The 87,864-nt window shown below is 70.6% G+C and carries 64 protein-coding genes, 4 tRNA genes and 1 pseudogene (1 of these 69 running past the window's edge); 42 read left to right on the forward strand and 27 right to left on the reverse strand.

The window, feature by feature from the left end:
• Positions 1-163, reverse strand: the beginning of a protein-coding gene (locus ABZ664_RS10475; RefSeq protein WP_362506120.1) for an ABC transporter ATP-binding protein. It extends 743 nt beyond the left edge of the window; 163 of the gene's 906 nt are visible here — the first part of the coding sequence; it begins with the start codon at positions 161-163; the stop codon falls past the left edge of the window.
• Positions 164-623: 460 nt separating this feature from the next.
• The gene (locus ABZ664_RS10480; RefSeq protein ID WP_362506123.1) at positions 624-1,082 is read right to left on the reverse strand and encodes a helix-turn-helix domain-containing protein; all 459 of its coding nucleotides are present in this window, start codon (positions 1,080-1,082) and stop codon (positions 624-626) included.
• A gap of 170 nt (positions 1,083-1,252) precedes the next feature.
• Here ABZ664_RS10480 and ABZ664_RS10485 point away from each other — a divergent pair, with 170 nt between their 5' ends.
• From ABZ664_RS10485 to ABZ664_RS10495, 3 genes are read left to right on the forward strand one after another with little or no spacing between them, the layout of a single operon-like run.
• Entirely contained in the window at positions 1,253-1,723 is a 471-nt protein-coding gene (locus ABZ664_RS10485) for a CocE/NonD family hydrolase (protein ID WP_362506126.1), read from the forward strand.
• On the forward strand, positions 1,720-2,724 hold the full coding sequence (locus tag ABZ664_RS10490; protein ID WP_362506129.1) for a reductase: 1,005 nt from the start codon (positions 1,720-1,722) through the stop codon (positions 2,722-2,724). Before ABZ664_RS10485 ends, ABZ664_RS10490 begins: the two co-directional genes overlap by 4 nt.
• A 16-nt stretch (positions 2,725-2,740) precedes the next feature.
• Positions 2,741-3,886 (forward strand): FAD-dependent monooxygenase, encoded by a 1,146-nt coding sequence (locus ABZ664_RS10495; protein WP_362506132.1) that lies wholly within the window; start codon positions 2,741-2,743, stop codon positions 3,884-3,886.
• Here the strand turns inward: ABZ664_RS10495 and ABZ664_RS10500 are convergent.
• Both ABZ664_RS10500 and ABZ664_RS10505 read right to left on the reverse strand, forming a co-directional pair.
• Entirely contained in the window at positions 3,876-4,076 is a 201-nt protein-coding gene (locus ABZ664_RS10500) for an ArsR family transcriptional regulator (protein WP_362506135.1), read from the reverse strand. The genes ABZ664_RS10495 and ABZ664_RS10500 overlap by 11 nt on opposite strands.
• 375 nt (positions 4,077-4,451) lie before the next feature.
• Positions 4,452-5,408 (reverse strand): acyltransferase domain-containing protein, encoded by a 957-nt coding sequence (locus tag ABZ664_RS10505; RefSeq protein ID WP_362506136.1) that lies wholly within the window; start codon positions 5,406-5,408, stop codon positions 4,452-4,454.
• 150 nt (positions 5,409-5,558) lie between these two features.
• Here ABZ664_RS10505 and ABZ664_RS10510 point away from each other — a divergent pair, with 150 nt between their 5' ends.
• Positions 5,559-6,137 (forward strand): hypothetical protein, encoded by a 579-nt coding sequence (locus ABZ664_RS10510; RefSeq protein WP_362506139.1) that lies wholly within the window; start codon positions 5,559-5,561, stop codon positions 6,135-6,137.
• Between the two features lie 20 nt (positions 6,138-6,157).
• Here ABZ664_RS10510 and ABZ664_RS10515 read toward each other — a convergent pair whose 3' ends face one another.
• Entirely contained in the window at positions 6,158-6,511 is a 354-nt protein-coding gene (locus ABZ664_RS10515) for a hypothetical protein (RefSeq protein WP_362506142.1), read from the reverse strand.
• A 319-nt stretch (positions 6,512-6,830) separates the two neighbouring features.
• The gene (locus tag ABZ664_RS10520; RefSeq protein ID WP_362506145.1) at positions 6,831-10,613 is read right to left on the reverse strand and encodes a hypothetical protein; all 3,783 of its coding nucleotides are present in this window, start codon (positions 10,611-10,613) and stop codon (positions 6,831-6,833) included.
• 789 nt (positions 10,614-11,402) lie between these two features.
• On the opposite strand from ABZ664_RS10520, the gene ABZ664_RS10525 reads away from it, so the two are divergent.
• Entirely contained in the window at positions 11,403-12,356 is a 954-nt protein-coding gene (locus tag ABZ664_RS10525) for a bacteriocin fulvocin C-related protein (RefSeq protein WP_362506148.1), read from the forward strand.
• Positions 12,357-12,772: 416 nt separating this feature from the next.
• Positions 12,773-13,282 (forward strand): hypothetical protein, encoded by a 510-nt coding sequence (locus ABZ664_RS10530; protein WP_362506151.1) that lies wholly within the window; start codon positions 12,773-12,775, stop codon positions 13,280-13,282.
• Here ABZ664_RS10530 and ABZ664_RS10535 read toward each other — a convergent pair.
• From ABZ664_RS10535 to ABZ664_RS10545, 3 genes and pseudogenes are all read right to left on the reverse strand, one after another.
• Positions 13,222-14,195 (reverse strand): annotated as a pseudogene (locus ABZ664_RS10535) (replication initiator). The gene ABZ664_RS10530 and the pseudogene ABZ664_RS10535 overlap by 61 nt on opposite strands.
• Positions 14,196-14,322: 127 nt before the next feature.
• Complete coding sequence (locus ABZ664_RS10540) at positions 14,323-16,407, reverse strand: cellulose binding domain-containing protein (protein ID WP_362506154.1); 2,085 nt, start codon at positions 16,405-16,407, stop codon at positions 14,323-14,325.
• 150 nt (positions 16,408-16,557) lie between these two features.
• Entirely contained in the window at positions 16,558-17,811 is a 1,254-nt protein-coding gene (locus ABZ664_RS10545) for a hypothetical protein (protein ID WP_362506157.1), read from the reverse strand.
• A 411-nt stretch (positions 17,812-18,222) separates the two neighbouring features.
• Here ABZ664_RS10545 and ABZ664_RS10550 point away from each other — a divergent pair, with 411 nt between their 5' ends.
• From ABZ664_RS10550 to ABZ664_RS10585, 8 genes are all read left to right on the forward strand, one after another.
• On the forward strand, positions 18,223-19,452 hold the full coding sequence (locus tag ABZ664_RS10550) for an aminotransferase class V-fold PLP-dependent enzyme (RefSeq protein ID WP_362506160.1): 1,230 nt from the start codon (positions 18,223-18,225) through the stop codon (positions 19,450-19,452).
• Between the two features lie 472 nt (positions 19,453-19,924).
• Positions 19,925-23,758 (forward strand): NB-ARC domain-containing protein, encoded by a 3,834-nt coding sequence (locus ABZ664_RS10555; RefSeq protein ID WP_362506163.1) that lies wholly within the window; start codon positions 19,925-19,927, stop codon positions 23,756-23,758.
• A gap of 208 nt (positions 23,759-23,966) precedes the next feature.
• Positions 23,967-24,785 (forward strand): PIG-L family deacetylase, encoded by an 819-nt coding sequence (locus tag ABZ664_RS10560; RefSeq protein WP_362506166.1) that lies wholly within the window; start codon positions 23,967-23,969, stop codon positions 24,783-24,785.
• A gap of 180 nt (positions 24,786-24,965) precedes the next feature.
• The gene (locus ABZ664_RS10565) at positions 24,966-26,603 is read left to right on the forward strand and encodes a penicillin-binding transpeptidase domain-containing protein (protein WP_362506169.1); all 1,638 of its coding nucleotides are present in this window, start codon (positions 24,966-24,968) and stop codon (positions 26,601-26,603) included.
• A gap of 38 nt (positions 26,604-26,641) precedes the next feature.
• Positions 26,642-27,232, forward strand: a complete 591-nt coding sequence (locus ABZ664_RS10570) for a phosphoribosylanthranilate isomerase (protein ID WP_362506172.1) — start codon at positions 26,642-26,644, stop codon at positions 27,230-27,232.
• A gap of 147 nt (positions 27,233-27,379) precedes the next feature.
• Positions 27,380-27,952, forward strand: a complete 573-nt coding sequence (locus tag ABZ664_RS10575) for a carboxymuconolactone decarboxylase family protein (RefSeq protein ID WP_362506175.1) — start codon at positions 27,380-27,382, stop codon at positions 27,950-27,952.
• A 141-nt stretch (positions 27,953-28,093) separates the two neighbouring features.
• Entirely contained in the window at positions 28,094-28,888 is a 795-nt protein-coding gene (locus ABZ664_RS10580) for an SDR family oxidoreductase (RefSeq protein WP_362506178.1), read from the forward strand.
• A 13-nt stretch (positions 28,889-28,901) separates the two neighbouring features.
• Positions 28,902-30,827 (forward strand): FUSC family protein, encoded by a 1,926-nt coding sequence (locus tag ABZ664_RS10585; RefSeq protein WP_362506180.1) that lies wholly within the window; start codon positions 28,902-28,904, stop codon positions 30,825-30,827.
• Between the two features lie 58 nt (positions 30,828-30,885).
• Here ABZ664_RS10585 and ABZ664_RS10590 read toward each other — a convergent pair whose 3' ends face one another.
• The 3 genes from ABZ664_RS10590 to ABZ664_RS10600 all read right to left on the reverse strand — a co-directional run bounded on the left by ABZ664_RS10590 (position 30,886) and on the right by ABZ664_RS10600 (position 34,143).
• A complete protein-coding gene (locus tag ABZ664_RS10590; RefSeq protein WP_362506182.1) occupies positions 30,886-32,259 on the reverse strand; it encodes a gluconate:H+ symporter in 1,374 nt (457 codons plus the stop codon).
• Positions 32,256-32,891: a gluconokinase gene (locus ABZ664_RS10595; protein WP_362506185.1), complete on the reverse strand. Its 636-nt coding sequence runs from the start codon at positions 32,889-32,891 to the stop codon at positions 32,256-32,258. The genes ABZ664_RS10590 and ABZ664_RS10595 overlap by 4 nt, the downstream gene beginning before the upstream one ends.
• Positions 32,892-33,327: 436 nt before the next feature.
• Positions 33,328-34,143 carry an SAM-dependent methyltransferase gene (locus ABZ664_RS10600; RefSeq protein ID WP_362506189.1) on the reverse strand — a complete coding sequence of 272 codons (816 nt, stop codon included), beginning with the start codon at positions 34,141-34,143 and terminating at the stop codon, positions 33,328-33,330.
• A gap of 595 nt (positions 34,144-34,738) precedes the next feature.
• Between ABZ664_RS10600 and ABZ664_RS10605 the strand changes: the two genes are divergently transcribed.
• Positions 34,739-35,074, forward strand: coding sequence for a YciI family protein (locus tag ABZ664_RS10605; protein ID WP_362506192.1), 336 nt, complete (start codon positions 34,739-34,741; stop codon positions 35,072-35,074).
• Between the two features lie 48 nt (positions 35,075-35,122).
• Entirely contained in the window at positions 35,123-37,294 is a 2,172-nt protein-coding gene (locus tag ABZ664_RS10610) for a sigma-70 family RNA polymerase sigma factor (protein WP_362506340.1), read from the forward strand.
• 25 nt (positions 37,295-37,319) lie between these two features.
• Here ABZ664_RS10610 and ABZ664_RS10615 read toward each other — a convergent pair whose 3' ends face one another.
• From ABZ664_RS10615 to ABZ664_RS10635, 5 genes are all read right to left on the reverse strand, one after another.
• Positions 37,320-38,288, reverse strand: a complete 969-nt coding sequence (locus ABZ664_RS10615) for an aldo/keto reductase (RefSeq protein WP_362506195.1) — start codon at positions 38,286-38,288, stop codon at positions 37,320-37,322.
• A gap of 175 nt (positions 38,289-38,463) precedes the next feature.
• A complete protein-coding gene (locus ABZ664_RS10620) occupies positions 38,464-39,177 on the reverse strand; it encodes a hypothetical protein (RefSeq protein ID WP_362506198.1) in 714 nt (237 codons plus the stop codon).
• A gap of 195 nt (positions 39,178-39,372) precedes the next feature.
• Entirely contained in the window at positions 39,373-40,902 is a 1,530-nt protein-coding gene (locus ABZ664_RS10625; RefSeq protein ID WP_362506201.1) for an N-acetylmuramoyl-L-alanine amidase, read from the reverse strand.
• A 167-nt stretch (positions 40,903-41,069) separates the two neighbouring features.
• Complete coding sequence (locus ABZ664_RS10630; protein ID WP_362506204.1) at positions 41,070-41,303, reverse strand: zinc-ribbon domain-containing protein; 234 nt, start codon at positions 41,301-41,303, stop codon at positions 41,070-41,072.
• Between the two features lie 135 nt (positions 41,304-41,438).
• Positions 41,439-42,695 (reverse strand): LacI family DNA-binding transcriptional regulator, encoded by a 1,257-nt coding sequence (locus tag ABZ664_RS10635; RefSeq protein WP_362506207.1) that lies wholly within the window; start codon positions 42,693-42,695, stop codon positions 41,439-41,441.
• Positions 42,696-42,871: 176 nt separating this feature from the next.
• Here ABZ664_RS10635 and ABZ664_RS10640 point away from each other — a divergent pair, with 176 nt between their 5' ends.
• Positions 42,872-45,016 (forward strand): glycogen debranching N-terminal domain-containing protein, encoded by a 2,145-nt coding sequence (locus ABZ664_RS10640; RefSeq protein WP_362506210.1) that lies wholly within the window; start codon positions 42,872-42,874, stop codon positions 45,014-45,016.
• Between the two features lie 207 nt (positions 45,017-45,223).
• Here ABZ664_RS10640 and ABZ664_RS10645 read toward each other — a convergent pair whose 3' ends face one another.
• The gene (locus tag ABZ664_RS10645) at positions 45,224-46,153 is read right to left on the reverse strand and encodes a dienelactone hydrolase family protein (protein ID WP_362506213.1); all 930 of its coding nucleotides are present in this window, start codon (positions 46,151-46,153) and stop codon (positions 45,224-45,226) included.
• A gap of 346 nt (positions 46,154-46,499) precedes the next feature.
• On the opposite strand from ABZ664_RS10645, the gene ABZ664_RS10650 reads away from it, so the two are divergent.
• From ABZ664_RS10650 to ABZ664_RS10690, 9 genes are all read left to right on the forward strand, one after another.
• Entirely contained in the window at positions 46,500-47,489 is a 990-nt protein-coding gene (locus ABZ664_RS10650; protein WP_362506216.1) for an AraC family transcriptional regulator, read from the forward strand.
• A gap of 353 nt (positions 47,490-47,842) precedes the next feature.
• A complete protein-coding gene (locus ABZ664_RS10655) occupies positions 47,843-49,066 on the forward strand; it encodes a styrene monooxygenase/indole monooxygenase family protein (protein ID WP_362506219.1) in 1,224 nt (407 codons plus the stop codon).
• A gap of 9 nt (positions 49,067-49,075) precedes the next feature.
• Entirely contained in the window at positions 49,076-49,576 is a 501-nt protein-coding gene (locus ABZ664_RS10660; RefSeq protein ID WP_362506222.1) for a flavin reductase family protein, read from the forward strand.
• Between the two features lie 33 nt (positions 49,577-49,609).
• A complete protein-coding gene (fdh, locus tag ABZ664_RS10665; protein WP_362506225.1) occupies positions 49,610-52,801 on the forward strand; it encodes a formate dehydrogenase in 3,192 nt (1,063 codons plus the stop codon).
• Positions 52,794-53,573, forward strand: a complete 780-nt coding sequence (locus tag ABZ664_RS10670; protein WP_362506228.1) for a 4Fe-4S dicluster domain-containing protein — start codon at positions 52,794-52,796, stop codon at positions 53,571-53,573. The genes fdh and ABZ664_RS10670 overlap by 8 nt, the downstream gene beginning before the upstream one ends.
• On the forward strand, positions 53,570-54,643 hold the full coding sequence (gene nrfD / locus ABZ664_RS10675; RefSeq protein WP_362506231.1) for an NrfD/PsrC family molybdoenzyme membrane anchor subunit: 1,074 nt from the start codon (positions 53,570-53,572) through the stop codon (positions 54,641-54,643). Before ABZ664_RS10670 ends, nrfD begins: the two co-directional genes overlap by 4 nt.
• 89 nt (positions 54,644-54,732) lie before the next feature.
• Positions 54,733-55,047 carry a YciI family protein gene (locus ABZ664_RS10680; protein ID WP_362506343.1) on the forward strand — a complete coding sequence of 105 codons (315 nt, stop codon included), beginning with the start codon at positions 54,733-54,735 and terminating at the stop codon, positions 55,045-55,047.
• An 11-nt stretch (positions 55,048-55,058) separates the two neighbouring features.
• Entirely contained in the window at positions 55,059-56,303 is a 1,245-nt protein-coding gene (locus ABZ664_RS10685) for an RNA polymerase sigma factor (protein ID WP_362506234.1), read from the forward strand.
• Between the two features lie 148 nt (positions 56,304-56,451).
• Positions 56,452-57,087 (forward strand): maleylpyruvate isomerase family mycothiol-dependent enzyme, encoded by a 636-nt coding sequence (locus tag ABZ664_RS10690; RefSeq protein WP_362506237.1) that lies wholly within the window; start codon positions 56,452-56,454, stop codon positions 57,085-57,087.
• Between the two features lie 22 nt (positions 57,088-57,109).
• Here the strand turns inward: ABZ664_RS10690 and selD are convergent, their stop codons facing one another.
• Positions 57,110-58,156, reverse strand: coding sequence for a selenide, water dikinase SelD (gene selD, locus ABZ664_RS10695; protein ID WP_362506240.1), 1,047 nt, complete (start codon positions 58,154-58,156; stop codon positions 57,110-57,112).
• A 96-nt stretch (positions 58,157-58,252) separates the two neighbouring features.
• Here selD and ABZ664_RS10700 point away from each other — a divergent pair.
• Positions 58,253-58,348 (forward strand) — tRNA-Sec (locus ABZ664_RS10700).
• A gap of 107 nt (positions 58,349-58,455) precedes the next feature.
• On the opposite strand, the gene ABZ664_RS10705 is transcribed toward ABZ664_RS10700, so the two are convergent.
• Positions 58,456-61,758 (reverse strand): glycoside hydrolase N-terminal domain-containing protein, encoded by a 3,303-nt coding sequence (locus ABZ664_RS10705; RefSeq protein WP_362506243.1) that lies wholly within the window; start codon positions 61,756-61,758, stop codon positions 58,456-58,458.
• A gap of 461 nt (positions 61,759-62,219) precedes the next feature.
• On the opposite strand from ABZ664_RS10705, the gene selA reads away from it, so the two are divergent.
• From selA to fdhA, 3 genes are all read left to right on the forward strand, one after another.
• Positions 62,220-63,563 (forward strand): L-seryl-tRNA(Sec) selenium transferase, encoded by a 1,344-nt coding sequence (selA, locus tag ABZ664_RS10710; protein ID WP_362506246.1) that lies wholly within the window; start codon positions 62,220-62,222, stop codon positions 63,561-63,563.
• Positions 63,563-65,488, forward strand: coding sequence for a SelB C-terminal domain-containing protein (locus tag ABZ664_RS10715; RefSeq protein ID WP_362506249.1), 1,926 nt, complete (start codon positions 63,563-63,565; stop codon positions 65,486-65,488). The genes selA and ABZ664_RS10715 overlap by 1 nt, the downstream gene beginning before the upstream one ends.
• A gap of 239 nt (positions 65,489-65,727) precedes the next feature.
• A complete protein-coding gene (gene fdhA, locus ABZ664_RS10720) occupies positions 65,728-66,951 on the forward strand; it encodes a formaldehyde dehydrogenase, glutathione-independent (protein ID WP_362506251.1) in 1,224 nt (407 codons plus the stop codon).
• 164 nt (positions 66,952-67,115) lie between these two features.
• Here fdhA and ABZ664_RS10725 read toward each other — a convergent pair whose 3' ends face one another.
• Complete coding sequence (locus ABZ664_RS10725; RefSeq protein ID WP_362506254.1) at positions 67,116-67,601, reverse strand: ribosomal protein L7/L12; 486 nt, start codon at positions 67,599-67,601, stop codon at positions 67,116-67,118.
• 390 nt (positions 67,602-67,991) lie between these two features.
• Here ABZ664_RS10725 and ABZ664_RS10730 point away from each other — a divergent pair, with 390 nt between their 5' ends.
• From ABZ664_RS10730 to ABZ664_RS10745, 4 genes are read left to right on the forward strand one after another with little or no spacing between them, the layout of a single operon-like run.
• On the forward strand, positions 67,992-69,101 hold the full coding sequence (locus tag ABZ664_RS10730; protein WP_362506257.1) for a BMP family ABC transporter substrate-binding protein: 1,110 nt from the start codon (positions 67,992-67,994) through the stop codon (positions 69,099-69,101).
• A gap of 1 nt (position 69,102) precedes the next feature.
• Positions 69,103-70,833: an ABC transporter ATP-binding protein gene (locus tag ABZ664_RS10735; RefSeq protein WP_362506260.1), complete on the forward strand. Its 1,731-nt coding sequence runs from the start codon at positions 69,103-69,105 to the stop codon at positions 70,831-70,833.
• Positions 70,830-72,014: an ABC transporter permease gene (locus tag ABZ664_RS10740; RefSeq protein ID WP_362506263.1), complete on the forward strand. Its 1,185-nt coding sequence runs from the start codon at positions 70,830-70,832 to the stop codon at positions 72,012-72,014. Before ABZ664_RS10735 ends, ABZ664_RS10740 begins: the two co-directional genes overlap by 4 nt.
• Positions 72,011-72,925 carry an ABC transporter permease gene (locus ABZ664_RS10745; protein WP_362506266.1) on the forward strand — a complete coding sequence of 305 codons (915 nt, stop codon included), beginning with the start codon at positions 72,011-72,013 and terminating at the stop codon, positions 72,923-72,925. Before ABZ664_RS10740 ends, ABZ664_RS10745 begins: the two co-directional genes overlap by 4 nt.
• Positions 72,926-72,957: 32 nt before the next feature.
• Here ABZ664_RS10745 and ABZ664_RS10750 read toward each other — a convergent pair whose 3' ends face one another.
• Positions 72,958-73,332 (reverse strand): metalloregulator ArsR/SmtB family transcription factor, encoded by a 375-nt coding sequence (locus ABZ664_RS10750; protein WP_362506269.1) that lies wholly within the window; start codon positions 73,330-73,332, stop codon positions 72,958-72,960.
• A gap of 165 nt (positions 73,333-73,497) precedes the next feature.
• On the opposite strand from ABZ664_RS10750, the gene ABZ664_RS10755 reads away from it, so the two are divergent.
• Both ABZ664_RS10755 and ABZ664_RS10760 read left to right on the forward strand, forming a co-directional pair.
• Complete coding sequence (locus ABZ664_RS10755; RefSeq protein WP_362506272.1) at positions 73,498-73,692, forward strand: DUF1918 domain-containing protein; 195 nt, start codon at positions 73,498-73,500, stop codon at positions 73,690-73,692.
• Positions 73,693-73,771: 79 nt separating this feature from the next.
• A complete protein-coding gene (locus tag ABZ664_RS10760) occupies positions 73,772-74,749 on the forward strand; it encodes an aldo/keto reductase (protein WP_362506275.1) in 978 nt (325 codons plus the stop codon).
• A gap of 26 nt (positions 74,750-74,775) precedes the next feature.
• Here ABZ664_RS10760 and ABZ664_RS10765 read toward each other — a convergent pair whose 3' ends face one another.
• Positions 74,776-78,282 carry a BTAD domain-containing putative transcriptional regulator gene (locus ABZ664_RS10765; protein ID WP_362506278.1) on the reverse strand — a complete coding sequence of 1,169 codons (3,507 nt, stop codon included), beginning with the start codon at positions 78,280-78,282 and terminating at the stop codon, positions 74,776-74,778.
• 258 nt (positions 78,283-78,540) lie between these two features.
• Entirely contained in the window at positions 78,541-79,806 is a 1,266-nt protein-coding gene (locus ABZ664_RS10770) for a glycosyltransferase family 4 protein (protein WP_362506281.1), read from the reverse strand.
• Positions 79,807-80,025: 219 nt separating this feature from the next.
• On the opposite strand from ABZ664_RS10770, the gene ABZ664_RS10775 reads away from it, so the two are divergent.
• Positions 80,026-81,342 carry an FAD-binding oxidoreductase gene (locus ABZ664_RS10775; protein ID WP_362506284.1) on the forward strand — a complete coding sequence of 439 codons (1,317 nt, stop codon included), beginning with the start codon at positions 80,026-80,028 and terminating at the stop codon, positions 81,340-81,342.
• A 24-nt stretch (positions 81,343-81,366) separates the two neighbouring features.
• On the opposite strand, the gene ABZ664_RS10780 is transcribed toward ABZ664_RS10775, so the two are convergent.
• Positions 81,367-82,338: an alpha/beta hydrolase gene (locus ABZ664_RS10780; RefSeq protein ID WP_362506287.1), complete on the reverse strand. Its 972-nt coding sequence runs from the start codon at positions 82,336-82,338 to the stop codon at positions 81,367-81,369.
• Between the two features lie 700 nt (positions 82,339-83,038).
• Here ABZ664_RS10780 and ABZ664_RS10785 point away from each other — a divergent pair.
• The 3 genes from ABZ664_RS10785 (at position 83,039) to ABZ664_RS10795 (ending at position 83,533) form a co-directional block, all read left to right on the forward strand.
• Positions 83,039-83,110: transfer RNA gene (locus tag ABZ664_RS10785), tRNA-Gly, on the forward strand.
• 120 nt (positions 83,111-83,230) lie between these two features.
• Positions 83,231-83,303 (forward strand) — tRNA-Pro (locus ABZ664_RS10790).
• Positions 83,304-83,460: 157 nt separating this feature from the next.
• Positions 83,461-83,533 (forward strand) — tRNA-Leu (locus ABZ664_RS10795).
• A gap of 46 nt (positions 83,534-83,579) precedes the next feature.
• On the opposite strand, the gene ABZ664_RS10800 is transcribed toward ABZ664_RS10795, so the two are convergent.
• Complete coding sequence (locus ABZ664_RS10800; protein WP_362506290.1) at positions 83,580-84,083, reverse strand: NUDIX domain-containing protein; 504 nt, start codon at positions 84,081-84,083, stop codon at positions 83,580-83,582.
• 210 nt (positions 84,084-84,293) lie between these two features.
• Positions 84,294-85,565 (reverse strand): ROK family transcriptional regulator, encoded by a 1,272-nt coding sequence (locus ABZ664_RS10805; RefSeq protein ID WP_362506294.1) that lies wholly within the window; start codon positions 85,563-85,565, stop codon positions 84,294-84,296.
• 242 nt (positions 85,566-85,807) lie between these two features.
• On the opposite strand from ABZ664_RS10805, the gene ABZ664_RS10810 reads away from it, so the two are divergent.
• Together ABZ664_RS10810 and ABZ664_RS10815 are read left to right on the forward strand one after the other, a co-directional pair.
• On the forward strand, positions 85,808-87,121 hold the full coding sequence (locus ABZ664_RS10810; protein ID WP_362506297.1) for an ROK family transcriptional regulator: 1,314 nt from the start codon (positions 85,808-85,810) through the stop codon (positions 87,119-87,121).
• 218 nt (positions 87,122-87,339) lie between these two features.
• On the forward strand, positions 87,340-87,864 hold a 525-nt coding region (locus ABZ664_RS10815; protein ID WP_362506300.1), incomplete at its 3' end, for an ATP-binding cassette domain-containing protein.

Raw genomic sequence — 87,864 nt, forward strand, 5'->3', positions numbered from 1 at the left:
GGCCGAGCAGGATGCGCAGGGTGGTGGTCTTGCCCGAGCCGTTCGGGCCGAGGAAGCCGTGGACCTCGCCGGTCTGTACGGTGAGGTCCAGCCCGTTCAGGGCGCGGGCCTTGCCGAAGTGTTTGGTCAGGCCACTGACGACAAAGGCAGGGTTGTTCGCCACGGGGCGCCTCCATGAACCGGTCCGCTATGACATTGCCGACCAGACTTCCCGGCGCTCCGATGACGACAGTAACAGCGCCGCCGGTTGTCCACCAGATGGCGGCGACCTCACCTTTCGTCCTCTGGGTTTCGACCCCCGTTGTCACGCCGCCCGGAGGTCTCCACAACGCATATCCGCCGGCTGCAAGCCGACAACCCGCAACTCCGCGACGCATCCACCCGAGCACCTGGCGAGCGCCGCGCCGACGAGATCCTGAGACGGATCGCAACTCGCGACACGCCGGAGCGCCTTTTCGCCGAACGTGCCGGACCTTGCCGACAGGCCAACTCCATGATCGTCGTCGACGACACTGTCCACACTGCATCACCTCAGGTCAGAAGCAGGATCAAACCCGGGTTCCAGATAAGGCTCCGGCATGATGCGCATCGGCCCTGGCCAGGCAGAATCGGCCGGATTGGGGTCAGCCGGTCTGCTGGTGCCAACGGTCCAGCAGGGCGGGCAACTCGCCGAGCAGGAAGTCGTAGAAGGCGTGCATCTGCGCCAGGCGCTGATGGGCGAGATCGCCTTCATCGGTGGCGGCGATTGCGGCGGCCGCAGCCTGCAGCATGGCCTGGATGACGGTGTTCTGACTGGTGAACAGGATGGCCCAAGCATCATCGCGGAGCCGGTAGTGCTCGCGGCGGCTACCGGGTGAGGGCAGGCGTTCGATCAGGCCGACCGTCAGCAGGGATTTGATCGCACCGGAGACCGAGCCCGCGCTGGCCTCCAGCCGCTCGGCGATCTCGCCGGCGGTGACGCTGTCCTGGTCGGTGAACAGGAAGAACGCAAGGGTGCGCGCGGCCATGCGCTGGAGCCCGCCCTCGGTCAGGGTCAGGGCCAGCCGTTCCGCCGCTTGCCATTGCTCATGCCGGTCGTTCACACGCTCTCCTCCTTGGGAGAAATAGGATACCGAACACACTGACTGTTCGGAAATTTCTGAAAAGTGGCTATAGTTCTCGTATCGGCCTCTCGCGAGAGGTTCGATGGTGTGCCGGGAAGCCTGGTCGGCGATGCGACAGCTCATCTACGTCACCAGGAAAGTGACCGGCCATGACCCTGCTCGGCCGCCTGTACGGGGTGCGCCCCGCTCTCCGGCACCGGGTGCGCGTGCGGCGCAACGTGGAGATTCCGGCCGCCGATGGCGTGCGGCTGCTGGCCACGCACTACTACCCGACGGGCCGGCGCCGACCGCCGCTGGTGCTGCTGCGCAGCCCGTACGGCCGTGGCAGCGCCCTGGACCGGCTCCCGGCCCTGCTGGCCGAGCGCGGCTACCAGGTGCTGTACCAGAGCCTGCGCGGCACGGCCGGATCCGGTGGCCGCTTCGACGGCTTCGTCATCGACCCGGCCGACGACGACGGCACGCTGAGCTGGCTGCGCGCCCACCCACGCTTCGGCCGCAATCTCGGCACCGGGCAACCCCTCGCGATCGGGCGGGACCTGCGCGTGTCCGACCACGAGATCTTCCACGACCGCCGGCACCCCTCAGCCCTCTGGCTGCCCCTCATTCCAGGAGCATCATGAAACTGCTTGTTCTCGGCGGTACCCATCACGTCGGCCGCGCCGTCGTGGAGACCGCACTGCAGCGCGGCGACGAGGTGAGCACCCTCAATCGCGGCCTCAGCCGCGACCCAGCACCCGGTGTGCGGGCGCTGCTGGCCGACCGTACCGACCCCGAGGCCGTACGGCTGGCGCTGGGCCACGAGGAGTGGGACGCGGTCATCGACACCTGGGCCTGGGCGCCGCGGGTGGCGCGCGACACCGCCCGCCTGCTGGCCGGCCGGACAGGGCATTACGGCTACGTCTCCAGCCGCGGCGTGCACCGCTGGCCCTGGCCCGCGCACGCCGACGAGCACGCACTCCTGGTCGACGGCGACCCCGCCGGCACCGACGATGCCGACTACGCCGCCGCCAAGCGCGGCGGCGAACTCGCCGTCCTGGAATCCTTCCCCGAGGCGGCGCTGCTGGCCAGAGCCGGGATGATCCTCGGCCCGTACGAGGACGTCGGCCGCATCCCGTGGTGGCTGCGCCGCCTGGAGAAAGGCGGGCGCGTCCTGGCTCCCGCTCCCGCTCAGACGCCGCTGCAGTACCTCGACGTCCGGGATCTGGCCGCCTGGATGCTTCAGGCCGCCGAACGCGGCCTGGCGGGCGCCTTCACCACGACCGGCCCGCCCGGCGCGATCACCGTCGGCGACCTGCTCACCACGGCGCTGCAGGTCACCGGCTTCGACACCGAACTGGTGTGGGCGCCGCCGGAACTGCTCGGCCGGTATGGGCTGCCGCTCGGCATGGAACTCGGGCTCCGCATGCCCGACGGCAGCGCGCCGAGCGGCATGCACGACGCCGACGTCAGCGCCGCCCTGGCCGAAGGCCTCACCACCCGCCCGCTGCGCGACACCCTCGCCGACACCTGGGCCTGGCTGCAGGCCGAAGGCGACCCGGCCCCCCGCGCCGACGCGCCCTCCCCCGACACCTGGCTCAACGCCGCCGCCGAGCAGCGGCTGCTCAACCACCTCTCACGTTAAGGAAGACACGACCTTCATGCGCGCCATCATCATCGGAGCCGGCATCGCCGGCCTGGCCACCGCCCTGCGCCTGCACCAGATCGGCTGGGACACCCTCATCGTCGAACGCGTCCCGACGCGGCGCGGCGGCGGCTACGCGGTCACCTTCGGCGGCATCGGCTACGACGCCGCCGAACGCATGGGCATCCTGCCCGACCTGCTCAACAAGGGCTTCATCACCGGCGAACTCGTCTACCACAAGCCGAACGGCGAACGCCGCTTCGCCCTCGACCGTGCCACCATCGTCGCCACCACTGGCCCCCGCTCGATCACCATCCTGCGCGGCGACCTGGAAGCCGTCTTGTACGAGAAGGTCGAGGGCCACGCCGAAATCCGCTTCGGCACCGCCCTGACCGCCGTCGACCAGGACAGCCGCGCCGTCCGCGTCACCTTGACCGACGGCAGTATCGAGAAGGGTGATCTGCTGATCGGCGCCGACGGCCTGCACTCGGCCACCCGCGCCCTGCTGTTCGGCCCGGAAGAGGACTTCCTGCTCGACCTGGAACACAAGGTCGCCGTCTACATGCTCGACAAACGCCCCGCCACCATCGCCACCGGAGCCACCGGCACCCTGTCCTCGCGCGGCCGCACCGCCGCCTTCATCAGCGTCCCCGACGGCCGCAACGTCGCCTTCTTCGGCTACCGCACCAGCCACGCCCGCCCCGGCGAAGACGCTGCCACCGAACTGCAACGCGTCTACGGCGACCTCGGCTGGGTCATCCCCGAAGCCCTGGCCGGACTCAAACGGGCCGATTCGGTCTACTTCGACACCATCAGCCAGGTCGTCGCACCGTCCTGGAGTAAAGGCCGGGTGGTCCTGTTGGGCGACGCCGCCTGGTGCGTCACCCTGTTCGCCGGATACGGCTCCGCGCTGGCCGTCGGCGGCGCCGACCGCCTCGGCACCGAACTGGCCGCCCACCCCGGCGACGTGCCCGCCGCGCTGGCCGCATGGGAGGCCGCCATCCGACCCGAAGCCGAACGCAAGCAGAAACTCGGCCGCCGCGTCAAAGGCGTCTACGCCCCCACCAGCCCGCTGCTGCTGTGGCTGACCCAGCTGCCACTACGCCTGACCACGCTCCCGCCGGTGCGCCGCTACATCACCCGCCGCTTCATCAAAGGCTGAGCCGCCCGGCGGCCTGGCTGAGCGGGCAGCCAGGCCGCCGGGCGCTCAGCACCCCACCGTCGCGCAGCGTCGCCAGATGGGTGGAGGCGGCTGACCGTGCCGGCGCCATCCGCTCGGTGACCTCGCCCACCGTCAGCTCGATCCCGCCTGCGAACAGCATGAGGATCTGCTGACGGGTGTCGCTGGCCATCGCTTCGAGGAAGCCGCGGGGGCGCCGAGATCCGCACCGGCGCCCGCGTCATAGCCGTCGAAGCCGACGCCCACGCCGATGCTCACCGCGGCGCCCGGCGCGGAGGTGGCTTCGCCGTGCACCTCGCCGACGGCAGTACGCTGAACGCACCCGTCGTGATCGCTGCCAATTGATAGTGCGCAGGTGGGAGCGGTACCTCACTCTCAAGTTCGGTGACCCCAGACAATGGGTTGCTGGGAATGTGCCCCTCGGATGATCGGGACGGCGGCGGAACCGGCCGATCGCCGCGTGAGGTGGGCGAGCCGTCGCCACTGGTCGAGTGGGAGGGCGGCTGGATTCGCCGGTAGCGCCTGGAGGCACCTGGTGAAACAGGTGTCAGGGGTGTGGCTGGATCGGGAAGCGGCCGCGGCGCCAGTACCAGTGGCGGCCGGCCTTCAGGTGGTCGACGACCGCGCACTGGAGCGCGGTGCGGCGCGGCAGCCGATCGAGCGGTGTGGACAGGTCGCGGAACACGAACCGCCGCACCTCCACGTCGGCGTCCAGCCCTTCCGGCTCCTCGTACGGCTCCAGCTCGAACCTCCGCTGGAACCGGACGATGTTGGAGTCCTCCGGCAGGTATTCCAGCAGTTGCGGGTCGAGCAGCCACGAACCGCAGGCGAACTCCGTGTAGGGCTCGTCGGGAAAGTGGCGTGGGAAGAACGCGCGGGCCTCGTCGAGCGACGCCGCGACCGCCTCGGGGGTCATCGGCCCCGACTCGGGGATGTGCAGGTCGAGGGTGGCGCCGCCGCGGTGATACTGCAACCGGCCCAGCTCGTAGATGCTGCCGCGCGCGTGCAGGGTGAGCCAGCTCTGCATGACGGGCCAGCCCTCGCCGCGCATCCGCCGGTCGACCGCGAGGTTGCGGCCCAGGTCGGCGAGGCTCGCCCATGACACGGCGTCGGCGACGCCGTGGTCGCGGTGGTATCCCGTGGTGACGTCGACCAGGGCGAGGTACGCGTACGCGTAGAGATGCCGCCAGGCGGGGCCGCGTTCGCGCGGCAGCTCCGGGCCGGGCGACAACCAGCCGTGGCCGCCGAGATCGGCGCGGACCAGGGCGATCGAGCGGTCGAGCAGCCAGCGCAGCTCCGGAGTCCACAGTGGGGAGCCGGGGTCGGGCCAGCCCTCCATGATCTCGGCGGCGTCGTCCGGCCGCACCGCGAGCCGATCGAGGATCGCGGGCGCGTCGGCCTTGGCGGGCAGAGGAGCCGATGGCCCGTCGCCGGCGAGCCGGTGCACGCGGTCGACGTCCTCGACGGGCACCCCGAGCGGGGCGGCGATGGCGTCCAGATCCACGCGGATGATCCTACCCGCCGATGCCACGGGGCGGCGGATTGCTCCGCATGAGGTGGTTTGTTCTGCCTCCGACGAGCAGCTCTCCGAACTGGCCGTTTCAAAAACCGTCGACCGGGCCGCCGCCCTGCCCGGCGACACGCTCGCCTACCGGTGAGGGCGGACAACGTCGGCACGGGCGCCGCCATCTCGATCGCGCTGACCGACCCCCTGCCCGACGGCACCACGGTGACCAGGACGCCCCCGTACCTCGACGCGGCCAGGTCGGCGACCGAGACCTTCGATCACCGCGTTCCGTACGACGTCGCCGACGAGATCGTCCTGACCAACACGGTGGCGGTGACCGCGAAGGACGCCGGCGGCGACCCCGAGGTGAGCACGGCGAACAACACCGCGAGGGCCACGACCACCGTGCACGCCCCCAGGCTCACCCTGACCAGGAGCGCGTCGCGGACCCGCCGTGAGGCCATGACGATCGACCTGGCGGTGGCCAACTCCGGCAGCGCCGCCGCCACCGGCGTGACCCTCATCGACACCCTCCCGGCCGAGGTCCACTACTTCACCAAAGACAGGGGCCCGGCTCCGTGCCTTTCACGAGCCGGCCTGACAGGCCCGGCGGAAAGTCCTGCTCGCCGGCACTCTCAAAAGAGTGCCGGCGACCGGCGTCACGTCGAGGGTTCTCACCTCGACGTTTGCGGGGATCACCATCTGGCTCGCCCGAACGCCGGCTGACCCCATCTGAAGATCTCTGGTCAGCCTCCGATTTTCCATCTTGTGCCGTAACAGATCGGCGGACCGTATGTATAAGACTTTCCTGTCTTCGTGCTGGTCGCCACGAGAACGTCGGTCGCCTCAGGCTGATGGCACATGGAGTCCGGCAGACTGATGCCGACGTCCTCTCCCGGAGCGAGGACGGCGAAGGACCCCTTGTTGAGCTTTCCCTTCACCGTGACGGTTTCTTGTGTGGCGTTAATGATGATGAATTGTTCTTCATCACGAGGCGTACTGCAGGCGCTGAGGAGGAGCGCGGTGACCGTCGTCAGTCCTATGAGACGAAAACCGGTCAGAGTAGCCGTCGTGAACGACGTTGAATTCCGGATGCCCATGGCGGCCTCCTTGAGGGACTTCGCCATCAGGCACGATAGCGGGTCGGCTTCGTCTGCTGGTCATGGGGTCGAGGAGTCAGCGAGCAGCCGGTGCCGGGAATCAGACGGTCGTCGTCCCGGTGGGCGGGGCAGGTTCGCCGCCCGGAAGGCCCTGCTCCCAACGCCGGACTGCCGCCCTTGATGTGGGTGAAGGGCGTGACGGGCACATCGAGAGGGAAACGAGAACGGGAGGCCGCCATGCTCGCCGGCGCATCTCGCGCGTTCACGACGGCCTCCCGGTGTCACGGTTTTTTCTGGTCAGAGTGTATGACCACGATTTCTATTGGACGGTGGCACAGGTCGGGTTGGATTTGTTTCCCTCACCGCTGAGGTTTTCCGCGGCGACCTGGAAGCAGTAGTACTGTCCTCCCGGCAGGGGGTACATGGGAGCGCTGCGCTGGTCGGCTCCCCACGGACCGAGCCTTACGGGAGTTTGGGACCCGGTCCAGTAATAGATGTAGTAGTACACGGCACTGCTGGGGAAGGTGACCCCGTTCCAAGCCACGTTGAGCTTGTAGGGGCCCGCTGGGGTGGCGGTGACGCCGGTCGGAGCAGCCGGCTTGGCCAGTTTGATCACACCGCTGGTGGTGTTCGACTTGGCGGCGGCCAGTTCGGGATGACTGCCGCTGGCGTATGGAACGACGTACCATTCAAATTGGTGTCCATGGTTGGTGGCGCCATCGAGCGGTGCCAGATCGGCGTTGGGTTTCGTCGTCCAGATATCGAACTTTTTCCAGCTCTGGCCTGCGGTGGCGTCGCGCTGATAGATCCAGTACCAGACGCCCATGCCGACATCGTCCCAGTTCAGTTTGGCGTTGGCCAATGGCTGGACGGCAGCGGTCAAGCCGCTGCCCTGCAGGTCCTGGATCCGCGGACAGCCGGCGTTGCTCTTCTGCGGCTCGACGGTGTTGTCGTACCAGGAATTGTCCGGGCCCGCCGCCGCGGCGGCCAGGGTCTTGGCGGCCTCCTGCGTGCTGGTTCGTGGAATCTTGCCATCCGGGGGCGGAGCGGGGGCGTTGGGCGGACGCCCGGTGTCGGTGAAGGCGGGCGGGTGGATACCGCGGCCCCCGGTGGAGTCGGCAGGCGCCGGTCCGGGTTCGGCGGTCGCCGATGCTGCGGCTTTGAAGGAGGTCGGGGAGAAGAAGGCGGTGACAGGAACGTCGATGAACTTGGGCCGGTAGGTGTCGGCGTTATAGTCCGTCAACGGCCGGCAGCCGATGTTCACCGCGTTGGTGTTGACGTTGTACGAGATGACGATCTTGCTCGGATCCGACGACAGACCCTCATGGACGCGTGCCTCGTACACCATAGAGAAGTTGGGGCTGACATGGCGCTCCGGGGGGTCGTACAGCTTGATCCGGTTGTTGGTGAATCCCCACGGGGTCGTGGATGGATTGGCGACGATCTGCCCCGGAGTGACATGCGGATCGGCATGGTGAACCAACCAAAACCGGTTGTTGAGGTCGATGACGCTGAATCCCGCCTCTGCCAGCACCCCCAGAGGCCGAGAGGCGGAACACGAGGTACCCCACTGGGGATTTCCCGAGCTGTCGGTTCCGGTGAAATAACGCCAGAGGGATTGATCGGTCAGGTCCAACGTGGTCGGGACACGTGCGAGGAAGATTCGCTTGCCCAGTGCCGTTTTGGATTCGTGGCCATAGATATAGGTGTAACCGCCCTGCTCCACCAAGGCCGTCCCCCAGATGATCGGATCGGGGGCGGAGACGAAGCAGTCGGCCAGCGCGGTCGGGGTTTTCTTTATGACGGTGTTGTTGTCCAGCTCGCTGTTCGGGAAGATCACGTACGCGCCACGGGTGTCCACGCCACCCAAGCCTCTGTAATAGAACTTCACGACTCTGTCGCCGTTGACCTTGGCGTCGCCGGTCCAGTACTGCGAGCCGTTTCCGACCGGGGTGTGAGCGTAGCGGGACCAGAAGTCGACTGACTGATCGGTTTCCTTACACGTGTTCCCCCCGGTGATCGTGCGCAGAGCGGAGCCGTTCTGGATGACGATCGAGTTACGCAGGAAGCTGGTCTCGAATCCCCCCGGCCGCTTGCTGGGGTGGTTGAGGAAGGTGTCGGAGAAGAACCAGGCCCGCTTGCCCGACGGCAACCGCACGGACTGGGTGGCATCGCCTCCGCTCCAGTCCGCGCATCCGGCGCTGTCCCCGTAGTTCTTGAACATGTTGGTCAGGGTGGAATTGACCTGCACGCCTGTCTCGGTGGCCATTGAGGCCGACCACGTAACCTGCTGCGCGGCGGTTCCGCTCTGCGCGGCGCCGCTGGCGGCATAGGTGTCAACCCGTGGCATGATCAGAGTGGCGATCTCCGTGGAGGAGATGGACAGCGACGCCGATCCACCGGCATCGGTCCGGACCCAGCGCGACGGTGACATCGTCGGCACTCCCGAACTTTTCGGCCAGACGACCAGCAACGGCCGAACATCCCCGTACGGAATGTTGTCCTGGACGTTGACCCGAACCGTGACCCGACCCGATCCGCTCGTGGGCGGCGTCAGTTCCACATATGACGTACCACCCGGATAGATGAGCACCAGGCCGTTGGTCGACCCGCCCCAGCTCAAGGACCTCTCGGCTGACCGTTTGGGCCTCTCGGCTAAGCTTCCTGGGAGAAAATTGCGCCAGGTGGTGGAAGTGTCCGGGTCGGCGTAGCCGTCGGCCGCGCCCAGAAATCCGCTCAAGTTCGTGGTCTTGTTGGTTAGGCGATAATTGGCCACGGCGAAGCCCTGCAGTTCCGTTTTCAGGTTGCGGCCGTAGCCGTTCAGCACCTGTTCGATGGCCTCAAGCGGAAGTTTGCCGCTCATCGCCTGCCACGTTTGTCGGACGAAGTCGAAAGTGGTCCGTTCGGTCAGGTAGTTCGCCAGGATGAACGCTCCGTACTGCCGCTTGGGTGAGGTGCTCCATACCTCCTGCGCCGTGTTCAGAGCCTCGGTCGGCTCGCCCAGGAACAGTGGTAGCGACGAGGCGTAGGCGCCATTGCCCGGCCCGGAGGGGTTGAGCTTCTTGTACAGCTCGTGAGTGGCCCACTCGGCGGTTGCCTCCATCCACCAGTTGATCGAGGTCAGATTGGCGCCCAGTTCCAGGTTGGACAGATGATGGTATTGCACTGCGTGGAACATCTCGTGGTACGGGAGATAGGTGTATTTCCAATCTCGCCGCGTCGAGGAGCCGGAGCTGGGATCACCGGGGTCAGGGGGCAACAAGATGACTGGACCGTTGGATGACGGGCCTCCGGTCGGGATGGTGACGCCCGGATGGTTGGGGTTGAAGCCGAAGAAATCGAATCCGACGTAGGTGACCACGCTCTGTCCGGTCAACTCGTACCCCCAGGCGCGGTACTGTTCCCAGGCCTTGGTGAGGTTGGTGGTCATGGTTTCCACCGCGTCGGGGACGCCGTTGGTGTTGGTATCCATGGCCTGAACGCCGTCGGGGCCGCCGATGCCGTCGATGTTGTAGTAGACGTCGAAACGGGTCGTGGTGGTCACGGTGTGTCGACAGTAGAAAGTGTTGTCCAGGAAGGTATGGCCCGCGCCGCATTCCGTCCATGGCGCGGCCGCCGAAGTGGAAGGAAGGGTGGGCGCGGATCGGGCCGGGGCCGGATCGGGTTGTTTGAACACCTCGGCCAGCCAGGACTTGGTCTCCGGCGAGGCCTGCCGATCGGCCAGGGACAGTGCGTAGTGAAGTGCCAGACCCGCCTCGTGCGGCACGCCCTCCTTGGAACGATACTTCGCCGGCACGTTGTCCGGGCCGGCCAGACGCTCGACCGAATGGCGCACGTACTCGTCGATGCCGATCTCGCCGCGATTCCACGCCCGTGACAGCGGATCCTCGTCGCCGAAGTCGGGTTTCTGCGCCGCGAGTTTCTTGTGTAGCTCGCTTTCCGGTCGCTCGACCGGCTGATATGGCTTGGGCTGGTCTTCGGGGGGTTTCGGCTGTGGGGACGCGGCCGATGGAATGGGGGTCGGCGACGACTCCGCAGCTGTTTCGGATAGTGCGGACAGCTGCAAAGGACCCGCGAGGAGACCGGTGATCGCCAAGGTCATGACCCATACCCGGGAGCGGCTTCTGGTAATGCGCAAAAACTCTCCAACCATCAGAAGGGAACCGCGAATCATTGATCGTCCACGTGATGGATCTTGCAAAAGCGCTTGCATGCTTGGACGGCCGCCGAATCCGCCGCGTCGATAGGAAAGTATTGATAGCGCCATCATGAATGCACGGCAGCCTGTCGGATTGATGGCCCGGTGCCGAGGATGCAGAAAAGTCATACCGAGGCGTTTCTGGGCGGTATGAAAGTGGCGACCGAATCGGACACTGGACTTTCGAAACGTCAGGGAATCGACATCGCCGGTCGCGACCGCCATGGCCGTGACGCGAATAAGAAAGTCATGGTCGCGGACGGTGCGTGTTCGTCGACATTATCGGATTGTTGTTGGCGATGACGGTGCGCCCGTTGATTCGATCGACATTCCGTCGCCGACGGTAACGTCGTCGATTTGACAAGGTGATTGTTAGGGAGCTGGCAAGCTCTCGCGGGGCCTATTCTCCCCGTGAACTTTCCGGCCCCTCCTCTCGTGACGATACGCTGATCGGTCCACAACGCTCCGTGTGCGAAATGAATTTTCGCATGTCATCTTTGACGAAGGGTCGCGGCTACCGCCACCGATCTACGAGATTGTCCTAAACAGGATGGCCGATTGACGGGCATCGGAACGGCCCATAGGTTCCCTCTCGTCACACAGATGCGAATAAAGGGAGAACACATCATGCAGCCAGATTCCAGCCCTAAATGGATTCTCGCTTTCGATGCTTCCTGTGGCCAATGTCGAGGGTTGGCCGACAAGGTGAAGAAATTCGCCGAGCATCGTCTTGAGATCGTTCCGCTCATGCATCCAGAGGTCGTCGCGTGGCGGAAGCAGGCACTCGGTGATGACGCACCGTACATGCCGACCCTCATCAGGGTCGGGCATGACGGCGTGCGCGCGTGGACGGGCGCGGCCATGGCGATTCGGCTCGCCGCGCGCCTGGGAGTCTGCGGGACGTACGGCCTGCTGGCCACCCTTGGCGAGAACCGGAGGGCGGAGGAGCGGCACGCCGCCTCGTCCGCCGATGCGGGCGCGGGCCGTCGCCACTTCCTGCGGTTGGCCGGCCTCGGTGTCGCTGTGTCCGTGATCGCAGGGAGAACGTCGCTCGCCCAGGCCGCCGCGGCCGACCCGTCGCCCGCGGAAAAGTGGGTGCAGGCCAACAGGGCGAACCTTCCGCAGACCTACCAGGCTTTCGGCGTCCACGATCTGGAGCATCGCCGAGCCATCTTCAACGCGCTTCCCCCTCAGACGCGCAGCCGTCTCTGGGGCGATCACCTGCAGGAACACCGCGGCTCTCTGCCGAAGATGAGTGCGGAGCAGAACGCGGTGTTCGACGCTTTCATGGAACTGGCCGGCGACAGCAAGACCTTCGCGGCCCCGAATACCGAGGAAACGCATCACAGCCTCGCCTCGCTGCTAGAGAGGGCGGTCGCCGCCTTCGGTGAGAGTGACGCCGCCGCCCTGTTCGCCAATCTCGGTCCTCGGTCGGCCTCCACGTCATCGGATCGACCGGCCCATGCTCACACTGTCGCGGCGAGTGCGTGTGAGTGTTCGATCAGCAGCCCTCTGTGTCTTGGGGGCAACAGGTGCTATCAAGGAGCTCTCGGCTGCTATCAGGAGAATGGTTGCGGAGCTCTGTGGTGGTACATCTGCAACGGCATGTGTTGCATGCAGACAAGCCAGGGACTGATTTGTTATTAGCCGAGATCGGCGAGGCATGCCACGATATTCATGCGGGCGCTGAGGCGGCAGTCGCGCTCGATTTCAAGGCCGCGTCCCGCCATGGATATCGCCGGTGACCACACCGCCGTGGCTCACGGGCCGAACTCGTTGCCCCTCTTCCGTCTTTACATCACGGGGTGGCCGACCTTTTCCGTCACCCAACCCCTGGCGTTGCCCGTTGCCCGCGTCTCATTTCGCATCGGGGTATCCGCGTAGCGCTTTTGGCGCTCCCTGCCAAAACGCGCGTGGCGCGTGAAAGACTCGGTTCGATCGTGCCTCGATCGCGACCCGGTGTGATGAGGCGATCACCCGTCGGGTGAACGTCGAGGACTCATCAAACCGCTCCGCAATATCGCATCGCTTAGAAAGGGGCTCACGTGGTCGAATCATCGCCGGTGCGTGCACCGGCTGTCGTCCGTCACTTCGCCAGGATCGTCGATCTCGGGGTCGCCGCGCTCACCGTGGTGGTCTTCGTCGCCATCGCCCTGGCCACGGGGGTGCGTTCGCCCTGGCCGGCCGTGATCCCCGTCGCCCTGGCCCTCGGTGCGCTCCTGCTCCTACGGCGTCGGTGGCCGATGACCGTGCTGCTGCTGTCGGTCGTCGCGATCTTCGTCTATCACCTGGTCTCCTGGTCCCCCCCGGGCTGGATCTGGCCGATCGCGGCCGCCTACGTCACCGCTGCGGCCACCTCCCGCGTGCGATGGGTGGCCGTCATCGGAGTAGCCCAGCTCCTCTACTCCGCGATCGACGCCTGGTGGGTCATCGATGTGAATCCGCCGGTCTACTTCTTGCACGTTCTCGGTGAAGGAGTATTGCTGGCGGCATTCCTCGGCCTGGGAATCGCTTACGCGGCCTGGCTGCGCTGGCGCGACCGGCCCAACCTCAAGGACGACTCAGGCTCCTGACGCGGGCATACCGCGACGAAGGCCGAAGTGGTGGAGTAGCAGCGGCTCTTGGTGGAGAAGCGGCCCCGGCACCCCAGCATGTGCCACCAATGTCGCAGCGGGAGCAGCCGGTATTGAGGCAGGCGGTTCAGGGCGAAGCAGGTCAAGATCATGCGCCGGGCGTGTTCGGTCACGTCCAGCCGGGCGATCTCCCCGGCGTCACGGATACGTCGGTTCACCGTCCCTGCGGATTCCGCTCCCTTGGTCGCGTACTTGGCCACGTAGGAGGCCACCCGCTGATCACTCACGCCGTCCAGGTCGGTGGAGAGGTAGACCGGTCGCACGTCGAGTTGCTCACCCCAGGGCAGCAGGACCGGTGGAGGAACGTCCGGCGACTGCTTGGAGGCAGGCACCACGACCTGTGCGGTGGCCTGCCGGATCGCGGCATCCAGCAGCGGAACGGTCGCCCAGTCCGGGGGAGGGGAGCCGGGACGTCCGGGCCGTCGAGGTGGATCACCGCGTTGACATGGATCAGGCCGCGCGCTTGGTACTCGGCGACCTTGGCATACGACAGCCGCAACGTCTTACGGGGGTGAGCACGAGGCACGCCGAGCAGTCGAGCCAGGACAGCGGGGAGTGCCTGGGTGAAGCGGCGCCACAGCTCTCCCGCATGAGAGTTCCACAAGACCGCGCCCTGGTACTCGTAACAGTCCACGCAGAGCGGTTGCCCCACTTACGGGTCATCGCGGTCGTGACGCCTGCCGCAGCCCTCGTATCGACCATGGGGGCAGGTGGGGGAGTCGCGCCGGGGACGGCAGGGCAGGGACTCGCCGTCCTTGCCCGTGCGGTGAGCGTGAACCGCGCCGAAGGACGGAGCGGTGAAGGTGGCGAACACGCGGGGATGGCCGCCCACGTCTACGACCACACGATCCACCGGTGGGACATCGCCCGCCAGACCTGCCTCAGATCCGGCGCCTGACGCGTGCCGGATCCCCGGCCCACCGTGGGCCGGGGATCTGACATGTGGACCGCGTGCCGCGGGGGCGCGGACGGTTTCGCCGCTACCGGGTCGTGCAGACGGTTCCGTTGAGGGTGAAGACGGCGGGCAGTGTGTTCGGGCCGCTGTAGTTGCCGACGAAGCCGATCGTGGCCGACGCGCCGGTGGGCAGTGAGCCGTTGCCGGACTCGTTGACGACCTGCACGTCCTGCCCGTCCTGCGTCCAGACGGCGCCCCAGCCGCTGCCCAGGCTCTGCCAGGTCCTGGGCCAGCTGAAGCTCAGGGTCCAGCTGCTGACCGGCGCGCCGTGGTTGGTGATGTCGATGGCGCCGACGTAGCCGCTGGCCCAGTCGGTCTGCTTGGTCAGACGCACCGAGCACGAACTGGAGGCGGGTGTGCCGGTCGTGAACGTCAGCGGCGCGGAGGGCGCGGAGACGCCACCGCCGCTGTCCCGTGCGATCACGTTGACCGTGTAGCGCGTCCCCGGTTTGAGGTTGTTCACGGTGAACGAGGTGCCGCCGGTCTCGCCGAACTGCTCGCCGACGGCTCCGTTCTGGCGGTGAACCTCGTACTTCACGATCGGACGCGCGCCGGCGGAGGCGGTGGGCCAGGAGATCGTGGCGGCCCTGTCGGTCACCTCCGAGACCGTCGGCTGCCCCGGCGTGCCCGGCAGGCCGGTCTGGGCGTCGGCGGGCCGCAGGACGATCGTGGTCAGCGAGAGGGGGGGCAGCGTCTGACCGGTCGCGCTGCCTGTGGTCGAGGAGGTGATGCTCGTGGCGCCGTTGGTGTGGGTCAGTACGGTGGGGGCCCCGGACGCCGGGCTGAAACCGGAGTAGTCGATCGCGACGGGATAGGACGTGTCGGACGAGGTGTTGATCAGCAGGACGGCCAGATCACCGTTGGGGCGGCGCGCGGCGTGTGCGGTGACCTTCGCCTGGTCGGTCGCGGCCCTGATGAACCGGTCTCCGGGGCGGGCGAACCTGCTCACCATCTGGAGCGCGTAGTACGGCGCGAAAGGTGTGTTGAGCGAGGGTTCGCAGACGCTGCCGTCGGAGGTGCACGTCGCGTTCGACAGCAGACCGAAGTCGCCGTAGTCGGTGTGCCCCTCGACCTGTGTGACGCTGCCGATGCCGTTGTGGACGTTCCACCAGTCGACCGTGAACACCCCGTTGGCGAGCAGTGTCGCGTAGGCGTCGGCGGCGGCCAGCGCACCGGGCTGGGTCGTCGTGCCGCGTTCGTTCGACCCGGTGTTGAACTCGGTCATCGCGATGCCGATCCGCTCGGCGCCGGCCCCGGCGTACCGCGCGATCTGCCGGCGGGTGAGATCGATCATGTCGGGAACGTGCCCGACCTTGTCGAGGGCGCCGGGGTACCAGTGCAGGATCACGAAGTCGATCTTCGATGCCGCGGCCGAGAGGACGACGTCGTTCCAGGTCCCTGCGTCACCCTCGGCGACCAGCCCGTCGGGCCAGTTCGCCGGTGTGGTCAGCACCGCGCCGATCTTGATGGTCGGGTCGACGGCCTTCATCGCGTCGGAGTAGGCCACGACGTGGCGCGCGTACTCGGCGGGGCTCTTGTCGGCGTGGTCGTCCGCCTCCCACGTGGCGCCGTAGTGGCCGTTGCCGTAGTTCTCGTTGCCGATCTCCCAGTACTTGACGCCGTAGCCCTTGGTGACGTTGGCGTACCGCACCCAGGCCGCCGCCTCCTCCGCCGTACCGGTGCCGTAGTTGGCGGTGACCATCGGCTGCGCCCCGGTGCGACGCGCACCGCGCATGAAGGTGTCGAACTCGGTGTTGGGAGCCACGTAGCCGCCGGGGGCGGTGTGGTCGGCCCAGTGGTAGATGTCGGAGTACGAGCCGCCGGGGTAGCGCAGCAGCTTCATACCCGCGTCCTTGAGCAGGTCGGCGGTCGTGTCGGTGCCCAGGTTGGCGTCCCAGATCGCATGGTTGGTGCCGATACCGGTCTCGGGGGCGGTGGCGAGCGCGGCGCGGGCGTTGACGGTCACCGCGACCGGGGCGACCTCATCGGCGCGCGCCGTGGGGACATGCAGGACGGACAGCGTCAGCAGGAGAGCCGACGCGGCCCGTAACAGCTTCTTAGGTGTCCCCAGTATCCCCGGTGTCCTTGGTGTTCTTGATGTTCTCGGCATCGGTGTACCTCGCAACGGATAGTGGCGTTCACTCGACGCCCCCTCCCTGACCCGGAGGCAACATGATCGTCAGGGGTCGCCCCATATCCGTCAACCCGCGGTGAAACTTTCAGTCGCCGCGTCGCCGCGTCGCCGCGTGGTGCCGGGAGGTCAGGAGATGGTGAGCGTGCCGTTCGCGTTGCGGGCGCACGTGATGACCGTGCGGGACGCGGCGGTGAGGGCACCGCTGAGGCACTGTCCGAGGACGGTGTGGCCCGCGGCGTTGGGGTGCCAGCCCTCCTGGCAGGTCTGGAAGTAGCTGACGCAGGTGTTCGCGACCCGCTGGACACCGATCTTGTCCCACCCCGACAGGCTGGTGACGAACGTGCCGGACGGCCCGTCCTGCACCCGGATCGGGGTGGCGAGCGCACCCGTCGGGCTGCCGGGGTTCTCGCAGAGCCGGGCACCGTCGAAGGCCTTCTGGACGTCCAGCACGCGCAGGTCGGCCGTCGGACGCTCGGCCGCCAGCGTGGTGTAGGCGTTCTTGACCAGGGAGCCGAGGTTCTGGGAGAACACGTGCCCGGGAGCGAGGCTCGCGCGGTGGATCGGGCAGCCCGCGGCGTACCGTTCGGCGCCGAGGGCGCGGAACTTGTCGCGGGTGTCGGTGCGGTTGTCCTCGTCCCGGTACTGCGGGGCGACGTCGAGCGGCAGCGGGTTGGTGTAGGTCTGCAGGATCACGCTGTGGACGCCGTCGGCGTCGATCTGGGCGAGGGTGTCGAGGATCTGGCGCAGGGCGGCGGCGGTCTCGGTGGTGGCCGCGGCGACCTCGGCGTCGGAGGCGAGGTCCGAGACGGTGCAGGGCTCCTGCGGCACGTCGCCGCCCAGGTAGGCCCAGAACTCCCACCAGCCCGTCCAGGCGTCGGCGATGAAGCGGTTGGCGCACAGCGTGGCCACGTCGCCGAAGGTGAACTGGGTGTTGTTGGAGCCGAGGCCGATGAGGACGACGTCGATGTCGTGGGTCTGCGCGACGGCACGCAGCTGGTCGAGCTGGGAGGCGACGGAGCGGCCCTTGGCGCGGGCGCCGGAGGGGTTGGCGATGTCGGCGGGCTGGCCGCCGGAGCACGCGAGGTTGAAGCGGTCCTGGATGCCGGGGAGTGAGGCCTTGAACAGCGAGGCGTTCGCCGACCGGTGGCAGAAGTAGGCGTTGCTGTTGGGAGCCGACCAGCCGGGGAAGGACTGCGCCGTCCCCGAGGCGTCGACGACGGGCTGGTAGGCTCCCGCGCCCTCCCCGCTGATGAAGCTGTCGCCGAGCGCGACGGCCGCGGTGGGCAGGGCCGCCTGGGCGGCTCCGCCCTGGACGACCTGGATGCCGACCGCGCCCACCAAGAGCGCCACCATCGCGGCCGCACGCCGGAGAACCCTCACTACCGCCTCATTTCCTACTAAGTAAGTATGGAATAACGTATATCCGGATCACAACACGCCACCCGAATGACGTCAAGATTGTCAGGAGACGCGCCGCCTCATCTAAGAGATCGCGTATCGCCCTGATCGTCAAGCACGCGCTTGCTTGCTTGGCGTGGGGGTGTGGTCTGTCGCCGCTGCCACGCCACGCCTGAGCTGTACGGATGCCCGGTCGCGAAGCCGGCCCCGCGCACACTGGGAGTGATGCGTTGGAACAGGCCGGGGCCGCCGCGGGCTCTGACCGACCGGGGTGGAGTGGTTTCTATGAGCTTGTCCAGGCGTGAGATGGTCGCCGGGCTCGGGGCGTTGGCCCTCCCGCCTTCACCGCCCCCACCGTCGCCCGCCGGTCGGGACGTTCGGCCTTCACCGGCTATGCCGTCCGCCGGTGTCGCCGCTCCCGTCGGCACGGCCCCTGAGCGGCTCGCCGAGGACGAGGGCTTCTGGAGCCGGGTGGCGCGGCAGTATCGAGTCACCCCGGACTTCGTCAACCTGGAGAACGGCTACTACGGGATCATGCCCGAGCCGGTGCGCCGCGCCTACCATCGCAACACCGACCACCTCAACGAGCTGAACTCCTACCTGCTGCGCACCACCTACAAGGACCTGGCGGACCAGGTCAGGCGGCGTATCGCGACCATGCTCGGCGTCTCCATGAAGGAGATCGCCCTCACCCGGGGCGGCACCGAGGCCCTGCAACTGCTGATCGCCGGCTACCGGCGGCTGCGTCCCGGTGACTCGGTGATGTACGCCGACCTGGACTACCACAGCATGCAGTACGCCATGAACTGGCTGAGCGACCGGCGAGGCGTCCGGGTGGAGAAGCTCGTCATCCCCGAGCCGGCGACCCGGCAGGCGGTGCTGGACGCCTACGCCAGGGCGTTCCTTGAGCACCCGAAGCTCAGGTTGCTGCTGCTCAGCCACATGAACAACCGCACCGGGCTGGTGGTCCCCGTGCGGGAGATCGTGGCGATGGCTCGCGAGCGGGACATCGACGTGATCGTCGACGCCGCGCACTCCTGGGGCCACCTGGACTTCACCGTGGACGACCTGGGCGCCGACTTCGCCGGGTTCTCCCTGCACAAGTGGATGGGCATGCCGCTGGGTGCGGGCTTCCTCTACATCCGCGACGGCCGCCTGGCCGACATCGACGTCGCGTTCCGCGACGAGACCTTCCCACGGGGGGACATCCGCTCACGGGTGCACTCCGGCACCCTGGACGTCGCGCCCTTCCTGACGGCCGGCACCGCCCTGGACTTCCACGACGCCCTCGGCGCCGCCGCCAAGCAGGCGAGGCTGCGCTTCCTGCGCGACCGCTGGGTGGGTCAGGTGCTCGACATCGGCAACCTGGAGATCCTCACCCCCGAGGAGCCCGCCATGTACGGCACGATCACCGCGTTCCGGATCACCGGCCGTACGTCGCAGGCCGAGAACGTCGCGATCGCCACCGACCTGATGAAGCGGTACCGGATCTTCACGGTGCACCGCGGTGGGCCGGCGAGGGGGGACTGCGTGCGGGTGACGCCGGCGCTCTTCACCACCCGCGACGACGTCGACCTGCTGGCGACGGCGGTACGGGACATCGCGCGACGGATGCGCGCCTGAGCGGGAGCGACGGATGCGCGTCTGAACGGGAGCGGCGGATGCGCGCCTGAGCGGCAGGGGTGCCCGTCGGCGTCCCGCGCCGTCTCCGGCCCGGCGGACGCCGGGCGGTTTCGCCGTCCCCCGCCTTTCCCGGTCCGCGCTTCCCGGACGAGTTCGAAAGAGGTCACCAAGGGCGATCGTGTCGTCACGGAAAAGGATCTACCTTGAATGCGGGCTGGAATGGCAGATGTGACGTCGTGGACATAGCAGCTCAAACTGTGCAACGTGGCTTTTCGTGTGCGCTTTAATCGCCGGGATATCGGTGATTCAACTCAGGGTCAATGGGGAACAGATATCGTGCCTCCAGGGTTCCCGGCGCCCGTCGGGGCAGGGGTCGGCACTGTAGAGGTGGTCGGTGGCTCGCCGCACAAAAAGAATCGCCGATGTCGCTGCGGCGATTCTGGTGGTTTTCGGAATTCTGGTCGGACTTCCGGTGCGAACGGTCGAAGAATACCTGCCGGAAACGGTCGTCGCGCGCAGGATCGAATGGGTCGTTGTTTTCGGATTAACCGCCTTCCTTGTCGTTCTGCTGACATGGCTGACGCCGAAACTGATGGGATCACGCACGCGTGGCGGGCTCTTCCTGGTGCCGGACAGGCAGGCGGGGTGGGTCAGGAGAAGCGAGCTGGACGACGTGGTCTCCACCCTGACGATGCGACGCTCGGGCACGGTCGGGCTCACCACGGGTCTCGCCGGGGCGGGCGGGTTCGGCAAGACCTCCCTGGCCGTGGAGGCGTGTCACAGCGACGAGGTGAGGAGGCGGTTCGACGGCGGCGTCATATGGGTCACCGTGGGCCGTGACCGCACCGGGGCCGACATCGCGGCGCTCGCCAACGACGTCACGGAGGCCGTGCTGGGCGTCCGGCCGGAGTTCTCCAGCCCCGAGCAGGCCGGCCACCGGATGGCCGAGGCCCTGGCGGAGCGGGGCCACATGCTGCTGGTGGTCGACGACGTGTGGAGCCTCGAGCAGCTGAGACCCTTTTTGTCCGCGGCCACCAGGTCCCGGGTGCTGGTGACGACCCGGCTGCCCAGGGCACTGCCCCCGAAGGCGATCGCGATGATCGTCGACGAGATGGCGCCGAGGGTGGCCGTCCAGTTGCTGAGCCGGGGGTTGCCGCCGATGAACCCCGGCGTCGTCGGCGACCTGGTGGCCCTGACGGGCAGGTGGCCGCTACCGCTGTCCCTGCTCAACGCCCGGCTGCGCGACGAGTACGGTGCGGGGACGAACGCCGACGTCGCCGCTCGCCGGGCCGCCGGGCGGCTCGGCCGGACCGTCCCCACCCCCCTGGACGTCACCGTCGCCTCCCAGCGGGAGAGCGCGGTGCTCGCCACCGTGGAGCACAGCCTCGAAGCCCTCGGCGCGTTCGACCGCGCCCGCTTCCTGGAGCTGGGCGTCTTCCCCGAGGACGTCGAGATACCGGCCGCCGTCGTCGAGCTGCTCTGGCGCGGCACCGCGGGACTCACCGCCAAACAGGCCGAGCGGCTCTGCGGAAGGCTTCAGGACCTCGCACTGATCTGCAGGCACCCCGCGGAGGGGGCGGCGCCGTCGATCACGATCCACGACGTCGTCCGTTCCGCCCTCCGCTCGGAGGACGGCCTGGGCAAGGAGCGCGCCGAGGCCGCCAACCGCGACTTTCTCGACGAGGCGAGAAACCTCATCCCCGACGACGATCTCACGGCGGACGCCGAATGGTGGAGGCTGCCCCCGACCGTGCCCTACCTCCGGAACCACCTGCTGTTCCATCTTTCCGAGGCGAGGAGATACCGGGAGCTGGAAGCCCTGCTGCATGACGTGCGCTGGTTCGTCACCCGTGTACGCGCGTTCGGGGTGGCCGCGGCGGAGTCGGATCTGGCGCTGTCGACCTCCCGTTCCGTCGCGGGGGTCCGCCGGCTGATCGCCCGTAGCGCCCATCTGCTCACCCCCTTCGAGTCGGACGCCGTCTCCACGGCGAACCTGCTCGCCCGCCTTTACGCGTTCCCGCCGATGCGGGCGTCGGTCGAGCGCTACAGCCGGGAGAGCGAGACCACCTTCCTGAGAGCCCGCTGGCCACTGCCCGAGGACGGCTCCACCCGCCTCCTGCGCACCCTGACCTCGGCGGCGAGACACCTTGAGGAGGTGTCGATCACACCGGACGGATCGCGGTTCGTCGTGCACGCCCGCGGCGGCGGCGCGCAGATCTGGAAGGCCGACGGCACCACCCGGACGACGCTGGCCACGCACGGCAGGCCTGTTCACGAGGTCGCCGTCTCCCCTGACGGTGCGTGGCTGGTGACCCGCTCGGGGAAAAGGAGGGTGCAGATCTGGGGGATCGACGGTGCCCAGAGGGCCGTCCTGCGCAACGGGATCGGCAGGCTCGCCGCGATGGTGGCCGCGCCCGACGGTTCGTGGCTGGCGACCCGCTCCGCGAGCGGAAGAGTCCGCCTCTGGAATTTCGACGGAAGCAGGCGTGCCGTCCTCAGGAGAGGGACGGGCAAGTTCACCGGGATGGTGGCCGCGCCCGACGGTTCGTGGCTGGCGACCCGCTCCGCGACGGGAGGGGTCGCTCTCTGGAGCCCCGGCGGGAAGAGACATCTGATCCTCAAAAGCCGGGTGCGGGTGAGAACCAGGCCGCGAAGGCTGAAGGACGTCCTGAGGATGCGCGGCTGGAACCAGGAGGACGAGAAGGTCCCCGGCAGGAACAGGCCGATCGGCAAGGTCTCCACGCTGGCCGTCTCCCCTGACGGTTCGTGGCTGGCGACCCTCGCCGGAGACGGGAGCGTGCGTCTGTGGGGGGTCGACGGCGTCGAGCGGGCCGTCCTGACGGGGCACACCGGGGCGGGGGCGGGCGTGCGGATCTCTCCCGACGGTTCGTGGCTCGCGACCTGGTCGTCCACCGGTCCCGTACGGCTGTGGGAGGCCGACGGCAGGCAGCGGGCCGTCCTGACGGGGCATGGGGGGGTGGTTCGTCAGGTGGTGATCTCTCCGGACGGCGGTTGGCTGGCGACGCTTTCGGGTGATCGGAGTGTGCGGTTGTGGGAGGCCGACGGTGGTGAGCGGGCCGCTCTGACGGGGCATGGGGGGGTGGTTCGTCAGGTGGTGATCTCTCCCGACAGCACCTGGCTCGCCGCCTGCTCCGACGAGGGGACGATCCGGATCTGGCAGTCGGAGCGCGCCGCGAGGCAGAGCCGCAGGGGGAGGACGGGGACGGTCCGCCAGGTGACGATCTCTCCCGAGGGGAGCTGGGTCGCCACCCACTCCGGTGACGGATCGGTGAAACTCTGGAACGAGGACAGGATAGAAGAGGCGACCCTCACCGTTCCCCTGGAGGACGGTCACCACGGCGTGGTCTCACCGGACAAGACGTGGCTCGCCGCCTGGTCCACCGATCACGTCGTGCGGATACGCGGGGCCGGTGGCCGCAGGCGAGCCATCCCGACGGGGCACGCCGGACGCCTGCGGGGGGTGGCGATCGCCCCCGACAGCACCTGGCTCGCCACCTGGTCGGCCGATCGGGCCGTACGACTGTGGGGTGCGGGCGGCAGCAGGAGAGCGGTGCTGAACGGTCACACCGGGCCGGTGCGCGAGGTGGTGATCTCTCCCGACAGCACCTGGCTCGCCACCTGCTCGGAGGACGGCACCGCCCGCGTGTGGTGGGCCGACGGCACCGAGCGCGCCGTCCTGGTCGCGAACATCAGGGCGACGGCACACCTCCTCGTCTCCCCGGACGGCGCCTGGCTCGCCACGCTGTCCATCTACGGGAAGATCCAGCTCTGGAAGCCGGACGGTGCCAGGTACGCCACGCTGAGAAGCAGGGTGGAGGCGATCGAGGAGATCACCGTGGCGCCGAACGGCAGGTGGTTCGCCATCTTCTCCGCCAACGGCACGGCCGGCCTGTGGGGAGCCGACGGGAAGGCGCGGGCCTCGCTCAAGGGATGCCCCGGCCCCGCCCGGGGGGTGGCGATCGCCCCCGACGGCACCTGGCTCGCCGCCTGCTTCGACGACGGCGGCGCCCGTGTCTGGTCGGCGGGTGGCACGGAGCGGGCGAGGCTGTCCGGCGGTGAGGGAAGGATCCGCGCGGTGGCCGTCTCACCCGACAGCAACCTGCTCGCCACCTGCTCCGACGACGGCACCATCCGGGTGTGGGACAGGTACGGCGACTCGTTCGCGGCCGGAGCGCGGGTCGAGGCCGGCCTCAACTGTCTCGCCTGGTTTCCCACGGGGTTCGCCATAGCCGCCGGTGGCGATCAGGGCCTGTACGGGTTCGACCTCTACCCCCCGCCCGGATAGCGGCCGGCGCGACGCACACGACGAGGTCGGGCCTGCGGTCCGGGGCCGGGGAGGGCCGCTCCGGCTCGCCCGTGGTGTCCATGGGCTGGACGCCTCCCGTCCCCGTCCGGAGGCGTCGTTCCAGGTGATCCGCCTGTCGCGCTCGGCCTCTCGAGGGCGGTCGTAGAGTGGGCCGGTCCGCATGGCTTTTGCGAATGGGTGGAAAATCATGGATGAGAAGTTGACGCTGATGGCCGTTCACGCCCATCCCGACGACGAGGTGATCAGCACCGGCGGGATCCTCGCCAGATACGCGGACGAGGGCGTCCGTACCGTATTGGTGACCTGCACGAACGGCGAGCAGGGCGACGGTCCCGGCGGGGTGAAGCCGGGGGAGGCCGGCCATGACGCGGAGGCGGTGAGAGCGCTGCGGCTGGAGGAGCTCCGCGAGTCGGCGACCCATCTGGGGATCTCCCACGTCGAGCTGCTCGGCTACCAGGACTCGGGCATGGTCGGGTGGACCGCCAACGAGGCGCCGGACTCCTTTGTCAACGTGCCTTTCGAGCAGGCCGTCGGCAGGCTCGTCGAGCTGATGGAGCGCTATCGCCCGCAGGTCGTCGTCACCTACGACGAGAACGGCGGTTACGGCCACCCCGACCACATTCAGGCCCACCGGATCGCGGTGGCCGCCACCGAGGCGAGCGGCATTCCCCGCAAGCTCTACTACACCGCCGTGCCCCGGGAGCGGACGGCCGAACTGTTCGCGTATCTCCGCTCGATCGGCTCCGGCCCCGAGAACGTCGAGCTTCCCGACGACTTCGGCGTTCCCGAGGAGCAGATCACCGCCGTGGTCGACGTGTCCACCCAGGTGGAGCGCAAGCGCAAGGCGCTGGAGGCGCACGCGAGTCAGGGCGACAGCATCTTCCTGCTGCGCATGCCCGCCGAGGCGCAGCACCAGGTGTTCGCGCAGGAGGCCTTCATCCGTCACATCAACCACGTTCCCGCCGCGGGCGATCGCGAGGACGACCTTTTCGACGGCCTCCGTTAGGGAGAGGGCCTCCGTTAGGGAGAGGCGCCCGGGAAAGACGAGCTGCGGTAAAGCTCCCACGGGTGCGCCGTGGGATACGGTGTCATACCGAAGTTGGGAAAAATCTGGTTCGCCGCTTCTTGTCGCCTTTACGATCTTTTCTCTGGTATGCAACTCTGCACACCCGGGGGAGTAGACGGTATGCGTGATCGACGGCTCCTCGTACTGGTCATCTCGGCGGCCACGATCCTTCTCTTCGGCGTGTACGCGGTGGTGGCCGCGCCGGGCGCCGTCGTGGCCGCACCCTCGCCGAGGCCCTCGCCGGCCGGTGACCCTGACGTCAGGACGAACGCGGTACGGGCGGGGGAGTCGCCCGCCCCGGTGCCCGCCTCACCGCCGGCGAACCTGATCACGCTGACCCCGGCCACGCCGAACCCGAACAGCGGTCCCGAGACGATCGCGACGAACTACCTCACCGCCTGGCAGGGGGGCGACCTCGCCGCGATGGAGGGCATGGTCGTCGACCCCCCGGCCGACTTCGGCCTGCGGCACCGCGGCTTCGACGGCGACCTGCGGATCTCCTCGCTCTCCCTCACCTCCGGCGACCTGCGTCACCGAAACGAGGACTCGGCCGAGATGTCCTTCAAAGGAGTGCGGCAGGTCACGGGGCTGGGCGAATGGCCGTTCGCCTCCGTCCTGCACCTGGAGTCGCGGTTCGGGGTGTGGAAGGTGCGCTGGACCCCCGAGACGATGCACCCCTCGCTCAAGAACGGCGGGAGCGTGCGGCTGGAGGAGACCGAGGTCCGGCGACCGGCCACGGTGACCCGTGAGGGGGTGCCGTTCCCCCAGGACAGCAGGGCGGAGGACTACTTCACCGGGCTGGGCGACACGGCGGTCATCCTGAAAGTCCGGGAGGAGCCTTCCGGTCAGGTGCTGCGGGAGTCACCGCTCCCGCCGACCTCAGGGGAGAAGACCACGATCTCCCAGTCCGTGCAGGCGGCCGCGGCCCGTGCCCTGGACGGTGTCTCCCAGCCCGCCGCGATCGTGGCCGTGGACGTCGGGACGGCCCAGGTGCGAGCGGTGGCGGACACGCTGGGCGGGCGGGAGGCGTTCAACGGGCTCTACCCGCCGGGCTCGACGTTCAAGGTCGTGACCGCCGCCGCGCTGCTTCGCGGTGGCCTCACCCCCGACTCCCAGGTCGCCTGTCCTGCCGGCTACACGATCCCCAACGGCAGGAGCTTCAGCGACTCCGACGGTGTCGACCACGGCGGCGTGGCCTTCATCACTGCCTTCGCGCTCTCGTGCAACACCACGTTCGCCCAGCAGGCGTACGAGCGGCTGCGTGACGGCCAGCTGCGCGCCGAGGCGGCCGACCGGTTCGGTTTCCGGGAGAAGCCGGGGCTGAGCTCCTGCCGGATCCGGCCGCACGGAAACCCGGACGAGCTGGGCTCCGACGCCATCGGCCAGAACTCGGTGCAGGCGAGTCCGCTCTGCATGGCCGAGGTCGCCGCCGCGGTGGCGAGCGGCGTCTGGAAGCCCGCGATCACGACCGACGAGCCTCCCGCGGACTCGCCCGCCCCGGTGCCGCTGGACGAGGGGGTGGCCGCGGGGCTGCGGACGATGATGAGCGCCGTGGTCGCCCGGGGAACGGCCGCCCAGGCCGGGCTCCCGCCGGACACCGTGGGCAAGACCGGCACCGCCGAGGTCGACGGCGGCGGTGACCACGCCTGGTTCGTCGGCTACCGGGGTTCCCTCGCCTTCGCGGTGTTCGTCCGGCACGGCGGCGCGGGAGGCAAGGTCGCGGCGCCGATCGCCGCGAGGTTCCTGAACGCCCTCTGAGGCGTTCCGGGTGGGGGAGACGGGCTACCGTACACAGGGTGTACGTGAAGATCTGCGGGCTGCGCGAGCCCGGACATGTGACGGCCGCCGTCGAGGCGGGGGCCGACGCCATCGGGTTCGTCCTCACCAGGAGCTCGCGTCGGGTCACCCCCGCGCTGGCGAGGGAGCTGGCCTCGGCGGTGCCCCCGCACGTGCTGACCGTCGGGGTCTTCGCCGGAGAGCCCTCCGAGGAGGTGAGGGCGGCCACGCTGGAGGCGGGACTGCGCGCCGTCCAGTTGCACGGTGACCACCCGCACGAGGACTTCACCGCGCTGAAGGACCTCGGCGTCACGCTGGTGCGCGCCGGGACCGCGAGCACCGACCTGCGCTGCGGCGCCCTCGACGAGGACCTGCTCATCGTCGACGCGCCCAGGCCAGGTTCGGGGGAGCCGTGGGACTGGGCGGCCGTGCGCGGGCGCCCTGCGGGCCGCTGGATGCTGGCCGGGGGACTGGCCCCGTCGAACGTGGCCGAGGCGATCGCCGCCGCCCGGCCCTGGGGAGTCGACGTGTCGAGCGGTGTGGAGGTCGCGCCCGGGGTGAAGGACCCCGGCCTCATCAGGGACTTCATCACCGCCGCCCGCGGCGGCTGAGCCTCGCGGGCCCGCGTCTGGGGGCGGTCATTGCCAAAGTAGTCAACGTCATTTACTGTATAGACAACCATGTTGACGATATCGCCGTGACGTGCGATCGCCGAACCCGCGTTCCGGAGGTTCGGAAGACCCAGAGAGAAGGCCCCCGTGACCACTGACGTCCACCCCCTCTTCCCCACCCACACCGCCGAGAGCGCCCCGGCCGACGCCCGCTCCACCGTCGAGAACGTGAAGCGGAAATTCGGCTACGTCCCCGCGCCGGTCGGCCGGATGGCCACCTCCCCGCAACTGCTCAAGGGATTCCTGGCGGCGAGCGCCACCTTCGAGCAGACCACACTCGATCCGGTCGACCGCGAGATCGTCGTCATGACGGTCGCCACCCGCAACGGCTGCCACGTCTGCGTGGCGATGCACACCGCCACGCTGGTCAGGCTGGAGGCCCCGTCCGAGGTCGTCGAGGCGCTCCGAGCCGGGAAGCCGCTCCCGGACGGGCGCGCCGAGGCGCTCCGGTCGTTCACCCTCGCCGTCATGGACCATCGCGGCGCGGTCGGCGACGAGGAGATGAGGGCGTTCCTCGACGCGGGCTACAGCGCGCGGAACGCCCTTGAGGTCGTCCTCGGCGTCGGCGCGTACACGATCTCGACCTTCGCCAACCGCCTGATCGACGCCCCCCTCGACCCGCCGTTCCACGCCTTCGCCTGGGACGGCGACGACAGATAGGGAAAATGATCGCTGTCCGCGCGTTCCACCTCGGTGGGCGCGGGAACGAACACCGGATCAGCCGACCGGCATATCACCAGGTCGTGAGGGGTTCACCCTTACCGGTGGGCGGCTTCGGGCCCGGTTCCAAGGACGTGACGTATGCATATCGATCTCACCGGCAAGACGGCGCTGGTCACCGGGTCCACCCAGGGGATCGGGGCCGCCATCGCCGTCGGCCTCGCGCGGGCGGGCGCGACGGTGGCCGTCAACGGCCGCACACCCGACAAGGTTCAGGCCGCCGGCGACACGCTGCGCGCGCAGGTCCCCGGCGCGGAGGTCGTCCCGCTCGCCGCGGACCTCGCCACCGAAGAGGGCGCGGAGCACGCCGTGGACCTCCTGCCGGAGGTCGACATCCTGGTCAACAACCTCGGGATCTTCGGGGCGAAGGACGCCCTGGAGATCACCGACGACGAGTGGCGCCACTACTTCGAGGTGAACGTCCTGGCGGCGGTCCGCCTCACCCGCGCCTACCTGCCGGGGATGGTGGCACGCTCCTGGGGCCGCGTCCAGTACATCGCCAGCGACTCCGCGATCGTCACCCCCATCGAGATGATCCAGTACGGCATGTCCAAGACCGCGCTCCTGGCCGTCTCACGCGGCTTCGCGAAGAAGGCCGCGGGCAGTGGCGTCACCGTGAACTCCGTCATCGCCGGCCCCACCCACACCGGTGGCGTGGAGGAGTTCGTCTACGAGCTCGTCGACCGTGACCTGCCCTGGGAGGAGGCCCAGCGCGCCTTCATGCGAGAGCACCGCCCGCAGTCGCTCCTGCAACGGCTGATCGAGCCGGAGGAGATCGCCAACATGGTCGTCTACCTCAGCTCACCACAGGCCTCCGCCACCACGGGTGGTTCCCTGCGCGTCGACGGTGGATACGTCGACGCCATCATCCCCTGAGCGACGGCGAGCGATGCCCTCGCTCTTCCGGCGGACCGCCGACCGGCTGACCGACGCCGCTCCCGGCTGGCTGGTCGAGACGGTCAGACCCGTACCCGCGCCGCTGCGGTGGTGGCCGATGCTGCGCATGGCCGTGGCGGTGACCGGCCCGCTTCTCGTGGCACTCGTCTCCGGGAACGTCGTGGCCGGTCTGCTGCCCGCGATGGGCGCGATGAACGCCGGTCTGGCCGACCGGGGTGGCTCCTACCTGGTCAGGATCGCCAGGATGGGCGCGGCCGGTGCCGCGGGGGCGCTGGGGTATCTCATCGGGGCCGCGGCCCACGGCCACGGCTGGTGGGCGGTGCCGGTCGTGGTGGCGGTCGCCGTGCTGTCCGCGCTCGTCAGCACGAGCGGGGCGACGGGCTCGACGGCCGGGCTGCAGCTGCTGGTGATGACCGTGATCGCCATCGGGGTGAAACTGCCGGGGGCGCCGGGCGCGAACGCGCTGGCGTTCCTGCTGGGCGCGCTCTGGGTGATCGTGCTGGGGGTCGCCGACTGGCCGTTCCACCCCCGGGCGCCGGAGAGGGCCGCCGCGATCGCGGTCTACGAGGCTCTCGACCGGCTGTTCACCGACCACGACACCCTCGCGCTGAGAACGTTCGACACCACTCTCAAGAACGGCTACGACGTCGTGCTCGGCGCCCGCTCCCTGGCCGGAGGGCTGGACCCGGAGCGCACCCGCCTGGTCGCCCTGCTGAACCAGGCCTCGCTGATCCGCAACGCCCTGCTCTCGCTGCGCTACGAGGAGCGCGGGCTGCGCGAGCCGCTCGTGCGGCCCGCTTCCGCCCCGCGGGTCGTCGCCGCCTCGCTCGCCGGTGGACCCGCGCCCCGGGTGCCGTCGTGTTCCTGCGAACGAGGCGACCCGCCCGTCACGCGCGCCCTGTGTCTCGCCGTGCGGGGGGCCGTCGAGCTGGTGTCCGGCGGCGAGGTCGCGGCGGACCAGCTGCCGTACGAACGGGTCGGCTACCGTTCCCGGCTCCATGACGTGCTGGAGCAGATGTGGCGGGGCCACCTCGCCCGCGTCTACACGGTCAGGCTCGCGCTGTGCATGGGCGTGGCCACCACGCTCAGCGAGTTCGGCTGGTTCGAGCGGTCCTACTGGATGATGCTCACCGTCGCGTTGGTGCTCAAGCCCGACTTCGGGTCGGTGTTCGCCCGTGCCGTGCAGCGCGTGCTCGGCACCCTCGTGGGCACACTGATCGGCACCCTCGTACTCGTCCTGGTGCCGTACGGCCCGCTGCTCCTGGCTCCCATCGCGGTGTGCGCGGCGCTCCTGCCGTACGGCCTGCAGCGCAACTGGGGCCTGATGTCGGCCTTCCAGGCGCCGCTGGTCCTGCTTCTGGTGGACCTGCTCACCCGCGGGGGACCCGAGCTGGGGAGGATCAGGCTGGTGGACACGCTGGTCGGATGCGTGATCGTCCTGGTGCTGGGCTACCTGCCGTGGTCGTCGAGCTGGGAGGCGCCGGTCGGGCCGCGGTTCGCCGACGCGGTGACGGCCACCGCGAACTACCTGCGGCACGCGTTCGACGGCGAGCACGCCGGCGGGACGCGACTGCACCGCGGGGCGTACGACGCCCTGGCCGACCTGCGGACGGTCTTCCAGCGGGCGCTGTCCGAACCACCGGTGATCAGCAGGCGCGTCACCACCTGGATGCCCGCGATGGCCGCGCTGGAACAGGTGGCCGACGCGACCGCCACCACCGTCGCGCGCACCGGGCGCGGCGCGCCGCCACCTCCGAATGAGGCCGTCCGCGCCCTCGCGGACTCCCTGGAGAAGATCGCCCAGGATGTCCGCGAGGGGCGCGAACCGGCCGATCCCGGCCCCGATGACGAGGAGAGCCTGGAGCGGGTCGCCTCCGCCGTCCGCTGCCTGCGCGACACGGTCTCCGGACACCACTGACCGGTCCCGGGGCCGCGCGAAGGCCGTAAGGATCGCGAAGACCAAAGGATCGCGGAGGCTAAAGGAAGAGACTCAGGATCAGGACGAAGACCAGACCGGTCACCGAGATGACCGTCTCCATCACCGACCAGGTCTTGATGTTCTGGCCGACGGTGAGCCCGAAGTACTCCTTGACCAGCCAGAAGCCCGCGTCGTTGACGTGGGAGAAGAACAGCGAGCCCGCGCCGATGGCGAGCACGAGCAGCGAGGTCTCCCCGACGCTGAGGTTGGCGACCAGCGGGGCGAGGATCCCCGAGGCCGTGACGGTCGCGACGGTCGCCGAGCCCGTGGCCAGCCGGATGAGCACGGCGACCAGCCAGGCGAGCAGCAGTACCGACAGGCCGCTGTTCTCCACCCACGTGGCGATGAGGTCGCCGATCCCGGTGTCGATCAGCGTCTGCTTGAAACCACCGCCGGCGGCGACGATCAGCAGGATGCCCGCGATCGGCGGCAGCGACTGCTCCAGGGACTTCGCGAGCGCCTTCCTGTCCATTCCGGCGCCGAGGCCCAGGGTGAACATCGCGACGAGGACGGCGATGAGCAGCGCCACCAGCGGCGTACCGAGGAAGTCGAGCACGGTGCGCAGGATGTTGCCCTCGGCGAGGAGGATGTCGGCGAGGGCCTTGCCCATCATCAGCACGACCGGCAGCAGCACGGTGGCGAGCGTGACGCCGAACGACGGGCGCCGGGTGTCCTCCGCCGAGGGCCGGGTCTCGTAGAGCTCCGGCGCCGGTACGTCCACCCAGCGGGCCGCGTACTTGGCGAACAGCGGCCCCGCGATGGCGACCGTCGGGACGGCGACGAGCACGCCCAGGCCCAGCGTGATGCCGAGGTCGGCGTTGAGCGCGTCGATGGCGACCAGCGGGCCCGGGTGCGGGGGGACGAGCCCGTGCATCACGGAAAGGCCCGCGAGCGCGGGTATGCCCACCCGGATCAGGGAGACGCCGGAGCGGCGCGAGACCAGGAAGATGACCGGCATCAGCAGGACGAGGCCGATCTCGAAGAACATCGGCAGGCCGATCAGCGCGCCCACCGCGGCCATTGCCCAGGGCAGGGATCGGGGGTTGGACCGGCCGACGATCGTGTCCACGATCTCGTCGGCCCCGCCGGAGTCGGCGAGCAGCTTGCCGAACATCGCGCCGAGCGCGATGAGCGTGCCGACACCGGCCGCGGTGCTGCCGAACCCGTCGCTGAAGGCGGCGATGGTGTCGGTCATCGCGAGGCCCGCGACGGCTCCGACCGCGAGCGAACCGAGGGTGAGGCTCAGGAAGGGGTGGAGCCTGAAGTACGTGATCAGTACGACGATCAGCGCGATACCGACGAGCGCCGCCGGGATGAGCCTGCCGGGAGAGGTGTCGGCGGGCGCGGCGAGGGCGGTGAGGAGGGGGCTCACCTCGGGCTCCCGGCCTCGTCGTCCCGGTCTGGGTTCCGGGACGCGGCCGGGGTGGCGGAATCGGCGGGGGACGGGTTCGATCCCGTCCCGGGGGCGGACGTCGTCTGGGCGGTCGCGGCGAGGTAGGCGTCCACGAGTTCGTCCACGGAGGCGGAGAAGTCGAGGACGATCCCCTGCTCGTCGGGCTCCAGAGGTTCCAGCGTCTTGAACTGCGACTCGACCAGAGAGGTGGGCATGAAGTGCCCCGGGCGGCCGGCGACCCTGCGGCGTACGGCGTCCATCTCGCCGTGGAGGTGGACGAAGCTCACCGTCGGCGCGGCCTCGCGCAGGATGTCGCGATAGCTCCGTTTGAGCGCTGAGCAGCTCGCCACACCGCCGGTGGCGGCGTGCTCGCTGAGCCAGGTGCCGATCGCGCGCAGCCAGGGCAGCCGGTCCTCGTCGTCGAGGGGGATCCCGTCCGACATCTTGGCGATGTTGGCCTCGCTGTGGAAGTCGTCGGCGTCGGCGAACGGCACCCGTAGCCGCTGGCCGAGGGCGGCGCCCACGGTGCTCTTGCCGGAACCGGTCACCCCCATGACGACGATCAGCGCGGCGCCGGGGGGCGGTGAGGCGGGGGCCTGAGCGGGGTTCATGGAGACGACCTCCCATGTCGATCTTCGTTGATCTTCGCGACGGCCTGGCCGGATGAGTGGTGCGCAATCCGGGGTCGGCGTTACAAAAACATTCTTTTGTGAAGATATGTCACCGTTTATCGCAGTTGGTTGCTGCGGGAGGCAACGAGCGGACGACTATGGGACTGCACCGGAGCGTCCTGAATAAACCCGGTTCGGTGGCCGTGCCGGGCGATCTCCGCTGAATCTTCTCGCCGGTCGGGCGCCCAAACTCGAGCACTCTGCCCCCGGTAGGGCGCGCGAGGGCTCTCCGTGACGCGCCGCGCCATCGAGGGGCCGCGGTCCGGCCGCGGCGGGGGACGTACGGGGCGATGTGGCGGCAATCGGAGCACAGCAGCCGGTGCGCACCGAGCGGCCGAAAGAACACAAAACGAGAAAAAGGCCGGAGAGGGGCTTGTCAGGGCTTGCGGGCGACACCGCAGAACTGGGACACCTCAGGAGAATCGCCCCATGAGGTGCGTTCCGAACGCCAGCGTGAGCAGGAGACCACGCCGGGCTCCAGGAGTTCCAGGCCGTCGAAGAACGAGGCGAGGTGGTCGCGGTCGCGGGCCACGATCGGGGTGCCGCCCCGCTCCATGAACTGTCGCATCGCCTCGTGCATCGCCTCGCCGTGAACCTCGGCGGTGGCGTGCGCGATCACCAGGTGGCTGCCCGAGGGGACGGCGTCGACCAGTTCCCTCACGACCTTTTCCGCCTCCTCGTCATCGGTGATGTGGTGCAGGATTCCCAGCAGCATCAGCGCGACGGGCCTGGTGAGGTCGAGGGTCTCCGCCGCCGCCCGCAGGATGTGCTGGGGGTCGCGCAGGTCGGCGTCGATGTAGTCGGTGGCGCCTTCTGAGTTGCCGACGAGCAGGGCGCGTGCGTGCACCAGGACCAGCGGGTCGTTGTCGACGTAGACGATTCTGGACTCCGGGGCGATCCGCTGAGCCACCTCGTGCGTGTTGTCGGCGGTGGGAAGACCCGTGCCGATGTCAAGGAACTGGCGAATCCCGGCCTCGGCGACGAGGTGCTGGACGCAGCGGCCGAGGAACGCCCGGTCGGCACGCGCCGAGTCGACGATGCCGGGGATGAGCTGTTCGACCATGTCCCCGGCCTCGCGGTCGGCAGGGTAGTTGTCCTTTCCGCCCAGCCAGTAATTCCAGATACGGGCCGAATGCGGCCGACCGGCATCGAGTTCCACGGGCTGCCAGCCGGATTCGCGAGAGGTACTCATGGGGGTCAGGTCCGTTCATGAGGAATTCGCATCGATTGAGATAGGAGGTAGTTGATCACAACGGTGATGTTCACGGCAAACCCCCCAGCACTCGCAGCGGTCGTTGGGGTGATCCACGCGGGTGACCGGGAGGTGGGCGGCGCTCTCACGGCGCTCTCACAGTGCCCTCGCGGAGGTGGAAACGCGGCGATCATGGACGGGAATTCGCCCGTCGCGAAACGTGTGCACGCTTCTGTCGGCCGTCGTCGCGAGGTCCCGTTCTCTCACGACGGAGGTGCAGGATATCCGGGGGAATACGCCGATATCGCGATCACTAAAAAGCTTATGACTTTATTAAGCTTTCCCTGGGACGAATGCGCGGAGCAGGGAAGGCGCTGATTCGCCGGCGGCCGACCGGTGAGCGCGCCGCCGCCCGGACCGCGAACACGCCGCGAACGCACGGAATCGGCTCGCGCCCCCGCCACGTCGCATTCCCTGTCACATCCGGGCTACTGTCCTGGTCAGAGGGTGCGTGTCGATTTCCGTCCGATCCGTTCGACGCGTAGCCGAGGACCGGCGAGGATCGGTCATCTGACCACCCGAAGGAGATATGGCGATGCGATTTCTGATGACGACCAGGGCCAGCGACGACATGGCCCCTCCGACCGAGGCGATGCACGCCGAGATGGCCGCCTTCGTCGAGGAGATGACCCAGGCGGGAGTGGTGCTCGCGACCGGTGGCCTGGACCCGGCCGGCACCCACATCTCGTCCTCCGCAGGGGAGATCACCGTCACCGACGGGCCGTTCACCGAGGCGAAGGAGGCGATCGTCAGCTTCGCGCTCGTCGAGGTGCGCTCCAAGGAGGAGGCGATCGAGCTGTCCCGGCGCTTCTGGAAGATCGTCGGCGACGGCGAGGGAGACATCCAGCAGGTTTTCGGCCCCGAGGACTGATCGGATGCTTGCGTACCCGGCCGGGCGAATGCTCTGATCGAGCGCGTGATGTCCGGGGACGCCCACCGCGCGGTCGACGCGGTCTGGAAAATGGAGTCGGCGAGGATCGTCGCCGGGCTCGTCCGGATGGTGGGCGACGTGGGGGTGGCCGAGGAGCTCGCGCAGGACGCGCTCCTGGCCGCCCTCGAACAGTGGCCAAGGGGCGGCGTCCCGGACAATCCGGGCGCCTGGCTCATGGCCGTCGCCAAGCGCCGCGCCATCGACCACCTGCGCCGCGGGAAGCGGCTCGACCTCAGGCACGAGGAGCTCGCCCACGACCTCGCCACCCGGCAGGACACCGCCGAGGCCGACGTGGACGCGGCCCTCGACGACGAGGTGCGTGACGACGTCCTGCGTCTGATGTTCGTCTCCTGCCACCCGGCACTGCCCGCCGAGTCCCGGGTGGCTCTGACGCTGCGGCTGCTGGGGGGCCTGCGCACCGAGGAGATCGCGCGTGCCTTCCTCGTCTCGGAGTCGACCGTCGCGCAGCGCGTCGTCCGGGCCAAGCGCACCCTCGCCGCCCTCCGGATCCCGTTCGAGGTCCCGGAGGGTCCGGATCGGGCGGCGCGCCTGTCGTCGGTCCTCGAGGTCGTCTACCTGGTGTTCAACGAGGGGTACGCGGCGAGCGCCGGTGACGACTGGATGCGCCAGGACCTCTGCCAGGAGGCGCTGCGCCTTGGCCGCCTGCTGGCCGCACTCGCGCCGGGCGAGGCGGAGGCGCACGGCCTGGTCGCGCTGATGGAGCTCCAGGCATCGCGGTCGGCGGCCAGGACGGGGCCGTCGGGAGAGCCCGTCGCGCTGCACGAGCAGAACCGCGGCCGCTGGGACCGGCTCCTCATCGACCGGGGGATCGCGGCCCTGCTGCGCGCCAGGCGGTGTGAGGCGCCTATCGGCCCGTACGTGCTGCAGGCCGCGATCGCCGTGTGCCACGCGCAGGCCCGCACGGCCGAGGAGACCGACTGGCGGCAGATCGCCGCCCTGTACGCGGCGCTCGCCCGGGTGCTGCCCACTCCGGTCGTGCAGCTCAACCGCGCGGTCGCGCTGGCGATGGCCCACGGTCCTGAAGCGGGTCTGGCGCTCGCCGACACACTGGTCGGAGAATCCGCGCTCAAGGGCTACCACCGCCTGCCCAGCGTACGCGGCGACCTGCTGGCCAGACTCGGCCGCCACGAGGAGGCGCGGCGGGAGTTCGAACGCGCCGCGGCCCTCACCCTCAACATGCCGGAACGCACGATTCTCACGCGACGCGCCGCGGCCTGCGCCGACATCGCCGCACGGAGAACACCCGGAACGGTGGGCTCGGGCACCACGGCCGGGGCATCGGGAAGAGCCGGGCAGGGAGCAGGCGTCACCCTGGCCGAGGCCGCCATCGCCTTCCTCGCCCGTGACGACCTGGACGCCGCGACCGTCCGCTCCTACCGCCAGACCATGAACCGGCTGCGCCGAGATCTCGGAGACGACATCCCGCTGTCGGACGTGACCTCCGCGCGGGTCGCGGAGGTCTTCGCCGACGCGTGGGGAAACGCGGCCCCCGCCACGTGGAACCGCCACCGCGGGGCCGTCCGCTCCTTCAGCACCTGGAGCGCCGCCCAGGGCACGCCGGTCGGTGGTCCGGAGTGCGGCCCGGACGGTGGATCGGACGGTGGCCCGCTCGACGGGCCGGATCGCAGGCCGGCCGGTGAGGCGGACAGTGGGCAGTCCGGCGACCTGACCGGCGGTGTGCCCCGCGACCTGGCCGCCGAGCTCGGGCGCAGGCCCGAACCCAGGGGGCGCACCCGCCCCATCGACAGGCCGCACGTCGAGGCACTCTGGGAACGCCCGGACATCGCCCCGCGCGAACGCGCCCTGTGGTCGCTGCTGTACGAGAGCGGGGCCGGGGCGGGCCCGGCGCTCTCGCTCAACGTCGAGGACCTCGACCTGGCGGGCATGCGCGGCAAGGTGGCCACCGGGTCCGGCTGGATCCACTGGCGTTCCGGCACCGCCGAACTCATCCCCGCCCTCGTCGCGGGTCGGCGCCGGGGCCCGCTGTTTCTGTCCGACCGCAGACCCGGCCCCGGCCGGCCTCCCGCACCCACCGACCTGTGCCCGGAGACCGGTCGCCGCAGGCTCTCCTACGAACGGGCCGAATACCTGTTCAAGCGGGCCACCGGCTACACCCTCAACCAGCTCAGGACCCGATAGGGGCTCCATCCGCGCTCCGTCGCCGTCAACTCCAGGGCAGTGCGCCGCGCCGCGTCCAGTAGCCTTCGGGGTCTTCCTCCAGACCGGCGAGCCGCTCGTCCAGCTCCGCGTCCCACTCGATCTCGGCCGCGCCGAGGTTGTCGCGCAGTTGCCCGGCCGAGACCGCGCCGCTCAGCACCACGCCCGCCCACGGCCTGGCGAGTACGGCCGCCAGCGCGAGCGCGTCCGGCGTGGTGTCCCGCTCGCGCGCGACGGCCGCGAGCGCGGCGGGTGCCGCGCGAGCGGTCAGCCGGCCGTTCGCCACGCCCTCCTTGACGATCACACCCATTCCCGCCTCGTGTGCCCGCTGGAGCGCCTCGCCGGCCGAGCGTTCCAGCAGGTTCCACGTCGACTGCACCGTGTCGAACAGCCCGGCCCCGATCGCCCGCTCGATCGTGCCCGCCTGGCTCGGCCCGCTCGTCGACAGCCCGACCGCGACCCCTTCCGCCCGCAGCGCGCGCAACCCGTCGAGCACGCCCTCGTCGTCGAGCACGCCGCTCTCGAGTGTCGCCGAGTGGATCTGGTAGAGCGACAGGTGCTCGCCGAGCAGCGCGCGCGTCTGTTCCAGCTGGACGCGGAGCCGGTCGGCGGTGAGCTCCTTCACCTCGTGCCGCTCGGCGTCCAGCCGCCAGCCGCCGACGTAGGCGTATCCCCACTTCGAGCCGACCACGACGTCTCCAGGGGCGATTCCGCGCTCGCGCAGCCACCCGGCGAGGAACTCCTCGGCCCGCCCGTACGAGCGCGCCGTGTCGAGGTAGCGCACACCCGCCGCCCACGCGGCGTCGAGCACGGCCCACGTGCGTGACCGCATCGCGGCGACGTCCCGGCCGTCGCCGAGGTCCTCGGCACGGCCGAGCGTGATGTAGGCGGGGCGGCCGAGGGCCGCCAGGCCCAGGCCGAGCGGCGTCACGGACAGGGAGGTCTGGCCCAGCGGGCGTCGGACCAGTGCGTTCATGCGCGCCAATATAGCGAGCGCGGTGTTCGAGGGGCGGCCGGCGGTGGCGAGATCCGTTGCGGTGACCGTGGTGTCGGAGGGATCCGTTGCAGCGAGTACGGCGAGCGCGGTGTCCGCGTGGACCGCCCGGGGACGGCGGAGGTCACGGAGCTCCGCCGTCCCCGGGCGGTCGGCGTCAGTTGGAGTTGGCGGCGTGGGTCAAGGTCTTCCAGGCGACGAAGAGGACGTTCGTCCCCGCCGGGCGTTGCTGCTCGGTGAGGCGCTGCGTGTTCGTCATCGCGATGCCCATCCGGTCGTTCAGGGCGTTGAATCCGACCTCGGTGATCGGGCACAGGCCGAGGTGAGGGGTACCGCCGCACAGCGAGGACGGTACGGCGGCGCCGAGCTGGTACTTCGCATGCATGCCCAGCGCGTGGCGCAGCCGCTCGCTGATCTTCGGGTAGAGGTCCTGCCCCTGGATCCTGGTGGTCTCGGCGAAGTGCGAGATGGCCGACAGCCCGTACCCGGTGTGGGTGAAGTCGCGGCAGGTCTCCTGGGTCAGGCCGTCCATGAAGGTGGACTGGCCCTGCCAGTATTTGATGATCTCGGCGCGGGTGTCGATGCCGCTGCCCGGAGGCGCCTCGGGGAGCGTGCCGTCGGACGCGATGTAGATGAAGGCCGGTACCCGCCCGCGGAACTCCGTCACCGCCTTGTCGTAGCTCGCCCGGTCCTCAAGGAAGACGGAGATGCCGAGCGCGTCCTGCCGCTCGTCGGTGCAGCCGTTGTTGGGCTTGGAGAACGAGCCGCACTCCACGATCGCGCGTGGCTTGGGGGTCCGTGACAGCGACGCCAGGGAATGTCCCATCATCTGGTCGAAGGCGCCCTTCCACGGCTGGGTGCCGGCGTTCACCTTCGACCTGACGAAGTCGAGATGGGACCTGCTGACCAGGACTCCCGGGTGGGTGAAGGTCGCGAGGGCGGCCTTCGCCGGGGCCGCTCAAGGTGTTCCAGGGTGGGCTCTACGTGACGTGCGGGGGACGGGCCGGTGCGTGCCGGGACCGGCGGGGTACCCCCGGGCAGAGCGGGCCGCCCTGCCCGGGGGAGTTCAGAGCCGGGTGAGGCGTACGGCGTCGGCGACGACGAGTCCTGTGCCGGAGGTCCACCGGCTGACGCCGACGGTGTTGTACGTCCCGGCTTTCAGGGCGAACGTCCCGATGCTCCGCCAGGTGCCGCCCCCGGCGCGCTGGTCGAGGTAGACCGTCTTGCTCCCGGAGGAGGTGGCGACGATGTACGGGGCGGATCCGTTGTGGCCGGGGGCGGCCGGATACCAGACCTCGACCTGGTAGGTGGCCGCGGCGGGGACGGTGAACCGGTACCAGGCGACGTCACTGGAGGTCACCGGCGTGGCCTGGCGGTGGTCGGGGCCGTGGCGCCCGGCCGCCTGGGTGGAGGCGGTCCAGTTCGCGCTCGCGGTGAACGCGCCGGAGGTGGAGTTGTCGACGGTCGCCGACCAGGGCGCGGTGTCCCCGGTGACGTAGCGCATGTACTTGGCCCAGTCCCAGTGGGAGCCGGGGTCGGTGTGCGTGGCGCCGGGAACCTGCTTGTGTCCGATGATGTGCGAGCGGTTCTTGGGAATGCCGTACTTGTCGCAGAGGGCGCGGGTCAGGGCCGCCGAGGCGCGGTACATCGCGTCGGTGAACCAGGAGGCGTTGTTGACGAACCCCTCGTGCTCGATCCCGATCGACCTGGCGTTGTACGAGCTGTTCCCCGCGTGCCAGGCGACGTCCTTGTCGCGGACCATCTGGGTGATGTCACCGTCGGAGGAGCGGACGACGTAGTGCGCGGAGACCTTCGCGCCGGGGTTCTGGAACCAGGAGATCGTGCCGGCGTACGCCCCCTGGGTGACGTGGATGACGACTCGATCGATCTTGGAGCTTTTCGGCCTGTTCGCGACTGCCCGGTTGCCGGCGTGGGCGGCCACCCAGCTCGCGGCGGGGTAGTCGGGGCTCGGGGCCTTGGCCGCGAGTTCCCGCACGCCCTCGTAGGCGCCGCGATCCACCTGCAGTTCCGTGGCCGTGACCGTGACGACCTCGCCGCCCGCGCCGGTGGCCACAAGGCCCTTGCCGAGGAGGTCGTAGACGGTGTCGGCGTACAGCCTGGCCGTCTCCGAACTGGAGGCGTTGCCGTACCTGGCCACGGCCGGGTACCACAGTCCGGCGTCCTTCCTGGCGGTGGCGTCGAGGCCGAGCGCGTCGGCGTAGGAGCGCAGCACCGCGGCGCCGCCGACGATGTTGGCCGCATCGTCCCTCTTCAGGGTCGCCGCCGGTGTGCCGGTCAGCTCGGCCGCGCGTTCCAGGGCGCGTACGGCGGGGGTGCTGAGAAGGTGCATCACCCCGTACCCGCCGCTCGCGCTCGGCTCGCCACCGTGCCCGTCGAGGTGCGTCTCCGCGTACGCGAGGGCGACGAGCAGGTCGCGCGGCACGTCGTAGGTGGCGGAGGCTCGGGCGAAGGCGTCCGCCAGGGGGCCCGCGGACCGGGCGCTCGCCGCCTGGGCGGGCGCGAGGAGCAGGAAGGCGAGAACGGCGGACAGGATCGCGGCTGACCGGCGGTGCGAGCGCGGCCGGGCGTTCTGCACGGAGTCTCCTCAGGAATCGGGGGCCCGGGTCCCATCCGGACACCGGCTGATTCGGCACCGTAAAGCAGAAACGCGACAAGTGTAAATAATTAACACTTCTTTGTTTGTTTCAGACAAATCCCTTCTTTTGTCTGATAGGCCGATATATCTGCAGGTGAAGGAGGGGGTCAGTGGACCGCCAGCCGGTTCGCCTCGTCCTTGGTGATGGCGTACGAGGCTGCGCAGAAGGTGCACTGCATCCCGTATCTCGTCCGTACCGGGAACAGCGGGACGAAGAACAAACTGAACTTGGTGACCCGACGCGACAGCACCTGCGCCGCCGTGTTGCCGCAGTTGCGGCAGGTCAGGGTTACCACTCCGAGCCGATGGGCCACCGTACGCAAACCGAAGATGAGCATCATCCAGACATACCCGGTACGAGCGTGCTATGCCTCGGAAGAAGGCGGTACGGAAAAAGGTCTTTCCCCTCGACATCCGGCGGTCTGGGGGTGATTCAAAAAGGAGTCAGGTGTTCATCTGACCGGGTGGCCATGCGGTTACGACGACTGCCGCAGAACGAGGGACGGCTGGAGCAGGAGGTGCGTGCCGGCCTCGGGGGCGTGGGAGGCCGGGGAGATCACGGAGGTCGCGGAGGTACCGGGATCACCGGGGGAGGGCGGGTCGAACAGCCGGGTGAGCAGACCCACGCAGCCGGCCGCGGCCTCGGCGAGCGGCTGGCCCACGCTGCTCAGCCCCACCGCCTTCGCCACCGGCGTGTCGTCGAAACCGATCACGCTGACCGGGAGGCCCTCCTCGTCGCCGGCCCGCCCCGCGACCGTGAGACGCCCCTCTGCCGTCAGGCGTCCCGAGGCGGTGAGCTGTCCCGAGGCGGTCAGGGAGCGGACGGCGTGCAGCGCGCCCAGGGCGAGCGAGTCGCTGGCGCAGACCAGCGCGGTGATCGGCCGCTCGGCGCGCAGCAGTTCGCGGGCCGCCTTCTCGCCGTCGGACACCCCGTCGTCCGTGGCCTGGTCCAGGCCGTCCGGGTCGATCCCGGCGGCGGCGAGGGTCCTCGCCCAGCCGGACCTGCGGTCGTCGCCCACGCCGGAGCCTCGCGGCCAGCCAAGGAACCCGATCCGCCGGTGACCGGCGTCGAGCAGGTGGCGGGTGGCCGCCGCGGTGCCGGCCGCGCCGTCCACGTCGACCCAGGGGTGGCCTGGATCCGCGGTCGTCGTCCCCCGGGAAGCGGCGTCGCCGTTTCCCGCGTTTCCCGCGTTTCCCGCGTTTCCCGCGTTTCCCGCGTTTCCCGCGTTTCCCGCGTTTCCCGCGTTTCCCGCGTTTCCCGCGTTTCCCCAGGGCCGTCCGAACGTGACGAACGGCAGCCGCCGCTCGCGCAGCCACGCGGGGCGGCCGTCGCCGTGGTAGGTGCTGGTGAGGACGAAGGCGTCCGGCTCGTGGCTTCCGACCAGCTCGTCGAAGGTGTCGATCTCCGCACGCTCGTCGCCCGCCGCGTACAGCAGGATCCGGTATCCGGCACGGGCCGCCGAGGCGGTCAGCCCGTGCAGGAAGCGGTCCAGGACCGAGCCGTTGATCCCGTCCCGATCGGGCTCGATACGTGTCGCGATCAGCCGTGATCGACCGGTTCGCATCTGCCGGGCGGCCTGGCTGGCCCGGTAGCCGAGCGCCTCGATCGCCTCGCGCACCCGGTCGCGGGTCTCCTCGCGGACGAGTTCGGGGCTGTTGAGCACGTTCGACACCGTCTGACGCGACACCCCCGCACGGCGCGCGACGTCGGTGATCGTCACCTTTGTGACCATTTGCACCCTTCTGGAGATTTGAACGTTCAAAGGGGTATGAGGCATGATTGGATCGTTCAAGCAAACGGAGCGTAATGGTTGGATCGTTCAAATAAAGAGAGTGTTTCGCAATGTGCACCCCCCGGCCGTCTTCTGTCAAGACGTCACCGGCTCGACACGATCTCAGGGAGTCAGTCGTGCTCGACGACGCCTCGTCCCCCACCCCACAGGCGGTCGCGGTGGGCGGCTCCGCCGACGTCTACCGCCTCCAGCCCCTGCTGCACGATCTCGTCAGCACCGTGCTGGCGCCGACCGTCGCGCTGAGCGGCGGCGACGGGCAGATCCGCCCGGCCGGTGTCCAGGGCGTGTTCCACGCGGACTCCCGCGCCCTGTCGCGGGCCGTCCTGACGATCGACGGCCGGGAGCCCGAGGCCGTGGGCCACGCCCCGAGAGGGCCCGGCGCCACCGGGTTCGTCACGCTGGCCCGATGGCTGGGCGACCCCGTCCCCGATCCCACTGTCCGGATCGAGCGGTTCCGGCAGGTCACACCGGGCGGCATGGCAGAACGCGTCGAGATCGTCTCCAGCGCGACCGTTCCCGTCACCGCCGTCGTGAGCCTGGAGCTGGGCTGCGACTTCGCCCCCATCGAGGTGGTCAAGTCCGGCGGCGACACCGCGGAGGCCGCGGCCGAGCGCACCGCGCCCGATGAGATCTCCTGGAACTCCGGCGGCGTCCGCGTCGTGGCGACCGGTACCGGCGCGCGGGCCGAGTCCGCCGGGTCCGCCGGGTCCGCGTGCACGGCTTTCCTGCGCTGGCCGGTCGAGTTGGCGCCCCGCGCCAGGGTCACCCTGTCGTGGAGGGTCGAGGTGCGCGACCCCCAGGCCGTGGTGACCGCGCCCGATCGCCCCGCCGAGTGGGCGGGCGAGGGAGCTCCCCGGGTCGTCGCCGCCGACCACCGGCTGAGCAGGCTCTTCGAGCGGTCCATGGACGACCTGCGCTCGCTGCGACTGGCCGAGACCGCGGCCCCCGGCGATGTCTTCCTCGGCGCCGGGGTGCCCTGGTTCCTCACCCTCTTCGGCCGCGACAGCATCTGGGCCGCCCGCATGCTGCTGCCGCTCGGCACGGAACTGGCGATGGGCACCCTGCGGGTGCTGGCCCGCAGGCAGGGAACCAGGGTGGACCCGGGATCCGGCGAGGCCCCCGGGAAGATCATGCACGAGCTGCGCCGGCACGACTTCACGGTCGAGGGCAACGACCTGCACCTGCCCGCCGCCTACTACGGCACGATCGACGCCACCCCGCTGTGGATCGCCCTGCTGCACGACGCCTGGCGCTGGGGCGCTCCCGCCACGGAGATCGCCGCGCTGCTGCCCCACCTGGAGGCCGCCCTCGGCTGGCTCGGCCACCACGCCGACCCCGACGGGGACGGTTTCATCGAGTACGTCGACACCAGCGGCCGGGGCCTGGCGAACCAGGGCTGGAAGGACTCCGGCGACGCGCTGCGCTTCCACGACGGCCGCCAGGCGCAGCCGCCGATCGCTCTGGTCGAGGTGCAGGGCTACGCCCACCAGGCGGCCAGGCAGGGAGCCGACCTGCTGGAGGCGTTCGGCCGCCCCGGCGCGGCCCGCTGGCGCGAGCACGCCGCGGCGCTGGCCGAGCGCTTTCGGGCCAGGTTCTGGGTGGAGGGACCGCAGGGCAGGTTCCCCGCCCTCGCCCTGGACCGGGACAAGCGCCCCGTCGACGCGCTCACCAGCAACATCGGGCACCTGCTCGGCACCGGCCTGCTCACCGGGGCGGAGGAGGCGGAGATCGCCGACCTCCTCGTCTCCCCGGAGATGGCCGGCGGCTTCGGCCTGAGGACGATGTCGGCGGACGCGGGCGGCTTCAGCCCGCTGTCCTACCACTGCGGGTCGATCTGGGCGCACGACACGGCGATCGTGGTCGCCGGACTGGCCCGCGCCGGGTTCGCCACGCACGCGGCGACCCTCGCCGAAGGGCTGCTCACCGCGGGCGAGACGTTCGGCTACCGGTTGCCCGAGCTGTTCGGCGGCGACGACCGGTCGGCATTGGGGCGTCCGGTTCCCTACCCCGCGGCCTGCCGCCCGCAGGCGTGGTCCGCCGCCGCCGCGGTGACCGTCGTGCACTCGGCACTCGGCCTCTACCCCGACGTGCCCGAGGGCCGGATGCTGTTGCGCCCGCTCGCCGGTGCCCCCCTGGGCGTGGTCTTCGCCGGAGGCCTGCGGGTCGCCGGAGCGGAGGTGAGCGCGGCCGTCGACCGGGAGGGCGAGGTCGTCGTGACGGGCCTGCCCGAGGGGATCCTCACCGAGCGCGCCCCGACCTGAGCCGAGCGCGCCCCGACCTGAGCCGGGCGGGCCCCGACCTGAGCCGGGTGGGCCTCGACCTGAGCCCGGCGCGTCACCGTACCGGGCGGGCGGGCGGGCGGGGACGCGTGGATGGGCGGGACGTGCGGGCCGGGCGGCGGGAGGCCTCCGGGAGAGGGCGTCCGCCGACCGCCGCGGCGCGGGCCCTTCGGCCGCCGGACGGGAAGCTCAGCCCAGGTGGCGGCCGAACCAGTCCAGGACGCGCCGATACGCCTCGGCGGCGGCACCGGCGTCGTAGCGCGGGCCGGTGTCGTTGAAGAAGGCGTGGCCGACGCCGGGAAACGTCATGATCTCGTGTTCCAGGCACGCCCTCTCCAGGGCGGTTCTGGCCTCCTCGCGGGTGGCGTTGACCCGGTCGTCCAGCTCGGCGTAGATCGCGAGGACGGCGGCCCTCGCCCCTGAGAGGTCGGCGTCGTCGGGAAGCGGGCCGTAGAACGGGACGGCCGCCGAAAGGCGCGGCTCGTCCGAGGCGAGCAGCAGCCAGGTCATGGCGCCGCCGAAGCAGAAACCGATGACGCCGAGCCTCTTACCGGGGGCGCCGCGCTCCAGCTCGCCCAGGGCGGCCTTCATGTCCGAGGTGAGGCGCTCGGGGGAGAGGGCGCCCAGCGCCGCGGTGGCCTGAGCCGGGTCCTCGAAGGAGGCGGTCCCGCCCTCGCGGGAGAGCAGGTCGATGGCGAGCGCGCAGTAGCCGTCGGCTGCCAGGCGCCCGGCGACCGACCGGATGTGGTCGGTGAGCCCGCGGTTCTCGTGGACGACCAGTACCGCGCCTCGCGGGTCCGCGGGCGCCGCCCAGGTGCCCCGGAGGGTGACGCCGCTCTCGGTGCCGGGAAAGATGATCTCCTCGGTCGGCAGAGGCGAGGACCCCGGGGGCGGTTCGCCGCTCGGTGGCCCGGTGGACGCCGTCGCCGTACCGGATTCCGTGGCGGCCGGCGCGGCCGCGTTCCCTCCGCCGCTTTCCCAGGTCGCGAGCAGGGCGACGGCGGCGGGTGCCTCCAGCCCGAGGAGGGTGAGGCGGTGCAGCGCCTCGTGCCGGGGGACAAGCCCCGCCGCGTGGTCGACCGCGACCTCCTCCGCGAGGTACCGGTGAAAAGACGTCACCAGCACACGGTAGGACCGGCGGATGAAAGCCACGGCAAAGCCGGACCACGTGCCGCCACCCGAAAACCGGGTAGCGCGCGACCTCCGGCGAAGGTCCCCTCCGTGGTGACTCACGCGGATTCCACGTGCCCGTGAGGACGCCGTCGGCCTCGCCCGCGAGACCTGTCCACTATTGGACACGCTCCCTCGATCTTTTGCGTATTTCTCCATGGTCGGCCGGTTCCGGCCCGTAGATCATGTGAGGGTCGGCCGTGCGCGACCTCGCGTCGCCGTACGCACGCGACGGCACGTGCGGGGATGTACGAGCACAGAGGGTTACAGGCGATCGCAGAGGGTTGAGGTGTCGATGGGCGAGGTTGGAGGGCCGGTCCCGCTCGGTAACCGGCCGGTCTTCGACACCGCGGACCTCGACGAGGCCCGCGAGCTGGTGGCCGGAGTGTTCTGCCCCCACCGGCTGGAGCTCACCGGTGGCACCTCCCGGCTGGCCGCGCGGCTCAACTCGGTCCAGCTGGGCACCGTGCGGGTGAACTACCTGGACTATGGGGCGGACGTCCGCATCGAGCCCGGGGAGCTCGAATCCTTCTTCCTGGTGCAGATCCCGCTGGCCGGGCGCAGCCTGATCCGGTGCGGCGGCCAGGAGATCGTGTCGACGCCGGGTCTGGCCTCCCTGCCGTCGCCGTCGGAACACCTCGACATGCGCTGGGCGGCCGGCTGCCCCCAGCTGATCGTCAAATTCGACCGGCCGGTCGTCGAGGACGCCATGGAGCGGATGCTCGGGGAGCGGCTCGACCGACCGATCGTCTTCGACCTGGGCGTGGACATGACCGCCGGCTGGGCGAGGGCCTGGAAGGCGATGGCCGACCTGATCGTCAGGGAGGCCGAGTACGGCGACGGGCTCGCCGCGCAGCCGCTCGCGATCGCCCACCTGGAGAACGCCATGCTCTCCTCCCTGCTCACCGGGCAGCCGTCCAACTACCTGGAGCGGCTGAACGCCCCCCGGCCCCCCGCACTGCCCAAGGTGGTGCGCCGGGCGATGCGGTACATCGACGACCACGCCCACCTGCCGCTCACGACAGACGAGGTCGCGAGCGCCGTGGCGGTCAGCGGCCGCTCGCTTCAGGAGGGCTTTCGCCGTCATCTCGGCCTGACCCCGATGACCTACCTCAGGGATGTGCGCCTGGGCAGGGTGCACGACGAACTGGCGGCCGGCGATCCTGCCAGGTGCACCGTGACGAAGGTGGCGGCCCACTGGGGCTTCCCGCACCAGGGGCGCTTCGCCGCCCTCTACCGCGCGCGCTACGGCCGGACACCGTCACAGACGCTGCGCGGCGACTGACGGCACTCGGCCCGACCGCGCGCCTCCCGCCGCCGGGCATCCGTCGTCGGCTCCGTGGCGATCCCGTCACGCGTCTCGTGAGACTCGGCGGCCTCGCGCCGATTCCCGGGGTGACCTCGCGGCGCCCCGTGATGACTTCGTCGGTGAGGCTTGCGACTTCCGTGACGACTCCGGGAAGGGGGCCCGGGGAGGATCCCGCGCCAGATGGATGGAACCCGCGCTGAGCGGATGGCACGGGCGGTGGCGGCCGTCGTACCTTTTCACCAGGCGCCGCTCGATCGTTCCCCGCTTCGGGGAGGCCCACTCAATGTTTCCCCGAAGCTCTCGAAACCTCCTCGAAAGGACACGTCGCCATGCGCAGAATCCTCATCGTCGGCGCCGGTCAGGCGGGCCTCCACCTCGCCCTCGGCCTGCTGCGGAACGGCTACGACGTCACCGTCGTCTCCAACCGGACCCCTGAGGACATCCGCGACGGCCGGGTGATGTCCAGCCAGGCCATGTTCGGCACCGCCCTCGGCCACGAGCGTGACCTCGGCCTGGACCTGTGGGCGGACGGCTGCCCGCCGATCGACGGGATCCAGTTCGCGGTGGCCGGCCCCGACGGGGACCCGGCGATCCGCTGGGCCGCCCGGCTCGACGCCCCCGCCCGCTCGGTCGACCAGCGGCTGAAGATGCCCGCCTGGATGGCCGAGGTGGAGCGGCTCGGCGGGAAGATCGTCATCCATGACGCCACCGTGGAGGACCTGGAGGGCTACGCCGCCCAGTACGACCTGGTCATGGTCGCCGCGGGCAAGGGGGCGATCGCCTCGCTCTTCGAGCGGGACGCGTCGCGCTCGCCGTACCACGCCCCGCAGCGGGCCCTCGCCCTCACCTACGTCAACGGCCTCACGCCGCGGCCCGACCACTCCGCGGTGTGCTTCAACATGATCCCCGGGGTCGGCGAGTACTTCGTGTTCCCCGCCCTCACCGTCACCGGCCCCTGCGAGATCATGGTGTTCGAGGGCGTTCCCGGCGGGCCGATGGACCGCTGGGCGGAGGTCGCCACCCCGGCCGAGCACCTGGCCATGAGCAGGCGGATCCTGGAGACCTTCCTGCCGTGGGAGGCCGAGCGCGCCGCGGACGTCGAACTCACCGACACCGGCGGTGTCCTGTCCGGCCGTTTCACGCCGGTCGTGCGCAGGCCGGTGGCGACGCTCCCGTCGGGCGCCCCGGTCCTGGGCGTGGCGGACGTGGTCGTGCTCAACGACCCGATCACCGGGCAGGGGTCCAACAACGCCGCCAAGTGCGCGGCCTCCTACCTGTCCGACATCCTGGAGCGCGGCGAGCGGCCGTACGACACGGCCTGGATGGAGCGGGTCTTCGAGCGCTACTGGCAAGACGCCCGGCACGCCACCACCTGGACGAACGCGCTGCTCGCGCCCCCGCCGCCGCACGTACTGGAGATCCTGGGAGCCGCCGGCGGGCTGCCCGAGGTGGCCTCCCGTTTCGTCAACGGCTTCGACGACCCGTCCGACTACGCGGACTGGTTCCTGGACCCGGCCGGCGCGGCCGAGTACCTGGCGCGGGCCGGGGAGTGAGGCGGCGTCATGAGATCCCTGCGCGACGCCCTCGGGCAGTTCGCCACCGGGGTGGCGGTGGTCACCGCCGCCACCCCACGGGGTGACCGGCTGGGCGTGACCGTCAACTCCTTCACCTCGGTCTCGCTCGACCCGCCGCTCGTCCTGTGGTGCCTGTCCCGGCGGGCCCCCAGCGCGCCGTCCTTCGCCGAGGCGGAGCGGTTCGCGGTCAACGTCCTGGCCGTCGGCCAGGAGCACCTGTCACGGCGGTTCGCCACGCCGCTGCCCGACAAGTTCGCCGGGGTGGAGACCCACCTCGCGCCGGGCGGGGTGCCGGTCCTCGCCGGGACCGTCGCCCACTTCGCCTGTCGCGCGGTGACCACGTACGACGGGGGCGACCATTTGATCTTCGTCGGGGAGGTCGAGCACTTCCGGAGAGGGGAGGGCGACCCGCTGGTCTTCCACTCGGGGAGCTACCGGGCGCTCTCCGCGCCGGACCGCGAGATGGCGCTCTGCGAATCCGGACGGTGATTCAGGGCAGGTCAGCCGGGGTAAGCCCCGAAGATGACATGGGGGAGGTGGATCTCCCGCTGGCCGGTGATCCGGCAGCTCATGGGAGAGGACGGCAGGGGCGACGCCGCGCGTTCCGCGCGCACCGACGCCCTGCGGCCCCGCACCGAGGAGGCCGACGGCGTCGCGCGCTCGGTCTGCCCGTTCTGCGCGGTCGGCTGCGGCCAGCTGGTCTACGTCAAGGACGGCCGGGTCACCCAGATCGAGGGCGACCCCGACTCGCCCATCTCACGCGGGCGCCTCTGCCCCAAGGGGGCGGCGAGCAAGCAGCTCGTCACCCACCCCGGCCGGCAGACGCGCGTCCTCTACCGGCGGCCGCACGGCACGGACTGGGAGCCACTCGACCTGGAGACGGCGATGGACATGATCGCCGACCGGGTGGTGCGGACCCGCCGCCAGACCTGGCAGCAGGAGTACGAGGGCAAGACGGTCCGGCGCACCATGGGCATCGCGAGCCTGGGCGGGGCGACGCTGGACAACGAAGAGAACTACCTGATGAAGAAGCTCTACACCGCCCTCGGCGCGATACAGGTGGAGAACCAGGCCCGTATTTGACACTCCTCCACCGTCCCCGGTCTGGGGGCCAGCTTCGGGCGTGGCGGTGCCACGGACTTCCAGCAGGATCTGGCCGAGTCCGACTGCATCGTCATCCAGGGCTCCAACATGGCCGAATGCCATCCGGTGGGATTCCAGTGGGTGGTGGAGGCGAAGGCGCGCGGGGCGAAGGTGTTCCACATCGACCCGCGCTTCACCCGCACCAGCGCGATCGCCGACCGCCACCTGCCGATCCGCGCGGGCAGCGACATCGTGCTGCTCGGCGCGCTGATCAACCATGTGCTCTCCAACGAGCTGGACTTCCGCGAGTACGTGGTGGCCTACACCAACGCCTCGGCGATCATCTCCGAGGACTTCGAGGACACCGAGGACCTGGACGGGCTGTTCTCCGGATTCGACCGGGAAAGACACGCGTACGACCCGTCGAGCTGGGCCTACGAGCGCGGCGAGGAGGAGGAGACGTCCGACGTCGACGGTGAGCGGATGGAGGGCGGCCCCCGGCACGCCGAGGCGGCGGGTCCCGAGCAGTACGGCTCCGGTGGCGCCGCCGCGCCGTCGAGGCCGCTCACGGATCCGACGCTGCGCCACCCCCGCTGCGTCTACCAGATCCTGCGGCGGCACTTCGCCCGCTACACCCCGGAGGCGGTGTCGCAACTGTGCGGCATCTCCCCGGAGGACTTCGCCGAACTGGCCGAGGCGATCACCGCGAACTCCGGCAGGGAACGCACCACCGCCTGGGCGTACGCGGTCGGTTGGACCCAGCACACCGTGGGCGCGCAGTACATCCGCACGGCCTCGATCCTGCAACTGCTGCTGGGCAACATCGGCCGCCCCGGCGGCGGCATCCTGGCGCTGCGCGGCCACGCGGGCATCCAGGGCTCCACCGACATCCCCACCCTGTTCAACCTGTTGCCGGGCTACCTGCCGATGCCCCACGCCCACCGGCACGAGGGGCTCGACGACTACCTCGCCAAGGCCGGGGCCGAGACCGGCTTCTGGGGCAGGAAACGCTGTTACATGGTGAGCCTGCTCAAGGCGTGGTGGGGCGACGCCGCCACCGAGGAGAACGACTTCCGCTTCGACAACCTGCCCCGCGTCACCGGCGACCACGACCATTTCACCACCGTGATGGGACAGATCGACGGCACCGTCAAGGGCTACTTCGTGGTGGGGGAGAACCCGGCGGTCGGCTCCTCGGGCGGCCGGGCACAGCGCCTGGGCCTGGCCAACCTCGACTGGCTGGTGGTGCGCGACCTGACGCTGGTGGAGACGGCCACCTTCTGGAAGGACGGCCCCGAGCTGGAGACCGGGGAGACGCGCACCGAGGACATCGCCACCGAGGTGTTCTTCCTGCCCGCCGCGAGCCACGTGGAGAAGGACGGCACCTTCACCAACACCCAGCGGCTGCTGCAGTGGCGGGAGAAGGCGGTCGAACCGCGGGGCGACTGCCGCAGCGACCTGTCGTTCTACTACCACCTCGGCAAGCGGATCAGACAGCGGATGACCGACGACGAGATCGACCGGCCGGTACGCGAGCTGACCTGGGACTACCCGGAGGAGGGTGAGCACGCGGAACCGTCGGCGCGGGCGGTGCTGCGTGAGATCAACGGCACCGGCCCCGACGGGCGGGCACTGTCGGCCTACACCGAGCTCAAGTCCGACGGTTCCACCCGGTGCGGGTGCTGGATCTACTGCGGGGTGCACGCCGACGAGGTGAACCAGGCGGCCCGTCGCAGGCCGGCCGGCGAGCAGAACAGGGTCGCGCCGGAATGGGGCTGGGCCTGGCCCGCCAACCGGCGCATCCTCTACAACCGGGCCTCCGCCGACCCCGAGGGCCGCCCGTGGAGCGAGCGCAAGGCGTACGTGTGGTGGGACGAGGAGAAGGGGGAGTGGACCGGGCTCGACGTGCCGGACTTCGAGAGGCACAAGCCGCCCGGGTACGTGCCGCCCGAGGGGGCTCTGGCCGAGGACGCGCTGGCCGGGACCGACCCGTTCATCATGCAGCCCGACGGCAAGGGCTGGCTGTTCGCCCCGGCGGGACTGGCGGACGGGCCGCTGCCGGCCCACTACGAGCCGCACGAGTCGCCGGTGCGCAACACGCTGTACGGGCAGCGGGCGAACCCGGCGCGCCGGACCTATCCGCGCCCGGAGAGCCCCTACAACCCGCCGGGGTCGCCGCGCTTCCCGTACGTGCTCACGACCTACCGGCTCACCGAGCACCACACCGCCGGAGGGATGAGCAGGCCGCTGGCCTACCTCGCCGAACTGCAGCCGGAACTGTTCTGCGAGGTGTCGACGGAGCTCGCCGCGGAACTCGGGCTCGTCAACGGGGGCTGGGCGACGATCGTGACGTCCCGCACCGCGATCGAGGCCCGTGTCCTGGTGACCTCGCGCGTGCGCCCGCTGCGCCTGCGGGACGCGACGATCCACCAGATCGGCCTGCCCTACCACTGGGGCTGGGGCGGCGGCGGCCTGGTCACCGGCGACGTGGTGAACGACCTGATGCCGCTCGTGCTCGACCCGAACGTCTACATCCAGGAGGGCAAGGCCATGACCTGCGACCTGCGGCCGGGCAGGCGCCCCACGGGCAGGGCACTGCTCGACCTGATCGAGGAGTACCGCGATGGCTGAGCGGATGGGGTTCTTCACCGACACGAGCATCTGCATCGGGTGCAAGGCGTGCGAGGTCGCCTGCAAGGAGTGGAACGACGTGCCCGACGACGGGTTCGTCTTCCGTGCCACCTCGTACGACAACACGGGCGGCCTCGGTGCCGACACCTGGCGCCACGTGGCCTTCATCGAGCAGCCGGGCGGGAACGGCAGGGAGGGCATCGAGGGATGGCTGATGTCGTCGGACGTGTGCAAGCACTGCACGCGCGCCGCCTGCCTGGACGTCTGCCCGACAGGGGCGCTGTTCCGCACCGAGTTCGGCACGGTGGTGGTGCAGGCCGACGTCTGCAACGGCTGCGGCTACTGCGTGCCGGCCTGCCCGTACGGAGTGATCGACCGCAGGGAGCGCGACGGCCGGGCGTTCAAGTGCACCATGTGCCACGACCGCCAGCTCGGCGGGCTGGAACCGGCCTGCGCCAAGGCCTGTCCCACCGACTCCATCCAGTTCGGGCCGCTGGAGGAGCTGCGGGCCCGCGCCGAGGAGCGGGTGGAGTCGCTGCACGGCGAGGGCAGGTCGCGGGCCCGCCTGTACGGGGCTGATCCCGACGACGGCGTGGGCGGGGACGGGGCCTTCTTCCTGCTGCTCGACGAGCCCGAGGTGTACGGCCTGCCACCCGACCCGGTGGTCACGACCAGGGACCTGCCCGCCATGTGGCGCTGGGCGGCCGGGGCGGCGCTCTCCATGGTCGCAGTGGTGGCGGTGTCCTTTTCCGGGCGGAGGTGGTCGCGGTGAGGCGCGGCGAGGAGACGATGGTGCCGGGGGCGGAGTTCCGCTCCTACTACGGGCAGCCGATCATCAAGGCCCCGATCTGGCACGAGCCCCACATGCCGCTCTACCTCTATCTGGGCGGGACCTCCGGTGCCGCGTCGGTGATCTCCGCCGTGGCGACGCTCACCGGGCGTGACCGGCTCGCGCTCACCGCCAGGGTCACCGCGGCCGCCGGTGCCGTGGCCGGTGCCGGTTTCCTCGTCGCCGAGCTCGGCAGGCCGGAACGGTTCCTCAACATGCTGCGCGTGTTCAAGCCCACCTCGCCGATGAGCGTCGGCTCCTGGCTCCTGGCCGCGCACAGCGCCCTGACGGCCGTCTCGGCCGCCTCCGCGCTCGTCACCGCCCGCTCCGTCAGGGAGATCCCCGCGCGGTCCATCCCGTGGTTTCCCGCCTGGCCGGCCCTGCGGGTTCCTGCGAGACCTGTCCCGGGGCGGGTTCCCCTCAGGTTCGTCCTGCGGATCCCGGCGCTCCCGGTGAAGATCACCCGTGCCCTGCCCGCGGTCGGTGACGCGGCCGCCTGGGCGGCCGTGGTGACCGGGCCGCTGATGTCGACGTACACCGCCGTGCTCGTCGCCGACACCGCCGTGCCAGCCTGGCACGAGGCCCACCGCGAGCTGCCGTTCCTGTTCGCGGGGAGCGCGCTGGCCGGTGCGGGCGCCGTGGGCATGCTGGCCACCTCGCGCCGCGAGGCGGGCCCGGCCCGCGTCACCGCGATGCTGGGGGCCGCCGTCGAGACGGTCGCGGGCGCGGTGATGGAGCACCGGCTCGGCCTGGTCGGCGAGCCCTACCGGCTGGGCAGGCCGGGCCGCCTGATGCGGACGGCCCGAGCCCTCACGGTGGGCGGCGCCCTGCTCGCCACGGTCGCCGGGCGCGGCCGTGCCCTCGGCGCGCTGTCCGGCCTCGCCCTCACCGCGGGCGCCCTCTGCACCCGCTTCGGCGTCCTGGCCGTGGGCAAGGCCTCGGCCGCCGACCCGAAGTACACGGTGGTGCCCCAGCGGGAGCGCCTGAGGAGACGGGCGGACGAGAACTCCTGACCGATGGCGTCTTTTACCGGTCTTCCCGTTCGTCGTTATCGGGGGAGCGGCACCATGAGAGGTCATGAGAAGGAGGAGATGTGAAGTACATGCTGTTGATCTGCGGCGACGAGTCCGCGGAGGCCCACGCCCAGGACGGCTGCGGCGGATGGTCGGAGGAGATGGAACGCCGCGGGGTGCTGCGGGGCGGCGCGGGGCTGCGGCCACCGGCCGACGCCACGACCGTCCGGGTGCGCGACGACGCGGTCCTGCTCTCCGACGGCCCGTTCGCCGAGACCAGGGAGCAGATGGGCGGATTCTGCCTGATCGAGTGCGCCGATCTCGACGAGGCCATCGAGATCGCCTCGAAGCACCCGGCCTCCGGCTACGGCTCGATCGAGATCCGGCCGCTCCTGCCGTCGTGACCGGGGCCGGCGTGACGACGGAGGTCGAGGCCGCGGTCGCCCAGGCGTTCCGCGACGAGTGGGGGCAGGTCCTGGCGACCCTGATCCGGATCACCGGCGACTGGGACCTCGCGGAGGAGTGCGCCCAGGACGCCTTCGCGCTCGCCCTGCGGCGCTGGGCCGGGGACGGGGTCCCGCGCAGGCCGGGCGCCTGGCTCACCACGGTCGCGCGCAACCGTGCCGTCGACCGGCTGCGCCGCGAGGCGGTCGGCGCCGCCAAACTGCGAGAGGTGGCCGTCATGTCGTACGAACCCGAGCCGGAACCCGCGTGGGAGGACGACGGCGTGCCGGACGACCGGCTACGGCTGATCTTCACCTGCTGCCACCCGGCGCTGGCCATGGAGGCCAGGGTCGCGCTCACCCTGCGTACCCTGGCGGGGCTGACCACCGCGGAGATCGCGAGGGCGTTCCTGGTCGGCGAGCAGACGATGTCCAAGCGTCTGCTCCGGGCCAAGCTGAAGATCCGGAACGCCGGTATCCCGTACCGGGTGCCGCCCGCGCACCTGCTGCCGGAGCGCGTGCCCGCCGTGCTGGGTGTGCTGTACCTGCTGTTCGGCGAGGGATACTCGGCCACGGCGGGTGCCGACCTGCTGCGGCCCGACCTCAGCGCCGAGGCGATCCGGCTCGCCCGCGTCCTGACGCGGTTGATGCCCGACGAACCCGAGGCGGCGGGGCTGCTGGCGCTGATGCTGCTGCACGACGCCCGCGGCGCCACCCGGCTCGACGCGGCCGGTGACCTGGTGACCCTGGAGGAGCAGGACCGCGGCCTGTGGGACACCGCCGCGATCGCCGAGGGCGAGGCGCTGCTCGACCGCGCCCTGCGGCGCGGCAGACCGGGCCCGTACCAGGTGCAGGCCGCCATCGCCGCCTGCCATGCCACCGCGACCGACGCGGCCGGCACCGACTGGGCCCAGATCGCCGCGCTGTACGGGCAGCTCGCGCGGTTCACGCCGTCCGCGGTGGTGGAGCTGAACCGGGCGGTGGCGGTGGGGATGGCCGCGGGACCGGCCGCGGGACTGGAGTTGGTGGAGGCGTTGAGGGAGTCGGGGGCGCTGGCCGGATATCACCTGCTGCCCGCGACCCGGGCCGACCTGCTCCGCCGCCTGGGGCGCGCCGCCGAGGCCGAGACCGCCTACCGCGAGGCGCTTGAGCTGGCGGTGACCGATGCCGAACGTCGCTACCTCGGCCGCCGACTCGCCGAGGTGGCCGGTTCGTAGCGTTGGGAGTGTCCGTCGGAGCCGGGCTCGTTCGTCGGTAGCGCGAACACCTTTCCGGGAACCTGGAAAAGAGGACACCGATGGATATATCACTAGGCGTGGCGATGTCGCGTGACGACACCTGGGGCACGCGATCGGGGGAGCGGCGATGAGGAAGGCCACCGAAAGCGAGGTCAGGAAGGCGATCGCCGCCGAACGCCGCGACCTGGCCGACGTGCTCACCGGCCTGCCGGAGCGAAGGTGGGACGAGCCGACCCTGTGCGCCGGTTGGCGGGTACGGGAGGTCGTGGCCCACATGACGATGCCGTTTTACTACTCGACCGCACGCTTCATGATCGGGATGCTCAGGGCACGGGGAAACTTCAACAGGATGGCCGACCGGAGCGCCCGGCGTGAGGCGGCCTCCCTGTCGTCCGGCGAGCTGGCCACGCTGCTCAGGGAGAACGCGGACTACGCGTGGAAGCCGCCGGGCGGTGGATTCGAGGGCGCGCTGACCCACGAGGTGATCCACGGCCTGGACTTCACCGTTCCCCTGGGGCTTGACCGGCTCGTCCCCGAGGATCGACTGCGCATCGTCCTGCAGGGCTTCGAGGCGTCGAAGAGCCTCAGGTTCTTCGGTGTCGACATCCGGGGAATCGAACTACGCGCCGACGACCTCGACTGGTCCATCGGGGACGGCACGCCGATGTACGGGGCCGCGCAGGATCTCATCCTGGTGTTGTGCGGCCGGAAGCTGCCGGAGGGGCGGCTGCGCGGCGAGCCGAGCCACCGGTTCGTCGCATAGAGGTCATCCGGGTCGGGGCAGGTCAGCGCAGTCTCACGGTCGGCCCCTCCCGGGGGACGAGCTCACCGACGACCGGTGCACCGGGGATCTCCCCCGCCACGAGCAGGCCGCCTGAGGTCTGGGCGTCGGCGAGCAGCAGCAACTCCTCCTCGTCGAAGCGGCCAGGATCCAGGTGCGGCGCCACCCACGCCAGGTTGCGCCGGGTGCCGCCGCTGACGTAGCCGTCCCGTACGGCTTCGCGGGCCCCGCTCAGGTACGGCACGGCCGCCACGTCGACCACCGCCGTGACGCCGCTCGCCCTGGCCAGCTTGTAGAGGTGGCCGAGCAGGCCGAACCCGGTCACGTCCGTGGCGCACCCGGCGCCCGCGGTCAGCGCCGCCCGGGAGGCGTCCCTGTTCAGGGTGGTCATCGCGGCCACCGCCTGCGGGAAGACCTCGCCGGTCGCCTTGTGCCGGGTGTTGAGCACGCCGACGCCGAGCGGCTTGGTCAGGGAGATCGGCAGGCCCGCCCGGCCGCCGTCGATGCGCAGCAGCCGCTCAGGATCGGCGAGCCCGGTGACGGCCATCCCGTACTTCGGCTCGGGATCGTCGACACTGTGGCCGCCCGCCACATGGCAGCCTGCCGCCCGCGCCACCTCCAGGCCGCCGCGCAGCACCTCCCCGGCGAGTTCCATCGGCAGCGTGTCCCGGGGCCAGCCGAGCAGGTTCACCGCCACCAGCGGCTCCCCGCCCACCGCGTACACGTCCGACAGGGCGTTGGCGGCCGCGATCCGCCCCCAGTCGTAGGGGTCGTCCACCACGGGGGTGAAGAAGTCCGCGGTGGCCACGATCGCCCGGCCGCCCTCGACGCGGACCACGGCGGCGTCGTCGCCGTCGTCCAACCCGATGATCAGCTCACCGTTGAGATCCTGGCGCGGTCCGTCCGCCTCCCGCAGCAGTCCCGCGACGACGGCCTCCAGCTCACCGGGCGGGATCTTGCAGGCGCAGCCACCCCCGTGCGCGTACCGGGTGAGCCGCACCGAGTCCCGCCCGGGAGGAGAGGCGCCCCGCTCCACAGTGCTCTCCGCCATGCCGCGTCCCCCTGCTAGATCGGCTGGTAGATCGGCACACCACCGTCCGGCACGCCGCCCCGGTACACATACCCGCTCGCGGGTATGTTCTCCCCCGGAGGTGTATGGGCGCCTGGTGGCCCCCGCGGTCTTCAAAATCGTTGAGGCCGAGGTCCTCGGCCTGGCGGGTTCGATTCCCGTCCGCCTCCGCCATTCAGCGTGCGGGCCTGACGTTTCCGGCATGTCAGGAAGGGCCGCGGGATGGCCGGGTGTGGCCACGCCGCGGCCCTTCGGTCAGGCTCGGCGGTTATCCGGGGGTGCTATCCGCCTATCGCGATGGCGAAGATGTGCATGGTCGCGACGCCCGACTGCGCTCTCGCGCTGATGTTCGGCAGGTCGAGGCGGGAGACCTCCTTGTCCTGCAGCGCCACGCCGACGTAGTAGATGGTCGCGGCGGTGTTGAACTGCTGGTTTCCCGGCCGGTTCTGGTAGGGGGCCACGATGGCGGCGTCGCCTTCCGGCCTGGGGGCGCCGTACCAGTCGGGGGAGCTGAGGGTGAAGGTCTGCCTCGTGCCGTCCTTGTAGACGATGGTGGCCGGCCCGGACACCGCGCCGTACGTTCCGGTCAGCAGGAAGCCGAGTTTCGCGCCCGAGCCGCTCAGCTTGATGGACTGGCCGGAGGCGATGGCGTTGTCGGCGGTGCCCACCGGGACGTCCGGCCACCTGAAGTCGATCCCGCCCTTGTTGACCGTGCTGCCGGGGGTGACGCCGACCTGGGCCAGCGCCTGGGCGGAGATGCTGCCGCCGTTGCCGTCGAAGTTGCCGACGGCGGTGTTGCCGTTGTCGGTCACGGCGATGTTGGTGAAGTTCTGCTCCAGCGGCGTCTCCCTGCCGTCCCACACCCGGACCGAGGTCTTGGCGGAGGCGGTCCAGTCACGGCCGGTCGCCTTGCCGGTCAGGACCACGGTGGTCGCCGAGCCGGTCGCGGCGGGGGTGACCTTGAACTCGGCGGTGGCCTCGGAGTCAGGCGGCAAGGGCTTCAACACGACCTGCGCCGGAGTGACGGTCCACCCGTCCGGAACTTCGAGGGACACGCTCGTTCTAGGCGCGATCGGCATGTCGATCGCCCGGAGTGTGAAGGTGAACGTCGCCTCCTGTCCCAGCGCGACCTCGGCGGGCGCGTCGAGCTTGACCTTCTGCAAGGCGTACGCGCGGTAGGTGTGACCGGCCTGTCCGGTGATTTTGAGCAGGTCGGGCTCTTCGGTCTGCTTGGTGCGAGCGGTGCCGCCGCGGGTGGCGTCGAGCACCCGGTAGCGTCCGGCGAACATCTGGCCGCGTACCTTGATCGTGCCGTCGCGATCGGGCGTGATCAGGAATTCGTCGGCCTGGGAATCGCTCCACGTCGCGCCGACGGTGTAACCTCCGCGCCCTCGCAGGCCTTCGATCCGCCCGGTCGGCCACGCCTCCGGCAGCGCGGGCAGCAGGTGCAGTTCACCGGCATGGCTCTGCAGCAGCATCTCGGCGATACCGGAGGTGGCGCCGAAGTTGCCGTCGATCTGGAAGGGCGGGTGCAGGTCGAACATGTTGGGGGCGAGCCTGGCCGGCGTCACGAGGAAGCGGACGAGGTCGTGCGCGCGCTTGCCCTCCTCCATCCGCGCCCAGTAGTTGATCTTCCAGGCCAGTGACCAGCCCGTTCCGTCGTCGCCGCGCAACTCCAGCGTCCGCCGGGCGGCCTCGAACAGTTCCGGGGTGCCGCGCTTGGTGATCTGGTTGCTGGGGTGCAGGCCGTACAGGTGGGAGACGTGCCGGTGGCTCCGCTCGGTCTCCACCCAGTCGTACAGCCATTCCATGATGTTGCCGCGCGAACCGACCTTCATCGGCGGCAGCCGGTCCGCGGCGGCCAGGACCTGCGCGCGGAAACTCGCGTCCACACTGAGGACTTGGCTCGCCTCGGCGCACCCGTGGAAGAGGTCGCGCAGGATCTGGTTGTCCATGGTGGGGCCGGCGGCGACGCTGGCGTTCGCGTGGTGGGCCAGTTCGGGGGAGTTGGAGGGGTTCGTGACCAGATATCCGAGCCTCGGTTCCTCCACCAGGGTCTCAAGGAAGAACTGGGCGGCGCCCTTCATGGCCGGGTAGTTCTTCCGCAGGAACTCGACGTCACCGGTGAACAGGTAGTGGTCCCAGATCATGGTGGCCAGCCATGCTCCGCCGGTCTGCCACATGCCCCAGAACGCGCCGTCCACGACCGAGGTGGCCCGCCAGCCGTCGGTGTTGTGGTGGGTGACCCAGCCGCCGGCGCCGTACTGCGCCTGCGCCGTGCGGGCGCCGGTCACCGTGAGGTCGTTGATCATGCTGAACACCGGCTGGTAGCACTCCGACAGGTTCGTCGTGTCGGCGGGCCAGTAGTTCATCGGCAGGTTGGCGTTGATGGTGTACTTCGAGTCCCACGACGGGGACATCGATTCGTTCCAGATGCCTTGGAGGTTGGCCGGTTGCGTGCCGGGACGCGAAGAGGAGATCAGTAGGTACCGGCCGAATTGGAACAGCAGCGCGGAGAACTGCGGGTCGTCGACGGCGTTGTGCTGCGCGATCCGGACGTCGGTCGGCTGGTCGGCCGCCGAGGTGCGCGGGAGTTCGAGATTCGTACGCCCGAACAGCTTCTGGTAGTCGGCGACGTGCCGGCTGCGCAACTCGGCGAAGGTCTTGTCCTGGGCGGCGTTGAGGTGCCCGAGCGTGATGCCCTGGTAGTCGCCGCTCACGTCCTGGTAGTTCACGTAGCTTGAGCCCATGGAGACCAGCACCGTCACGCTGTCGGCGGCGGAAACCTGAAGTGTGCCGCCGGAGCTGGAGACGGTGCCGCCTTCGGCGAAGGCCCGGGCCAGTGCCTGGAACCGGACCGAGCCGGTGATGCCCCGGTGATTGCCGGACCGGCCGTCGAGCGCGACCGTCGCGCCGTCCGGGCTGGAGCGCGTGTTCTGCTGAGGGCTGTCGAAGGTCGCGGAGAACGTGATCGAGCCGGGCTGGTCGGCGGTCAGGCGGATCGCGATGACCTGGTCCGGGGCGCTCGCGAACACCTCGCGCCGGAAGCGCACCCCGTTCTTGAGGTACGTGGTGGATGTGGTGGCGGTGGTGAGGTCCAGCTGGCGGTTGTACTCCGTCGAGCCGGTGCCGCCGGGGAAGCTCAGCCTGAGGTTGCCGACGGGCTGGTAGGCCAGCTGGCCCACGGGGTTCCCGAGCATTGCCTGGTCGATGAGGTTCTGGGCCTGAATCCACTGGTCCTCGAAGACCAGCTGCCGGATCTCCGCCAGCGCCGCGGCGCCCCTCGGGTTGCTCTGGTCGTACGGGCCGCCGGCCCACACGGTGTCCTCGTTGAGCTGCAGCCGCTCCTGGTCGACGTTGCCGAAGACCATGGCGCCGAGGCGTCCGTTGCCGATGGGCAGCGCGCGCAGCCAGTCGGTGCCGGCGGACCGGTCGTACCAGAGGGCCAGGTCGTTGGCGGCGAGTACTTCCGGAGGCGCCACCGAAGCGGCTCGGGCCACCGCCGTCCATTGCATGGGGAGCAGCAGAGCTCCGGCTCCGGCTGCGCTGATCGACATCAACTGCCTGCGGGACAGGTCTGGCATGGTGCTTCTCCAAGCGTGGTGCAGCCTCGCCGGCAGCCGAAATCGCGCATGCGACGACGAACTCGACAACAGGTCAACTCGGGAGTCCGGTCGAATCGGCAGGTGGCGGGGTTTGGGACTGGGGGGTTTCGGTCAAGTTAAAAGATTTGATGTATCGCGTCAATAGCCGTAACAAAAGCCAACGAAAATCCGCTCATGCGTCGTTCGTCGCCCCTAGACATCCGACCTATCAAGGTTTCAGAATGAAGGCCGAGGGTGTGCGGAGACCGCTGGCGCAACATTTGGCCACGTGAGGCGCTTCACACCATCGAGACCAGAGACGGGAAGTCCTGACCGACGACGCCCAGAGGAGACGCGCTCGCCGGAACGCCCGGCGGAAGGAATGGGAGGCCGGGCTTCAAAGGCCCAGGTCCTCGGCCTGGCGGATTCGATTCCCTTCCGCCTTCGCCTATGTTCGGAGAGTGGACCCACGCAGGCTCGTGCCGCGCACCGACGCCGTCCTCGCCGACCCGCGGCTGGTCGCGGCGGCGGGGAGGCTCGGGCGGACGGTCGTCAAGGACGCCGTGGTGCGGGCACAGCGACGCGTACGGCAGGGCGCGCTCGATCCGGGAGAGATCGCGGACGCGGCCGTGGCGGCGCTCCCGCCGTACCCGGCGAGCTCGCGGCAGGTGATCAACATGACCGGGGTGCTGGTCCACACCAACCTGGGCCGCGCGCCGCTCTCGGCTGCGGCGGTGGAGGCCACGGCCGCCGCGGCGGGCTACGCGGACGTGGAGTTCGACCTGGCCACCGGAGTCCGCGCCCGCCGGGGGCGGGGTGCGATGGACGCGCTCGCGCGGGCCGTTCCCGCCGCGGAAGGCGTGCACGTGGTCAACAACAACGCCGCCGCGCTCGTGCTCGTGGCCACCGCGCTCGCCGCCGGGCGGGAGATCGTGATCAGCCGCGGCGAGCTGGTGGAGATCGGCGACGGGTTCCGCATCCCCGACCTGCTCGTCTCCACCGGCGCCAGGCTACGCGAGGTGGGCACGACCAACCGCACCTGCCACGCCGACTACCGGGCGGCGGTGGGACCGGAGACGGGCTTCGTCCTCAAGGTGCACCCGTCGAACTTCCTGATCGAGGGTTTCACCGGCTCGGTCGAGGTCGCCGAGCTGTCCGCGCTGGGTGTGCCCGTGGTGGCAGACATCGGCTCGGGTCTGCTCGCGCGGGAGCCGCTGCTGCCGAACGAGCCCGACGCGGCGAGCGCTCTGGAGGCCGGAGCCGATCTTGTCACCGCGAGTGGCGACAAGCTGCTCGGCGGTCCGCAGGCCGGGCTGCTGCTGGGTCGGCGCGACCTGGTCGAGCGGTGCGCCAGACACCCGCTGGCCCGTGCGCTCCGGGTGGACAAGCTGACACTGGCCGCGCTGGAGGCCACCCTGCGAGGCCCCGCCACCCCCGTCCACCAAGCTCTGCACGCCGACGCCGCGCTGCTCGGCGAGCGTGCCGCCGCGCTCGCGGCCAGGCTGGCCGAGACGGGGATCGACGCGAGGGCCGTGCCGAGCGAGGCGGCGGTGGGCGGCGGCGGGGCACCGGGCGTGAGGCTGCCGAGCGCCGCGGTCAGCCTGCCCGAGCGGTTCGCGGTGCCGCTGCGGACCGGGCGGCTCCCGGTCGTCGGCAGGGTGGAGGGCGGCCGTCTCCTGCTCGATCTGCGTGCCGTGCCCGCGGACCGGGACGGTGATGTGCTGAGCGCCGTTCTCGGGGTGAGGGCCGCCGTGTGTGACCGTCGGGACGGCCGGTCGGCACACGGGGCGTGGACGGGTGGCTGATGCACGTCGTCGCCACGGCGGGCCACGTCGATCACGGTAAGTCCACCCTGGTGCGGGCGCTCACCGGGATGGAACCCGACCGGCTGGCCGAGGAGCGCCGGCGGGGGCTCACGATCGAACTCGGTTACGCCTGGACGGAGCTGCCCTCGGGGGAGCGGCTCGCCTTCGTCGACGTTCCCGGCCACGAGCGCTTTCTCGCCACCATGCTGGCCGGGGCCGGTCCGGCGCCCGCCGTCATGTTCGTGGTGGCGGCCGACGAGGGCTGGATGCCGCAGTCCGAGGAGCACCTGGTGGCGCTGGAGACCCTGGGGGTGCGGCACGGCCTGCTCGTGGTGACCCGCGCCGATCTCGCGGAGCCGGCTCCGGCCGTGGAGCGGGCGCGGGCCCGTCTGGCGGCGGGTGGTCTGAGCGGTGCCGAGGCGCTGGCCGTGAGCGGACGCACCGGGCAGGGCCTCGACGAGCTGCGCCGGGCACTGGACCGGCTGGTGGCCGGACTGCCCGTACCCGATCCAGGGGCGCCGGTTCGGCTGTGGATCGACCGGGCGTTCACCGTACGTGGCAGTGGCACGGTCGTGACCGGGACTTTGCCCGCGGGCACGATCACCGCGGGGGACGAGCTGGATCTCGACGGCGTGCCCGCGCGGGTGCGGGCGCTGGAGTGCCTGAAGGAGCCGGTGGCCTCGGTGACCGGCGTGGCCAGGGTGGCGCTCAACCTGCGGGGCATGCGCGGCCATGGCGATCCCTGTCGTGGCCTTGCCCTGGTCACCCCGGACGCGTGGACGTACACCGACCTGGTCGACGTGCGCCTCAGCCCGTCGGGACCCGCGGGCGGTGGCCCGTGGTGGCCTGGTGAGTTCGAGGTGGACGGCCTCGGAGGTGGTGGCTCGCGCGTGCCCGCCGGGGATACCGGGTCGGAGGGCTCCTGGGAACACATCTCTGGGGCGTTCGGAGGCGAGGGACGCTCCGAGGGCTGGGACGCCGGTGATCTTCCGGGGCGGCTGACCGCGCACATCGGCTCCGCGGCGGTGGTGTGCGACGTGCGACCGCTCGGTGGGCGGATCGCCCGGCTGCGCCTGGCCGGACGGCTCCCCCTGCACGCGGGCGACGTGCTGCTGCTGCGCGATCCCGGGCGCGACCGGGGCGAGGTGCGGGTCCTCGCGCGGGCGAGCGTGCTCGATCCCCGCCCGCCTGACCTGCGCCGCCGGGGCGCGGCGCGGCAGCGGGCGGCCGAGTTGGCGGCGGCCCCGCCGGACGCGGCCTCCCTGCTGCGAACCCACCTGCTGCTGCGTACCGGTGATCTGGTGGCGATGGGGTGTGCTCGGGGAAGGCCGGTGTGCGGCGACTGGCACGTCGATCCGGCGCACTGGTCGATGCTGGAGGAGCGTCTCCCCGAGGTGGTGCGGCGCCACTCCTCGGCGCATCCGCTGGAGCCGGGCATGCCGGTGGAGGCGGCCCGTCACGAGCTGGCCCTGCCCGACCGTCGGCTGGTCGCGGCGCTCCTGCGCCCGCCGCTCGCCCTGGAGGCCGGACGGATCGTGAGCGGCCCCTGTGTCCGCCCGGCGCTGCCCGCGCCGGTCGTCCGGGCCGTCGAGCGGCTCGGCGCCGAGCTGTCCGCGCGCCCCTTCCTGGCCCCGGAGGCGGGCAGGCTGGCCGAGCTGGGGCTGGGGCCCAGGGAGCTGGCGGCCGCCGTACGGGTGGGGGCGCTGCTCCGGGTGGCCGACGGGATCGTGCTGCTGCCCGGCGCGGACGTCCTGGCGGGCCGGGTGCTCGCCCGGCTGCCGCAGCCGTTCACGGTCAGTCAGGCCAGGCAGGCCCTCGGCACCAGTCGCAGGGTCGCGGTGCCGCTCCTGGAACACCTCGACGAAAGAGGGCTCACCGAGCGGGTCGACGAGGTCCACCGCCGCTGCCGACCCCACGCGGGATAGGGATCCTTCGGTATCACGCCGGTCACCGGCTCCGGCGGATTGGGGGAGGCGGATCCCGGAGGGGGATGGCTCCCCGATATCGCCGCAACCAGCAGGTATATGGTGAAAAAAGGCGAAAAATCATCATCGGTTCGGATGTGGTCGTCACCATTCCCCTCACGTCCCCTCGACGGCGGCGGGCCGCTCCGCCGGCGTCACGCGGAAGGGCACACCACGAGGAAACGAACAGGGAGGACGTCATGCCGAGCAACAGGGCCGTCTCGTACCAGGGGACAGGCAAGGTGGAGGTCCGGGACATCGACTATCCCGGGTTCGAGCTCAAGGACGGACCCGGGGTGAACCCGGCGAACGTGGGCCGTAAGGTGCCGCACGGCGCGATCGTCAAGACCGTCGCGACGAACATCTGCGGCAGCGACCAGCACATGGTCCGTGGCCGCACCACCGCGCCCGTCGGCCTCATCCTCGGGCACGAGATCACCGGCGAGGTCGTCGAACTCGGCCCGGACGTGGAGTTCGTCAAGAAGGGCGACCTCGTCTCCGTCCCCTTCAACATCGCCTGTGGCCGCTGCCGCAACTGCAAGGAGGGCAAGACCGGGATCTGCGAGAACGTCAACCCCGACCGGCCAGGCTCGGCGTACGGCTACGTCGACATGGGCGGCTGGATCGGCGGGCAGGCGCAGTACGTCCTGGTGCCCTACGCCGACTGGAACCTGCTCACGTTCCCCGACAGAGACCAGGCGATGGAGAAGATCCTCGACCTGTCCATGCTCACCGACATCTTCCCGACCGGCTTCCACGGCTGCGTCAGCGCCGGGGTGAAGCCGGGATCGACCGTCTACATCGCGGGCGCGGGACCGGTCGGGCTCGCCGCGGGCGTCTCGGCGTTCCTCCTCGGGGCGGCCGTGGTCATCATCGGCGACCTGAACAAGGAACGGCTGGAAAAGGCCCGCAGCTTCGGCTGCGAGACCGTCGACGTGTCGCTGGGTGACCCGAAGGACCAGATCGAGCAGATCCTCGGCGAGCCCGAGGTCGACTGCGGCGTCGACGCCGTCGGCTTCGAGGCGCGCGGCCACGGTGGCGACTCCGACAGGGAACAGCCCGCCACCGTGCTCAACTCGCTCATGGACATCACCCGCGCCGGCGGCGCGCTCGGCATCCCGGGCCTGTACGTGACCGGCGACCCGGGTGCCCCGGACGAGGCCGCGAAGCAGGGTTCGCTGTCCATCAGGCTCGGCCTCGGCTGGGCCAAGTCGCTCGCCTTCACCACGGGCCAGTGCCCCGTCATGCGCTACAACCGCTATCTGATGCAGGCGATCCTGCACGACAGGGTGCAGATCGCCAAGGCGGTCAACGCCGTGCCGATCCCGCTGGAGCGGGCGCCCCAGGGGTACGAGGAGTTCGACCAGGGCGCCGCGTCCAAGTTCGTGCTCGACCCGAACGGCATGCTCGGAACATCCGGCTGACCACCCGCACCACGCCCTGAGGTGTGACAGCGCCGCCTCGGATCCTGTTCGTCGGCCCGGGCCGAGGGCTTCGCCGCGAAGTGTCCCGGTTCGCGGAGCTCGGGAAAAGAGGGGCGGAGGTTTCGAAGGACTCGGGGAAGGGGGCTTGAAGGGGCCGGGGTGAGTCAGAGCGCTTCGACGAAGAGCTCGGCCTCGCGCTCGCCCATGCCGGTCTCGCCGCGCACCAGGTGGATCGCCTGCTCGGCACGGCCGGCGGCCTTGAGCTCGCGCACGCGAGTGGCGAGGTCGGGCCCGGTGATCGCGATGGTGCTCGGGGACTCCACGGGATGGGCGGCGCGAACGCGCGCCATGAGGGGATGGCTCCACAGGTCGCGCCCCATGGCCACGGCGTCGACGACATCCTTGGCCTCCTTCAGACCGAGCCCGGTGTACTGGCGCAACTCCTTGATCGCCTGGATCTTCTGCCCCTGGCGCGTCAGCCCGGTGACGGTCTCATGCAATCCCTGGGGCGTCAGTGGCGCGGTGGGCACCCCGCCGGAGACCGCGCGGCCGCCCTTCCTGGCCGCCATGACGACACCGACGACGATCGCCAGGAGCACGGCGGGCAGAGCGACGATGATCAGCAGCTCAGTGGGCCCGAGGTTCGGCATGCCCGCATCGTACGCCGGATCCGCGCGGGTCGTGCGAGGCGATGACGGGTCGGGTGAAGAGGGTGCTGAGGAGCATCTGGCCCACCTGCCCGAGGATCCGCGCGGGCGGCGTGGGACGGCGGTGGGTCGGGCGAAGAGGGCGTCGACGAGCGCGTGGCCCGCCTGCCCGAGGATGCGCACGGGCCGTGTGGGACGGAGCGGAAGGCTTTCCGACCGGGGAGTTCTCCCTCCTTGGGCAGGCGGTGAACACGATGGACGCCGACGGCGGTTAAATGGCAGCGTCCACATGGCAGCGTCCCAACCTGCCCCCAACGAGCCCGTACCCCCCTGTCCGCGACCAAGGTTCGTTCCCCACCCGCGCCCCGTGGGCATCGGATCGAGAGGATCGTCATGTCCGCACACCATCGAACGGGCCGGGTCACGGCCGCGCTGACCGCCTGTCTCGCCGCGGTGGCGCTCGCCGGATGCGCGAGCGGCGACGCCACGGCGCCCCGCGCGACCACCCCCGCCCCGGCAGGTACGGGAGCCGAGAAGGACGGCGGCACCGTGCTCCCTGGCCAGCCGGACGTCAACGGCGACGGCCGGGTCGTCATCGGGGTGCTGAGCCCCGGTGACATCAACGACAAGGGCTACTACCAGAGCTTCGTGGACACGGCGGAGGAGTTCGCCACCTCGAAGGGTTGGACGATCATCAAGCGCGGTGGCGTCAACACCAGCGAGGCGCTCAACGCCGCGCGAGCGCTCTGCCGCCAGAAGGTCGACATGGTGGCCCTGGGCGCCGCGGACCTCAGGGACGCGATTCCCGCCGCCGAGGAGCCGGTGTGCGCGGGCACCGCCTGGTACGTACCTTCCTCCGACAACATCCCGCAGACCCCGAAGATCATGCTTTCCACCGACGAGGCGGACCAGAGCCTGCTCGCCGCCGGATACGCGGCGGGCCTGCTGATGAAGGAGAAAGGCGAGACCAAGGCCGGGTTCGTGACCGGGCCCGAGGTCGACTTCACCACCGCGGCGGCGAGGGCCTTCAGGGCGGGCATCCGGCTGGTGGTCCCCGAGGCCACGCTGACGGTCACCTACAGCGGCGACCTCAACGACTCGGCCAAGGCCAAGGAGGCCACCCAGGCCCAGATCAGCCAGGGCGTCAAGGTCGTCTACCCCTACCTGGGCGGCGCCACCGACGCGTCGGCGGAGCTGGCCAACGCCAACGGCGTGCTCACCCTCACCCCGGGCACCGACCGGTGCGCCTCCACCGCGCCCACCTTCGACATCTCGGTGCTCTTCAGCCCCGGAGACTACTTCAGGGCCGCGCTGGAGGAATTCGCCGCGGCGAAGCTGCGGATGGGCGTGGAGAAGGTCTGGAAGCTCGGCGTCGACCCTTTCCCCACCGTGAGGATCTGCGAGCCCACCCCCGAGCAGAAGGAGAGGCTGGAGACGTTCATCGCCGACGTCGGCAGCGGCAAGATCGACCCCAAGGCGGAAGTGCGGAGGCTCGGCTCCTGAGATGCGGGAAGACGAACAGGCCGGGGAGCTCTCCCCACCGCCGGTGCCCGCGCTGCGGCTGCGGGGAGTGAGCAAGAGCTACGGCCAGGTGGTGGCCTGCGACGCCGTGGATCTCGACGTGTACCGGGGAGAGATCCACGGCCTGCTCGGTGAGAACGGGGCCGGCAAGTCGACGCTCATGAAGATCCTGCTGGGACTCGTCCGGCGGGACGCCGGAACCGTCCTGCGCGATGACGAGCCCGTCGACATCGGCAGCCCGAGGCAGGCCGCGGCGCTAGGCATCGGCATGGTGCACCAGCACTTCAGCCTGATCGACCCGCTCACGGTCTGGGAGAACGTCGTCCTGGGCGACACCGGGAGAATCGACAGGGCCGCCGCCCGCGACCAGGTGCTGGAGATCTCCCGGCGCTACGGTCTGCCGGTCGACCCGCTGGCCAGGGTCGCGGGGCTCTCCGCGGGCGAGCGGCAGCGGGTCGAGCTGATCAAGTGCCTGCGCGGGGACCCGTCGGTGCTCGTCCTCGACGAGCCGACGTCCGTGCTGACCCGGGCGGAGTCGGCCGAGCTGTTCGGCGTGCTGCGCCGCGCGGTCCGTTCGGAGAACCGCGCCGTCATCCTGATCAGCCACAAGCTGGACGAGATCACCGCGGCCACCGACCGGGTGACCGTGCTGCGCGGGGGAAAGGTCGTCTTCCGTGGCGCGACCGCGCGGACGGGCCCGCGGGAACTGGCCAGGTGGATGGTCGGCAGGGAGGTCTCCCTGGGCGCCGAGGCCGCCGCCCTCGGCGTGCTGCCGGGGACGTACGGGTCCGCGAGGGGTGACGGACCCGGGAAGGCCGCGATGACCGAGACCGGTCCCGAGGCCGGAGCCGGAGGAGCCGTGACGGGTGAGGCCGGGCCGGGAAAAGCCACGATGACCGAGCTCAGGCCCGAGGAGCTCAGGGCCGAGAAGATCAGGACAGATGAGGCGGGCACGGCCGTCCAGGACCCCCCGGCGCCCGCGCTGCGGCTGCGCGGCCTCACCCTCACCGTCGACGGCGTGCCCGTCCTGTCCGATCTCGGGCTGGACGTCGCCCCCGGTGAGATCGTCGGCCTGTACGGGGCCGAGGGCAACGGCCAGTCGAGCCTGGGTGACCTGCTGTCCGGGCTCGCCGTACCGGACTCGGGGACGGTCGAGATCTCCGGCAGACCGGTCGATCTGAACCGCCCGGGTGCGCTGCACGCCGCCGGGCTCGGCATCGTGCCCGAGGACCGGCACGGTTTCGGGCTGGTGCTGGACATGAGCGTCGCGGCGAACCTGGTCATGAAGTCGCTGGACGCCGTGAGCGGCCGGGTGTTCCTCGATCGCAGGAGGACACACGCCCTCGCCCGCCGCATGGTGGCTGAGTTCGGCATCGTCACCCCGTCGACGGACACCCCGGTGCGCGACCTCTCCGGAGGAAACCGGCAGCGGGTCGTGCTCGCCCGCGAACTCTCCGCCCGCCCGGCCGTCCTGGTCGTGGCCCAGCCCTCGCGGGGGCTGGACGTGGGCGCCATCGAGGACATGCACCGGCGGCTGCGCGACGTCGCGTCCGAAGGGATGGCCGTACTGCTGATCTCCACGGAACTGGAGGAGGTCATGACCCTCGCCTCCAGGATCGCGGTGATCTCCTCGGGAAGGATCACCGGCGTCCTCTCCGGCGGGGAGGCCACGGCCGAGCGGCTCGGAATGCTGGTGGGCGGGGCGACCACGTGAGAGAAACCCCCCCGAACGCCGGCCCGAACCCGTCCGGACGCCTGCTCGCCCTCCTCACCCCCGGCCCCGGCGCGTCCGGCTGGAAGACCGGCCTGGCGACCGTCGCGGGCGTGGTCGTGGCGCTCGCCCTGTCGTCGCTGCTCATCGCCGTGACCGGCGGATCCCCGCTCGCCTCGGTGCGGGCACTCTTCCAGGGCAGCGTGGCCGACTGGACGGCCTGGACCTCCACCCTGCTGTACACGGCGCCGCTGTTGCTCGTCGCCGTGGGCGCGTGCGTCAGCGCCAGGTCCGGTGTGTTCAACATCGGGCAGGAGGGCCAGGTGCTCGTCGGGGCGCTCTTCGCCGCCTGGGTGGGACTGCGCCTCGCGGTCACCGGCCCGGCGCTGCTGGTGGTCGTGCTCACGGTCGCCGCGCTGGCCGGTGGCGCGTGGGCGGGCCTCAGCGCGCTGATGTACCGGCTGCGGGGCGTCAACATCGTGGTCAGCACGCTGCTGATGACCTTCGTCGCCCAGCAGCTCGTCGCGTTCGCGGTGAACACGCCGTGGCTGCTGCAGGAGTCGCGGATCGGTGACGCCGTCGTCGCGCCGCAGTCCAACCCGCTGCCGGCGAGCGCGCTGCTCGGCTCGATCGGGGAATATCCGGACCTGCAGGTCAACGGCGGCCTGCTGATCGCGGTGACCGGAGCGGCGATCGTCGCGACGGCGATCACCCGCACCCGCTGGGGGTTCGGGCTCACCATGCTCGGACTCAATCCGCTCGCCGCCAGGCACGCGGGGGTACGCGCCGACGCGCTGGGCGGCGCGGCGCTGGCCGTCTCCGGCGCCTTCGCCGGGCTGGCCGGGGCCGTGCTGCTGACCAGCCCGGTGGGCGTCCACCGGCTGCAGCCGGGCATGGCGATGAACATCGGCTGGGACGGACTGCTCGTCGCCCTCGTCGCCCGCAACCGGCCGGTGCCGGCCGTGGCGGTCGCCCTGCTGTTCGGCGCGCTGCGCTCCGGTGGCGGCTTCCTCGCCGCGACCGGTGTGCCCTCGTTCGTCGTGGACGTGGTGAAGGCCCTGCTGGTGCTGGCCTTCGTCGCCCCGCCCGCCGTCATCGCCGCGCTCCGGCGCCGCGGAACCGGCGTGCGCGCCGCACGCGACGGGCACGGGGCCGCGCCCGTCGCGGAGAGGACGGCCCTGTGATCGGCGCGGACGACGTCTCCACCATCCTGTCCAGCGGGGTACGGCTCACGGTGCCGCTCGCCTTCGCGGCGTGCGGGGAGTATCTCGCCGAGCGGGCCGGTGCCATGAACATCTCCGTCGAGGCGATGATGCTGGGCGCCGCGTTCGGCTCGATCGCCACGGCCAGTGCCACCGGCAGCGCCACCGCGGGGCTGGTCGCGGGCGTGCTGGTCGGGCTCCTCATCGGCCTCGTCCACGGCAACCTCTCCCACCGGCTGGAGATCGACACCTTCGTGGCCGGTCTGGTGCTCAACGCCCTCGTCCTCGGGGTGACCGGCTACCTGATCACGGTCAGCGACTTCGACTCCCACCAGGTGTCACAGGTCAGCGTCCCCTGGCTGCGCGACATACCGCTGATCGGCCCCCCGCTGTTCGTCGAGCGCTGGCCGGCCTACCTGCTGGTCGTCATCGTCCCGCTGACCTGGTGGCTGGTCGAGCGCAGCAGGTGGGGCCTGGAGTTGCGGGCGGTCGGCGAGCGGCCGCGTGCCGCCGACGTCACCGGCATCCGGGTCAACGCGCGCCGCCGCCAGGCACTGCTGTGGTGCGGCGCGCTGGCCGGGCTGGGCGGCGCGTACCTCGCGGTCGGCGAGGTCGGCTCGTTCAACCAGAACATGACGGCCGGACGGGGGTACATCGTCGTCGCGGCGGTGATCTTCGGCGGCTGGCGGCTGGGACGCACCCTGCTCGGCTGCGCGATCTTCGGCCTCGCCGACGCCATGCGCCTGGCGCTGCCCGCGCTGGGCCTGGAGTTGAACGCGCAACTGCTCATAGCGGCGCCGTACCTGCTGGCCCTGCTCGCGATGCTGCTGCTCACGAACCGGCGCCGCGAACCCGGGGCGCTGGGACGGCCCTTCGAGCGTGGCTCACCCTGAGCCCCCAGGCCACAGGGACGGCGGGGCCGGTCTCACGGGCCGGTGTCGGCGCCCGGTGTCGGCGAGGGCTTCGCCTCCCTGACGCGACGCTCCCGCTTTCCCCGCGCGATCTCGGTGCCCAGGGCGTCGAGGTGCTGGTTCCAGAAGTGCCGATAGCGGTCAAGCCACCTGTCCACCTCCCGCAGCGGGGCGGGGTCGACGGCGTACAGCCTTCGGGTCCCCTGGGCACGTACGGTCGCGAACCCGTTGTCCCGCAGCACGCGCAGGTGCTGCGAGACGCCGGGTTGCGAGATCCCGAACTCCTCCTGCACCACGGCGCTGATCTCACCGGCCGCCCGCTCGCCGTCGGCGAGCAACTCCAGGATCCGGCGCCGGACCGGATCGCCGAGAACGTCGAGCGCGTGCATGGCCTCACTGTCTCAGTATCGACTTATATAAGTAAAGTCTGACGCCGATGGGGTGCTCCAGCAGGCCTCAGGGTGTCTCCCACCTGGACGAATGCGCCGCAGGGTGATCCCATGGAAAGGGAGGATGGCCACGGAGGCAGCATCTTCCCCATACGGGAGGACACCATGAAGGCAACCATAGGCGACAAACTGATCGTGGAGGGCGCCCGCAACGGCGATCCTCGCAAGGTCGGCTTGATCATCGAGCTGCGCAACGAGGACGGAAGCCCGCCCTACATGGTCCGCTGGGAGGGCGACGAGCACGAAAGCCTCGTCTTCCCCGGTCCCGACGCCCACGTGGTACCGAGCGTGTCGCGGTAGGAGGGGGACACCGCACCGCCGGCCTGCCCCGCCCGGGTGCCGGTGATTCCCGCCGTGCGTGCGGGCTACGATCACTGATGTGGAACAGCGCGAATTGGGAAGAACGGGCAGGCAGGTCGGCGTCGTCGGGCTCGGCGCATGGCAACTGGGGGCCGACTGGGGTGAGGTCGGCGAGGACGAGGCCCTGGCCACCCTCGACGCCGCGGTGGAGGCGGGGGTCACCTTCGTCGACACCGCCGACGTGTACGGCGACGGACGCAGCGAGCGGATCGTCTCGCGGCTGATCAAGGCCAGGCCCGGGCTGACCGTGGCCACCAAGATGGGCCGCCGCGTCGCGCAGGAGCCCTCGGCCTACACCCTGGACAACTTCCGGGCGTGGACCGACCGCTCCCGCGCCAACCTCGGCGTCGACACCCTCGACCTGGTGCAGCTGCACTGCCCGCCCACCCCGGTCTATGCGACGGACAGGGTCTTCGACGACCTCGACACGCTCGTCGAGGAGGGCCGCGTGGCCGCCTACGGGGTGAGCGTGGAGACCTGCGACGAGGCGCTCACCGCGATCGCCCGGCCGGGCGTGGCCACCGTGCAGATCATCCTCAACGCCTTCCGGCTCAAGCCGCTGGAGAAGGTGCTCCCGGCGGCGGCCGAGGCCGGGGTCGGCATCATCGCCCGTGTCCCGCTGGCCAGCGGCCTGCTGTCCGGCAAATACGACGAGTCCACCGTCTTCGGCGCGGACGACCACCGCACCTTCAACCGGCACGGCGAGTCCTTCGACGTCGGCGAGACCTTCTCCGGAGTCGACTTCGCCACCGGCCTGGAGGCGGTCCGCCGCCTGGCACCGCTGGTGCCGCCGCAGGCCACCATGGCGCAGTTCGCGCTGCGCTGGATCATCGACCAGCCCGGTGTCTCCGTGGTCATCCCCGGTGCCCGCAATCCCGGACAGGCCCGTGCCAACGCGGCCGCCGCCGCCGTGGACGCGCTGCCCGAGCCGACCCTCACGAGGGTGCGGGAGATCTACGACGAGCTGATCCGCCCGCAGGTCCACCAACGCTGGTGAACCGGTGGCCGGGTGAGGCGGCCGGATCAGCTCAGGCGGGCCAGCAGCCGCAGGCTCCGCTCCTCCAGGTGGGCCAGGCCGAGCCGCCGGTGCGTCTCGACCGCCTCGCGGGCGTGCTCACGAGCCCGGTCGGCGCGGCCCAGCCGCGCCGCCAGCTCGGCGAGGACCAGGTGGGTGGAACCCCACGCCGTGCTGCCCGTCCCGGCGACGATCAGCTGGTCGCCGTGCGGGGCGAGCCTGTCGTACAGCTCCTCGGGGTCGGGGACGCCGAGCCCGGCGGCGACCAGGCCCCAGACAGGGATGAGGAAGTCGGCGATCCAGTCGTCCGCGACCTCTGTGCCCCAGCGGGCGACCAGCTCGCGGGCGAGATCCGGACGGCCGGAGTCGAGGGCGGCCAGCACCGCGATCGGGCGCAGCGGCACCAGCGACGGGTCCTCCGCCGAGGCGAGCAGCCCGTCGAGGGTCTCCGCGACCCGGCCGCGCCCCCGGTCGCAGGTGAACATCGTGAGCAGCAGCCGGAACTCCTGCCCCCAGACGCTGGAGCCGTAGCCCATCTTCCCGAAACGGGTGACGAGCGATTCCGCGTCCGCCCAACGGCCTTCGAGGGTGCATCTGGCGGTCTGGGCGATGCGGACCATGGCCTCCAGCTCGGGGCGGCGTACCTCCTCGACCAGCCGTTCGCAGCGGGCCAGATCGAGATCCCAGCCGGTCAGGTCGCCGGCGCGCATCAGGCAGGCCATCCGGAAGACCCGGGCCACCAGCTCGGTGGCTCGCGGCAGATGCGGCAGGGACAGCATCTCCTTCGCGGCCCGCAGTCGCTCGGGGTTGCGGCCGGGCACCCAGCAGGCGAGCAGGTAGTTGTTCAGGGTCCGTGCCAGCAGCGCGGGATCGTCCAGGCCGCGGGCGATCTCCACGGCTCGCGCCGCGTGCCGCTCGCTCTCGGCGCGCCGCGGGCCGTAGTGCAGCTCGACGGCGAGGGTGCCCAGCAGCGCGGCCCGGTCGCGGTCGTCGAGCGGCCCGGCCAGCAGGTCCTCAAGCACGGCGACCATCGCGGTGTCGACCACCCCGTAGGGGCGCCACAACCACAGGGCGAGTCCGCCGGAGACGGTGATCGCGGAGATCAGGGCATCCCTGTCACCCAGCCGCAGGGCGAGCTCGATCGCCTCCTCCAGATCCCGGCGTGCCGCCGCGGCGTCGCCGACCGTACGGCGAGCCTGCCCCAGCTCCGTCAGCAACGCGCACCTGGACCTGCCGCCGTCGCCACGGCCGCGGTCGGCGGGCAGTGAGTTCAAAGCCAGCTCCCACAGCTCGACGGCCTCGGTGTACGCGAGCTGGGCCGTGGCCCGCCTGGCCGCGCGGGAGGCGTACTCCACCGCCTTGGACGCGCCGCCGACCCTGGCGGCCGAGGCGAAGTGATGGGCCAGGGTGGCGGGCTCGGTGCCCGGCATGGCCTCCAGGCACTCGCCCGTACGCAGGTGCAGCCGGGCCCGCGCCAGGCGGCCGAGCCCGGCGAGCAGCGCGTCGCGCACCAGGGCGTGGGAGAAACGGTAGTCGGGGCCACCGGGCGGCTCGGCCAGCAGCCCGCTCGCCACCGCCGGTTCCAGCAGGGCCATCACCCGCTCGGCGGGAATGCCCGTGACGGCTTCGAGCACGTCGATGTCCACCTCGCGCCCGGTGACCGCCGCCGCCCGCAGCAGCTCCCGCGTCTCCTCGGGAAGCCTCGCCGCCCGGCGTTCGATGACGTCACGTGCTCCGGCGGGCAGTCCCGCCACCAGGCAGTGCTCGCCTTCACCCTCGCGCAGGCGCAGCAGCTCGCCCAGGTAGAAGGGGTTGCCGCCGCTCCGCTCCAGCAGCACCTCGACCAGCCGGGGATCGTCGGGAATCCGCCGCAGACGCAGGTAGGACGACACGTCCTGCGCACGAAACAGGGCCGGCTCCAGGTGCATGGTCCCCGGCTCCCCGGACAACGCGCCGAGGGTGTCGCGCAGCTGCGCGGGGTGGTCGCCCGGTTCGGGACGCAATGTCGCCATCACCAGCACCGGGTGGCGTGCCAGCTCGCCCGCGACGAAGGTCAGCAGCCGCAGCGAGGAGGCGTCGGCCCAGTGCAGGTCCTCCAGGACCACCAGGAGCGGGCCGCCGGTGGAGGTCAGCGTCGCCGTCACCCGCTCGTACAGCTCGAACAGGGCGGCGTCGGGATCGAGACCCGGGCTGGAGCCGAGCCCGGGAGGAGCACCGGAGCCCGCCGAGGCCTCACCGTCCGGACCGGGCCCGGAACTCGGAAGGGCCGGGCGAGGATCAGGGCTCGGACGGTCCTGGCCGGGTTCAAAGCTCGGACCGCGGACCGGTGACGCCGTCTCGCCGTGGAACGGGTTCTTCCCGCCGCACTCGCGCAACACCTGGATCCAGGGACGGAACGCGGGGGCCGCTCCGTCGACGCAGCGCCCCCAGGCCACCCGGAAACCCCGCCCGGCGGCCTCGTCGGCCACGGCCCGCGCGAGCCGGGTCTTGCCGATCCCGGCCTCCCCGGTCACCAGCACCACCCCGCCCTTCCCGCGCCTCGCCAAGGCCAGCCGCTCGGCCACCAGACGCAGCTGCGCCTCCCTGGCGACCAGGGTCTCGGCGGTCACGAGGTCACCGGCCCCGTCTCCCGTCGCGGCGCGGGCCGGTGCGGGCCGGACGAGCGCGGCGAGAGACGGCACCGGGTCCGCACCGGGAGACGGGCCGGGAGCGAGGCCGGAGGTCTCCAGCTCGACGGCCTGCTCGAACACCGCCCGCTCCAGGCGCCGCAGCCGCGGCCCCGGCTGGATACCGAGGTCATCGGCGAGCAGGGCGCGGACCCGGCGCAGCGCGGCGAGCGCGTCGGCCTGCCTGCCGGTCCGATACAGCGCCAGCACCAGCAGCTCCCAGAGCCGCTCCCGGTAGGGATGGGTCTCGACCAGGGCCTCCAGGTCCGGCACGCGTGCGCCGCTCTCGCCCAGCGCCAGCCGTGCCTCGAATCCGTCCTCCACGGCGGTGGCCCACAGCTCGCGCAGCCGCGTGACGGCGGGCCGGACGAACTCCTGATCGGTGAACTCGCCCAGCGGCTCACCCCGCCACAGCCCCAGCGTCTCCTCCAGCACCCGGAGCGCCTCCCGGTGGTCGCCGCGCGCCAGTGCCCTGCGACCTTCCTCGGCGCCCGCCGCGAAGCGCGCCAGGTCGATCTGACCGGGAGCGACGGCCAGCAGGTATCCCGGCTCGCGCGTGAGCAGCACCCTCGGCGGGGTGCGCGGCCTGCGGTCGGGCTCCAGCACCCTGCGCAGGTGCGCGATGTAGGCCTGCAGGGTCCTCGTCGCGCCGGAGGGCGGCTCGCCCGCCCACAGCCTGTCGATCAGGCCGTCCAGCGAGACCACCCTGCCAGGCTCCAGCGCCAGCATCGTCACCAGGGCACGCTGCTTCCTGGTGCCGAGGTCAAGCGGGTGACCGGCCTCGTCGGTGACCTCCAGCGGGCCCAGCAGCCGGAAGGTCAGGTGCGTCGAAGAGTCCTCTTTTTCCATGGCGGCCGGAAGCCTACGCTTTCCCACCGTCAATTTCGTGGCCGGTGGATCCGGTTGCCGGCGGGTCCCCGCGACACCGAGAGGCCGCGTGCCCTTCCGTTCTTCCCCGGCCGCACCGGCCGTCAGGGGCGGAGGGCTCTCCTGGTGTGATGTCGACCAGGGTCTCGGCGTACCCGGCGCCGAGGAGGCCGGGGACGGTGCGGCCGTCCGCTGTACCGAGCCCGGGAGCATCCGAGCCGCACCGTATCGGTCGAAGACTCAGGAGGGCCGTGCGTAGGTACCGTCGCGGCGGGCCAGCAGCTCCTCCAGAAGGGCGTCCCACATGGCGCCGACCGATTCCACGTCGTAGGTGGCGGCGGTCGCCAGAGCGCCTTTGGCCAGCCGGCGACGCAGTTCCTCGTCCTCGATGACGCGGTTGAGGGCGGCGGCGAGGTTGGCGTCGGTGCGCGGCGTGACCAGCAGCCCGTCGACCTCGTCAGTGATCATCTCCTTGGGGCCGTGCGGGCTGTTGAAGCTCACGATCGCCAGCCCTTTGGCCATCGCCTCGAGGATCGTCATGGGGAAGCCCTCGTGGCGGGAGCTGAGCGCGAAGATCGAAGCCTTCTCCAACTCGGCGCCGATGTCGGAGGTGGGGCCGGGCAGTTCGACCCTGCCCTGCAGTCCCGCCTCGGCGATCTGGGACCGCAGGTTGTCCTCCTGCGGTCCCGCGCCGAAGATGCGCAGGGTCCAGTCGGGATGGGGGGCCGCCACGGTCCCCCACGCGGCGATGAGGCGGTGGAAGCCCTTGAGCTTGGTCATGCGGCCGACGGCGACCACGACCTTGCCCTCCAGTTCGGAGATCCCGCCGGTCATGGGTGGCACGGCGTTGGGGATCCTCGCCAGCTTCCCAGGCTTTCGCCGCAGCGTCGCGCGGTAGTCGCGCATGTCGGCCTTGGTGAGGGTGACGAGGGCGTCGAATCTGCGGTAACGCCGTTTGATGACCTTCTGCACCTCCTGCGACTGTCCCCGCAGGGCCACGTGCTCCTGGCCGACGGTGATGACGCTCGGCAGGGCCAACTGGGCGAGGGCCAGGTTGAGCCCGGGTCTGGTGGCGATGATGACGCCGGTGTCGACCGAGCGGATCCATCGGGCCAGTCGCAGGTCGGTCCACACGTTGAAGCGGTGGTAGGCGGCCTCCTGCGGCGGGATGAGCCTGCTCGGCATCCTCGACAGCCGGCCGCGCAGGCCGGTCGGCGGGACCAACCTGTCGTCGAGGAAGCGGAACCTCACCCTCGGGTCGATGGGGAAGAACGGCTCCTCCGCCTCCTTGAGGATGGAGACGATCTCCACGTCGTGTCCGGTCGAGGCCAGGTAGCCGGCCAGATTGAAGACCGTTCTGATGGTGCCGCCCATGCCGTACGCGTGCAGGAGCAGGATCTTGACCTGGTGTGTGGACGGGGGTGGCGCGGTCCGTTCACGCCTTCGGTTCCTCGCCTCGAACAGCCGGTAGATCGCCCTCTTGGCCTTGCCCGTCAGTGCACGCACCTGTGGGGGTCCCCTTCTCGCAGGCTTCCGGGCTCACACGCCTGTCTGTCCCCGTGGCGCATGCCCCGCTTTGACCCCTATAGACGCTGCGATGAGACGGAAGGTTGCACGGGATCCGCTCGGGTGCGAGCGGATCCCGGATCTCAACCCGACCTCAGCTCGACCCCAGCCGACTCGTTCGACAGTGGGACCGGTAACGGTGAAAGGGGAGAGGCGATCATGACGATCGGGGACGATCTGCGGCGCGCGGTCAGAGGGCCGGTGCTGGCGGCGGGCGACGAGGGGTTCGAGCAGGCCAGGCGGGCGTGGAACCTCGCGGTCGACCAGCCGGTGGCGGCGGTGGTCGAGGCGGAGGACGCCGACGACGTGGCGGCGCTGGTCACCTGGGCACGCCTCGCCGGGCTGTGCGTGACCGCCCAGCCCTTGGGACACGGCGCGAGCGGCGACGTGGAGGGGGTGATCCTGCTGCGCACCGGGCGGCTGGGCGGGGTGGACGTACGGCCGCAGCAGCGCACCGCGCGGGTCGGGGCGGGGGTGAGGTGGGGCGAGGTGCTCGCCGTCGCCGGACCACACGGGCTGACCGGGCTGGCCGGCAGTTCCTCGGGCCCCAGCGTGGTGGGCTACACCCTGGGTGGGGGGCTGAGCTGGTTCGGCCGCCGGCACGGCTTCGCCGCCGACAGCGTGCGCGCCTTCGACGTGGTCGGCGCCGACGGCGTGCGGGCCACGGTCGGCGCCGAGTCCGACGCCGAGCTGTTCTGGGCGCTGCGAGGTGGCGGCGGCGACTTCGCCGTGGTGACCGCCGTCGAGTTCGACCTGCACCCGGCGCCGCACCTGTACGGGGGACGCGTCATGTGGTCCGGCGAGAGCGCCCCGCTCGTGCTCCAGGCGTTCCGGGAGATCACCGCCGACGCCCCCGACGAGCTGAGCGTCTGGTTCGACCTGCTGCACTTTCCCGGGGCGGCGCCCATGGTCGCCGTGGACGTGACGTTCCTGGGAGAGGCGGGGGAGGCCCAGGACCTGCTGCGCCGTCTGGACAAGATCGACGGAGTGATCTCGGACAGCAGGGGCCCGTTGCGGGTGGCCGAGCTGGACTCCGTCTGCGCCGAGCCCACCGCTCCCGGAGCGGGGGTGAACCGGGGAGAGCTGCTGACCGACCTGGCCGACGAGGTCGTGGCGGCGCTGCTCTCCGCGCCGATCGCCCCGCTGCTGAGCGTGCAGATCCGCCACCTCGGCGGCGCCCTGTCCCGCCCGGCCGCGAACGGTGGCGCCTGCGGCCACCTGGCCGAGCCCTACATGCTGGCCATGCTGGGTCTCTCACCCTCACCCGAGGCGGCCGCCGCCGTACGGGCCCGCCAGGACGCGATCTCAGCGGACCTGGTCCCGTGGAGCAGCGGACGCAAGCCCTACACCTCGCTGAGTCCCGGTGAGCGGGCCACGGCCGCGTTCCCCGTCGACGTGCTGGCCCGGCTGCGCGACCTCAAGCGCTCCCGCGACCCGCACGGCCTCATCCGCGCCAACTACCCGGTGCTGCGCTGAGCGGACGTTCGATCCGCGGCCCGGTCAGCGCAGCAGGGCCCGGCGCAGCGCGACCACCCGTTCGGCGGCGGCTCTGCGGCTGATCTCCGCCTCGGGGATTATCCCGTCGAAGCCGTGGAAGGCCCCCGGGTAGAGGTGGAACTCGGTGGAGACACCCGCCCGCACCAGCCGCAGGGCGTAGTCGAAGCACTCGTCCCTGAAGACCTCCAGCTCGCCGACGTCGATGTACGCGGGGGGCAGCCCCGACAGGTCGGTCGTCCTCGCCGGGGCCGCGTACGGGGAGACATCGTCGCCGCCCGCCCGCTCGCCGAGCAGTGCCCTCCATCCAAAGAGGTTCGCCGCCCGGTTCCACACGACCGCCTCGACGAACTCGTGGCTGGAAGGAGTGGTGTTGCGGTCGTCCAGCATCGGGCAGATCAGGAGCTGGAACGCGAGGGCCGGGCCGCCGCGGTCTCGTGCCAGCAGCACGGTTCCCGCGGCGAGCCCGCCCCCCGCGCTGATCCCGCCCACCGCGAGACGCTCCGGGTCGATGCCCAGCTCGGCGGAGTTCTTGGCGGTCCACACCAGCCCCGCGTAGCAGTCCTCGACCGGCGCCGGGTCCGGGTTCTCCGGCGCGAGGCGATAGCCGACCGAGACGATCACGCATCCCAGCGCCGCGACATACTCGTTGAGGCGCGCGTCCTCCGTCTCCACGTCGCCAAGGATCATCCCGCCGCCGTGGATCCAGTACAGGCAGGGGACGGCGCCCTCCTGTCCGGCCGGCCGGTAGATCCGCAACCGGATGTCGGGATCGCCCTCGGGGCCGGGTACGGTCCGGTCCTCGATCACGACTCGCCCGTCCGGGGCCGGCGGGGGCATCGCCGCACGCGCCGCGTCCAACTGGAGACGGACGTCGGGCAGGTCCTCCAGCCGCATGGCGCCGAAGTCGGCGGCGGGCAGAGGGTTCGCCTCAAGGGCGGCGGCCAGTCCGGGATCGATATTGGGGTGAAGTGCCATGTCACTCACCTAACCAGAAGACGGGGGACGCCGGTTCACACGATCGGTTCTCTCGTCGATCACGCGTGAGCCCGCGCAGCCTCCCAACCGCGAGGTGGTCGCGAGGAGAGCCCCCGGCCCTCCGCGGCCTGCCGCCCACGCGGGAGCCCGGTGAGGAGGTGACGTTCGGGCGGGCGGAGATCGGTGGAACGGATCCGGCCACCCGGATTCGCGGCGAGAAGAACGCGGGCACGGGCCGGGAAAGCCCGGCGCACGACGAACGGTGAATTCTCCGCGGGTCGAGGGAAACGGCCACCGAAAATCTCCGAGTGGAAGCACGGATAAAACCACTGGCATCGAAGGTCGCCTTTGCCCTTCAATGGAGAAAAGGCCGGGGCATCCGCTCCGCACCTCGGAAAGGATCGACGATGAAGTACGGCGCGTCACCGGTGCGGCAGGGAAGCCTTGAGGTGTTTCCACTGCTCGACGACGGTGCTCCGGCTCCCGGAGGGTCAGGTGGCTAATCCTCTCAAGGGAAACCACCGAGCCGCCCAAGACGTCGGTCCAGGCGGCTTCTTCATTTCCCGAACCATGTGAGACCGCTTCGACCAGTGGGCGCGGGAGCCAGTTTCCCCGCTCTCCATAAATTCACAGCACAGCACGTTGAACGCTTTCACGCCTTCTCGCGGGAAGGGGCGAAAGGATTCATCCCGGAAGACACGCCGCAGAGGCCGAATCGGTAAGGCAGCCGGTTTCCACCCGGCAGGACGGGGTTCGAACCCCCGCTGCGGCTCTGCCCTCACAGGAGAAGGGCATGGGACTGGGACTCGGCGACGGGAGTGGCGACCCCCGCCCGGTTCGCAGGCCCGCGGCGCGTCCGGTACGGCCCACGCCAACCGGCCCGGACGCGTGACGGAGCGTAGCTCAGCAGGAAGAGCATCCGGCCAGGGACCGGAGGGCCGCAGGTTCGAGCCCTGCCGTTCCGACGACGCAGTGACTTCCAGCGAAGGCGACCCAGGACGCGACGACTTGAGACGCGACGACTCACGACGCCCAGCGCCCCGGGCCATCGAGCGAAAACGGTCAGGCGACCCAGACGACACAGTGACATCGGCGACACCGGCGTGCCGTACGGCACGCCCGGCCGCTCTGGCCCAACGGCAGAGGCACCGGTTTCAGGAATCGGAGGTTCGGGGTTCGAATCCCCGGGGCGGCACGTACACGGTGATGGGGGGCGCCCGCCCGTCACCGTCGGCGGGAGACTACTCGTCGTGGTGCCAGGGCAGTGGGACGGGTTCGGCGGGGAGGTCTCCGTCCAGGAGATCGGACAGCAGGGCTCCAAGGTTGAGGGGGAAGATCGTTTCATCGGTGGTGAGGAGGTCGTGACGGGTCCACCAGCGGTGCGCCGAGATCAGCGAGCGCTCCAGTTCCTCCTGTCCCGAGACCTCGACGGTGTGTTCGCCGACGCGCAGGAAGAAGAACGAGTCGATCGCGGTGATCTGGACGTCTCCGAACCAGGTGAGGCCGGAGGAGCGGGCCACGACCGGCCCCAGACGCTCTTCCGCGATCTCCAGCCCTGTCTCCTCGCGTAGCTCGCGGACCGCGGCGGCGGTCGGCGTCTCACCGTCGTGCACCCCTCCGCCAGGCGTGATCCAGCAGTGCTCGGCGGGCCACTGCGCGGGGGCCGGGTACCGGAACAGCAGGAGGCGCTCGTCGGCGTCGACCAGCAGGATCCGGGCACTGGAACGTGAAATCGGGGCGGTCACGTCCTCGATCGTAGGAGAGACCGCCCAGCCGGCCCAGCCTTCCCGCTCGCGAGGACCTCGTGTGCCTGTGGCCGGACACTTCCCGGATGGGCCCCCGGCCCTCTCGCTCACGAGGCCCCGTATCTCCGGCGGCGATCTGCCCGACGGTCGTCGGGAGGGCGGGAGCGGATCGACACGAAACGGGTCGTGCCATGCCGCCCGCCGAAGCCGTCAGGCTCCGGCGGGCGGCATGATCGCGGCCGGGTCGTTGACGATCTGGTTGATCACCACGTTCGCGGCACCCCGGGAGGCGGCGCCGAAGCCGTGGTCGGAGGCGATGAAACGACAACGGGCCGCGGGGCCGGCGACGACCAGGCGCTCCAGCTCCGCCTGGGCGAAGGGGAGCAGCCATGCGGCCAGGGTGGCGAAGTAACCGCCTACGACGATCACGCGCGGGTTGAAGAGGTTGACCAGGATCGAGCCGCCGAGCCCGAGCCAGCGGCCGACCTCCGCGACCGCGACCAGTGTCTGCTGGTCGCCGGCGGCCAGGTCGCGGGCGATCTCGGCCACCCGCTCCTCGGGGTCGGGCACCGGGACCGTGTCCAGCCCGTACGCCCGCTCGGGGGTCGCCATGCGCACCAGCGCTGCCAGGCCCACCTTCGTCTCCCAGCAGCCGAACCGCCCGCAGCCGCAGCGCCCGCCGCTCGGGTCGACCGGCAGGTGCCCGACCTCGCCGGAGAAGCCGTCCGCTCCGCGCAGCAGCCTGCCGTTCACGACGATGCCGCCGCCCACGCCGACCTCGCCGGTGAGGTAAACCATGTCGGCCGTACCGGCGGCGACTCCCGAGGTGTATTCGGCGAGGGCGGCGAGGTTCGCGTCGTTGTCGACCGTGATCGGCACGCGCAGCGGGCCGAGGGCGGAGGAGAGCCGGGCGGCGAGCGGCACGTCGTGCCAGTCGAGGTTGGGGGCGAAGGCGACCACCCCGTGGTCGACGTCGACCAGGCCGGGGACCGCCACCCCGATGCCCGCCGGCGCGGCCCCGGCGCGCGCCATCTCCTCGATGGCCTCGCGGGCCGTCAGGCCGAGTTCGCGAAGCGAGCGGCTGGCGCCGCTGCCCGCCGCGTCGAAGCCCAGGCGGCGGTCGACCAGGACGTTTCCTCCGAGGTCGACGCCGTGGACGGCGACGTAGTCGACGTTGATCTCCAGGCCGAGGGCACCGATGTGCGCGCCGTGCAGCGCCACCGCCCGCCGGGGGCGGCCGACCGTGCCGGCGTGGTCGACGCCCACCTCCTGGACGAGCCGCCGGTCGAGGAGCTCGACCATCAGGTTGGAGACGGTGGCCCGGTGCAGGCCCGTGGCCTCCGCGATGTCGGACCGGGAGGTGGACCCGTGCTCGCGCAGGTGGCGCAGGACCAGGGAGAGGTTCGTCCGGCGGAGCAAGGCGGGTCCCGCGGCCTGAGGCGTGCCGCCCACCGTGCGGGCCTGGTGCTGCTCCTGGGTCACACGGCCACCTGGGTTTTATTTGTCTCGGATAGAAATTAATTGGATTTGTAACACACAGGTGTCCTGTCGCGCACCAGGGGGACGGTAACGACTCGGTATCTGTCGTTCGTGTGACGTACACGCGTAAACGCGCGACCGTGTTACGAAAACGTTACGCAGATCGAAACGTTTCGGACCTTGCGCCCCAACCTGGACTGAGCTTTTAATTCGGCCAGTCATGCAAATTAATTGAGGGGAGTGACGTGCACCGTAGCTGGACCGGCAGTCGCAACGGCGGTTCGACGAGCTCGAACAGGTCGGCCGGTACACCCGCCGACCAGGCCACCGTGCGCCGGTCCAACCTGTCCCTGGTGCTGCGTCACGTCAGCGAGTACGGCCCGCGGTCCAGGTCCGTCGTCGCCATGGAGACCGGTCTGAACAAGACCACGGTCACCAGCCTCGTCAGCGAGCTGCAGGCCCGAGGACTCCTCAAGGAGATCGGGCCGCAGCACGCGGGCGCCGTCGGCCGCCCCGGGCTCGCCCTCGCGCTGGACGGGGCGGGTGTCGGAGCTCTCGGCCTTGAGGTGAACGTCGACTACATCGCCGCCTTCGCCACCGACCTGGGCGGCAGGGTGCTGATCGACCGGCGGGTGAGCTTCGACGCGATGGGCTGCGACTCCGAGCGCTCCCTGACGGAGCTGGCCCGGGTGATCGGGGAGGCCATGGCCGAACTCGACCTCCTGGAGGTCAAGGTCGCCGGGATCACCGTGGCCGTTCCCGGTCTCGTCGACACCGCCACCGGCACCGTGGACGTCGCCCCCAACCTCGGCTGGTACGGCGTTCCCGTGGTGGACTGGCTGGTACGCGCCGGAGTTCCCCCGAACGTACCGATCAGCGTGGACAACGACGCCAACCTGGCGGCCCTCGCCGAGTTCACCGGCGGAGTCGCCTCCGGTACGTCCGATCTCGTCTACCTCACCGGCGAGGTCGGCATCGGCGGCGGCGTGATCTCTGGAGGACGCCTGCTGAGCGGCGCCGACGGCTTCGCGGGAGAGGTGGGCCACGTCATGGTCGACCCCTCGGGCGAACGCTGCGGCTGCGGCCGGATCGGCTGCTGGGAGACGAAGGTCGGCCTGGCCGCGCTGGTCCGGATGGCCACCCCCGACCACGCCTACGGCATGCACGACGGGGTGATGCGCGACCCGGAGGAGCGGTTGGCCGAGATCGAGCTGCGGTGGGCCGCGGGCGATCCCCGGGTCGACCTGGCCATCGGCGAGGTGGGCCGCTGGCTCGGTCGGGGCTCGGCCACACTGGTGAACCTCTTCAACCCGCGCGTCATCGTCATCGGCGGCTACTTCGCCAAGCTCGCCGACCGGCTCATCCCGGTGGCGCAGGCGGAGTTGAAGCGGCTGGGCGTGGAGGGATCCGCTGCCCGCTGTGACTTCGTCGCCTCCGATCTCGGCTTCGGCGCGGCCTCGCGCGGCGCCGCCGGGATCGTCACGGAGAGGGTGCTCTCCAACCCCACTGCCATAGACGTCCGCCTGGCGGCACCGGCACCCGAGAAGGAGCGCGAATGAGACGCCATACCTCGTGAGCTCCGGTATCGCCCCATGAACATCCCGTCCGTCCGGCCGGAGAACCGGATTCGTGACGCCGTCGTTCACGCCGACCTCGGCGGCGCCACGCTGGTGCTGTCCGGCCCGGCCGGACGGGCGGGATCCCACTCATCCCCTTCCATCGAATTTCCAGTGAATCCCCATCGAGATTCAGTCGTAAAGATCCACGGAGGCCCCCCATGCCCGAGCCGTCAACCGACTCGGCACCCCTCCTCGTCATGCGAGGGATCGTCAAGCAGTTCCCCGGAGTGCGCGCCCTGGACGGCGTCGACCTGGAGGTCCGTGCCGGCGAGGTGCACTGTCTGCTCGGCCAGAACGGTGCCGGGAAGTCCACCCTGATCAAGACCCTGGCCGGTGCCCACCAGCCCGACGAGGGGACGATCACGCTGAACGGCGAGGAGGTGCGGCTGTCGAGCCCGATCGCGGCGATCAGGCTCGGGATCTCCACGATCTATCAGGAGCTCGACCTGGTGGACGGGCTGAGTGTGGCCGAGAACGTGTTCCTGGGTCATGAGCCGGCCCGGATGGGGTTCGTGAGCCGCGGGGAGGCGGCGCGGGCGACGCGGGAGTTGCTGGCGCGGCTGGGGCACGCGGAGATCCGCCCGTCGGTGGAGGTGGGGCGATTGTCCCCGGCGGCCAAGCAGGTGGTGAGCATGGCGCGGGCGCTGTCGCACGACACCCGGTTGATCATCATGGACGAGCCG

This window comes from Streptosporangium sp. NPDC006930 (assembly GCF_040635605.1).
GTDB lineage: Bacteria > Actinomycetota > Actinomycetes > Streptosporangiales > Streptosporangiaceae > Streptosporangium.

Excerpts from the sequence above, each read along its gene's own strand:
- ABZ664_RS10485 (WP_362506126.1), top strand. The coding sequence starts at position 1,253 with ATGACCCTGCTCGGCCGCCTGTACGGGGTGCGCCCCGCTCTCCGGCAC.
- ABZ664_RS10490 (WP_362506129.1), top strand. The coding sequence starts at position 1,720 with ATGAAACTGCTTGTTCTCGGCGGTACCCATCACGTCGGCCGCGCCGTC.
- ABZ664_RS10495 (WP_362506132.1), top strand. The coding sequence starts at position 2,741 with ATGCGCGCCATCATCATCGGAGCCGGCATCGCCGGCCTGGCCACCGCC.
- ABZ664_RS10500 (WP_362506135.1), bottom strand. The coding sequence starts at position 4,076 with ATGGCCAGCGACACCCGTCAGCAGATCCTCATGCTGTTCGCAGGCGGG.
- ABZ664_RS10515 (WP_362506142.1), bottom strand. The coding sequence starts at position 6,511 with ATGGGCATCCGGAATTCAACGTCGTTCACGACGGCTACTCTGACCGGT.
- ABZ664_RS10520 (WP_362506145.1), bottom strand. The coding sequence starts at position 10,613 with ATGACCTTGGCGATCACCGGTCTCCTCGCGGGTCCTTTGCAGCTGTCC.
- ABZ664_RS10540 (WP_362506154.1), bottom strand. The coding sequence starts at position 16,407 with ATGCCGAGAACATCAAGAACACCAAGGACACCGGGGATACTGGGGACA.
- ABZ664_RS10550 (WP_362506160.1), top strand. The coding sequence starts at position 18,223 with ATGCCGTCCGCCGGTGTCGCCGCTCCCGTCGGCACGGCCCCTGAGCGG.
- ABZ664_RS10560 (WP_362506166.1), top strand. The coding sequence starts at position 23,967 with ATGGATGAGAAGTTGACGCTGATGGCCGTTCACGCCCATCCCGACGAC.
- ABZ664_RS10565 (WP_362506169.1), top strand. The coding sequence starts at position 24,966 with ATGCGTGATCGACGGCTCCTCGTACTGGTCATCTCGGCGGCCACGATC.
- ABZ664_RS10580 (WP_362506178.1), top strand. The coding sequence starts at position 28,094 with ATGCATATCGATCTCACCGGCAAGACGGCGCTGGTCACCGGGTCCACC.
- ABZ664_RS10585 (WP_362506180.1), top strand. The coding sequence starts at position 28,902 with ATGCCCTCGCTCTTCCGGCGGACCGCCGACCGGCTGACCGACGCCGCT.
- ABZ664_RS10595 (WP_362506185.1), bottom strand. The coding sequence starts at position 32,891 with ATGAACCCCGCTCAGGCCCCCGCCTCACCGCCCCCCGGCGCCGCGCTG.
- ABZ664_RS10600 (WP_362506189.1), bottom strand. The coding sequence starts at position 34,143 with ATGAGTACCTCTCGCGAATCCGGCTGGCAGCCCGTGGAACTCGATGCC.
- ABZ664_RS10605 (WP_362506192.1), top strand. The coding sequence starts at position 34,739 with ATGCGATTTCTGATGACGACCAGGGCCAGCGACGACATGGCCCCTCCG.
- ABZ664_RS10610 (WP_362506340.1), top strand. The coding sequence starts at position 35,123 with ATGTCCGGGGACGCCCACCGCGCGGTCGACGCGGTCTGGAAAATGGAG.
- ABZ664_RS10615 (WP_362506195.1), bottom strand. The coding sequence starts at position 38,288 with ATGAACGCACTGGTCCGACGCCCGCTGGGCCAGACCTCCCTGTCCGTG.
- ABZ664_RS10630 (WP_362506204.1), bottom strand. The coding sequence starts at position 41,303 with ATGATGCTCATCTTCGGTTTGCGTACGGTGGCCCATCGGCTCGGAGTG.
- ABZ664_RS10635 (WP_362506207.1), bottom strand. The coding sequence starts at position 42,695 with ATGGTCACAAAGGTGACGATCACCGACGTCGCGCGCCGTGCGGGGGTG.
- ABZ664_RS10650 (WP_362506216.1), top strand. The coding sequence starts at position 46,500 with ATGGGCGAGGTTGGAGGGCCGGTCCCGCTCGGTAACCGGCCGGTCTTC.
- ABZ664_RS10655 (WP_362506219.1), top strand. The coding sequence starts at position 47,843 with ATGCGCAGAATCCTCATCGTCGGCGCCGGTCAGGCGGGCCTCCACCTC.
- ABZ664_RS10660 (WP_362506222.1), top strand. The coding sequence starts at position 49,076 with ATGAGATCCCTGCGCGACGCCCTCGGGCAGTTCGCCACCGGGGTGGCG.
- ABZ664_RS10670 (WP_362506228.1), top strand. The coding sequence starts at position 52,794 with ATGGCTGAGCGGATGGGGTTCTTCACCGACACGAGCATCTGCATCGGG.
- ABZ664_RS10680 (WP_362506343.1), top strand. The coding sequence starts at position 54,733 with ATGCTGTTGATCTGCGGCGACGAGTCCGCGGAGGCCCACGCCCAGGAC.
- ABZ664_RS10690 (WP_362506237.1), top strand. The coding sequence starts at position 56,452 with ATGAGGAAGGCCACCGAAAGCGAGGTCAGGAAGGCGATCGCCGCCGAA.
- selD (WP_362506240.1), bottom strand. The coding sequence starts at position 58,156 with ATGGCGGAGAGCACTGTGGAGCGGGGCGCCTCTCCTCCCGGGCGGGAC.
- ABZ664_RS10705 (WP_362506243.1), bottom strand. The coding sequence starts at position 61,758 with ATGCCAGACCTGTCCCGCAGGCAGTTGATGTCGATCAGCGCAGCCGGA.
- ABZ664_RS10715 (WP_362506249.1), top strand. The coding sequence starts at position 63,563 with ATGCACGTCGTCGCCACGGCGGGCCACGTCGATCACGGTAAGTCCACC.
- fdhA (WP_362506251.1), top strand. The coding sequence starts at position 65,728 with ATGCCGAGCAACAGGGCCGTCTCGTACCAGGGGACAGGCAAGGTGGAG.
- ABZ664_RS10725 (WP_362506254.1), bottom strand. The coding sequence starts at position 67,601 with ATGCCGAACCTCGGGCCCACTGAGCTGCTGATCATCGTCGCTCTGCCC.
- ABZ664_RS10730 (WP_362506257.1), top strand. The coding sequence starts at position 67,992 with ATGTCCGCACACCATCGAACGGGCCGGGTCACGGCCGCGCTGACCGCC.
- ABZ664_RS10735 (WP_362506260.1), top strand. The coding sequence starts at position 69,103 with ATGCGGGAAGACGAACAGGCCGGGGAGCTCTCCCCACCGCCGGTGCCC.
- ABZ664_RS10750 (WP_362506269.1), bottom strand. The coding sequence starts at position 73,332 with ATGCACGCGCTCGACGTTCTCGGCGATCCGGTCCGGCGCCGGATCCTG.
- ABZ664_RS10755 (WP_362506272.1), top strand. The coding sequence starts at position 73,498 with ATGAAGGCAACCATAGGCGACAAACTGATCGTGGAGGGCGCCCGCAAC.
- ABZ664_RS10765 (WP_362506278.1), bottom strand. The coding sequence starts at position 78,282 with ATGGAAAAAGAGGACTCTTCGACGCACCTGACCTTCCGGCTGCTGGGC.
- ABZ664_RS10775 (WP_362506284.1), top strand. The coding sequence starts at position 80,026 with ATGACGATCGGGGACGATCTGCGGCGCGCGGTCAGAGGGCCGGTGCTG.
- ABZ664_RS10780 (WP_362506287.1), bottom strand. The coding sequence starts at position 82,338 with ATGGCACTTCACCCCAATATCGATCCCGGACTGGCCGCCGCCCTTGAG.